Source organism: Flavobacterium sp. Root901 (genome assembly GCF_001429765.1).
Taxonomy (GTDB): domain Bacteria; phylum Bacteroidota; class Bacteroidia; order Flavobacteriales; family Flavobacteriaceae; genus Flavobacterium.
Map to the genome: position 1 here is coordinate 1 of NZ_LMJB01000001.1, position 115343 is coordinate 115343.

Consider the following 115343-nt stretch of genomic DNA (forward strand, 5'->3'; position numbering starts at 1 on the left):
TCTTCGGCTCTCTGCCAGAACTCCCTTGCATCGGTGCCCTGAAAAACAACGCCGTCTTTTTGCGACTGGTGTTTGAAGATTCCGTGGCGTTTGGCCAAAACCTGATCCGGGCTCATTGGTACTGCCATCTCCACTTCGTCAATTCCCCATTCCTGCCATGCGCCTCTGTAAAGCCAAAGCCAGCAGTCATTCATAAATGGCTGTGGTTTTAATGCTTTTACAGCCTCAAAAATAGCGTCCAGACAAACTTTATGCGTTCCGTGAGGGTCTGCAAGGTCTCCTGCAGCGTAGATTTGATGCGGTTTGATTTTCTCGATTAAATCCATGGTCAGCTGAATATCTTCTGGTCCAATTGGTTTCTTTTCAATTGTGCCGGTTTCATAAAAAGGAAGTTCCATAAAATGAATCTGGTCATCGGTCAGTCCAACAAAATGGCTGGTTGCCCTTGCCTCGCCTTTTCTGATCAATCCTTTGATATACCTTACTTCTGGAATATCTATTTCGCTGTTCTTTTTGTTTTTTAAGAAAGAAACGGCTTTTTCATAAATCGCATCTGCCTCAGGACTTTTGATTCCGAATTTCTCGTTATAATCAATTACGAAATTGGCAAAACGCAGCGCTTCATCATCCGCCACAGCGATATTTCCTGATGTCTGGTAGGCAACATGCACTTCATGTCCCTGCTCCTGAAGGCGCATGAAAGTCCCTCCCATACTGATAATATCATCATCGGGATGCGGGCTGAAAATCAATACGCGTTTCTTTGCCGGTTCTGCCCTTTCAGGACGGTTGGAGTCGTCTGCATTTGGTTTCCCGCCAGGCCAGCCTGTAATGGTGTTTTGTAATTTATTGAATATCTTAATGTTAATATCGTAAGCCGGACCCGAATCTGCCAGTAAATCGCTCATTCCGTTCTCGATATAATCGGCATCGGTAAGCATTAAAATTGGTTTTTTCAGTTTAAGGGCCAGTCCTAAAACGGCTTTTCTGGTCAATTTGTCTGTCCACGCCACTTTCTCTACCAGCCACGGACTGTTAATTCGGGTTAGTTTTGAAGAAGCTTCCTTGTCTAAAATAAAAACCGCATTGTCATGTTCCTGCAGGAAAGAAGCGGGAACTCTATTTGTCACCTCATCTTCAACCGATTTTTTAACAATACTGGCTTTTCCTTCTCCCCAGGCCAGTAGAATGACCCTTTTGGCTTCCATGATTTTTTTAACCCCAAGTGTTATGGCCGTTCTTGGTGTATTGTTTAATCCGAAGAAATCTTTACTGGCCGCCACCCTTGTAATATGGTCCAAAGCCACCAGACGGGTTTTTGAGTTTTGAAGCGAACCTGATTCGTTAAAACCAATATGTCCGTTTCCTCCTATCCCAAGAATCTGAAGATCAATGCCGCCCAAAGCTTCAATTTTTGCTTCGTACTCGTGGCAGTAATCCGCAATTTGTTCTTTTGTTAAAAGTCCGTCCGGAACATGCGCGTTTTCAGGCAGAATATCAACATGGTCAAACAAAAGTTCTTTCATAAAACGAACATAACTGTTRATTGAGTTTGGCTGCATCGGATAATATTCGTCAAGGTTAAAACTGATGACGTTTTTAAAACTCAKTCCTTCCTCTTTATGAAGCCTTACTAATTCTGCATAYARTCCYTTTGGGGAAGATCCTGTGGCAAGCCCCAGGATACAAGGTTTGTTTTCTTGTTCTTTCGAACGGATCAAAGCTGCAATTTCCTGTGCAACCGCTTTTGATGCCTCAACTGAATTCTCAAATACTACCGTATTGATCTTCTCGAAGCGTTTCTCAAAACCGGTCGCTTTGTCTATTTTACTTTTTAACATGGTTACTATTTTTAATATTTTTTATTTTAATTTTTTGGATGCTGTTTGGTTTANCGCTTTTGATGCCTCAACTGAATTCTCAAATACTACCGTATTGATCTTCTCGAAGCGTTTCTCAAAACCGGTCGCTTTGTCTATTTTACTTTTTAACATTGTTACTATTTTTAATATTTTTTATTTTAATTTTTTGGATGCTGTTTGGTTTAAAAAAGGCATGAGTTGAGCCAGGGCACTTCAAATTTGGGTGCTTGAGTACCTGAATATATTTTGAATGAAATGTTTGTGCTTTCTAAACTTTGTCAAACTTTTAAACATGACAAGGTTGCTGCGTCATTTATTTACCACTTCCTGTATTTATGCCCTTTAAAAGCAAAAAATACAATCATTAAATAAGCCGGTATTAATATTAAATACGCCAGTTGATTTCCGCTTTTTGCAGTTTCAGCAATTCCTGCAGCTGTATTTGAGGCATTGATTGTATCAGCAAGCAGTCCATAAAATAATGGAAATACTGCTCCTCCAATAATTCCCATAATTAAAATTGCACCTCCAATTTTTGTGTATCCGCCTAAATCCTGAAGTGCCATAGGCCAGATCGCCGGCCAGCAGAGGGCGTTTGCCAATCCTAATAAGGCAACTAAAATAATTATTACAGGTAATTGTGGAATTCCAGGTAACTGAATCATAATTTTAGGAGAAAGTATTACGATTAATGCAATTAAAATAAGTCCTAAAAATCCAGATACTTTTAAGGCAGAAACCTGCGACACGTATTTCGGAATCAATGTAATTCCCAGAACATAGCCAATAACCATAAAAGTCATGGTAAATGAAGTCAGTTTTAAGTAAAAGGAACCGCTTTCGCCATAAACTCCTAATTGTTTTCCGAATCCGCCGATGGAATCTCCGGCCAAAACTTCTGCAGCGATATAAACCATTAAAGTGATTACTCCAAAAACCAATTGCGGATGTTTAAACGCTTCTTTTATTTGTTTAAAAATACTTAAATGTTCAACCTGGCCTTCATCATCTAAATTGATTTCAGGAAGCGGGGAAAATTTCACCAAAACAGCCAAAATGAGCATAATGACTGCCATATAAATGTAGGGCGACTGCAATTGCAAAGCCAGCGCATCTAATGCACTTTCTTTTTGGACTGAAGTCATAACAGCAATTTTATCTGCAGAATAATCTCCAATATTGGATAAAACCAAAGAAGTCAATAATAACGGAGCCAGAAAACCTGCCAGTTTATTGGCAATTCCTAAAACACTGATTCTTGCCGCTGCACTTTCACGCGGACCAATTACAACAACATACGGATTTGCTGCTGTCTGTAAAACCGCTAAACCAGTTCCCATTACAAATAATGCTATCAGGAAAAAAACAAAAGTTCTGGAGGCAGCAGCAGGATAAAATAATAATGCACCGAGCGCTATAATTAACAACCCTAATGAAATTCCGTTTTTATATCCTAATTTTTCGATTAAGTATGAAGACGGAACCGCCATCACAAAATAGGCAATATAAAAAGCAAAAGTCACAAAATACGATTGTGATTCGGTCAGTTCACACGCTAATTTAAAAAATGGAATCAGCGGACCGTTGAGCCAGGTTACGAATCCAAAAATAAAAAACAAAGAGGTTAAAATAACCATGGGAATCAAAGTGCTGTTTTGCTCTTTTTTTAAGGTAAGATCGATTTGTGACATAATTCTGGTTTTGGTTTAGATTACTATTTTTGCCGGTAATGATTTTAACACAGAGAAACATAGGTTTAAATGTGTTCAACTATTCTCATGCATTACAAATTGGTTAATTATATTTTGATCAAAAAATTATTTGCCGACTAATTCCTGATGGTAAAAAAGAATGGTTTCTTCTAATGCCTCATCAATCGTATATTTCGGTTTGAAACCTAACTGATTGAATTTCTCCGGATTTGCTTTTGAATGTTTAATATCGCCCGGCCTTTCGTCTAAAAATTTGATCTGTGATTTAGAATTAGTGATCTTTATAATTTTTTCAGCCAGTTCTAAAACAGATGTGCTGTGTCCTAAAGCAACATTATAGGTTTCATTTCCTTTTTGCGATGCCAGGATATTGGCTTTTACTACATCTTTTACATAAATAAAATCTCTGGTCTGCGATCCGTCGCCGTAAATAGTGATGGGCTCGTTCTGAAGTGCTTTATTAATAAAAATCGGAACTGCGGCCGCATAAGCCGATTCTGGATTTTGTCGCGGTCCAAATACATTGAAATACCTTAAAGATGCTGTTGGAACCTGATATTGGTCTAAATACATTTTTAAATAATATTCGCCGTCTAATTTTGTGATCGCATAAGGCGTCATAGGTTCCGGAAACATGGTTTCTACTTTTGGTAAAACCGGATTATTACCATAATTGGCCGCCGATGTCGAAAGTACAACTTTACAATCTGGATTATTTTTTGCGGCTTCGAGAATATTAATGGTTCCAAGAGTATTAATTTCAATACATTCCTTGATTTTTAATAATGATTCCGGAACACTTACTAATGCAGCTAAATGAAAAACACCGCTTGCACCGCTTATTACTTCATTAACCAAATTTTCGTCGCGGATATCACCTTTTATAAATTCAACATTTAATCCGTTCAGGTTATGTTCGAATCCCGTTCTAAGGCTGTCAAGTACCAAAACCTGATGTCCCTCATTAGATAAATATTCTGCAATGTGGCTTCCTATAAAACCGGCGCCTCCGGTAATGACATATTTTTTCATCTGTTTTATTTTAATGATCCAATGAAATTCAAATTATAATCTTCCATTTCCCTAAATTGTTCTGAAAGGCTTTCAATCAATTTAAACTGGTTTCTTGAACGATCGAGATTATGTTCAGGATATTCTGTTTTATAATAGATATCATCATTTAGGAAATCCGTTAAAAAACGAAGCGCCATTATAAAAGTCATCGTTTTGGCTCCAAGCGGGAGATATTTTATTTCTAAAGTTGAAAGCGACGCATTTGTTTTTTCTAAAAAGCCTTTTATATAAGCTTTATAAAAATCTAAATTGAAGTTTACCAAATCCAGATTTTTTTCGTCTTCGGCCGCTGTGTTGCAAATAGTTCTAATGGCGTCTCCAAAATCATAATGAATAATTCCTGGCATAACCGTATCAGTATCAATTACACAAAGTCCTTTTTTATTTTGATCAAAAAGTGCATTTGAGATTTTTGTGTCGTTGTGGGTTACTCTGAGTTTTATTTTTTTTGCGTCTTTTAGATTCTGAAGAATGTGCATTTCTTCTTTTAAATCCTGAACATTACGGATCAAGGTTTTTGCGCGCTCAATTCTTTGTCCCGAGGCCTCTTTTAAAGCAGTGTCAAACTGGGAATACCGAAACGCCATGTTATGAAAATTCGGAATCACTTCTGTTAGTTTTCTGGCATCAAAGTCGCTGGTCAGATTTAAAAATTCACCAAACAGTTTCCCACCTTCATAAGCAATTTCTTCATTTTTTACGGTTTCAAAAGTCAGGCTTCCTTCAATATAAACCATTACATTCCAGAAATTTCCGTCCTGGTCTTTATAATAAAAAATGCCTTTTTTTGTACCAATAAAAGTCAGAACCCTTCTTTTAAGTTCGGCTTCAGATAAGTGTTTTAGTTTTTTCTGCAAATGTTTGCTCACACTTACTTTATTGGCTATCAACCCCGGAACATCTTTAAAAACGCCTTCGTTGATTCTCTGCAAAATAAACTGTTTACCACTTTCAGTCGTTAGTAAATAAGTGTCATTAATATGACCGGAAGACAGTTCTTCAAAGGTTTTAAAAACCTCGATATGGTCAAACTGCCCAAATATAAATTTTAATTGCTCGGCTGTCATATTACCAAAGATTTGCTGGATAAACTTTTTGCGCTCTTAACTTTTCAATTTCTTTTTTTACTATTTCCTTATCTTCTTTATAAGTTACACCAAACCATTTGGCATTGGACTGAAGTACTTCGACAGAGGCATTATCTGATTTTAAAATCTCGTTTACCACAGATGTAATAAAAAATTCGGCTTTTAAATCGTGTTCGTTGTCTTTAAGAAACTGCTCAAAAAGCGCTCCTCCAAATTCAAAACATTTTGGCGTAAATCCCCAGAAATTCATCGACACAATTGTATTTTCATCAATAGGAATAAATGCTCCGTTATCGTCTTTGCGCATTAATTTTCCGTCTATTTTTTCAATATGCGTACGTTCTGTAACATCAGTAAGATAATTATTTTCATCTACCTGACATTCTCCCCTGGAAACAAAACCATGATCTGAAACCGTATTTTTAAGCAGGTAGGCCATCATATTAAAGTTGTATGATTCCTTATCCATTTCTGTCAAAGCTTTTGCCATGATTTCAAAAGCTTCTTTTCCGTAAAAATCATCGGCATTTATGATCGCAAAATTTTCAGTTACTTCCTCTTTCGCCATTAAAAGTGCATGTCCGGTTCCCCATGGCTTTTTTCTTTCCGGATTTAAATATTGTGCCGGAACGTTTTCAATTTCCTGAAACACATATCCTACTTCTGCTTTTCCTTCTAATTTTTTATTGAATATTTCTTTGCATTCTTCTTCAATATTTTTGCTTATAATAAATACAAATTTTCCAAAACCAGCCTGTAATGCATCATATATCGAAAAATCCATAATGGTATCTCCTTCGGGCGTAAATGTATCTAACTGTTTTAATCCTCCATATCGACTACCAATACCTGCCGCCAGGATCACGAGAGTAGGTTTACTTTTGCTCATTTAAATAGTATTATTAATTGGTTATTATTTTAAAGTTTCTGGTTATTTTTTGCTTTCTGAATCTATTTTTTAAAAGCAGATATTTTACAATTTTTAGTTATTGAAAATTTATCTTATAAATTGAAAAATAAATATTAATCTGACAATTATATCGTTAATATCGTGCACTATATGATTAATATTCGGCTAAAGTATATATTAAAACTTTATAAAAAAAGAAAATTGTGTTAAAATGTGCTCGAACACAATAAAAATGTTTTCGAACACATTAAATTAAATATTTTCTTCTATTTGATTTTTATATATATTTGTTTTTATATGGATAAGATTTATACAATTAAGGATATTGCAGAGCTTGCGGGAGTCTCAAAAGGGACCGTTGACCGCGTTTTGCACAAAAGAGGAAAAGTATCCGAAGATGCTTTGAAAAAGGTAAATGAAGTGCTGGACAGAATTGATTATCAGCCTAATCTAATGGCCCGAAGTTTAAAGAAAACGCAGATTTATTCGATCTGTGTCCTTATTCCTGATTCTGCAAACGATCCGTATTGGCAGCCTTGTATTGATGGTATAAACGAAGCAAGGAAAGAATTTAAATCCTTTAACGTAAAAATTGAAATTTTCCTGTTTGATCCTACAAGTACTTCTTCGTTTGTAGAAACGAATCAAAACGTTTTAAATTCTTCTCCGGATGCCGTTTTGCTTGTTCCGCTATTTCATAAAGAAGCAATTGAAGCAATTGAGAATTATAATTCTAAAGGTATTATTTCGAGTATTTTCAATAATCAGCTTAAATCCAGCTCCATAAAAAGTTTTGTTGGACAGGATTTATTTCAAAGCGGAAGAATTGCAGCAAGATTAATAGATTTACTGGTTAAGAAAGGTACTATTGCAATTGTTCATATTGATGAAGATTACGAAAACGCTGTTCACATGCAGGAAAAAGAAAAAGGTTTCCGTAATTATTTTGACAATCTTGAAAGTGGTAAATTCGAAATTAAAACATTCAAAGTAAAACATCCACAGTTTAAAAGTACGCTGAAAGAGTTTTTAGAAGCCAATCCAAATATTGAAGGGCTTTTTGTAACGACTTCAAAAGCATATCAGGTGGCCAAAATTATAGCTAAGAACCCTGAAAAGAAAATTGCACTTGTTGGTTACGATTTATTAGAAAATAATCTGGAATACCTAAACAATAAAACCATAGACTTTTTGATACATCAAAACCCGAAACGACAGGCTTATTTGGGAACAACAAGTTTGATTGAGCATTTTATTTTTGAGAAAGAAATCAGTCCGGAAAAATTACTTCCAATTGATATTGTAAACACCGAAAATGCCAAGGATTACTTTTTATAGATTTTGTTTTTTTAACCTAAAAATTGGCAAATACAGACCGCAGTTTTAACCATGGGAAGAGTATTATAAAAATTTATTGTGCTCACATTGCGTCACAGTGGTTGAAACCTTTTGCTATGTTTTATGCAGTTAGCCTAAAATTAGTTTTCCAAAAGAACTTGCGATATGAAAATTTGGAGTTTCTGTCTTTGGGTTTACCCACGTAATCCAGGTGGGTTCAAACAATTTGTTTTCCTGTTTGATATATTTGGCCCTGAAAATTCCGGCTTCAATAATGTTATCTTTTATTAAATTGAAGTTTTTGAGTGACTGAATGCTGATGGCTATTTCTACAATATAATAATCGCTTTTTATACTTGACTTTACAGTCAGGGTATTTTCAGGCCAATTCCAGTCAAAATCAAATCTTTTTTTTGGAGAAGCTATGAAATCCATGATTCTTGGCGTTGGGTCAATTTCAAGACAATAATATGGATTTAGATTTTCATCTGTCCTGAAAAAAATCTCTACCCGATCTGATTCTCCAATACTGTCAACAGAATCATCCTGTCTGTCAGTATGGATATTATTGTCAAAAACTTTATAGGAGAAATAAATATTTTCGGTATCCCATAAAGATCTGAACTCCATTTTTCCGGGTTCTAAATCGCTCCAGGGCGAAGTAAAATCGGTTAAAATTTCTGCTTGTTTCCAAAAAGGGTTATCTCCCAAACCATTTATTTTCAAAATGTTTTTTTCGATTCGGTTTACGTTGTAATTTTTCATTCTAAAAAGGTACGAAAATTTGAAAAGAAAAAGGAGCAGAAAAAAGATTCAGCCACAAATTTCAAGAATTAACACAAATTAATATTCGGTTTGATCCGAAAAAAATTAGCGGAAATTAGTGTAATTCGCGGCAGAATCTTCTGCTCCTAAAATAGTATTATTTTAAGTAAATCTTATTGTGTGTGATTTCGTTATCGGCATTAATTTGAAGGATGATCAATTGTGAATTTATTTTCAAATTAGAAATATTAATTTTTACCGAATCAACAGAAGTAAAATCTTGTTTTAAAAGTTCTCTTCCGTTTAAGTCCAATAAAGTAATATTGGCCGCATTTATGCTTTTTCCGAAATTAATATTGATTTCATCCGAAGCCGGATTTGGAAAAACAGAAAAGCTTGTGGAAGTTTGTTCTTCAGCTGCTGCTGTAGCCGCTGCTTTTTTGGACGTAGATCCTGTCTGAAGCTCGGAGCATCCAATATCGATTCTTCCGTTTCTTTTTCGAATATCATCATCAAAATCCAGTGTTCCGGAATAAGTTGAATTGTATGTCGGATCTCCTTTGTCTGCTGCAAAAGCTCCGGAAGCGAGTGTAAAATTAAACGCCGCAGCATTTACAAATCCAGGTAAACCTACAACAGAATTTACATCCTGTCCCGTTGCTGTGGCAAACTGTGCTGCATTATATGATCCGGTTGTTGAGCTTCCGTTAAAACTTGTCCCCGTTAAATCGATGATAAAGTCGGTATTTGTTTCTCTGTAATATAAATTATAATTTGAAACAAAACTTGAAATCGTATATCCGTAAGAAGCTAAAAATGCTTTTTTACCGGTTGTAGCGTACATAATATTGTTCTTGTAGGTAATTCCGGAACTGTTTTGAAAATGCACTTCACCACCATAAATATCGGCTAATGCAGCAACCGAAGTTCCCTGAATAGTAGTAACTCCGTTAATAGTTGCTCCCGTTCTGTTTTTGTAAAAAGTATTATTGAAGATTTTAGTATTTCCTACACTTGTCGTGTAACCAGAACCATTAACGCCTCCAAAAATTGCTCCGGTTATAACATTGTTATAAACCGAATTGTTGTTTACGATATGCCCGGTAGAAGGACCTCCGTTTCCGGTTGAAGTGTTTTGTTCTGCTCCTACAGAAAGGCCTACTCCACATCGGTAAACTTCGTTTCTTTGTACTGTACAATTTAAAGCCCCGTCAACATAAATTCCTGCGCTATTGGCAACAGCACTCATACAATTAAAAACTTCGTTTGAAGCAATAATACCATTTCGCGCCTGATTGTTGCTTGCTGCTCCGGTTGACAAATAGTTTCCTGCAGCCACAATTCCAATATTGGCAATGTCATAAACGGTATTTCCTGAAACCGAAAATCCGTCTACATTTCCTGTCACAGTTACCGCTTCACCCCATCCGGTAGCGCAATTATTAACTTCGTTGTTATCAATTTTTACGTTCGTAATAGCATAAGTTCCGTTTCCTCCATCGACTTTAATGGCGTTGGCAACGATTCCGCTGTTTGCAGGAATTGAAGAAAGATTATTGCTAATCCATCCAATATTTCTAACTATACAGTTTTTAATGGTAATATTATTCAAATTAGCCGTTGCGCCGGAATTTGCTAAAATCCATATCCCTTTGCTTCCATTGCCAATTTTGTTGGAAATAGTTAAACCATCAATCGTAACATTGCTTGTATTTACAATTCCAAGTACATAAGTATCCGTACTTGTCCACCCTGAAGCGTTTACAACTACCGCACCGGATCCGCTTTTTTGAATTGTCAGCGGTTTGCCGACATAAATTGGACCGGTTACTGCATAAGTTCCTGAAAGAACTAAAACTGTTCCTCCAGATGGTGCTGCCTGAACTCCTTTTACAATGGTTTTATAGGGCAGGGCTGCCGTTCCTGTTCCTGTTGTGTCATTTCCGGTTGGAGACACATAAGTCTGCGAAAAACCTTGTACAAAACACATTAAAATAAAAAATGTAATTTTCTTGACTTTCATAATTTTGATATTTTGGGTTAACAATTAAAAAAAATTATTTATAGAATATTGCAATATTTTCTATTTCAAATAAGCCTTTTCCTGATTTCAATTTAGAACTTAAAACATCTGTTAAATGTTCTGTTTTTATTCCTTTTGAATAACAAAAAATGCTTATTTCTGACTAAAGTAAATATTGTATTCTAATTTGCAAGAAAATAATTAGAAAAAGTGTGTTCGAACACAAAATTTTAATATTTTGAAAGTTTTTTATTACATAAAATTGATGAAATTTGAGTAAATTAAAAATGTGCTTGAGCACAAATACATATTGTACTACAAAAAATTAAAATAATTGCATTTAAAATTTAGCAGATTATATTTTTTAAATTTCACAAAATTGTAAACGGTAACAAAAAGCCTTAGATTTTTTTGATGCTAAGGCTTTTTTTGTTAACGCTGTTTTTAAAAGTATTTTTAAATGTTTAAAAGTGAAGAATTTTGATTTAGGTTTTCAGCAAATTAATAACAGCCGATATTCGCCTTTGTTTTCTATAGGTGCCCTATGAATGCAAGGCAATACCTTTTGTTCCGGATGTTCGACTGCCAGACGCCAGAGATGCCCTAACCCTAAATTTACAGGTTCTGAATTCTGATGCGGCTGATAATGCAGATCAAAGTAATTCTCTTTTAAAAAGTTTTCGAATTCTTCCTCCGTACCATTATGGAGTTCTTTTAGTTTTGTCCGGATTTCCGGAATTAAAATTTTCTGCTCTGCCTGCGAATTAGATATAATATCAGTTGATGCTCCGTGGTATGTACATAAAAAAGTATCTGCAGCAATAGGCGAACGATCGACATGAAATGAATATACATCAGTAGATATAAAATCAAACTCATCATCACGCTCATAACACTTCAGTAAATTAAGAGAAGGCGAAGCTCCAAAATCAGTTAGTAACTGCAAATCATTTAAGATTATTTCTCTTGCCTTATTCCCCTTTTCCGACAGCCGGAGTGCCAATAAATCTTCCGAATAAACCTCTGTTATATTTTCTTTTATACAGAGCTGATCTACAATTTCTTTAAAATTGCCATCTAAATCCCTGTGCCAGCACATCGCGTTTATTTCTCCCTTAAAGTCGGTATGTACAAGATCAGAGAAACCAGATACAATGCCTATTTGGCTTATCGCAGAATATGTATTACTCATAGTTTATATTAATTGCTTTTGCGCCTTACAAAATTAGGCAATAGCAGCCAGATGCAGTATTTTTTACAGCTTAAACTTTAGCCTTCTATCTTATTAAAATCTGAAACTTTTGCTACATGCCTTCAGGCAGACGGTCGGTTTCTGTTTTCTTTCGGTTAAAACGATACACTACATTTACATTAATATAACGCCCTTGTGATTTGTATTCGGATTTAAGAAAATATGATTCCGAATTTGTTTCTCTGACTCTGATTTGGGAATCAAAAAGATTATTAACATTAAGTGTGACTGACATTTTTTCTCCAAAAAAATCTTTGCTGATTCCAAGATTTGCCATATACTGTGCTTCAGTAACTGTCTGAACGCCTTGGTTTTTACCTCGGTATTTCAAATTAAAATCTGCTGAAATGATATTTGGAAATTTTAATACAGATCGAAAACCTGAAAACCATGTCTGGTCTTTTACATTATAAGTAACATTCTTGTAACTTCCTTCCTGTTTAAAGGAATAATAATTAAAATCTAAAGATAATCTCAGCCAGCTTACAGGATTATAAGCACTCGAAAATTCGGCACCATAACGATCTTCTGTACCAAGATTTACAGGCGTATTGATAAAATAATCAGAACTTGTACGCTCTACAATATATTCGAAAAAGTTGGTAGTATGCTGATAATACAATGCCGGATTAATACTAAACTTGCCCGGTTTAGCCAAAACTGTAAATTCAAATGAATCGGTAAACATAGGATTTAAATCTGGATTTCCTACTCTCATATTTCGTACATCAGAAAGTCCTGCGAAAGGATTAAGCTGCCAGAATCTTGGTCTGTTAATACGTTTGCTGTAGCTAAGCTGTAAATCTGTTTTTTCCGTAAGATTGTATACCATGTGCAGGGTCGGAAACAAATTAATGTAATTTTTTGAATTATTAAATGTATTATTGATATCTGAAATTTTGATATCTGATAATTCAGACCTTAAACCTGCCATATAATTAAACCTTTTAATCTTGCCCGAATACTGAAAATAAGCACTGTACAAATTCTCATCATAACTCAGTTTATTAGTAAATTTATCCAGTATACTTCCGTCCAGAATAGTATAATAATCACTCCTGATTGCTCTGAGGTCACTCCTGATTCCCATTTCGATTTTAGAATTGGCATTAATCGGGTTTACAAAATCAGATTTTATAAAAATATCTTTACTGCTCTCAATATCATTGGTATATAAATCAGACACAGGAGATGCTTCAGGGTAAGTTTTTTGTTCATTAATGTATTGATTTTCATTATCATTCCAAAAAACATACTGAAGGCTTGATGTCCATTTTTTATCTTTTTTATCAAAAGTTTTTACATAATTTAATTCTAATGCATTATAAATCTGCGGTTCTTTATAATTTTCAGATCTCGAAATAATACTGTCCGTCATATTCATCGAATTTGAATAATTATAATCGTATTTTGTAAATTCCCTGCCAATATTTTTAGAATAATAATAGCTTCCGGTCAATGTGCTTTTATCATTAATATAATAGTCGCCGCCAACATAAACATTGGCTGTATTACTACTTGAATCCGTGTTATTGTATTGGTTCAGAACAGAATTTCCTCCTTCGTTGAAATTTTGTTGAAACTGCTTATTCCAGGAATAAAAATTGATTTCACGATAGCCTAAATTTCCAAACAAATTTATTTTTGATGTTTTGTAACTTAGGTTTGTATTCAAATTGTAGTTTGTCGGATGCCCTATTCCGGCCTGAATCGAGCCATTGAAACCTTTCATACTGTTCTTTTTCAAAATAATATTAATAATACCGGCGCCGCCCTGAGCTTCATAAGCTGCAGATGGATTCGTGATTACTTCTATCTTTTCGATATTTGCAGCCGGAATCTGAGATAATCCATTATTAGCCGTCAGCATCGACGGTTTTCCATCGATTAAAACCGTTACACTGTTGTTTCCTCTCAGGCTGATTACACCGGCCATGTCGACAGCAACAGAAGGTACATTATTTAAAATATCGCTTGCAGATCCTCCGCGGGATAAAATATCTTTTCCAACATTAAACACTTTTTTATCCAGTTTTAACTCAACGGCAGATTTCTCACTAATGATGTTGACTTCTTTTAATTCATTGGTATTTTCCTCCAGAGCAATATTTTTTACCAAATCTTTATTGAGTTCAAAACTTTCTGTGGTAACGGTTTTGTATGACATAAATGCTATTTTTAACTGATAAGTTCCGGGAGAACTTTTTAATATATAATCGCCATTTTCGTCAGCAGAAACCTCTTTTGTTTTTTGTGATGATGACATTAAAGCAATCGTTCCATACGGAAGAGGCTGCTTTGTTGCTGCATCAATAATTTTTCCTTTAATAATAAATTCTTTTGATTGTGAAAACGCTGCAGCGCTTAACATCATAATAATTAGTAATACGAACTGTTTCATTTTTGATTGGTTTTAAATTTCGAACAAATCTCTATTTTAATTCCAGTCAAAATTTGCACACAGGACATAAGCAGCTGTATCGTCGATAAATACTCAAAATAATGGCATTTGTTAGGTTTGTCTCCGTTTTTTATTTGTTTATGCTGTTTTTTTTCCTGTTTGTCGACAAAAGTTTTTCTTTTTTAAATAAATATTAACTTTGGACACATGTCACCATTTGAAAAGCTCATCAACTTCGCCACAGTTAATCGTATCAGTACGCATGTCGTATTCTGGACGGCTATTTTTATTATGTTTTTTAGTGAAAATACTTCTTCAAACCCTGAGGAAGTAAGAATCGATATTATTTATACCCTTTATTATGAAGTGTTTTCGATTATAGGAGCTTATTTTCTGGCGTACAGGATTCTGCCTCGTTTAATGTCTCCCCAAAAACACTCGCGCGTATGGGCAGAACTTATTTTAGGCAGCTATTTAATTTCAATCACTGCCAGAATAGTAATGGTATATGGTGTGGAGCCAATTGTACGCAAACCGCCTTTTGACCAGGAATCAATTTTAGAAATCCTTACCGATATCCCTACTTTGGTAGGGTCTTACATTGCACACATCTTTTCGCTTTCGCTGTTTTTTTTGTTTATAAAACTTATTAAAGATCAGTACATTATTCAAAAAAGATCGTTATTGCTGGAAAAACAAAAAGCCGAAACAGAATTAAAGATTTTAAAAGCGCAGTTAAATCCGCATTTTCTTTTTAATACGCTCAATAATATCTATTCTTTATCTATTATCAATTCACCTGTAACGTCAAAATCAATTGCGGTTCTTTCAGAAATTTTAGATACCATATTATACCGATGCAGCAGTACTTTTGTTCCCATTTCACAAGAAATTAGTCTTCTTAACAATTATATTTCACTTGAAAAACTTCGGTACGATGATCGCCTGAGCGTTAGATTTAACCACGAAATGGATCAAAACGGACAAATTGCACCGCTGATTCTGCTTTCGCTGGTAGAAAATGCTTTTAAGCACGGAGCCGGTGAGGATATAAGTTCGCCTCAAATTGAGATTGATTTAAAACTGCTAAACGATAACTTCGATTTTATTATCAAAAACACAATTAATAAAACAGAGCCGCAAACTGACAGCGGCAGAATAGGCCTGATTAACATTACGCAGCAGCTTGATAAAATTTATTCCGGAAATTATACATTTGATGTTATAAAAACTGAGAAAGATTTTACGGCACATCTTAAAATAAAAATTACTCCGGAATTTAACGCTTCTTAAAATGAAAATAAAATGTTTATTAGTTGATGATGAACCACTTGCAATTAGTTTATTGCAAAACCATATCAGTAAATTAGACTATTTGGAAGTAGTCGGAACATGTTCTAATGCATTAAAAGCTGCCGAAATTTTAAGAACTGTTAATGTAGATTTGATGTTTCTGGATATTAAAATGCCTCAGATTACCGGAATAGATTTTTTAAAAACACTTCGAAATCCTCCTGCTGTTATTTTTACTACCGCTTACCGCGAATATGCCTTAGAAAGCTATGAGCTTGAAATTGTAGATTATCTATTAAAACCTATCACTTTTGATCGCTTTTTTAAAGCCGCAGACCGCTATTTGAGGATGAATGCGCCAGTTAACAGCAAAATTATTTCGCCGGTTCAGGAAGATTTTATTTTTATTAAAAACGGGGCAAAATTCAATAAAGTCAGTGTAGATTCTATTTTATATATCGAAAGTATTAAGGACTATATTGTTGTACATCAGAAAGAAGGAATAAAACTCACCGCAAAATACAAAATCAGCGATATTGAATTAGAATTGCAGGATAAGCATTTCTTACGTATCCATCGTTCTTTTGTAGTCAATTTAAAAAACATAACAGCATTTACTGCTTATGATGTAGAATTTGGATCTATTGAAATTCCTATTGGTGCAAGTTATAAAGAGTATGTTTTTAAAGTCTTAAAAAGCAGTTAACCTCACTTTTAAAATAAGATAAAAACTGGAATTCATTTCAGTTTAACAAATACACAGGTGAGAATTGTGTAACATTTTCCTAAAATTATATAAGTTTCAAATATTCCTATTTCGCAATTTGTAAGAATTATTATAAATACATTCGAACTATTTCTGAAATAAGAATTTATTATGAACCAACGTGTTTTTCAAAACATCTTTTTTATAAGCAAAATCAGAGCAATCATATGTGTATGCTCTTTATTTTCGCTGAATGGTTTCTCTCAAACTAGTGGAAACACACCGAAGATTAATATGGCAGTTGAAACATATTCGTATCTGAAAGGACAGAATGCTGCTTTGCAAAGAATTTCCATGCAGTTTCCGTCGCTTAAAGATAATGTGGAAGCACTGCAAAAAAATTCTGTAATGCTGTTCAGCCGGGCTGAGAAAAATATAGAACACATTTTAGAAAAAGAACTCGAAAAATCAGAATATAACAGATTAAAAAACCAAATACGGTCTTTTCTGAGCAAATTTAAAGATCCCATTCAAAAGAAAAAGCATGCTGAGGATTTTCTGGACAAGGTTAAGGAAAGATCACTTGTTAAAGACGATTCGCAAATATCAAAGGCTTTACTTTCTTTTGCATATCATGATAAACCGCATCAGGAAATCACAGACGGGCATCTAAAAACCTTTACTACAAAAGGACATCCAAAGGCAGTAAAAAGCACTGTAACTATTCCTATTCCAAAAAGCTGGAAGGCAGAAGATGCTGAAATGCCGGAAACTATACAGCAGTTTACCAGTTTTAACGGAAATGGTTCAGAAAAAATACTTATAGTTATATATGAACCTGATCACGGATTTGTTCTCAATGAAAGCGTTGTGCCGCAGATGCTTGATCCCCAGACGGATTTAATACGGACTGAAACAATCACTATTGACGGCAAACAGGGTATCATGGCCGAATGCGAACAAATTCTGGATCCGCCTAAAAATAAAATAAAAATACGAATGCTGCAGTTTATGGTGGCCGCAGAAAAAAAATTATACTGTTTTCAGGGAAGTATTGGTCCGGCAGCTTCTAGTGAAAATCTTGAAATTCAATTAAAAAAGTTTGAACCGCTTTTTCGTCTTATTGTTTCAAAGGCACAAATCGAAAACTAATTTGATATCTGTCCATACACCTTCTTTTTAATAAAAAATAGAAACCGAACCTTTCATAATATAGAAGATTCGGTTTCTGCTTTATAAACATTAATAATTACTTTGTTAACCGGCAGATTTTATGGTTTTACGGTTCCGTTAATAGAATCCCTTGATTTGTCTGTTCCCTTGCTGCCTGATTTCGATTTGTCTGTATGACTTCGGTGCTTTACTGTATCTTTTGTTGTACCAGAGTTTTTTTGTGTACTATGTTTACTCTTTTTACTGTACACGGTATCCGTCTTTGTTTTTGATTGTTTTGTTTTTGACGGAGTATCTTGTGCTGATACAATTCCGAAACATAACAGCATACTTAAAGTTACGATTAAATTTTTCATAATAGTTTTTTTTAGTTAATAATCTGATTTTCAAATAATAATATTTTACTTTATACAAATTTGAATCGTAAAAACAAGTTTTTTTTATACTATAAAACTTATAATTTATAAAATTATAACCAAAAAAAATTAAAATACTAGTCTATAAATTAGTATTAGCGGAGATAAATTGTTCCAATTCCTGATCAACCTCTTCATTGCGATCTGTGGAAGTGAGGATTTTACTGTGAAGGTGAATATTGTTTTGAGTAATAAATTCCTGTATTTTATTCAGACATAATAACAAAGAAGAAGCACTTTCTTCTGCAGATAGTTTTTGGTCTGAAGTAATGTCGTCCAAAATCACAGTAAAAATAAAATCTTTAGGCTGATTGGTATCAGCAGTAGAAATCTGTATGGATAGTTCAAAATCGTTGTCCACATCATTTAAGGAGCCTGTTAGAAAGTAAGTGATTTTCATAATACAAATAATAGTTTTACAGCAAGTTACAAATAATATAAATTAAAAAATATTAAAACTCTTGTATTTACTGTAGTTGTAATACAATTTAGAAATTAGAAGATAGCTGCTGATTCTGATAAAAAATCAGGGGATAATACTGACAGCCTGCAACTGATTTTTTATAAATTGTTTCTAGCATTATCATCCTTTTTTTTAAACACAGAATTCAGCAAACCCAGAAATGGTAAGGGATTGCGAAAATAATCTATAAATAAAAACTTTTTCGCACTACTGCGGATTTCCTAACTGTTCATCAAGGCTTCAAAAATTGTAATTTTATTACAATAAAAAAATTACGGCTCTCTAATGCCTTAAAAGGTAATAAGAGTTTTTTGTTGTTATAAACTTTAATGAAAATGAAATTTAGCAGAGGACAAAATGTATTTTACAACGCAAAAAGCGGAAAGGTTTATCCGGCAGCTGTAGTAGAAATAAAAAGAAGTTTCAGCAGGAGATTTTCTTTTCAATCTGACAGCAGCTTTCATTATCTTATTGAGATTATAAGTTTCGGAATTTCAAAAAAGATTTTGTGTACAGAGAATGAACTTCAATTCAATGAAGAAATAGTTGCTATAAAAACAGCCGCTCCTTTACTAGACTGCCCAGTGCCTGTATCGGTAAAGAAAAACAAAATCAGAAAAATCTAAAGATTATTCCGGGAGTTCATCAATACTTTTAGGCTCAACCCTAGGCTGTGCGTTCATATGGTGTCTGTATTTGCTGGATGTTTCATACGCCAGCCTTCTTACTCTCATAATATTGCCCAGCGGACGATGCTCCGGCAGACAATGAAACGGGTTAAAACTCAGTACATCATCTGCATATACGCGACGTTGTGGACTGAAAGTTTCCTGCGGAAAAAACACCAGTTTTGCTACAGGCTGATAAGGACTTTCTTTTTCGGGCCACTGCACAGATCCGTCTTCCACCGGCATAGTATCCAGATTCGTACAAAGCTGTACTCCCATCTCATATTCTGCGGTTTGATTGTGGAAAAAATCAGAAATAATCCTCGTTAAAAAGGCATTTTCGTCCTCATCGATAATTTTCTCATCAATTTTTTGTCCTGAAAGTTCCTTTACATTTTCCGATAATGGTTTTACGTTTATTTTAGCTACATAATTACCATAACGAAGTGCAGCCATACTGAAATAGGTATCACCTAAAATATGCGGACCGGGCGCGCTCAATTCATTAGTATCATCAGCGAGTCCAACGGCTGCCAGTACATTCTGAACTCCAACTGCGGCTTTCTGAGCAATCTTCTGAAACAGTTCACCACTCTCTGCCTGACTTTCGAGACCTTCCTGCATTTTAAGATATTCTTTTATTGTTCCTGTAGGTATGACCGGATAGTTGACCAAAAGAAAATCCTGAGTAACTGCATCGGATAATTCCGGAAGCAGTTTTTCGCCCTCCACTCCGATTATTTTTACAGCCATCCCTCTGAATGCCGACATTTTATCGGGCACTATAGATCCTTGTGCCGTAGAAAAACGCACGATCACAGGATAGGTTTTTGCTTTTTTAAACATACCCTGCGCAAGATGCTCCGGCAGATTATCATATACTGTAAGTTCTCCCTTTAAAACAGCGTGGCTTTTTGAATGGGCATCACGTATCGCATGACGGTATTTTTCATACATGAGCCTATTGACTCTCGCCATGGAATCTACAATTTTCTGTATAATCTGCTGCTCATCGGTCTGCTGGACTTCTATATTTTCATTATAAGGTACGTAACTGTGGAAGGATGTCATAACTATCTTGTTTATTGAGACCTAAAAATAGAGAGATCTCAACAGAAAATAGTTATATAGTTTACTGCTGATTTTATATAATACAACAATTGGTACTTTATTATACCAAATGAAAATCTTGAATTATACTGGAAGAAAACTTTCCGTCCGAATAATTTTATAATGCTCTGGATGCATTTATATAATCTATAAAATCCTGACTAACAGTAATCCTGTAAGTTTCAGCGTATTTTTTGTAAGAGAACAAATTTCCATAAGCTGTAAATTGCAGGTTCATTTTAAAATTAACTGTAATGGAAGAATTAATAAAACAATTTGAATCTGAACTGGCTGCATATCTTGAATTCCGTTATAATGCTTCGGCGGAACAGGATACCGTGAAAAGATTTAATGAAACGGAAAAAGAAGCATTCGGTTTTATAGACCGCTGGATTCTAAACTCACAAGAGCTTACTGCCGGAGATGTAGAGCTTTCGGCAAAACACGTCATCGATGAATTTCTAAATTCAAAAATGAATACTTAAGCTCATTATAGATAACCTCTTCCATCTGAATCACTGAGCCTGCGAAACGTAATGCTTGAAAAAATAGTAACTGCAGCAAGAACAATAAAAGTATAATGGAAAGACTCTGTAATACTAAATCCTGAAGATCCAAAAAACGAAAGGATTAAACTGGCTGCAGATACACCAAAGCTTATCGATAACTGCTGCATGATAACCAGCATTGTATTACCGCCGCTTTTTGTATTTTCGTCTAAATCAACAAGTGTGATAGTATTCATTGCCGACATCTGGATGGAAGTAAAAAAGCCGTAGAAAATCATCAGTATAATATAATAAATAAGCGGTGTATCTTTTGTAACAAATCCGAGTACAATTAATACAAACCCGAGCAATATGGTATTACTGATAAGAACTGTTCTATATCCCAGAGCCTTGATAATTCGAACCATAAATGGCTTTATTGCAACATTTGCCAGTGCGGAAGGGAGTAAGAGAAGTCCGGAAACAGAAGCTGAATATCCAAATCCTGTCTGCAGCATCAGAGGCAGCAGCAGCGGCAGACCTCCGATACCCAAGCGTGTAATCAAACTTCCTGAAAGCCCAACTCTAAGTGTTTTAATATTAAGCAGTCTAAGATCAATAATAGGTTTATCGGTATGTTTGTAGTGATAATAATACAGGGCTGCAAGTGTATTGAAAAGCAATAATCCTCCTAAAATAATAAACCAGTTAGTCAGACCGCTGCTTATCAACTCCAGCATCATGGTAATGACAATTAATGCAAGACTAAAATAAATAAGTCCACGGAAATCAAATTTTCCGACCGCCTTCTTAAAGTTGGGCATAATTCTTTTTGCCATAGAGATACCGATTATTCCAATAGGAACATTTACCAGAAAAATCCAGTGCCAGGAAAGTTTATCCGATAAAAATCCACCAAGACTCGGGCCAACAACCATACCCAGAAGTCCGAAAATTGTAATAAAGTTCATTGTTTTTAAAAGCTTACTTTTTGGATATTGATACAATATGGCCAGCCTCGCAATGGGCACCATCATAGATGCCCCAATCGCCTGAAGTACACGCGAGAGATTAAAAGTCAGCAGATTTACCGAAAGGGCACAGCATAAAGATCCGGCTACAAACAATCCTACCGCAGTCATAAACATTGTGCGCGTACCAAATTTATCTGCCAGCCATCCCGAGAGTGGAATAAACAAGGCTAACGTAAGAGCATAAATAACTATCACAGAATGCATCTGCGACGGCGAATACTGCATATCTCTCGCAATTGAAGGAAGTGAGGTGTTTAGAATTGTTCCGTCCAGCGACTGGATAAACATCGCAACTGCCGTTACCCACGGAAGTAAGTGTACAGCAGTTCTGTTTTTCTTTTTTTTAATCTGTTTTTTATTTATTTCGGCCGTTTCCATATTACTATTTATCATTAGCCATTTAACTTTTCCTGTAATGATTTGTTATTAAAGCGTACAAAGATCTGAAAATTATAACCAGTCTTTTTACAGCACTTAATTTCAGGTTTATATAATTAAATGAAAAAGAACCATTGATTAAATATTAAACCCGGAAAATTTTTGTGCCTGAATATTCTGCTAATTATATAAGGCTGACTCTTTATTGTATAAAATAAACCAATGTAAACTGAGTAGCTTTAAATTAATTATAAATCACAAAATTACAACCTATGGAAAATCTAATAAACACCGAAAACCTTGAGGAAATCAGAGAAATAATTGAAGATAAAATAGCTGACATTCCGGGCCATTACATATTATGCGGAGCTCTTGGCACCTTGCTTTTATCAACTTATCTTGAAAAAACAGGAAAAAAACAGGCCGCTTCTGTAATCGCAAAACTTTCTATTCCAATTATTGGTATTGGACTGGCAAAATATAAAGACGTTATCAAGTCAAAAATACAAGAACAATTGGATGAGTTCTCAACTAATAATGACAATACGGACAGAGTAAACTTTGGGACATCACAAAGCTAAATCTTCATCAGTAAAGTTAAAATAGTATATTAACTTTTGAAAGGTCAGTGCTTACGACTTACGAAGAACCTGACAGAAAAAGAAAGTTCAAGTACAATCCAACAGCTTTTAATCGTAAAGAAAAAGATCTGTCAGCAGCCCGCCGGCCTGAATTTCAGGCTCATTCTATGCTTGGAATCTGGCCGGAAAAAGGCTGAAATCTTATAGGAGCTAATTGATAATTTACTACATTTACGCAGAAACAGCACAATTTCTAAACAGGCTTCAGGCTGTTATAAAATGATATAATTTGAACAATCCCGATAAGACTTCCGATTACTTTTTTCTTCAGAATGGCGGAGAAGCCGCTGAAATTATTCAAAACATTGACTGGTCATCTAATGTACTCGGAACACCTGAAAAATGGCCTGAAAGTTTAAAAAATACACTTGCTACAATTTTATCATCCAAGTTCCCTATGTTTCTTTGGTGGGGCGATGACTTAATACAATTTTATAATGATTCTTATCGCCCGAGTCTTGGAATTCAGGGAAAGCATCCGAATGCAATGGGAAAGAAAGGAGCAGATTTCTGGCCCGAGATCTGGTATTTTATTTATCCGCTCATTACCAAAGTACTTTCAACAGGTGAAAGTATATGGTATGAAGACCTGCTGCTCCCAATTTATCGTAACGGAGAACTTGAAGATGTTTACTGGACCTTTAGTTACAGTCCGGTACGCGATGACGAACGCAGAATTAAAGGAGTCCTTGTGGTTTGCAATGAGACTACAGAGACGGTAAATTATAACCGTAAACTCAAAGAAAATAAAGATGAACTCGAATTTGCCATAAATGCGGCAGAATTTGGAACCTTCGACCTAAACCCAAAAACCAGCAGATTCTCTGCAAATGCCAGATTAAAAGAATGGTTCGGTTTAAAAGCAGATGACGAAATACTCCTCAGCAGTGCCACAGCCGCTATTGCTGAAGGCGACAGAGAACGGGTTATTGATGCCATTAATACTACACTCCAGTATGAATTCGGAGGCAGATTTGACATTGAATACACCATTATAAATCCAAGGACAAAAAATGAACGCATAGTACACGCACTGGGAAAAGCCTGGTTTGATGATGATAAAACTGCATACCGATTAAATGGTACGCTGCAGGACATAACCTCACATCGTAAAACCGCTGAAGACTTGCTTAAATCAAGACAACTGACCGATCTTACAATTAAAAGTATGGGACTCGGGCTTTTTAATGTTGATTTTGCTGATAATACGATAGATTACTCGCCGGAGTTTGCAAAGATTCTTTCCGGTTCTGATAAGGAAAGCCTGACCCGCAGGGACTTTTTAAAATATGTACATCCAGATGATCTTGCATTGCGTTCACAGGCAATAGAAAGCGGGATTCAAAACGGAACTTTTTATTATACGCCAAGAGTAATCTGGGATGACGGAAGTATTCACCGAATTGCAATCTCTGCTGCCAGAATGATCAATTCAGAAGGCAGGGCGACCACCTTTTCAGGAACCGTTAAAGACATCACTGAACAAGAACAAAACCGGATTGCACTTGAAAAAGCCGACACCGTACTACAGCAGACCAAACGCGATGCCGACAGATTATTTCGAAATGTGACGGACAGCTCACCTACCGGTTTATGGCTCTCCGATAAAGATGGCGCTCTTACCTATTTTAATAAAACACTGATTGATTTTACCGGAATGACCGAAGAAGAGCTTCTTAAAGGACAATGGTCGTCTGTTATCGTTGAGGAAGATCTGAAAGCAGCTGTAAAAGCCTATAAGGAAGCCATTCCCAGAAGAGCACATTTTGATGTTTTGTTTCGGGCACGCAAACCTGCAGGTGAAGTGATCTGGTGCCGCGCAGCAGGAGATCCCTTTTATGATGCAGACGGCAGCTATGCGGGATATGCAGGATTCTGCATGGATATGGACGAAATAATTTCAGGCCGAAAAGCTATGAGCGAAAGCCGCGAGCGAATAAGCCTGATGATCGAACAATCTCCTGTTGCTATTTGTCTTTTCACAGGAAGTGACATGAAAATTGAAATTGCCAATGACATCATGATCAGCTACTGGGGTAAAGATAAATCGGTTATTGGACAGCCAATGGAAAAAGGGATTCCCGAACTTAAAGGTCAGCCCTTTATGGATATTCTTAGAGAAGTATACCGTACAGGTGAAACCTACTATGGCCGTGCCATGCCGGCTGATCTTAAGGTAGATGGAAAAGTAAATACCTACTACTTTGATTTTACATACACCCCGATTCGTGATTCAAAAGGCGAAATCTACGGCATAATGGATATTGCTATCGATATCACTGATCAGGTCATTGCTTCAAAAAAGCTGGACGAAACCCGTATAGCCCTAGCCGGTGCTATTGAGCTAGCAGAATTGGCCACCTGGCGTCTTGAACTGGCAGCAGATAAAATTGTTTGCTCCACCAGATTCAAGCACTGGCTTGGTCTCTCTGAGCACAGTATTCCAAAAGAAGAACTTTTTGAACTAATAAGTGAAACGCACAGAGATAAGGTAATTCATTCTATTGAAGAAGTATTAAAACCGGGGTCTTCGGACTTTTACGATTACGAATTTCCCATCTGTAATAAGCTGACCGGTCAGGTACGCATCATTCATGCCAATGCACAGGTACTTTACAATAAAGACGGCAGTCCGGAATGTCTGAGCGGCACAGCACAGGACGTAACCAAAGAACGTGAGCTTCAGGAAGAACTTAAATTCAAAGTAAAAGAACGAACCGCCGAACTGGATGCTGCTAATATGGAGCTTCAAACCAGTAATCAGGAACTTAAACAGTTTGCCTATATTGCCTCTCATGATCTTCAGGAACCTGTGCGTAAAATAAGTGTTTTTACCGAAATGCTTAAGAACAGCCTGGAAAAAAATCCGTCGAAAGCCGAGGTCTATCTTGAAAAAATTATAAGTTCTACCAAAAGGATGGAAACACTAATTAAAGATGTATTGGGATTTTCGCAGCTGGCCAGTACTGTCAAACAATATGAGCCGGTAGACCTTAACCTCGTGCTGAGCGATATCTTAAATGAGTTTGACCTTACAATTGAACAGAAGAATGCCGTTATTACCACCGAAAATCTGCCGGTTATTGAAGCTATACCACTTCAGATGTCACAGCTTTTTGGCAACCTGATATCCAATGCATTGAAATACAGTAAAACCGATGCTGCACCGAGAATCAGTATCAGTTCTGAAATATTATCGAAAGCAGAAATAAAGGAGATTCCAGCCGATCTGCAAAATGATAAATATGCCCGAATTATTGTCCGTGACAACGGAATCGGATTCAGTCAGGCCTATGCAGAACAGATATTTAATATATTCCAGCGTCTGCACGGAAGAGATGAATTTGCAGGAACCGGAATAGGACTGGCCATGTGCCGACGCATACTCCAGAATCATAATGGCCGAATTACAGCAGAATCCTCAGAAGGAAAAGGAACATCATTTATCATCATTATACCAATCAAACAGCAATAAATATTAAAAAACGGAGGATTTACTTATATAAAATGTATCTTTGTACCTATACGCCTTATATATGAAAACAGTTTTTTTGATCGACGACGACATGGATGACCGTGAAATATTTGAAGAAATCCTTTTATCTTTGAATATGGATGTACGCTATGAAGAAGCACGCAACGGCGCAGATGCAGTTGAAAAATTAAACAGTGGCTTAGTTAAAAAACCGGATCTTATTTTTCTGGATCTTAATATGCCTGTCATGGATGGGAGACAGTTTCTGACTTATATTAAACAGGAAAGCAGTTTTATGGATATACCTGTTATTATTTACTCCACTTCCTCCAATGAAGAAGACAGGGCTTATGCTCTTAAAAATAAGGCTGCACTTTTCATGACAAAACATTATTCTTCTACACAGCTGGAGAAAGACCTGCGCAAAACTATTACTGATTTTCTGAATTTTTAAAGCATTCCTTTAATCCTTCCGTTTCTACTAACTAAATAAAACTTTAATTAGTTTCAATTTCTATTGTGCATTATTTCGCATAAATATCAGCACAACTTTTAATTATATAATCTATGGGCATAATTTTATAAGTCCTAATGCGGCTGCTACATCTATTTTTGGATTACGAAAAAGTTACAATAATCATCCAACAAATAATTATGAAATCGCTGCAATTAAATCCAAATTCCGTTAATAGTTTCAATTCAACATCTACTGCTGCTATTATAAATACAAACTCTGAAATGCAAAATTTAAGTGTTATTGATCTTTACAAAAAACACCATGACGAACCTGATTTTGACTGTGAGTTTTTGTACAGCACAAACCAGTATGATGAGCAAGACGAAACCATACTGGACTTAGAATCAGATGAGGAATTTGATGACCAATACAATGACAAAGATTGGGATGTAAGTATCTACGATCCATACCTGGAGTCGACATATTTTTAGGTCTATATTTTATTCTGTGTGGTATTTGGAATTCATACTTAATTTCAGTAATCTAATCTTTATTAATTTATAAGACTATCAAGGTACTTACACTTTGTCATGAAGTTTAAATACATATTCCACATCAACTCAATTATAAAATACTGTCAAGGGCAATTTTAAGTTCTTCAAAAGAAGTAGGCTTTGCTATGTACTTAACAAATGCATTATTATTGTGAAGCCATGGAATCATGACCTCTTTGGGTGGAGTTGACATTACCACAACATCTATTTCGGCAGACTGTCTGATATTCTTTAGACGTTGCAAAAACTCTAACCCGTTTATCATAGGCATATTATAGTCTATCAGGATTACGTCAGGAAGTTTATCTGAACCGCTTAGTTCCTCTAATGCTTTAGCAGGATTTAGTTCAGTCTGGCACTGAACTTCCTTGTCAAGGGCATGAATTGCTTCAACAAAAATCTCGACATCATCTATATCATCATCAATAAGAAGTATTCTTTTACTAGACATTTTAATTTTTTCTTTTATTCTAATATACGGATTTTGAGAGTCATAGGTTTTCCGTTTATAAAATAAAATATCTGCTAAGATTAATTTTGAGCATTAAAAACAGCCTGACAAAAAACTATCTGCAAATTATAAAGGAAAAAGCCAGAATAATACTCTGGCTTTTATAAGTTTCTGATTTATTTTTTTGCTGTTTGTTTACGAATACGGCTTAAAGTTTCTGGTGTCATGCCGAGATAGGAAGCAATCATAGTCTGTGGAATACGCAAAGCAAATCCCGGATATTTATTGACGAAATTTAAATATTTTTCTTCGGCCGTTAAAGTCAGCGAAGCCTGAATTCTATTTTGAGCTGCAATAAAACTTCTTTGTAAAATAGTATTGACCATAGTATTAAAAGCGGGAATTTCTCTGCATAACAATTCAAAATTTTCATGTGTAAAAAGTACAAGTTCAGTATCTTCGATTGCATCAATATTAAATTGGGATGGCTGCTGCGTCATTAAGCTCTCGCGGTCTCCGGTCCACCAATTTTCGACACTAAAACTGTTTACATGTTCAATTCCTTTTCCATCTACAGTATAAGTTCTTAGGCAGCCTTTTGTGATAAAAGCATCATATTTCCAGACATCTCCTTCCTGAAGCAGGTATTGTCTTTTCCTGAGTTTTTTAATTATAGCAAATGATTGAATACGCTCTGAATCTGCCTGAGTCAGTTTTGCTTTTTCTTCGAGGTACTTTTGGAATATTTCATACATGATTGTAAAATTATACAATTACTGTCTTAAGCCCAAATATTAAATTTAAGGATTAAAAAATATTAATTTTATTTTGATTACAAGATGTATTGATACAGTCTGAAAGTTATTTTTTATATTTTTACAAAAACAAATTATAATGAGATTTTACATCAATCAAGAACATCTCAAAACAGAAATTGAATACCCTGATCGATATCGTTCTCAAAACCTTATCAAAAGTTCAGTTGTTGTATTTCTCATCATCTTAATTTTTCTTTTATTATTTAAGCCATTCGGAGTCTATGATCCGGAACTTAAAATGCATTATTTGTTTATTTGCTTTTTCCATGCCTTTGCTCCTGCCCTGATTTTATTATGCTATTTTGGAGTACTTCACAATTTTAGAAAAACAAAAAAACAGCCCAAATGGAATTTATTTAAGGAATATATTCACATAGGGACTTTGTTATTTTTAATTGGTGCTGCAAGCTTTTTAATGCGTGATCTTCTTTATAATAATCCGGACAACTGGTCCTGGAATTATTTTTATGAAGAAATTAGAAATTGTTTTGTTGCGGGTATTTTTTTTTATTTGTTTTTAAGATTATCCAGTTTTTATCTGGAGACAAAAAAAGGATCTCCGTTTGTTCTTCAGTTTATTCCATTGGCTGCTGAGCCTGTAAAACAAACTTTAGAAAACAATCTCTTTATTACTACACAAGTAAAACAAGATGATTTTAGTCTTGACATTGATGAATTGCTATTTGCAAAAGCAGATGGTAATTATATTGAATTAATTCAATCAAAAAAGAATCAGGTTTTTAAAGAAGTAAAGAGAATTTCTTTAACTCAATTTGAAAGTCAGGTTGCAGATTATCCACACTTTTTCAGATGCCACAGAACTTATCTGGTAAACATGTTTAAGGTAGAAAAAGTCTCAGGCAACTCTCAGGGTTATGCATTATCTTTTAATGAAACCGATCTTAAAATTCCTGTTTCCAGAAAACAAATCGATAATTTCAACAACTATTATCAGGAGCTTAGAAATAAGTATACTGCTTAAGCTAGTTGTTCGTCACAAAAGCTAGCCGCTGGTAACAACGCTTACTGCGGCTGCATTTCTTGTTGTAGGTTTGCCATCAATAACGCAAATCAATTCATCTATGACAACTGCAGCTTTTACCAAAAATCAATACCCGGACTCTTCAAAAAAATTATTGTATATCGACAACATCAAAGTTTTGCTAACCATATTGGTTGTACTGCATCATACTGTTATTGCTTACTCTTCATCTGATGGATGGTATTATACAGAACAAACATCTTATATGGGAGCACGAATTCCTATGACAATGTTTCTGAGCATCAACCAGTCATTTTTTATGGGTTATTTCTTTATGCTGGCAGCTTATTTCACGGCTTCTTCTTACGCAAAAAAAGGAACAGCAACGTTTATGAAAGACCGTCTTGTGAGATTGGGAACTCCTGTATTATTCAATTGCTTTATTCTTTCTCCATTTATGAGTTACCTTGTTTACTTTTTTGCAAAAAAGCATGATATTAATTATTTTGAATATTTGAGCAGATATGACAGCTGGATCGATTTAGGAGTGACCTGGTTTATTGCTGCCCTGCTTATTTTTACTCTGATTTATGCTTTAGCTAAAAAAATATTCAACATTAGTTTCACAAAAACTGTAGCAGTACCGGATACAACTATGATCTTATTTTTTGCTTTTGCATTGGGAGTTTTAAGTTTTCTGGTTAGGATCGTATTTCCTGTAGGCTGGGTTCTCGAACCAATCGGATTTCAATTAGGTCATTTTCCTCAATATATTGCCTTATTTATTATTGGATTACTTGCAGCAAAAAATAACTGGTTTGAGATGCTGACTGAAAAAACGGGACGACAGCTCAAACGATCAGCATGGGCATGTCTATTACTTTTTCCGGTGTTTTTTATCATCAAATTTAAATCAAATATTCCATCTGACTGGTTTTCGGGCGGTCTGCACTGGCAGGCATTATTATACGCAGTATGGGAACAATGGATTGGTATTTCTATATTGACTGCATTATTAATTAAAGGAAAAAGAAGCTGGAACTTTCAGTCAAAATTACTTTTTAAATTATCAAGATGCAGTTTTGCTGTTTATATTTTTCATCCTTTAGTGATCGTTGCTGTTACATTAGCGCTAAGAAACTGGAATGTTGATCCTGCTGTAAAATTTCTTGCTTCGGCACCTCTGATAGTTTCGGGCAGCTTTTTACTTGGATCGCTGATAGTGTCGATTCCAGGCGTTAAAAAAATCATTTAAGGCATCAGAATAAAAAATTTTACTCTGAATATAATTGCAGATAAAAACACATTCTTGCAGCTTTTATAATTAAAGTTTTCGCTCTTCTCTGCTTTTCCCAGCATTAAATGCAACATCTGTATTATATAATGCTTCAAATATGCTGTTGTAATTACAGCTGTAAAATTACATTTACAGCTGTAGATTTACTTTTTTCATGCTTTGATTTTAATTTTTATGATCTGAATTGATTATAGGTAAAATTCTATAAACTTTTATAATCTAACATAACCACATAAATAATTAAAAAACAATGATTAAAAAATACGGAGCTTTATTATTAATCGTTTTTGCAAACGGTTTTTCCCAAACAAAAAAACATCTTGACACCAGTAAACCAATTGAAGACCGAATTTCTATTTTGATGAAAGAAATGACATTAGAAGAAAAAGTAGGCCAAATGAATCAGTATAATGGTTCATGGGACGTTACCGGACCAAAACCAGAATCTGGCTCCAATGAAGAAAAATACAATAATATAAAAAAAGGCTGGGTAGGTTCTATGCTGACTGTGCGCGGCGTTAAGGAAGTTAGGGCCATACAAAAAATTGCTGTCGAAGAAACCCGTCTTGGAATTCCGTTAATTTTTGGTTTTGATGTAATACACGGTTACAAAACTCTCAGTCCAATTCCATTGGCAGAAGCTGCCAGCTGGGATCTGGAAGCTATTAAAAATTCATCACGGGTAGCTGCTCTTGAAGCATCTGCTTCCGGGTTAAACTGGACTTTTGCACCAAATGTTGATATTTCTAATGATGCAAGATGGGGAAGAGTTATGGAAGGAGCTGGCGAAGATCCTTATTTGGGAAGTAAGATTGCTGCGGCCAGAGTGAAAGGTTTTCAGGGTGAGCGTTTCGATAATACCTCAATTATAGCTTGCGCAAAACATTTTGCAGCCTATGGTTTTGTAGAAGCCGGACGAGAATACAATAGTGTCGATATGAGTAATTCAAAACTGTATAATACCGTATTACCGCCTTTTAAAGCAGCTGTTGATTCAGGAATTCGAACTTTTATGAATTCATTTAATACTTTAAACGGAGTTCCCGCAACAGGAAACAGTTTTTTACAAAGGGATATTTTAAAAGGAGCCTGGGGATTTAAAGGCTTTGTTGTTTCTGACTGGGCTTCCATAGGCGAAATGATTACACACGGTTACGCCGCTGATGGTGCCGATGCTGCTAAAAAAGCAGCCAATGCAGGCTCTGATATGGATATGGAATCCAATATTTATGTCACGGAATTGGTTCAGTTAGTAAAAAAAGGACTCGTTAAAGAAAGTGTAGTTGACGATGCTGTTCACAGAATTCTTCGCGTAAAATTTGAATTAGGTTTGTTTGACGATCCTTATAAATATTGCGATGAAGCTCGTGAAAAATCAAATATTGGCAGTAAAGCAAATAATGATGAGGTTCTGGATATGGCCAAAAAATCTATTGTATTACTAAAAAATGATAAAAATCTTCTGCCTTTAAAAAAGACAGGAGCTAAAATTGCTTTAATTGGCGCTTTGGCAAATGACAAAAACAGTCCTTTGGGAAGTTGGAGAATTGCTGCCGACGATAATACCGCGGTATCCGTTCTTGAAGGAATGCAGCAATACAAAAACAATTCATTAGTTTATGAAAAAGGAACAGATGTCGCTGTAAATAAACAAACCTTTTTAGATGAGGTAAAAGTTAACACCACTGATTTCTCTGGATTTGAAGCCGCGAAAAGAGCCGCAAAAGAGGCAGAAGTTGTGGTAATGGTTTTAGGCGAAATTGGTTTTCAAAGCGGCGAAGCACGCAGCAGAACCGAATTAGGTTTACCCGGAAATCAACAGCAGTTACTGGAAGAAGTTTACAAAGTAAATCCGAATATTGTTTTGGTTTTAAATAACGGACGTCCATTATCAATACCATGGGCAGCAGAAAATATTCCCGCTATCGTCGAAGCGTGGCAGTTAGGAACTCAAACCGGAAATGCAGTTGCACAGGTTTTATATGGAGATTATAACCCAAGCGGCAGACTGCCAATGTCTTTCCCAAGAAATGTAGGCCAGTGTCCCATTTATTATAATTTATACAATACCGGAAGACCAACTGATAAGGATCAGAATGTTTTTTGGTCTCATTATTCTGATGTTGAGAAAACACCGTTATATCCTTTTGGTTATGGTTTAAGCTATACTTCTTTCGCCTATAAAAATTTAAAAATAGCAAAACCTTCTTTTCAAAAAGGAGAAAAAATCCAAATTTCTGTTGAGGTTACCAATACAGGAAATTATGATGGAAAAGAAGTGGTTCAATTATACATCAATGATCCTGCAGCCAGTATTGTGAGACCCGTTAAAGAATTAAAAGGTTTTGAACTTATCGAATTAAAAAAAGGAGGAACCAAAACAGTTCAGTTTACATTAACAGATGCAGAACTTGGTTTTTATGACAACGATGGAAAATTTTTAGTAGAACCGGGCTTATTCAATGTTATGGCGGGCTGGAATTCAAATGAAGGACTTACTGATAAGTTTGAACTAAAATAAAATGCCGAAAAATACAGCTTGTATATATTAGCCCGCGGATTACACGGATTTGCTTCGCAAAAACACGGATTGACGCGGATTTTCTTAAGTTTTATGTAAATAAATCCGTTTTTATCAGCGTCTTTGCGAAGCAAATCCTTGTAAAACACTACATCCTGAGCACGATAATTCCTTAACAGGCAGTTAATCGGACTCAGGATTTTGGCAATATGTCAAATTTGAACAAAAAAAATTAAGTGTTCTGTTTAGTTTTATTAATATTGTTTGATATAAGCCTTAAAAAGAATCTTTCCACACATTTTATTTTCAATTATGCTGATAAATAATACAGTTACATTTAAATGAAAAATATCCAATATATTCTTTTTATCTTCTTCAGCTTTATAAACTGCCTGTTTTCACAAGGCAGATTTGACAGCTATCAATTTAGAAGTATACAGGAAACTACTTCAAAAAGAGCTGTTTCATCGATTATTCAGGACAACAATGGTTTTATATGGATAGGCACAAACGGCGCCGGATTATATCGATATGACGGAGTAAATTATTTTGGATATAAATATGATAAAAAACCCGGCTCTGTAAACAGTAACTTTATTTACACCACTTTTATTGATTCTAATAACAACTTATGGATTGGAACTGATGAAGGATTGTGTTTGTACAACAGAGATTTGGATAATTTCACCAAAATCAATATTGAAGATGTAATACGAAAAGGATACAGTGAGCCTATTACAGTAAAAACAATCATTGAAGATAACAACGGTAATTTATTCCTGGGAGCTTACGGTTTTGGGTTATTCAAACTTAATATAAAAACTTTAAAAGTTTCTTTAGTACAGTCAAAAGTACTGAACAAGCCCAATTTTCTAATAAAATCATCCGTAAAAAACAAACAGGGTACTATTTATTTAGGAACAAGTTATGGCCTGTTAGAAATCGATTTAAACGGAAAACTCAAACAAGTTTATAAAGATAAATTTAAGAGAGAACCATTATTAGACGATATAGAAAGCCTTGTTATAGACAAATTTGGTTATTTGTGGATGGGAACAACTGAAAATGGCCTTATAAAAATTAAACCTGAAACAGACAATTATCAATTTGAAAATTACTTTATTACCAAAAATAAAATACTTTCTATAATACAAAGCAGTCTTGATTATATTGTTTGCGGTACCGAAAATGACGGCTTACTTGTGGTAAACTATAAAGGACAAGTGCTCAAAAAATACCTGCACAGCAAGTACGATAATTTCAGCTTAAAATCTAATTCTGTGTGGTCGTTATACGAAGACAAAGAAAACCGGCTCTGGCTGGGTTATTTTAATAAAGGTCTTGGTGTATTTGACAAACCCAACAACAAATTCAATTCGCTTGAATCACTTGTAAACAATGATAATTCTCTACAGACCAGCCATGTAACTTCAGTTATAAAAGATAAAAAAGGAAATTTATTAATAAGCAATGAAGGCGGCGGACTTGATATTTATAATCTCATTGACAAAAGTTATATCCATATTAATAAAAATAGTCAAAGTTATTATTCCGGACTGGATGCGGCTGATATTCAGACCATATTTATAGACAGCAGACAGAATATTTGGATAGGAAGCTGGGATCGCGGCATCTATTTTTTAAAAAATGGCACTACCCGATTCGTAAATTACAATACAGCAAATACGAGTGGATTAAAATCTAACCGTATTTTTAGTTTTTCTGAAGATTCAAAAGGCCGAATCTGGATTGGAACTTTTATAAAAGGTCTCCATTATTTTGACAATAAAACAGGCACATTTGTACATTGTGACTTTAAACCCTTTGTCAAAAATGCTTTGGATAATGCTTTTATCCGTAAAGTTTTTGTAGACTCAGATAATGTGCTTTGGGTTGGAACCATTTTAGGATTATATCAGGTTAGCCCGAAAAACGAATCAAATTTTAAAGTGACCAAAATGCGCGACGCGATGTTCAGCGGCATCAACAAACACAACAGCATTCAGACTATTTTATCTATTTACGAATCTAATGATAAAACGATATGGATAGGAACCGACGGTCAGGGATTATTCAGCTACAATAAAAAAAATAAGAAGTTTTATAACTATGATGACTTTCAGGGTTTAACAGAAAAGTCTGTTCGTGCTATTATTTCTGACAATAACGGCTCTTTATGGATAAGCGGCGGATCCGGATTAACAAAACTTAATTTTAAAAATAAAAAAGCCACCAATTTTAATAAAGATGACGGTCTTATTGATAATGATTTTAATAATAACGCGGTTTTTAAAGATGGAAATGGAGAATTGTATTTTGGCGGTTATGAAGGTGTAAATTATTTTAATCCCAACGAGATAAAAAAAGCAGAAAAAGCACCCCGATTGTATTTCAGTGATTTTAAATTGTTCAATCAATCTGTAAAACCAAATGAAGAGGGTTCGCCGCTGACCAAAGTAATTTCTCAGACTAAAGAAATTACGCTCAACTATACTCAATCTGTTTTTACGATTGAATATGTGGGAATCAATTATAATTATTCTAAAAAAAATCAGTACGCCTATTATCTGGAAGGTTTTGAAAAAGATTGGAATTATGCCGGAAATAACCGGACAGCAACTTACACCAATCTGGCACCGGGCAATTATGTTTTTAAGGTAAAATCAGCCAATGCAGATGGTTCCTGGAGCAATGACAATTTAGAATTAAAAATAAAAATACTGCCGCCATGGTGGAAAACTATCTGGGCTTATTTAATTTACTCTTCTATTTTAATTTTCCTGATCTTATATTTCAATAAAATCTATCAAAATCGCTTTAAAGCTAAGCAGGCTATTATTTTAGAAAAAGAGAAAACAATTCAGTTAGAGAAATTAAACAACAAAAAATTACAGTTTTTTACCAATATCTCGCATGAATTCAGAACACCGTTAACGCTGATTATCAACCCTCTTGAAGATATTTTAAAAAGTAAAAAATTATCTCCTGAAATACATAATAAATTAAAAATCGTACACAAAAGCTCTGACAGACTTTCCAGACTTATTAATGAGCTTATGGATTTTAATAAATTAGAGTTTAACAAAATTTCACTTCAGGCAAAAAAAATTGAGGTCATAGCATTTACAGAAGGAATAATTGGTTATTTTGATGAAGAAGCCGCTGCACGAAACATTAAAGTTAATTTTGAGTCATCACTTGAGGAACTTGAAGACTGGCTTGATCCTAAAATGCTCGAAAAAATACTCTTTAATATTATTTCAAACGCATTTAAATTTACACCGGATAACGGTTCTATAACTATTTCTATAGATACCTTAAATACTGAAAATGAATTGGTAATCGACGGAAAAAAAGTTCCTTCATTCTTCATCACAATTACTGATACCGGTTCCGGAATCCGCAAAAAAGATTTAAACAGAATCTTTGACAGATTTTATCAGGTCGATAATGTAAATAAAGGTTATTACGGCAGCACCGGAATTGGTTTAGAGGTTGTAAAACAATTTATTGAACTTCACAAAGGGAAAATTGAAGTGGAAAGTCAGGTTGGTAAAGGCACTACATTTAAAGTTATATTTCCTTTGGGCAATTCTCTTTATAAAAAAAATGAAATTATAAACGAGAGTTTTAAAATAGAAAAAAACAAAAATCAATTTTTATTTGATGCGGTGAATAATGAAACAAATGAAGATGATTTTACCAAAAAAACTATTGAAAGCTCCGCAAAAGAAACAACAAAATCGTATACTGTTTTGGTTGTCGAAGATAATCCGGAATTACGAAATTATTTAAAAGAAGAACTTAGTAAATCATACAAAGTTATTACAGCTGAAAATGGCAAAAAAGGCTACGAACTTGCAGTGCAGAAACTTCCGGATTTGATAATTACAGATGTTATTATGCCCGTTATGGACGGACTGCAATTGTGCCGAAACATAAAAGGAGATTTAAAAACAAGCCACATTCCTTTGTTAATGCTTTCAGCAAAAGCAATGGTAAAAGATCAATTAGAAGGAATTGATTCCGGAGCAGATATGTATTTGAGCAAACCTTTTGAATTAGACATTTTAAAATCCAGTCTGGCACAGCTTATTACGAGCAGACAGATCTTGTTTAAGAAATTTTACAGCGGTATTACCAAGCAGGGAAAAGAAAAAACAACATCGCTGGATAATGATTTTATTCAAAAAATTCTGCATTACATTAATGAAAATATCAGTGAGCCGGATCTTACTGTTGAACTCCTTTCTTCTAAAATTTATTTAAGCAGAAGCCAGCTGTACCGAAAAATAAAAACATTAACAGGCGTTTCTGTCAACGAATTTATTCGAAATGTACGATTAGAAAAAGCAAAACAACTCATCGAACAAGGCAGTAATAATATTAATGAAATAAGCTATAAAGTTGGATTTACTTCTCCCTCCTATTTTGCTAAATGTTATAAAGTTAAATACGGTCATTTACCAAATCAGGAAAAAAAGACAAAAGAATAAACTATATAAAAACAATTTAAAAAAGACAATAATTAACCCGTTGGGTGAAATTAATTTAAACACATAGAAACATAGATTTGGAATGCTTAAAAAAGGCGTTTCACTTGTTTAAACATAGTTGGCTATGTGTTAGAAACGAGTTTCTTTTTAAGCTCTTTCTTAGTAGAAAAATCTATGTCTCTATGTGTTAAATGAAAAAGTATATGCATTACACCCAACGGGTAATAATTAATTAGTAAAGAGCTTCGGTATAAAACTGAAGCTTTTTTTTGTAAGTCGATTTTTTCAAAAACAAAAACTTTTCACTTCAAATAAAAATCAACATATAGAAAATATTCCTGTAGTTTTTTAAACAAACAATATTTTTTAAGTGAAATTTTTAGTAATACCTCAGCACAAATTTTAATGGCTTAAGATCTATTTTACTGATAAATAGACATTAAGACGCCTTTTTTGCATCATCTGTTGTACAATATGCATCATATGTTCTACAATACAACACCTCTACAATTTACTTTCGTTAAGAAATATTTAAGAAAAAAGTTGTCCTGCCAAAACTCAAAATAAGCAACCGGCAAAAAACCAAAATTTTAAATGTTTTTCTAAAACTTAACGATTAACTAATTATTTCAAGTCAACTAACAACCAAATTTTATGCAGAAAAAAACATTAAAAAAACTATTGTGTTTGATAGTATGTATGTGGGGAAATTTTTTCTTCGCTCAAACTGTTAAAGGTAAAGTAACATCAGGCGGCGCCAGTCTGCCGGGTGTTAGTGTAATAGTACAAGGAACAAAAAACGGAACAGTCACAGATTTTGACGGCAGTTTTGTTTTAAACAATGTAGAACCAAAAGCTTTGCTTCTTTTTAGTTATGTAGGATATAAAAATTTATCATTACCGGCAGATACAAAATCAGTTATGCAGGTGACTATGGTAAATGACCTGGAGAAATTAAATGAGGTAGTCGTTATTGGGTACGGAACTTCAAAAAGAAAAGATATCAATGGTGCTGTCTCTTCTATCAAAGCTTCTGAAATTCAGGACAAGCCGTTTACCTCTATCGATCAGGCTCTTGTTGGTAAAGCGGCTGGTGTAAATGTTACTCAAAATTCAGGAACGCCGGGCGGCGGAATTTCTGTACAGATTAGAGGAATTACTTCTATTAACGGAAATGAACCTTTATATGTTATTGACGGAACGCCGGTTTTTGCAGATAAAAATAACGACTCCTTTTCGTTCAGCGCATTGGGCGGAGGAAACGGACAAACTAAAAACTCCGCTTTGTCTGGTTTAAATATTTCAGATATTGAAACTATTGATATCTTAAAAGATGCATCGGCAACGGCAATATATGGTGCAAACGGCGCAAACGGTGTGGTTTTGATTACAACTAAAAAAGGAAAAAAAGGAAAATCAAAATTTACCTATGAAACCTATTTAGGAACTCAGGAAGTAACCAATACGGTTGATGTTTTAAACTTACCCCAATACGCAAAATATCAGGCCAAAATCTATAAATTAAACGGAGAGCCTGTTCCCTATCAATATCAAAAACCAGATTTATTAGGAAACGGAACAAACTGGCAGGACGAACTTTTTAGAACTGCTACGATGTACAATCATCAATTGTCATTTTCGGGAGAAAAAGAAGGAACACGTTATTATACTTCTCTGAACTATTTTGATCAGGAAGGAATTGTTTTAAATTCAGATTTCAACAGATTATCGATGCGATTAAATGTTGATTCTAATGTAAAATCATGGTTAAAAATTGGCAACAGCTTATCTGTAAGTAAATCATCTCAGCAAGTCGTAAGAAACGATGACAGGGGCGGTTTGGTAATGAATGCATTAAGACAATCTCCGGAATTACCAGTCAGATCTGCGGATGGTTCGTATGCAGGGCCAACAACAGGTTTAGGATCGTCGGCAAATGAAGCAACTAATCCAATCGCTTTGGCGGAATACAATAATTCGACTACTGAAAGATTTAAAATTAATGGTAATTTATTTGCTGATTTTACTCTTATCAAAGGACTGGTTTTTAGAACCGAATTAGGATATGATCTGAACTTTTCAAAAAATAAAGCTTTTGCCCCAAAGTATACTTTAGGCAATGTATCTGAACTTTTAAATAAATCATTTAAACAACAAGACCAAAGTTATTATTGGAACATCAAAAATTATTTAACGTATAATAAAACAATTAACGAAAAACACAATTTTACTTTCTTATTAGGTCAGGAAGCACAGGAAAGTCAGTATGAATATTTAAGCGGCTACAGAACGGGTGAGTTTTTAAATAAAGATTTTACCAACTTAAATATTGGTGATATTGATACTGCATTGAATGGAAATGGTTCCGGAAGATGGTCTATGGCTTCTTATATCTCGAGATTAAATTACAGCTTTTCTGACAGATATTCTTTTTCGGCTTCTCTAAGAGCAGATGCTTCTTCAAATTTTGGTCCAAATAATAAATGGGGTTATTTCCCTTCTTTTTCAGCAGGATGGACAGTAAGTAATGAAAAATTCTTTGAGCCTTTATCTTCAAGCATCAATTACCTGAAATTTAGGGCCGGTTACGGTCTGGTAGGAAATCAAAATATTCCGGCCAACAGATACCAGACTATTTTATCATTGCTTTCTTCTCCCTTTGGAGGTGTTTCTCCAACAATTGACAATTTAGGAAACCCTGATATTAAATGGGAATCTCTTAAATCTTTCAATGCCGGTTTTGAATTGGCAATGCTGAACAACAGAGTAAAATTAGATTTTGATTATTATATTAAAAATTCATCCGATTTCCTTACCAAGCAAATCAATGATGAATCCAATCAAAGTGCACTTAATTATTATCTGAATACTGGTGAAATTGTAACCAAAGGTATTGAGCTAACTTTAAACACAAGAAACATTTCGACCGAAAATTTTACCTGGGACAGTACAATTATCTTTTCAAAATATAATAATGAACTGACACGCTTTCAGGGTCAGGGCAAATCTTTGTTAGGAAAAGTACAATTTGATTTGTATAACGTTACCAGAACTACAGAAGGAGAACCGGTAGGACAATTTTATGGATATGTAACAGACGGATTGTTTAAAAATGCTGCCGAATTAGCGGCAGGACCAATTCAGGAAACAGGAACAGGAATTGGAGATATTCGTTTTAAGGATCTTAACGGTGATGGAAAAATTGACAGTAAAGACCAAACAGCTATTGGCGATGCAATTCCTGATTTTACTTATGCATTCACAAACAACTTTAAGTATAAAAACATTAGTCTATCTGTGGTGTTAACAGGAAGTCAGGGCAGCCAAATTTACAATTTTACCCGTCATTATACTGATGGAATTTATCCGGGATTTGGGGATAGATTTGGAAATGTCACTACTCAGGCAATGCAGGCTTTTGAACCCGGAGTAAACGAAAATACAGATGTACCAAGAATTACACTTAATGACCCAAATGGTAACGGAAGAATTTCCAATCGATTTGTTGAAGACGGTTCTTATTTACGAATTCAAAATGTTTCTTTAAGTTATGATCTTCCAAACAAAATATTCGATAATTCTTTTATTTCTAAAGTAAGATTGTATGTAAATGTTCAAAATTTATACACGTTTACAAAATATACCGGTTTTGATCCTGCCCTTGGAAATTTAGACCAGAATATAACATTAAGCGGTATTGATTTAGGACGTTATCCTGTGCCTAGAACAACTTCTGTTGGAGTGAATTTAGAATTCTAAGATTGATAAAAAACACCTTTAACTTAATGATCTACAATCATTAAAATAAAAAAAATAGTTATGAAAAAACTTTTTAAACTTTTTATGATGGGAATGCTGATACCATTGCTGTCTTTATTTTCCTGTTCAGATGAGTTTTTAGATGCACCATCTGAAAATCAGTTAACTCCTGGCGATTTGCCTGAAGGCGTTACAGCTTTTGACGGAATTGCCGAGAGTTTGTATTTTAAACCGTGGTTTACCTTTAATGATAAATTCCTGATTGCTGTTGGCGACATGTATGCCGGAAATGCTTTTACATTTGATGGAGCGTATGCGCAGTTTAAAGATGCTCAGGTAACGTCACAAAACCCAATCCTGACAGAAGGATACGTTTCGTTGTTTTCGGTTATCGATCAATCGAATAATTTAATGAGTTTAGTCGAAGACAGAAAAAGCGAGCTGCCGGAAGCATCTTATAAAAATGCTATCGCAATATCCCGATTCATGAGAGCTAATGCTTATTTCTATTTGGTAAGAACTTTTGGTGCAGTGCCTATTATCAATAAAGCAGGTTCTGCCGCACAGCCAAAAAGGAACCTTGTTGCTGATGTTTATAAATTCATTAAACAGGATTTAGAATACGCTGTAACAAATTTACCAGAGAGATCATTAAAGAAAGGATATGTTACTAAATATGCCGCTATGGGTATTCTTGCAAAAGTGCATTTAACTTTAAATGAATATGCAGAGTGTGCTGCGCTGACTCAAAACATTATTGGAAAACAATATACTTTAATTCAGGATTACGGAAACTTGTTCAGCAGTCCGGAGAATAATAACAGTGCAGAAAGTATGTTTGCCCTGCAGTGGAAAGCTATTGCTACAGAATGGGGAACACAAAATACAAATCAGGCCTATATAGTTCCCGGAGGTACGGGAATTACAGGCGGAGGTGACGGATGGGGCGTTTATCTTCCTTCAATCTCATTACAAAATGGATTTGAACCAAAAGACACCAGAAAAAAGAGTACAATTATGACAGACGGTGACTTTTATCCTGAATTATTAAAAAATCAGGGCGGTTTTCTGTACAAAAAAATCTACTCTTCTACGGCAGCTAATTTCAGGAAATACATTGTAGGTTCTGCAGCCGAAAGAAACGATGTGTTTTTTATGAGAACTTCACAAAACACAATCATATTACGATATTCTGATATTTTACTAATGAATGCTGAAGCGATTTTGGCCGGAGCCGGTTCAACTACTTCTGCGGCTGCCTTAAGTTCATTCAATGAAGTTAGAGCAAGAGCAGGATTACCAGCCAAAACAGTACTGACAAGAGACGACCTTTTTAATGAAAGAAGAGTTGAATTTGCACTTGAAGGACAGTATTTCTTCGATTTGAAACGCCGCGGTCTGACTGAAGCAGCAGCAATAATTTCGCAGCAGGAAGTTGGATTTTATTCTGATGATGCCAGAACAGAATTAATTTCCAGAAAGATAACTCCCGGAAGCAATTATTTTGAACTGCCATTACCACAGTCTGCTATTGATACTAATCCATCATTATTAGAGCCTCCGGTTCCTTTTAACTTTAACTAACTTATTATGATCAATAAAATAAAATATACAATTCTAATTCTTTTCGCATTGACTGCTTTTACAGCTTGCGATAACGATGATGCTGTTACTGCAAATGTAGATGCAATGGTTGCAGAACCGGGAGATTTACTTAATCAGGCTTTTCCATTAAATAAAGTCAGAGTGGAAGGAAAAGGTTTAGAAGGATTAAAAAAAATTACGCTGGATAACAAAATTGATATCAGTTTTAATCCAAACTACAATTCAGATAAGTCTTTTATTTTCACTATTCCCTTTGATGAAAAACTAGGAAGCAGGTTTGGGGTACAGCCTATTACATTTGTAACTACTTCTGGTTCACTAACTAAAAATATTGAAATTTTACAGCCTGTTCCAACAATTACAAAAACAACTCCGGCAGTAGCTACTCCCGGATTTCCTCTGGAAATTGAAGGTACCTGGTTTTATAATATTTCATCGGTAACCTTAGCAGGAAAAACACTAAGTTATACTGTAAAATCGTCTTCTTCAATTATTGTCGGTTTACCTGCAAATGCAGTTTCAGGATCAGAACTTGTCATTACGACACCAGGAGGTGCGGCAAAAAAAACAATCGATTTTGCTACAATAGTTTTGGTATCTGATTTTGACGGAAATGGTGTTAGAACCGAGTGGACTTCATATGGTGATGTCGAGAGCTTTAATACCAGTACTTCCGGAGGCCCAACAGGTAATTATACTACATTAGTATGGGCTGGTTCAACCGCAAATGGTTATAACGGAAGCAGCGGCGGCGGCGGCGCGAGTTTTCTAAGTGCATCTAATACAGATGCTGCAAAAGCTTATATAGATATTGATGTAAGTGCAAATGTAGTCGGTGCTCAATTTGCCATTCAGTTAAATACTATCGACGGCGTAAATTATGGCTATAATTTTAAAATTACAGATGTAAACTGGACGACAAAAACAATTTCAATTGCTGACTTTAAAGATAATTACGGATTTGGTTCTAACACAGCTGCCACTTTAAATCCATCTAAAATTAATGAAATTAAAGTCGGGATTGCCCAGGGAGACACGCCAAATCCAAGTGCAATTAAATTTGATAATATTAAAATTCGCTACCAATAATTGTTTTCAGCTTTAAAAAGAGGCTGCAGTTGAAACAGCCTCTTTATAAAAAGTAAACCAAATAAATAACTATAAATAAGGACATTCTGTAAAAAGAATATTCTATAATAAAAACACAGTATGAAAATTAAATATTTATTAATGCTGATATGCCTGGTCTTTTTAAATGCCTGCTCAAAAGACGATAATGAAGAGGCTTCTATTTTAGAAACGCCAGTTGCAAACCCGGCAAAGGATATAAATGATAATGGTTTTAAAGCAAAATGGAATTATGTTTCTAATTCAAAAAGCTATCTTCTGGATGTTTCTGCCAGCGAAGATTTTGCCACTTTTATACCTAATTACAATGCAAAAGAAGTTACGGATTTAAATGAAGTTGTTGTAGGTTTAACTGGAGGAACACAGTATTTTTATCGGGTAAGAGCTAAATCAGATACTCAGATCTCTGATTACTCAAATGTAATTAGTATTGTTACTACCGGTTCCAGCGGTATTCCTGAAGATCCTGCTTTTTTAAAAGTAAAGGTAAATCAATTAGCAAATCCATTCTTTGTTGGTATGGCGATAAAAGCCTCGCAGCTTACTAATGGCAGTCCTTATGATGTTATTCTGAAAAATGAATTCAGCAGTATTTCTGCCGAATATGAAATGAAAATGGATCAAATTTCTACGGCAAGCGGTGTTTACAACTGGACTACAGCTGATAAAATTGTAGCATATGGAAATGCCAATAACATCAATGTTCACGGTCATGCATTAGTATGGCATAATGCTGTACCGCAGTGGTTAAAAGATTTCTCTGGTACTGATGCTGAATTTGCTGCAGAAGTAAAAAAATATATTACAGTGGTTGTTACCCATTATGCGGGAAAAGTCAAATCATGGGATGTGGTTAATGAAGCTGTAGATGACAATGGCGGCACGATGAGAAATACCATTTTCCTTCAGCGTATGGGACCTAATTATGTAAAAGATTGTTTTCAATGGGCAAGAAATGCTGCAATTGCCGCTGGTGATACCTCTTTATTACTATTCTACAACGATTATGCTACTTCTACAAATATTGCAAAACAAGATAAGGTTTTTAGTATTGTAGATGATTTAAAAACAAGCAATGTAATTGATGGCCTTGGTTTTCAAATGCACAACACTTATTTAAGCCCAACCAAAGCCCAGATAGAAACTGATCTTAAAAGAGCTGTTGCAAAAGGTTTAAAAATCCATGTTTCTGAATTAGACATACAGGTAAACCAATTTAATGATATTTCTTCTTTTACAAACGAAAGAAGACTTGCACAAAAAGAGAAATACAAAGAAATGGTGAAAATTTATAATTCGCTTCCTGCGGCAAATAAATACGCCTTAACAATTTGGGGAATGAAGGATAACGAATCTTGGATTCCGTACAGTACAGAACTAAATCACCCGGGAAATGACTGGCCTTTACTCTATGATTCAAATTTTGCTGTCAAGAGTTCGCATACCGGATTTCTTGAAGGTTTAAATTAAACTGAAAATACAATCAAAACAAAAAACACCACTTTAAATAAGTGGTGTTTTTTATTTAAGTGCTTTTACTTCTGAAAATACTTAATTTATTATAGAGATCTTTTAGACACTGAAACATCATCTACCCACATCATAACAGCTGTAAACAGATTAATTTTATTGGGATTTATAAAACTAGCATCATTTGATCCCACATTCATATTTAAAATTATATTATGATTTCCGAATTTATTTAGATTAAGTTTGGAAACACTGTTGTTTGTATAAGTAGAGACAATTGTATTATCGACTTTAATTGTTATAGTTACTACATTATCCTTCATCTTCCAGAAACATTCGTATAAATGCCATCCATTATTTCCATTAATATTAAATCCGGAAGGATATTGTCGCTCTGCCTGATTTCCTAATTCATTTTTTCCGATAACTGTGCCATAAAAAAGATTGGATGCAAAACGAGATGCATTTGGAGCAAAGGAATATCCTTCCATAATATCAATTTCTCCATAAACAGGCCATCCGTCTTCCTGAACTGACCAAAAAGCAGGCCACGCTCCGTATGTATCTGTAAATGACTTATAATTGGCACCATCCATTGCTATTAACTTAATATTAGCCGCCAGAAGGTATTCTGTATTATTTTCAGGTTTAAACTGGTAAATTGATTTTACCAATCCGGATTGATATTTACCTGTTCCCAGTTTTTCAGCCTTTATTTCCAAACATCCTTTTCCATCTCTTGACTGTATTGAAGGTACAAAACTTTTATAGTCACAATATTGAGAGTTATAATCTGTACGCTGTACTTTTGTCCACTTGGCAAGTGCCGACCCTGCATCAAAAGTATCTTCAAATTGTTTTATCCAAGGAGATTCCGCTTTTTTATTGTCACTTGTATTTGCTTTTTTTTCCAGCCCCGAATTTTCAAAGCATGACGCAAACACAAGAGCGCATGTCAGTGTTAAGGTAATCCCGCTTAATTTTTTCATCAATTGTTTTTTAGAGGTTAATTTATTAATTGTAGTGAAGCTGATTATATTTCGTTTTCATCCAAGCCATTTAAAATAAGTATTCTGAAATCATTATTTTAAATCACTCACACACCTGAAAATACTAAAATCATTTCTCACAAAAATAACTTTATACTAAAAAACCAGAAAGTAAATTTGATGCACTTAATAGCACAAATGTTGTAATTAAATACCGCAGCTGCAGTAAAATAGTAAGTTTCTTGAGGAAATTACCCTATACAATTTTCATTTTAATCTGTAAATCAGCCCTTGAATAATCATTAGCCATATAGTTGTCAAAAGCATGGTTAAAGTAATCACGGCCAGTGTTAACTGATAAGTAAAATTTTCTACCAGTTTTAAATTAGCAGCCATAGTCATCAGAACAAAACTAAACTCGCCAATTTGAGCCAAAAGAGCACCACCGTATATACTGTCACGCCATGAATTTTTTACGATCCTGAACAGGATGGCATTAAGAAAACTATTAATTACCAGTACGGCAAGAGAAATTATAATGATGGTCATCGCATTTTTTATGAAGAAATGAAGATCTAACTGCAATCCAACTGCCATAAAAAAGAATGCCATAAAAAATACTTTAAACGGAATAAGCGATTTTCCCAGCCAGCGCGTTGCCTTATCATGACCAATCACTATTCCTGAAATAAATGCACCAAAAGCTGTAGAAAGCCCAAACCATCCACTTAACCATGCCATACCAAAACATAGCGAAAAACCAATAAAAACCTGTAATTCATGATCAGCAGCAATCTCTTTTCCCATAGGAATTTTAAAATTCTTTTTTGTAATAACTGCTCTTAAGAAAATAATCATCAATGCTCCTCCTAAAATTACTTTTAGAAATTGTAAAGGAGAAACATTAGTTCCTGACATACAATTAAGTACCAGCATCATAGGAATTACCAAAATATCCTGTATCAGTAAAACCCCGCATGTAATGGTACCAAGCTGACTCTTAATTTCTCCGGTTCTTGCCAGATATTGAAACACTATCGCCGAGCTGCTGATACTTATAACAAAAGCAGTCAATATTATGGTCCTAATGGGCCATCCTGCATAAGTACCTATAAAATACATGCATATAAAACTCAATATTACCTGCACAAATGCAATGAGAAGAGGTTTAGAAAAATTATGTTTCAGATACTGAAGATCAATCTCGTTACCAACTGAAAACAGTAAAAAAACAATCCCGATTTCGCCGAGTTCTAAAATCACATCAACCTCGTGAATAATATTTAAAATATGTGGTCCCAAAAGAACTCCGCATGCGATATAGGCAATAAAATAAGGCTGCTTTAGTCGTCGAAGCAGTAAAATCAATAATAAAATTACAAAGGACATCACCGATATCCCGGAAAATAATTGAGATAACATAATGAAGCGTTTATGAAGAAAGCTGCCTTAATGGGCAGCTTTCAAGGTGTTGCAATTTAATTTAATTAAAGAATATCAATCATTCTTGGAGCTTTTTGTCTGGCCTGCTCCATTTTTGGAATAGACAGCAATAAAAGTCCGTTTTCATAACGGGCGCTTATCTTTTCCTCATCAACTACGTTTTTAGGAAGTACAAAGCTTCTCTGGAAGGACTGATAGCTGAACTCTCTGCGGGTAAAATTTTCTTCCTGACTGTTTACCTCATTTTCTTTTACAGAAGAGATAATCAGCTGTCCGTTGTCCAGGGTAATTTTGAAGTCATCCTTATTCATACCCGGAGCGGCAACTTCAACTTCATAATTGTCAGCAGTTTCTTTTATGTTTACTGACGGCAGCGTTGTGCTTGTTGTTGAAAAATTGTTGTTTTCCCAATTGAAAAGATCGCGGCCAAAAACATCATCAAAAAACAAGCCTGGAAAAGCCGGAATACGGTTTCCATTTCTTTTAATAAGATTCATAACAGTAATTTTTAAATTGTTATACAATAAATTTTTGAACTTGCACGGTGTGCGTTATCAAAAAAACAAAAAATATGCCATTGGAAAATTATGTCATTTTTTCAGAATTTCAAAGTGAAAAAATGTCATTTTTCTGACAATTCAATTAAGTCTTTTTATCATAAGCTGAAAGTGAGTTAATATTATAATCAGGTTAAGGCTCTAAAAATAAAAGCGGAGCTAACTCTTTAAAACTTCGGCGCCAGGTTAAAAATTCATGAGCCGTATTTTCAGAAATATAAGAAACAGCATTGAACCCGGCATCTTTTAAACTTTTTACTGCATTTTGTACAGATTCCGGTTTTTCGCGGCTGCCGCAGCTTATAAAAACCAGCTTTACTTTTGATTTATCTTTTATTTCTTCTGGTTTATAAGTACCACCGCTCAGCAGTGCAAAATGCGAAAAAATATCTGGCTTGTTGATCGTTATGCTATGAGTTTCCATTCCTCCCATTGACAGTCCGGCCATTGCACGATTGGCCTGATTAGAAAGTGTCCGAAAGTTTAAATCTACATACGGTATCAATTCTTCTGTAAGAACGGTTTGAAAAGGTTCTATTTTGAAACTTGCCAGTCCGCCATATTTAATTTCATTTGTCATTCCGTAAGTCATAACAATAACGAATGGTTTTATTTTGTTTGCTGCAATCAAATTATCCATTATTAAATTTACATGCCCCTGATTACTCCAGGCTGTTTCGTCTTCTCCCCAGCCATGCTGTAAATATAAAACCGGATATTTTTTCGTTTTGTCATTGTCATAACCCGGAGGAGTATAAACAAAAGCTCTTCGTGAAGTACTGGTGCTTTTTGAAGGAAAAAGAATTTGCTGCACATTTCCATGAGGTACATTTTTTAATGCATAAAAATCTTTATCGTGCGCTGGTATTTCAATACCGCTTTCCCAACGTGTAGAACCATAAAAATTGAGTGTCCCGGGATCATTAAAAATGCCTCCGTCAATAGTTACATGATAATAATGAAACCCTTCGTCCATTGCGCCGGAGGTTGTTCCTCTCCAATAACCATCTTCTCCCTTTGTTAGAACGGTTCCTCCTTTTGCGCCTCCTAATCCAAGGCTTACTATTACAGACTTAGCTTCGGGAGCCAAAATTTGAAATCGTGCATAACCCTGCGAATTGACCTGAGGATATTCCTGCCCGGGCTGATTAAGTGTCGAAGGCTTAAAATCGTCCATAACAGAAGTCTGGTTTGTTTGTGCAGAACCTGCAAAGCCAGACAAAATAAAAACCAATACGATAGTGATAAAATACTTTTTCATAGTTTTATTAATTAACTTTTCGGTGTTATAATTTGATAATTGCCGCTTAAATGCATTAAGCTGAAAAGATACATTAAACCATCATAATAAGGATCAAAATAGCCATCGCTATAAGGTTCGAGTCTGGCATTCCAAACTGCATGAACAAAATCCATGCTTTTTTGATCTTGATTTACTAATGAGGCCGCAGCTGCTGTCGATACTAATCCGAACGAATGTCTGAGCTTTTTAACAGGTCCGGCCTGAAGGATAAAATCCGGAGTAGAACCATCCACATTGTATTGATCTACATAGGAATCCAATCCTTTAGACCGAAGAAAATCCTGAAATCTTTTAGCGTATTCTTCCTGCCGCTTTTTATCTTTTCCGTACCAGGTATAATCCATCGCTATATTCATCGGAACACGCCAGGAATCATATCGAAACGCTGGCGGCATCCATGGTGCAGGATGCGGTTCTCCGCTAAACTCAGTATAATCTGAGGTTAATCCCGTTACCGGATGACAGGCCTTATGAAGAAAATCACGGGAAACCTCAGCACATTCTTTATAAAACTCTTCATGGCCGTCTTTAGCATATAAAGCCCATATTTCATAAAATGCGGGAACATGGTAAGATGGGTCTGTCCAGTTATAACCGCCTCCTTCGGGCACAAAAGAGATTTGTTTATGCTCAGTATTTATAATATTATACACATTATTGGAACCGTCTTTTTTCCACATCGCATCTAATATCCTTCTTGCTTCCTTATAATAATTTATTCCTGTTTCATTGCCCCATTTATTGGAAGCAAAAAGCAGGCTGGTTAAATAATATAATTCTCCATCTGAAGCTGAACCCGGAGAATTTTGTTTTTTAGTATGCGGATTTACACTCCACGCAAAATAAGCTTCACGCGGACCATCCTGATGCTGCATGTATTTTACAGACCAGCGCCACAGACGGTCAAAAACATCTTTTTTATTGAGTTGTACGGCAACCATCATTCCATACGACATTCCTTCCGTTCGGGCATCATTATTTTTGATATCCGAAACATATCCTGTCGAATCGTTTTCTTCAAAATAGACCTTGTTTGGTCCTTCAAAAATATCATAATAAGCTTTGGATAATTTTTTGTCAATTTCAGCCTGACTGTAACCCGCTTCCTTAAAAAGATTGCGATAATGAGGGTTTTTGAAATTTGTTTTTTCAGCTTTATTTTTATTTTGACCTGTCAACAGAACGGGAATAAGCAGTACATAAATCCAAATCATAATTGGGATTTTATCCCAGAGTTGAGTTTTACAAATGTTATTTTTATCCATGGATTTTGTTTTTAATATTAAGAATGGTAAAAAATAAAAAACAGATGATTTTTACTTAATTTCACTAACACCTTCCGTAGTTTGTATTATTTTTTGAATACTTCCATCTTTATTATAATACATATAATCTACACAAACTGAACGTCTGTAACTTCCGCCTGTGGGCAGACTTCCGTTATGATAAAAAAAGTATGATTTGCCTTTATAATCAATAATACCGGGATGTGTCGTAAAACTATTCTGTACATTTTCCTGAATAATTCCTGTGTAATTCCATGGTCCCGTTGGACTTTTGGCTGTACAATATTCAATCATTTCAGGCTTTGTACCTTCGCTGGCATAAACCAGATAATACAATCCTTTTCTTTTGTATAACCAAGGTCCTTCAATATAATTTTTAGGTTTAAAAGTATGGATGGTTCCATCTATTTCTGTCATGTTATCTTTTAGTTTAACCCATTTACAACTGCCATTTCCCCAGTACATATAGGCTTTTCCGTCATCATCGATAAATACGGTAGGATCTATATCATCCCAGGCATGTTTCATATCTGTTGTCATTTCGTTGGTAATTAATGCCTTACCAATTGCGTCTTTAAAAGGTCCAACCGGACTGTCAGAAACCGCTACGCCAATTGCCGCACCTCCTGCACTTCTATCGTCTTTTTTGTGAAATGTAGAAACAAACCAATAAAACCTGCCGTTTTTCTCCACACACTGAGCCGCATAAGCATCACCTGTTGCCCAGGAAAATGTTTCCGGTGAAAGAGGTGCTCCATAATCTTTCCATGTTTTCATATCTGTAGTCGAAAACACATGCCAGTCTGCCATTTTATAATTAGTGTCTTCCGGAACAGCGACGTCATGTCCGGTATACAAATAGAGAATTCCGTTGTGTACCAGAGGAGCCGGATCTGCAGTAAAAATATCTTTGATTATAGGATTTTGTGATTTTGCCTTAAAAACTACTAAACAGCATATCAGCAATAATGAAATTTGGACTGTATTTTTCATTTTTTATTTTTTGGGTTGAATTAGAATAATGAATCCCTTTAAGTAAAAACAGAAAGATTATATAACAATAAACAGCGCAAAACCAATGCGCTGTTTATCAAAAAAACTAACTTAAACTAACCAATATTTAACTCTTTTAATAACCAGGATTATTATCACTTGGTTTTATATTAGGATTCGAAGAGGTTTCTCTGTTTGGTATAGGCCATAATTCACTTTTACCAGCGGTAAAGCCTGTTCCCTGCAATTCGGTATTTGCAATACCCCATCTTATAATATCGTCAAAACGAACTTGTTCTCCCGCTAATTCAACTTTACGTTCGTGAACAATAGCAGCAAATACGGCTTCTTTTGTAGGAGCAATATTTGTTGGTAAATTGGCTCTGTCCCTAACTTCTTTAATGTATGCAATCGCTGCCGTTTGAGAACCGCCGTCTCTTTGGTTTTCACATTCAGCTTTCATCAGCAGCACATCTGCGTAGCGCATCACTTTAAAATTAATACTTGACCTTGTCGCTTCATCTTCTCTTGTATAATAGTTTTGATATTTTTTCCAGCCCGCTCTTCTAATCCCCGCAGAGGTTGTAAAATTACTTGGCACCATTACCTTCGTTCCTTTCAAATAGGTTGAACCCGGCACATAAAAAGTATCTCCAAAACGATTATCTCCTGCTTCATACGAATCTAACAAATCGTCTGAAGGATAGACATTGTACCAGCTTAGATTACCATATTCCTGTCCTCTTAGTGTTGATTCTTCAAAACCGGTTCCGCCGCTGTCTCCTTGAGAACCCCATTGGTCTCCTGTTCCATTCTTTTCATCAAATTCAATTTCAAAAATTGATTCTTTACCGTGTTCGGTTTCTTCCATAAAGTTGTTGTAAAAATTCCCTTTATCTTCCAGACTGTATCCTGTCACGTTATTAAAAGCAGCAAGGGCTTCATTATATTTCTTTTGGTATAATAATACTTTGCCCAAATAGGCATACGCTGCTCCTTTGTTTGCTCTTCCCGGCGATTCTGTGCCTTTTGATAAAAGGTTTTGAGATGCAAATACCAGATCCTCTTCAATCAGGGCATATACCTCTGACTTAGGGCTTCTCGGGTTTCCTACTATCGTTCCGGTTTTATAAATTGGGATATCTCCAAAACGTTTCACCAGCAGAAAATAATAATAAGCTCTTAAAAAATGGGCTTCTGCTAAAAATTTATTTTTCTGTTCTTGTGGTAAAACTGAATTTGACAAGGCATTGATTTTATCAGCATTATCCAAGACAAAATTAGCTCTGGATATTCCTATATAACAGGATTCCCAATAAAATTGAATAATATCGTTTCCTGCATTAAAAGAAAAATCCTGAAAAGGTTTTTTGTTTCCTTCTAATTGTGGATTTCCTAAAGCTTCCTGACTCATAAGATCCATTGCAAAGGAAAAATTTCTTCCATAAAGTCCTCTGGTCTGTAAATTAGCATAAGATGCATTTACAGCCGACTGTACCTGATCTTTAGTTTTAAAGAAGGTATCAGGGGATAAAGTGTTCGGATTAGTTAATTCTAATTCACCACTGTCACAAGAAGTTATGGCTAAAACTCCTGACAGCATTATAAGTATATATTTTATTTTTCTCATCATCATTATAAATTAAAATGTAACATCAAGTCCAAAAATTACAGATTTTGGCTGTGGATATCTTCCTAAATCAATACCTGCAGAATTTGCATTGGCGTCTGCACGTGCAATTTCAGGATCTAACCCACTGTAATCTGTAATTGTAATAAGATTTTGCCCGCTTAGGTAAAATCGTACTTTTGAAAAATAAGCTTTAAATGCATCTCCGGATAATGTATATCCTAATGCAATGTTTTTTAATCTTGTATAAGAACCGTCTTCTATATAACGCTGGTTTGCTGAAGACCAGTTTATGTCTGCTCCCTGCGCTCTTGGCAATGTTGCAGATGGATTGGTAACAACGCCATTTACCACATTTGCTCTGCCTAAAACATCTGTACTGGCATTAAACAAACGGTTCATCCCTTTTAGGTCAAAAGTGTTGGCATTGTAAATATCGTTTCCGTGAACTCCTGATATAAAACAATTAAAATCGAAATTTTTATAGGCTGCGTTAAGATTAAGACCGTAAGTAAAATCAGGATATGGATTTCCGATATTGGTTTTATCATTTGCATTGATAATTTTATTTCCGTCGCGGTCAACAATTTTAATATCTCCCGGTTTGATTGTGGTCTGTCCCGGCCCGAAAACAGCATCTACTTCTGCCTGATTCTGATAAATTCCGTTAGTTTGATATCCGTAAAAGTAAAATAACGGCTGTCCTACTTCAAGTCTTGAGAAATTTTCCAGACCTGCCCTAGGTGCAGGTCCTCCTAAAACACTGGTTACACCCGGCGCTAAACTTACTACTTCATTTTTACTGGTTCCTAAATTTGCTACTGCAGACCATGTAAAATCTCCTTTTCTATCGTTAAAACCCAGCGTTATTTCATAACCGCTTACTTTTACGTCGGCAATGTTTTGAATCTGAGTTCCTCCACCGGCCGATCCAACAGAGGCAGGAAGCGGCACTGCAAAAAGGATATCACTGCTTTTGTTGTTGAAATACTCAAAAGAACCCGTTAATTTTTCATCAAATAAACCAAAATCCACACCTATGTTTCGATCCAGTTTTGATTCCCATTTCAAATTAGGATTAGAAGCAACTCCCAGAGAAACACCCGGCGCATTTCCTCCCCCGATAGGGTAATTATAATTGGCTATCAAGGTTGCACTGTATTGGTAATTATCAATTCTGTCATTTCCTGTTGTTCCGGTACTGGCTCTTAGTTTTAATGTACTGAAAACCGAATTTTCCATAAAACTTTCTTTGGCTATATTCCATCCTAAAGCAACCGAATAAAAATTGCCCCATCGGTTATTGGCCCCAAAACGAGATGATGCATCTCTTCTTCCTGAAACAGCAAGCAGGTATTTATCATTATAATCGTAATTAATACGGGCGATGTAACCAATATTTTTTTCTTCAAAATTAGCCGAGCTTAAATTCCCTTCATTGTATCTCAGCTGATCGATTTCGTCTGAAATATTATAACGGCTTCCCGCAATTAAGTTTTGTGATTTTCCGTCAATCTTTGTAATTACTCCTAATACTTCAATATTATGTTTTCCGGCAATTGTAGTTTTATAGGTTAAACTGTTATCAAAAACGATGGTCTGTCCTTGAGAATTTGTTTCTGCTGTAGTAGAAAATGCTTGTTTGTGGTAAGAACCATCCTGATAACTAGGAACAAATGTATGGTCTTTACTTGTAAAATAGTCTAACGAAACCTGCGATCTAAATTTTAAACCTTTGTAAATTTCCAATTCAGCAAAGATGTTTCCAATTATAGATAAATTATTGATTTTCTGATATCCTAAATTAGCTACGCGAACAGGATTTTCTGCATCATTTCCGTCTATAGCGCTTGGTCCCTGATAACCTCCTAAATTCTGGTCATTATAGATTGGAAAGTATGGCGCCATTTTGATTGCATGCTCCAATAAGGTTCTGCCTCCTGAACTGCGCTCCGGATTAATGGTACTAAAGGAAACCCCCATATTGCTTCCTACTTTAAGTCTGCCAATATCCTGCGTATTATTTGCCCTAAAGGAATAACGTTCGAAACCGGTATTGATAACTGCCCCAACCTGCTTTAAATATTCAGCAGAATAACGGCCTGTAGAGGTTTCTGTTCCATTAGAAAAGCTGAGGTTATAATCCTGCATTAATCCGGTTTGAAAAATCTGATCCTGCCAATTGGTAGTTATATTCCCAAATTCTGCAGCTCTTGCCGTTAAATCACTTCCAAGATCTTTAGCATATTGAAGATATTGCTGTGTATTTAAAACACTATATCTTTTTGTGATCTCCTGTCCTCCTATGTAAGTACTAAATGTCAGTTGTCCTGGGCCTTTTTTTCCTTTTTTTGTAGTAACAACAATAACGCCATTAAAAGCTTTTGAACCGTACAAAGCCGTTGTAGAAGCATCTTTTAAAACAGAAATACTTTCAATATCATTAGGACTCAGACCCGAAAGATTACCGGTTAAAACGCCGTCAATTACATACAACGGTGCACTGTTGCCCATTGTGGCCAGACCACGAATACTAACTGTAGGATTTGATCCGGGTGCGCCATTAACAACGGTAACCCCTGCTGCACGACCCTGTAAAGCCGACTCGGCATTTGTAATAGGCACAGCGGCAATGTCTTTTGAACTTACCGTAGAAATTGCTCCCGTAACTTTGGTTCTTTTTTGAGTTCCATAAGCCACGACAACTTCATTTAAATTTTGTGTAGAAAGTACTAAAGTAACATTAATTGAACTTCTTTCTCCAGGCGTAATAGTCTGTGAAATTAAGCCTACATATGAAAAAGTAATCTTATCTGAAGAATTCACTCCTTTTAAAGAATATTTACCATCAAAATCTGTGGAGGCGCTATTCTGTGTACCTTCAACAATAATACTCGCACCGGGAAGCGGAAATCCGGAAGGGTCAGTAACAACACCCTGAATCGTTTTTGATTGTGCGATTAAATGCTGGCCGCCGGTTATCAGCAGCCCGATGAGTGCAATTTTAATTTTTAACATCATACTAAGTGGTTTTTTGTTTGGTTTAAATAGTTTGCTTATTAGAACAAATATAGAAAAACAAACATAAAAACAATCGGTTGTTTTATATTTTTTTTAAACTATTAATAAAAATATATAATTATAAAAACATATAATTTAATTAAAATTTAAATAATTTAAAAATATGATAAATTAATAATATCGCAAACTTAAAAAGATAATGAATTAATAGTCATTTTGACCATTTGATAAAAATTACATATTATGTTATATTTATAAAATTTGCGGTAAAATCTTATTTTAAAACCATAATAGTAAGTTTTACTTTACTAAAAAATAAAATTAATCACCAGAAATGAAGTTTTACTTACAAGCAAAAACAGCTTATTTTTACTTTGAAAAGAAAAACAAGCTGTTTGCAATCGGTTGCTATATACTATCTTAAGTACTGAATTATGATATAAAACTAATTCATACTAAAAATTAATTTTTTAAAAGTATGCCGCCATTGTATGGAATTTCGATTTCGACATTTTTGTTTTTATTTACGCTGATTCCGGTTATTTTTCCATTAAGCTGGTCATCATCTGAATAACTTTTTAGCTTTGTACCAGCAGGAAGCATTTCAAGTTTTAGTTTAAGCTTTATTTTTTTATTCTGAGCATTTACGCCGGCTATATACCAGTTATCTCCTTTTCGACGTGCCATTATAATATATTTACCTGGATAACCGTCAATAAAACGAATTTCATCCCATGTTGTTGGAACTTCTTTCATAAAATTTATGGCCCAATCAGGCGCATCATTTAAATTATTTGGAGCAAGGGCAAAATGCTGAACACCGCTTTGAAACAATACTGCTGTGGCTAAAGCAAAAACATCAGAAGTCATTCTTTTTGAGCCTTTATTTGGTATGTTATCACTATTGTAAAATTTATTTAATGCGCTTCCGCCAAAATCCATACTTCCTACTGCATTTCTAATAAAGGGATGTGTTGCAGCATTTATAGATTCATTGTTACAGCTTTCCTGCCCGAAATGTAAATTCTCACTAGCCAAAACAGCTTCTGCCGAAGCAAAATTTGGATACATCCTCTCCCATCCCCTTGGCAATGTACATCCGTGAAAAATAACCATAATTCCAAAATCGTTGGCATCTGTCAATATATCTTCGTACAATTTCATGGTTACTTGTTTATCTCCGCCAAAAAAGTCTACTTTAATTCCTTTAATGCCAATACTTTTCATCCACGCCATTTCTTTACGGCGGACAGCTGCGTTATCCATTAACCCTCTCGGACCTTGTGGTGCATCATTCCAATATCCGTTTGAATTGTACCATAAATACAAACCAATGTTTTTAGATGATCCGTATTTTGCCAATTCTTCAATTTTATCATGACCTATCTGTGTATCCCAAAGAGCATCGACTAAAATAGTCTGGTAGCCCATAGCGGCGCTGAAATCAATGTATTGTTTTTGCACCGGAAAAGTCGTGTTACCATCCATTTTTATAATCCAGCTCCAGGTTCCTTTTGTGTATTGATATTCTTTTGAAGCTTGATATTTAGGCTTTACCAAATCAAACGGAATAGTAGTTTCTGCAATTGGCGCCAGGGTTTCGCCAACAGTAATAGTTCTCCATGGCGTTTGTCCTTCGAGCGGGATTCCGGGTGCTGTTGTGCCATTGCCATTATTTTCACTTTCCATTGGAAAACCAATAGTATATAATCCCTTTGGATGACCAATCAATCTGCCTGCACAATAGCCGCTGTCAACACCTGTTTCAGAAATTAAAACCCATCCGCTGTTGCTTACTTTAAAAAGGCATGGAAAAGTATAACCATTCCCTAAACCGTTTTTACCAATGGCATCATCAAATGTATAGGAAGTTTCATAACTTGGTGTAGTTCTGGCAAAACCTGTCATTGGTTTGCTTTGCGGACAAAGGAATGTTGTAGTTCCCTCTGGCAGCAAAAAGCCTGAAACTTCTTCCTGAACCACACAGGAAAGAGATTCTTTCTGTGGATAGACTTTATATTTAAATGCTAAATTGTTATTACTTACCCTAAATACAATATCGATAGTTTTTCGGCCTTCTTTCGTAAAAGAAAAAACCGTTTCATTGGCAGTGTAATGAACATTACTTTTTTTAATATTTTTTAATTGATATGTTTCATCAATTTTATTTTGCTGTGAATTGTTTTCTAAAACTAATCCGTTGGAAAAATCTCCCACACTGGTCTTTAAACCCAGCGGTGATTTTTCTATAAAGGTTTTTTCATTATAAGTAACATTGTAAACCGGCATTCCATTTTCAACAAATAAGAATACTTTAAGTTTCTCATCCGGACTTTGTACAATTGATTGTGCATTTAGTTTAAAAAAACTCAGCAGACAAAAATATATAACGTATTTAAAATTCATAGCAGACTTAATTAATGGGTTGAATCTTATTATTTTACTGTATTGTAATTTTATCATTAATATGAAAATAGTCAAAATCGGCAAAACCTCCTGTATTTTGGGTCGCATAGTTAAACAAACCAAATCGGTATCCCATAAAATGAGGAATTGTATACGGCATCTTTATAGGTTTTCCAATACTTATCCATTCTTTTCCGTTTAGGCTGTAATAAAATCTGCCTGTATCGGCTTTGTTTTCAAAGCTGCATTCAGCTTTAAAGTATATTTTGTTTTGATTTAAAGGTATGCTTTCGATTTCTCTTTGGATTCCTTTTTCGGCATCAGTCATGACAATTTTTTTTGTGCTGTTTTCAATTTTTACGGCAGCAAAACCAAATTCTTTCTGTAATAATGCCAGTCCGGCCAAATCACCTTCTTTCATATTAGAGATTTCTAACATTGTACTTGCGGAACATTTTGGACCAAAAGTTCTTTGGGTTAAAGTATTTTTTGCCTGAACAAAACTGCTGTCTGTTCTTTTTGTTTTTAACCTTAAATAGCCTTTTCTTTCCCTGACAGACCACAATGAATTATCCGGATTATGATTCCACTGCCAAACCAGCGGAAGATCATTTTCGCCGCTTTTTCGCGTAAAATCATCAGAATTTACAATCCCGGGAATAAGGCTTTTATTGGCAGGCAGATCAAGGGTTTCAGGCACTTTTCCATTCTCTGCTAAGATGGGCCAGTCATTTTCCCATTTTACAGGAACAAGATACGGAATACGACCTACGCCTCCGGCATCTCTAAATAAATAAGAAAACCATTTTCCGTCCGGTGTATCAATAAGCCCGCCTTGTGCTGCACCCAAATCCTGCAGGCCTATTTTTCCTTCCCACGGACCTGAAATAGCATCAGCCTTATGAATAATTACAGTTCGCATACCGTTTTTTGGCCAGCAGATATTAAACAAATAATATTTGCCCTTAATTTTAAAAAGCTGTGATCCTTCTGACGGCAGCATAATTTGATCTCCCCCAGGTGCACTCGCATTTTCGATTAAAACTCTTTTAGTTTCTTCTTTAACTGCTGAAAGATCGTTTTCTAATTCAATTATATACAGTTTTCCGCTGCCCCATACAAGATATACTTTGCCATCATCATCAAATAAAAGCGAATGATCGTGATAAGAATTGTTTAAGACCGTTCTTTTCCATGGTCCGTTTTCAATGTTTTTTGAAGAAAAAATATAAGTTTTACCCGTTGTTCCGGAAAAAGTGCTGACATAATATATGCCTTTATGATAACGCAGGCTGCTGGCCCAGGAACCTCTGCCATAATCATTTTTATTGTTATCTAAATTGAGTTTGTCATTATTATCTTCAATTGCGCTGCAGGCATAATTAACCAGTTTCCAATTTATTAAATCATTAGATTTCATGATAGGAACACCCGGATTCATGTGCATGGTTGTACTGCTCATATAATAAGTATCACCCACTCTAATCATTGATAAATCAGGTACATCTGCATATATCACAGGATTATGTGCTTTGCTTTTTTGAGCTCTGCCGCCAAAAGCCGTTAGCAATATCAATAAGCAATACAAGAGTTTAGTTTTCATTTTAAATTGATATTATTATGAATGAAAAAATATTTTTATTCTGAGATCATCTTACTTTCCGGAGCTCCGAGATAAGAAGGCTTTAATCCTCCGGTATTAATCAGAATCTTTTGCAGTACAATTCCCGGATCTAAAACACGAAAACGGAGTATATGTTTTCCTGCTTTTAAAATCGTATGTTTTGTAGCGGAATGAATCATGTGTTCTGCCTGCCATCTTCCTAATTCGCCTCGATAATGTCCGTTAAAATTTACCTGCTGTGGTTTTTCTTCATCAAAAGAAATTTCATACCGAAGTCCTTTATTGCTGTTAAAATTAAGTGTTGGTGCTAAAAGAAGTTCTACATCACATTCTCCTGTTGAAGTAAAATTAATTTCATATTCAACAGAAATATTTTCGTTAACAGCTGGATAACTATTTTGTGGAAATGTGGTAATCCCGCTGAGTGTTTTTCCGAAATCCGGAATCACTTCCCAATGCGTTTTTTTTGAATCATTTGCTTTTGAAAAATGTGCAGCCATAATAGACACATAACCGTCCTTTTCTTCAAAAACTTTTGGCACAACAATTTCCTTCTCCGAAAGATATTTCACCTCAGGCATGATATTTTTTGGCGTGTCGTGCCATGCTTTGTAGCCTATTCGCATCTGATCCATCATGTGTGTCCATTTGCCGCCCGAAATTTCATTATTGTATTTATTTTGAAGAATCGAATCGCGCTCAAAATTCTTTTTTACTTCAGCTGCATAATAATTCGCGAGGCTGTTTTTTTCTTCTGCCAGTTTTTTATTTTTTGCCTGTGCAAAATACATTTCATAAAGATTACAGCAGGCATCTATTGGATATAAAACCAGCTGAAAATAAGCATCTTTATATTCGGCAGGAAGTTCATTATAAACACGGTATGCATCGAGTGCTAAGTTTTTATAGTCATTAACTACGGTTTCAAATTCGTTATAATTTTCTAAACTGTAGGTTTTGCTGTCGAGCATTTCGGGCGTAACCCGACGATTGAATTTTGGATAAGTATTTAATAACCGGGCGATTTCTTCTGCATGTTTTTCTCCAAACTGTTCGGCTGCCCATTTCTTAGTAAATTCAAAGAGATTTTGTGAATTAAACTGCTTCGGATTCCATGCCATATCCAGGAAAAAACTAATTGGAAATTCCATTGGCTTTAAATCGCCGACATTTACAATCCAGATTTTATCGACTCCGTGTTCGTAACTCAAATTCATCTGTTCCCAAACTCTTTGTATCGGACTTATATTTATCCATTTTGAGTTTCTTGGACCGCCAACATAATCAAAATGATAATACATTCCGTAACCGCCTTTATGCAAAGGTTTGGTAAGGTCCGGCAGTTTACGCACATTTCCCCAGTTGTCATCACAAAACAAGAGCGTTACATCATCGGGAACACGCATTCCCTGATCATAATAATCCTGCACTTCTTTGTATAAAGCCCAAACCTGCGGCGTTTTATCGGCGCTTTTTCCGGTTTCTCTTTCAATAATCTTGCGCTGTTCTTTTACAATATTTTCAAGCAGACTTATATTGGTTCCTTCGCTCATCGCTTCGTCTCCGTCACCCCGCATTCCGATCGTTACGACTTTTTCCCAGTTTTTACTGCGCTGGATTCCTGTTGTCCAGAATTCATCTAAAACTTTTTTGTTTTTCGAATAATCCCAAACGTTCGGAAGGTTATTTTTTTTGATGTACCTGCGCCAGTCAGTTTGTGCCAAAGCCATAGGTTCATGATGCGAAGTTCCCATTACAATTCCCATTTCATTTGCCAAAGGGCCGCTCGCTGCGTCATCATCATAAAAAGCATTTCCCCACATGGCTGGCCAGATGTAATTAGCTTTTAAGCGAAGCATTAATTCAAAAACTTTTTCATAAAACTGGCTGTTAAAACCTCCAAATGTGGCTTTTGCCCAACCGCTTAATGCAGGCGCTTCATCGTTAAGAAAAATTCCCCTGTACTTTACAGCAGGTTCGCCGTCTGTATAAATCCCTTTAATAAAATAAATATTCTCTTTCTGTTTTACGGGAACATCTGCCCAATAATACCAAGGCGAAACACCAATTTGTTTTGATAATTCGTAAATTCCGTAAATGGTGGCGCGTTTATCGCTTCCTGCAATTACAAGCGCTTCTTCAATTCTCTTAAATGGATTTTTAACGTGCTGAATAATGAATTTTTCATTTTTGCCTTTGAGTTCTTTTCCGTCGATTTTTTTTTGTTTTACTAAATCATCAATAATCGAATTAGAGCCAATCATTCCAATGATAATTAAAGGTGAAGCCGTTTTGGGGTTTTCATTAAAAACAACAGGACGATCTCCGGTAACTTTTTCAAAATCAGACTGCAGATTGTGTACGGCACGCAGAATTCCTGCATCTAATCCTGTATTTACAAAAAAGGAAAGAGATTGCGATTTCTCTTTTAAAACCATTACATTTTCTGTTTTTGTATTCGTTATAAAAGGCTGCGACGCTTTTGAAACATTATGCAAAAGGCTGATAATTATAAAGAAAATCAATTTGAAATAGCTTTTCATTGTCTTTATTTTATTCATTAGTTCCTAATTTATATGCTTAAACGAATTCTTGAATTGCCTCCAGCTTTAGCTGGAGGTGAATTAAATTAGTTCACATTGGCTTTAGCCGAATATCCAATTTTGGCTAAAGCCTTACTCTAAAATCTATTTTTGACCTCCAGCTAAAGCAGGAGACAATTGAAACAATTTCTTAATTATTTAAATCTGATGTTTCCAAAACAGTGTATTTTGAAAAACCGGACTGATCTACTGCTTTAAATAAAAACTGAGAAAACATGTATAAACCATTTTTCCAGACTTTAAAATCATGAACTCCGGGCTCTATGTAATAAATATGCGGCACATTATTTTTTACTAAATAATCGTGGGTTCGTTTACTGTTTTCGATAAGCCAGTCTTTATCGCCGCAAGAAATCCAAAGGAGTTTTAATTTCTTTTTTGCTTCTTCTGGATTCGGAAGTAATTCCTGAGGCATTTTAGTATTAGGTGCCGATGAAAATCCTCCAACCCAGGCAAATTGGTCTAAATTTCCTAAACCGAAATTTAAAGACTGTCCGCCTCCCATTGATAAACCGGCAATTGCCCGAGATTCGCGGTCTTTAAGAACCGGATATTTTTTTTCTATAAAGGGAATTAAATCGTTTAACAAATCTTTTTCAAAATAAGCAAATGCCTGAACTTTTTCCGGTGCCATTATATTTCCGGAAGCGCTGTCGTCTTTCATAGCTCTTCCGTTTGGCATTACTACAATCATGGGTTCAATTTTTCCTTCAGAATAAAGATTGTCTAATATAATCTGCGGATTCCCTCCGTTAAGCCATTCTTTTTCATCGCCGCCTATTCCGTGTAAAAGATATAAAACAGGATATTTTTTCTTTTTATTAAATCCGGGTGGTGTATAAACAGTAACTTTTCTGGTGGTTCCGACGGTTTTTGATTCATAAGATATCGTTTCAACTTTTCCTGCCGGCACGTTTGGATTTAAAACATCAAATCCTAAAGGTGCCTGAACGATAAAAGGTTCACTGCCCTTAGTTGCTTTATAACCTAATAAAGCTAACATTTGATCCGCATAACGTTTTCCTAATTCTTTGTAACCTTCAGCATTAAAATGTAAAAAATCGGAAGCGACTGCGCAGCCTTTTGAAGAAATAACATAAGATGTTGGAATTGTTTTGGGCAGCGTGGCTATAATTTTATTCATGCTCGCGCATTTTCCGTTTTGTTCTTCGTGAACGACTTCGCCAGAAAGCAAAGGCACTTTTTTAGGATCTAAATTGAGATCTTTTAGTAAATTATCATATACAATTTTGACTTTTTTCGGCCAGAGCGTATCGCCTGTATTCGATTCTCCCTGATGCAATAAAATTCCTTTTATGACGCCCGTTTTTTGTGCAATTTTTGCCATTTCAACCAGTCTTGCATACGGACTTCCATTATATTCTTTAATCATTCCCTGCATCCATTCTGGTGCTGTGGCGGTGTAACTTTCTACTTTATCTTTATCAAAAAGTTCAATTTTACAGCCTCCAACGGCAACGTTTACAACACCGACTTTTATATTTTTTGGAAGATTAGCCACCATTGTTTTCCCAAAATTATCCGTTAAAGTAAATCCAGTTTTACATCGGCATAAAGGTGGAATCGCCGTGTACCATTTGCCCATTTCACGTTCTAAATCCGGACAGTTTACCGCTTCTAAAACCTGAAATCGGGGATCAACATTGAGTTTATCCTGAGGTTCTATGGGCGCTGCGCCTTCCATATTGGACTGCCCAAAACTGAGATAGACATGAAAATTGGAATCTTGAGAATAAATATTTTGTCCTGTTACAAAAAGAATTGTAAATGCAAAAACTCTAATTATTGATTTCATGATGTGGATTAATTAGTTAAAAGAGCCAAAATGAACTCTTTTAATATTATACTATTATTGAAATAAATTTAAATCTACAGCTTCCCCCATTCGCTTATATCCAAGTTCGTTTGGGTGCAGAAAATCATTATCGTGCATATTGGATAAGATTGTTTTTGAACCTGCTTCAGATTCCATTTCTTTGTCAAAATCAATTACCGCATCAAAGTTTCCGTTTCTAATCCATGCATTCACAATATCTCTGGCGTCTTGTTTAAACGGTGCATCGTAAAATGATTTTTGAAAAGGCAGAATTGTACAGCCGTAAACCCTGATTCCTTTAGCATGCGCTTTATCGATCATAATTTTATAAGCTTCTATAATTTCCTGCGCTTTTGCTGTTGCATCTTCGGCGCGTTTAATGCCTCCAATATCATTTATGCCTTCTAAAATTACGAGCCATTTTGTACCAGACTGCGAAAGTACATCACGGTCAAAACGTTCAAGAGCCGTTGGACCAAGTCCGCCTCTTACTACGCAGTTTCCGCCAATTCCTAAATTGAGCACGCCAATATGTTCTGTATTTTTATTAGCGGCCAATCTTGATGCTAAAATATCAGTCCACCTGTTTTGTTTGTTTGTTCCAGAACCGCGTCCGTCTGTAATGGAGTTTCCTAAGCAGACAATATTGGATTTGTTTGTACTAATAACGTCTAATCTCATAATAGTGTACCAATGATCTGTTTTTACAGCTCCCGAAAACATTTCATCATTTTGATGATCGCCTTGCAGTATATAAGATGTCGTACGCGAGCCCGGATGACCCGAAATTATTTTTGGAGCTTTTTCATAGTGAATTGTGACTGCTAAAAGCTGTCCTTTTTGCAGTGGAAAATTAAAAACATCTGAATAAATTTCTTCTTTTGGATTTATCGTTACCTCAGCATTTGAATTGAAATAAAGCATTTTTTGAGATTTAATATCAATCGCAGGGGCTTCGGCAACATTCGAAACACTAACCGATTTTATAATCATCTGTTCATCGGTAAAAAGATTTGAAAAACGAAATCGCAGTTGGTTTCCTCCTATCGAAACTTTAATAATCTGTCTTAAAGTATTCCCGCTCAATCCCGGTTCCGGCGGCATATTATGAGGTTCAACCTGCATTTGTGCACATGCCCACGTCCCTGTCCAGTTTTGATTTTTAACCTTGACCGTTTGATTTGATTTACAGCCTGCAATAAAAAGCAGAAGGATAAAAAATACGATGTTTTTACAATGCTTTTTCTTCATGTTCATTATTTCAAAAGTTAAATTATCGGAAGATTTTAGTCTATTCTACAATTTCGAATCATTAGCCGAAGTTGCATATAAACCTATCAACGCTCCAGTAAAACCGCCGGCTGTATTTGTAGAAAGAATATCTCCAGAAACAGCTCCGCCAAGATTTTCAAAATCAGAATTATTTAGAGCAAAACTGAATTCGTAACTATCTCCCGCCGCTTTTACCTGCAATTTAATTCCTTTTTTAATCTCTATCTTTTTGCTGGCGATTATTTTCGATTCTCCTTTTTCTGTTCTTTCTAAAAGTACATAAGTGTCTTTTCCTTTTTTGGTAATACCGAAAACATAATTAAAACGTTCGTTTTGCAGACAAACAATTCCGGCAAGATCTTTTTCTGATGCTGGTTTGTAATTCAATGTCGTTTCAAAAGAAAACGTATTATGCTGCTGTCTGTAAAAAAGTGTCGATGTTGGTTTTAGTTCTTTAAGATTGGTTTCAAAAGGATTAATTGCCAGCCCTTTTTTGGTTATCGAAATAAAACTTTCACGCGGTCCTCTTAAACCTATCCATCTGTAATCTAATTTATTGGAAGTAAAATTTTCTGTAAACGTAAAATTACCATTTGGAAAAAAGCCGTCTTTTCCTGTTTTGTTTTCGACTCCGTTTGGCATTTTCAATTTAGGTTCCATAGGCACTAATCCATTTTCAAATACCGGAAAAGTTCCAGACCAGTCAACGGGAAGTATAAAAGTTTCACGGCCAATATTTACGCGGTCTTTATCATTCGGGCGAATGCCTAAAAATACGCCGTAATATTGATTATTTGGTCCTTCGATAATATCAGCATGTCCTGTCCAGTCTACTTTATTGGCTCTGTCTTTTGGAAAATATCTTTGAGTAAGTATCGGATTGTTTGATGAAGGTTTAAAAGGTCCTTTTGGATTATCGGATATAAAAATAACTTCGCTGTGATTGCCGCCTGTTCCCCCTTCGGCACACATTAAATAATACTTTCCGTTCTTTTTATATAAATGTGGTGCTTCAATCCAGATTGGTTTTTTCGAAAGATCGACCCCACCATCTACTATAATTTTATCGGTTCCCGGAATTACCTTATCATTTTCAGTATCGTACTCCCAGACTTTAATGACACGATGGCCGTTATAAAGTTCTTTTCCTTTATCCGGTGCATCGTTGTGCACTACGTAACCTTTGCCGTTATCATCAAAAAAAATACTCGGATCAATTCCGCCGAAATCTAGTTTTATGGGACTTCCCCATCCCTTAACAGGATCTTTTGTTTTTACGATGATATTACCCATTTTACCTGTAAAAGCGGTAACAATCATGTAAAATGTATTGTTATGAGGATTGTAGGTAATTCCAGGAGCATAAACTCCTGCATTGATTCCGGTATCATGCGGATTAAATTCTTTGACATTATTTAAAACTCCTCCCAAATCTGTCCAATTGACTAAGTCTTTAGAATGAAAAACAGGAACGCCGGGAAACATAGCAAATGAAGAACAAACCATATAATAATCGTCTCCTTTTCTGGTAATCGCTGGATCCGGATAACAACCCTGCAGGACAGGAGAGTAAAATTCATCTGATTTTAGCGGATTGTTTGTATAAATCTCATCGTTGCCGGTATAGATAACATTTGAAAAAACCGGAGACTGTCCTTGTTTTTTCTTTGTACTTTTTTCCTGAGCTTTTATTTGAAAAATAGTCAGGAAAGTTATCGTGAATAAAAGAAATAATTTTCTTGGAATCATTTTTTATTATGTATTTAAATCTGATAAAGAATATTAAAAGCCGAGAGCATTACCCGGCTTTCAACTAACAAAACTTCAACTTATGAAATAAACTCAGACTGATTATTTATGTATCTAAAATTACATGTTTTATCAACTCAGGCTTAATAACCCGGGTTTTGGTATGCGGCTTTTTCATCGGCTGACATTTCCATACCATCAAGCTGCCCTTGTGGAATTGGTCTTAGATAATGATGTACATCAATACTTCTGGTTACAACCTCAGGAGTATGCTGTCCGTAATTAGATCCTCCTATTGAATATTGACCGGCAAGTTCATTCCACTTTTGTGTTCTTACCAAGTCATACCAGCGATAGCCTTCTCCAAAAAGTTCGCGCGAACGCTCAGCCAGAATGTAATTAATATCTATAACTGTTGGTGTTGCAGCAATCATGGCAGCGCTGTTATCAGCAGCTTTTGCTGTATTGCCATTATTGTCCCAACGCCATTTTCCAGCTCTTGCTCTTATTACATTAATAAGGCTTCTTGCTGTCAAATTTCCTGTTGCGCCTTTTACTGCAGCTTCTGCGGCAACAAAATACAATTCAGAAAATTTAGCCACCGGAAACGGTCTTGTACTGGCTGCATTTGGCTGTCCTAATCCTCCGGCATTGTCTTTACGGTACGGGCCTAATTTCCAAAATCCCGGATATACGATTCTGCTGATTCCATTTGGAGAAATAACATAATCTGATCTTCCCGGAAGAGTTCCGGCTCCTACACCGCTTTCTCCTTGTCCGGAAGGATAAGTAACCGGTGTTGAAGGTTCTTCATTCAGAAAGGTTAAAACAGCATCTCCGGGTTTAATTGTCAAGCCATTAGCATTTGTCAAAGTGGCAACAGTACTTAAACCGGTTCCTTGTAAATTCCAATTACCGCGAAACGTTGTTGTAAATGTTCCATCATATCTTGAATCATTGGTTTTATCAGCAAATGTTTTTGTAAAAACTTCAATTGGCGGTGCCATTCTTGTCCACGGACGTCCCAAAAACTGATTGGCTTCACGCTGTACAGATGAAACTGCTGCAGTACCATTTTTACTTCTGATAGCCGTATAATTCCACGTTACCATCCAGCCGGCAAAATTATCCGGAGCGCCGCCGCTGCCATACGTTAAACTTGAACCATTATAATATTCACTGTCCTGAGTGTGATCTGCATAAAGCATCACTTCTTTATTTCTGTCATTTGCACCTGCATTTACATCATAAAAAGAATCCAGTAAGCCATAAGGACCGGGATTATTAATTCCGGCAACCGCTGTATTATAAGCTTCCTGAAAATACCATTGTGCATTATGTCCATCGGGATCTGTTCTCGGAGTATCCGGATAGGTTGGTATGTTATTTGGATTTTCCAGCCACCATGCATAGGTTAAATAGGCTTTTGCCAAAAATAAACGCGCCAGTGTTTTTGTAGCGGTACCGGTTAATCGAGGCGCATCCGGCAGTTCGTTTACTGCTGCTTTTAAATCTGGAAAAATTGCTTTTGTGTACACCTCAGAAACTGTATTTCGTTTTGAACTTCTTGACGGTTTACTGTTGAATTTTAATTCTCCCGCACCAAGATCAAGAGGTACGCCTCCAAATGTCTGTACCAGTAAAAAGTAATCAAAACCTCTGAAAAATTTCGATTCAGCAATCAGATTACTTGCAATACCAACTTCGGCACCATTTTCTATAATACCGCTTGCAGTATTAATATCATAATAGGAATTATTCCATAAAACATCTGAACGGCTTGAATTCGGATTAATAATCCCGACACCGGACAAATCGTGATCTTTAAAATTCCCATCGGCACTTTGTGCATAAGTGGCTTCGTCTGTACCGGTCTGAGACGCGTTATAAAAATAAGCCTGCCCGTAAATCCAGCGTAAATGTGCATAATGAGAGGTTAAACCCTGTATAACACCCTGTTCTGTTTTAAAATAATTGGGTTCATAAAAATCGTGCGGCTTTTCTTCTAATATATCAGAGCAGCCAGCTAAAGAAAACAAAACTGCAGATCCTACTATCAAATTTTTTAAAATATATCGTTTCATATGAATGTCTGATTAAAAAGTTAAATTAAGGCCAAATAGATAATTTCTGGTGCTGGGAGTGTTAGTACCAATAACCAAAAACCTTCTTTGGTAAGATGCTACTGCCTGATTTTCATCACCAAATGAATTCGTTTCAGGATCCATTCCAGATTTATCATGATAAGGAGAAAATAGTACAAACGGATTTTGAGCTGTTACATAAAGTCTCAAATTATCGATTCCTATATTTCTTGTAAAATCTTTGTCTAAAGTATAACCTAGGGTCAAGGCTCTGATTTTTACGTAAGATGCATCAAAATATCCCATCGTAGAAATGTATTTTGGATTATCCCCGCTTCTGATACCTCTCGGATTAGGAAATTCTGCATCTCTGTTATCCGGAGTCCAGTAATCCACATCAACGTTGCTTCTTCGTCCGTTCATTAAGTTTAAGTAACTTGCCCCTCCATAAAGTGTACTGATTAAAACACCGCCGCTTTTAAATGCTCCGACAGCAGAAAAATCAAATCCTTTATATGTCAAATTAGTATTGAATCCTCCTTGAAAATCCGGATCGGTTTCAATAATTTGTCTGTCACTTGCATTAATTGCACGTTTTGGCGAACCATCAGCATTGTATTCTCCGGTATATTTTACTTTAATAGATCCTACTACTGTTCCCTGCTGATTAATGCCTGTTGGTCCCGGTTCTAAAATTGACATATAAGGATCTCCTTCCTGCCAGATTCCAACTTTTTGATAATCGTAAATAGAGTTGATATTATACCCTACGAACCAGTTGTTTGCCTCATCACGGCTCGCACCGGAAGCAAGTGCCGTTAACTTATTTTCATTTTTATAAAAGTTAACGCCCACTGTCCAGGTTAAACCTTTCGGATTATCAAAAATAACTCCGTTTAAAGAGATTTCGTAACCTTTGTTTTCTGTTTCCCCAACGTTGGCAACATACCCGCTTACGCCAGAAGTGGCAGGTAATCCCACTCTTTGCAGTAAATCTTTGGTATTTGTTTTATAATATTCGATTGTCCCGGATAAACGGTTATTAAAAAAACCAAAATCCAAACCGTAATTCCATGTTGTAGAGAATTCCCATCCTAAATCCGGATTTGGAAGTTCTGTTACATAGACACCTGTCGAGTTTGTGCTTCCAAAATTATAAGGTCTTGTACTTAATGCTCCTAAAGTGGCATAAGGAGCAACGGCCTGATTGGATGTTTCACCATAACCTGCACGTAATTTTAATAAGTTAATGTATTTAACATCTTTAAGAAATGACTCATTAGAAATGGTCCAGCCTGCAGAAACAGCCGGATAAGTCACCCATCTGTTATTTGGTGAAAGTCTTGAAGAACCGTCAGAACGAACTGTTCCGGAAATAAAATAACGGTTATCATAAGAATACATTAATCTCGCCATATAGGAGGTCAGGCCCCATTGTGTATAATCCTGATCCGCCGGATTTATAACAGCTTCTTCCTCACTTTGTCCTAAATTATAAAACTGAAATGCATCCGAAGTAATTCCGTTTCTGCTGATTCTTGAACTGTTTCCTGTGTATTGTTCATTCGAATATAACCCCACAAAATTTATTGTATGTTTTTGGGCAAAAGTTTTATCATACGTAAGTAAGTTTTCAAGAAGCCATTGTGTTGACCAAAAATTGCTGATAGAAGCATTGGATAAAGTTGCCGGGTTTACATCAAATACGCCCTGCCCTTCATAATAACCGCTGTTCGAAGTACGAAAATTTAGTCCTGTATTCAGCCTGTATTTTAATCCGTCGATTCCGGGAATTTTAACCTCTGCAAAAATATTGTTATAAGAACTAAATCCTCTGGTCTGGTTCACATAAGCATCGCCCAGATTTTCGATTGATTTTCTGGTATACACCCATTGGTCATCTGCCGCCATACTTACTATTCTTCTTAGTGATCCATCAGCATTGTATGGATTGGCAAGAGGTGAAGTCGCTAAAATAGTACCTGTTCCGATATTGTCGCCGTTTGAAACCGTATAATTACTATTGGTATTAAATCCTAAACGAATCGATCTGTTAATCTGCTGATCAAGTCCTGCTCTCAGGCTGAAACGCTCATAACTCTGACCAGGCAAAACTGATTCTTCTTTATAATAACCTAAACCGGCATTGTAAGCGCCCATTTCTGTTCCTCCTGAAACGCTTACATCGTGGCTGATCATTTCGCCTGCACCATATAATGAATCCTGCCAGTCGGTATTGACGTCACGCGATTCGCCTACACCATCTACATACAGACCTGTGTAATCGCGAAGAGCGCCAAATTTAGCTGCATCCATCATAGGATATTTACCAAATACCTGTTTTATACCGCTGAAACCATTATAGCTGAAAGTCGCTTTTTGGTTTTTACGTCCTTTTAATGTTGTAACCAATATAACTCCGTTTGCACCTCGGGAACCATAAATAGCAGTAGCAGAGGCATCTTTTAAAATATCAACAGACTTAATATCGGTTGGGTTTATATCTCCTATAGAACCCGCAAAAGGGACACCGTCTAATACCACCAAAGGATCATTGCTTCCTGTTAAAGACCTTGTTCCTCGTATTCTGATCTGCATGGCCGCTCCGGGTTTAGAAGAGGTCTGAGTTAGTTCTACTCCCGGAAGTCTTCCTTGTAAAGCCTGCGTAATATTAGCAGAGGCAACTTCGTTTAGTTCTTTCCCGCCTAATGAAGCGACAGATCCTGTAACGGCCTCTTTTATCTGCGTACCATATCCAATTACAACAACTTCTTTTAAGGTATTTAAATCCTCTTCAAGCAGTACATTAATTTTTGTTTGTCCATTTACAGGAACTTCTTTGTTTTTGAATCCAATAAAACTAAAGATAAGAACGCTGTTTGAGGGAACATTTATCGAATAATTACCATCAAAGCTGGTACTTACTCCGTTTTTTGTTCCTTTTAAATTAATATTAGCACCCGGAATAGGACCATTAGCATCTGAAACGGTTCCGGTAACTGTTATCTGCGCACTTAAATGAGAAGAAAGCAGGAACATTAAGATCAAAAAGCCAAAGCATTTTAAATACTTTGATCGACTCGCAACAAAATAGTTAGTCATAAAAATTGATTTAAATTAAAACTGGTTTTGGTTAGTTAGTAATCTATACAGTATTTATAAAAATAAGTAAGCATTTTCATAAGTGTATCTTGTACAAATATAAAAAACAAACTTATATACACAATCGGTTGTGTTATTTTTTTTTATTAATATTGAAAAAAAAGTAAGTTTTAAAAACATTTAAAACATAAAACAATGCAATTAAATAAAAATATAATAAAAAAATATATTGCCAACGAAATACATTTATGAATTATATTGTGTTTGAAGACTATTCTTAAAAAAAAGACAAAAAGAAAAACAAAGGTTGCACTTATTAAATAATAAAGATAAATACTTACAAAATAAAGCATATAGAAGGTGCTTTTCGTCTTTATGGAATTTAATTTATATAGTGAGAAGGAATAAAATTAAGACAGATTAATTCAAAAACAATCGATTGCTTAATAAAAAATATTTTGTTTTAAATTCTAAGAAAGATAATTTTAATCTAGTCATCAGAAGATTATTTCATAAATTTAAAACTTATGAAAGTTCAAACCTTCCATGACTATCATATAATATTTAAACTTACCTTATTTTAAACGGTCATTTAAAACCTCCGCTTTTTCTTTAAAGCCAATGTTTAGAAATTCATAATAAGGGTATCTTTCGTAGTCCTGGTTCAGACTGTAATATTTTGCAGCGCGATGGGAAACATTTTCTTCTTTCTCTTCAGATTCTTTAAGTAATCCTCTTTGAAAAATTTTTCTTCTGAAATTAGATTTATCGATACTGACTTTAAAAATCTCTTCATATAAATTAACAGCCTGAAGTACTGTAAATTTTTCAGGCAGAAGATTAAAAGCCTCGGTTGTCTGGCAGCTGGTTTTACGGAGCTCTTGTAAACTAAAATTAACTATAGACCGGTCTTTATTATTTAAAAATTCCAATTCACTGCATGACGCCCATTTTAGATGTTCGTCCTGAAAAATATTGTCAGAGGTATTCAGCTTTTTTTTAATCAATGCATAATAACCAATTATAATTTTTTCCTGCATATTACTATCACCCATATCGCTAAAAGCTTTTAACTGGACTGCAAAATAATTTTCAGCATTTGTATATCTCTTTATAATATTGTTTACAGTGTGTTCAATAGTTTCGCTTTTTTTTGCACCATCATTAGGCAGTCTCCATTTGATTCCAGTCTCATCTTTCTCTTTTACAACGAGAATTTTAAGACTACTGCCATCAAGATAAAAAATCACACAGTCAATTTCTATTTTTACTTTCCCCATCTCTCTTAATGAAAATTAACTTTTTAAATATCTCTAAGTACTTAATTGTAATTTCAAAATTTTTAATTTTAATCAACAATTTAAAATTTGCTGAAATAAAAACGCATCAAATAAACTACAATCGGTTGTTCAAATTTGCCAGAATATTGATTGTTATGTCTAAAACTCATAATATTTCAACTGTAAAGTATCAGAAATAAAAACATTCTTAGACACATCGTAATGATTAAATAGTTTCAAAGTTTAGATGTCAGATGCTCTAAAATTTAGATTGTTTTCAATTCATAACCGTTCACTTTGATTGGAAAACTCATTTATTTCAAATAAAATTTAAAATTAAAAATATTTTTCATTAATTTACACAATCGGTTGCATTATTTTATTATAAATATCTCATAACGGCTTTATAAATCTAATATGGAAACAAAAAAAATAGTTTTTCAAATTACACTATTGTTATCACTTTGGTGTTCTGCTCAAAATAAAACAGAAGAATTTCCTTTTCTAAATCCCGCTATAAGCTTTGAAGAACGGGCAGATGATCTGGTCAGCCGGTTGACACTCGAAGAAAAAGTATCGCAGATGCTAAATGCTGCGCCCGCTATACCCAGACTCCAAATTCCTGCTTACGATTGGTGGAATGAAACTTTACACGGTGTGGCAAGAACTCCATTTAAAACCACGGTTTATCCTCAGGCAATAGCCATGGCAGCCACTTTTGATAAAAATTCTCTTTTTAAAATGGCCGATTATGCTGCACTTGAAGGCAGGGCTATTTATAATAAAGCAGTAAAATTAAACCGTACAAACGAACGTTATCTGGGTCTGACTTACTGGACACCAAACATCAACATTTTTCGTGACCCGCGCTGGGGACGCGGACAGGAAACGTATGGTGAAGATCCATATCTTACGGCTGTTTTAGGTGATTATTTTGTAAGAGGCCTGCAGGGAGACGACCCTAAATACCTAAAAGCAGCGGCTTGCGCGAAACATTATGCCGTGCACAGCGGACCAGAATCGCTGCGACATACATTTGATGTTGATGTCACGCCTTATGAACTCTGGGATACTTATCTCCCTGCTTTTAAAAAACTTGTAATGCATTCTAAAGTTGCAGGTGTTATGTGTGCTTATAATGCTTTTCGAACGCAGCCGTGCTGTGCCAGCGATATTTTAATGACTGATATTTTAAGAAATCAATGGCAGTTTACCGGATATGTAACATCTGACTGCTGGGCGATTGATGATTTTTTCAAGAATCATAAAACACATCCAGATGCTGAAAGTGCTTCTGCAGATGCTGTTTTACATGGCACTGATATAGATTGCGGTACTGATGCTTACAAAGCTTTGGTACAAGCGGTAAAAAATGGAAAAATCAGCGAAAAACAAATTGATATTTCTGTAAAACGCCTTTTTATGATTCGTTTTAGACTGGGAATGTTTGATCCTGTTTCTATGGTAAAATATGCTCAGACACCCGACTCGGTTTTAGAAAGCAGGGAACATCAGGAACATGCTTTAAAAATGGCAAGACAATCGATCGTGTTACTTCGTAATGAAAAAAATATCCTCCCTTTAAACAAAAACCTCAAAAAAATTGTTGTCCTTGGTCCGAATGCTGATAATGCGATTTCTATTTTAGGAAATTACAATGGAACTCCAAATAAACTTACTACTGTTTTACAAGGTATTAAAGATAAAATGGGACCGAATACTGCAGTTGTATATGAAAAAGCCGTAAACTTTACCAGCGATACCCTATTAGTATATCAGAACAATATTAACCAATATTCTTTTGAAGGAAAACAAGGTTTTAAAGCCGAATATTTTAATAATGAAGATTTAAAAGGTACGCCGGAAGCAGTAAGAACAGAATCTGAAATTAATTATTTTTGGCAGGAAGGAGAAACTCTGATTAAAAATATTAAAGCCAATCATTTTTCTGCACGATATACCACCAATTATACTGCGGATAAAGATGGTTCGATTACTTTTGAAATTAATGCCGATGACGGCTACCGCTTTTTAATTGACGGAAAAGAAGTTATCAATGCATGGAAAAAGAACAGATGGGGAGAAAAGACTTTTGAATTAATCACGAAAAAAAATACGGTTTATAATGTAGTTCTGGAATACTGGCAGGGCGAAGGAAAAGCAAACGTGGCACTGCAAACAGGAAATTTTGAAAAAACCGATTTTAAAAAACTTATTGAGCGCCATAAAGATGCGGATGCTTATATTTTTGCAGGCGGAATTTCTCCACAGCTGGAAGGAGAAGAAATGCCTGTAAACTATCCCGGATTTAGCGGCGGTGATCGAACTTCTATACTTTTGCCGCAAGTTCAGACTGAACTTTTAAAATCACTTCAATCCTCAGGAAAACCTGTCGTTTTCGTTATGCTTACCGGAAGCGCTATTGCGATTCCGTGGGAAGCAGAAAATATTCCGGCCATTGTAAATGCATGGTATGGCGGGCAGGCGGCTGGAAAAGCCGTTGCAGATGTGCTTTTTGGAGATTATAATCCCGCAGGCCGTTTACCCGTAACATTCTATAAAAATGATACCGACCTGCCCTCTTTTCAAGACTACAGTATGGATAACAAAACCTATCGTTATTTTAAAGGGACACCTTTATACGGTTTTGGTTACGGCTTAAGTTACACTACTTTTAAATATGATCAGCTAAAAGTTTTGCCAGCCATACAAAAAGGCAAAGAAGTTTCTGTCTCTGTCAGAATAACCAATACAGGAAAAATAGAAGGCGAAGAAGTACCTCAGCTTTATATTATCAATCAGGATTTAGGGATAAAAACACCTTTAAAAAGTTTAAAAGGATTTGAACGCATTCCTTTAAAATCAAAAGAAAGCAAAACTATAACTTTTAAACTTCTACCTGAAGACCTCTCCTATGTTACCGCAGAAGGAATCTTAATGCCATACAACGGTAAAATTAAAATAGCAGTTGGCGGTTGCCAGCCCGACGAAAAAAATAAAATGAACAGCAACATCGTCGCTCAAATTATTCAAATAGAAAAATAACAGAAAAACTAAAGACAGCAGAGAGTTCTTAAAACAAGAAGTACTTCTGCTGTTTTCTTTAAATTTAAAATCGTAATTATCCTAACGCCTTCTTTAATCTCTGCAAACCTTCAAAAAGAAGTTTTTGTGGAGTGGCAATATTAATTCTCAGGGAACCCTCTCCAGCTTTTCCATACATAGTACCAGAATTGATCCAGAGCTTTTGTTCCTCCTGCAGCATTTTAGCAATTTCATCAGAATTTAATTGTAAGGCACTGCAGTCCAGCCAGACTAAATAAGTGGCCTGAAGCGGTACAACTTTAATCTGAGGTAATTCTGATGCAATAAAATCCTGCAAAAAACTATAATTATGGTACAGATATTTTTTTAATTCGACGAGCCAGTTTTCTCCTTTATTATAAGCCGCAATAAGCGCTTCTATCGCAAACGGACTTAATAATTCCATTTCCTGTATTGCAAATACAGATTTGACTTTATGATAAAGTTCCGCATTTTTAGTAAAAACATAACCGACCTGTAAACCAGCCAGATTAAAACTTTTACTAATAGATGCCAAAGTGATTGAATTTGAAATATATTGGTCATCTAAAGAGGCAAAAGGAATATGTTTTTGCCCGCTGAAAACCAGATCACAATGAATCTCATCTGAAATCACAATTACATTATGTTTATGACATATTTTTGCAATTTGCAGCAATTCTTCTTTTGTCCATACTCTGCCCACAGGATTATGCGGATTGCTTATCAAAAGTAATTTAGCTTTTGGATGGGATGCTTTTATTTCTAAATCTTCAAAATCAATAGTGTAAATTCCGTTATTGTAACTTAAATTATTTTCTATAATCTCGCAGCCGCAATTTTCTATAGGTGTGTAGAAATGATTGTACACCGGAGGCTGAATTATAATTTGATCTCCTTTTTCTGAAAGGCTTCTTATGGCTGCCGATAATGCCGGAATAACCCCAATTACAGGAAGTATCCATTCTTTTTCCAGAGAAAGTCCGTGTTGTTTTTTCCACCAGTTTTGTATCGAAATATAGCATTGTTCCGGCGTCTGTGTGTAACCAAATATTCCGTGCGAAACTCTATTTTGCAAAGCTTCAATTATTTCCGGAGCTGTTTTAAAATCCATGTCAGCAATCCACATGGGTAAAATATCCAATGATGGCGACACATCCCATTTAATGGCATTTGTATTTTTTCTATCGATGATTTCATCAAAATTGTAATCCATAAAATGCTTTTATATTTTATTATTTTTTACTGTCGAGATAATTTTTAAGATCCGATATAGTTTTGATGTTTAGTTGATCTGCCTGTTCTTTACGCATCATCAAGGCATAAGCATTATTAAATCCGATGGGCTGCAGCCATTTAATACCGTATTTTTTACTGAATTCAGCTTTTACGTAATCATAAGTTTTTTGACTGTCTGTACTTACTGTCGCAATTGTTTGGACAGAAGGCTGTAGCAATACCAAAAGTCCTGTTCCGGTATATTCGGGATATAAGTCAATCGCGTCATTTGTCAATGCATCAAAACATATTTTGGTTCCGCCAAGTCCTGTTTTGGTTTCGACTTTGTATTCCGTATTGCCTTCAATCAGCATTTTATACATTTCGGCTAAAACGTACTGCTCGCCAAAAATCTTTGATCCAATCCGCAGTACACCACCGTTTTGTGAACGTGGTTTTTTATAAAGTCCCGTTTTAATTAAAAAATCTTTAGCCACTTTTTCTGGTGCCTGATGCTGTAATTCTGTTTTATAATTAAGATCAGTCATTACCGCATCATTGATTTTTCCGGCTAAAAGATTCAGTACATTTTCAAGATTGGGAAATTTTTCTAGTGTCTTTGTTTTAATAATCGGCGCAGCATAATACGGCGGAAAAATTTTTCTGTCATCTTCCAAAACCTTGAGATTAAAAGCCTTTATACGTCCATCGGTAGAATAACCGCTTATTAAATCCAGTTTCCCTTCGTAAGTTGCTTTGTATATAATCGCATCGCTTACAACAGTAGGATTTGCGTATAATCCGTAAACAGAGCGAAGTCCGAGGTCACCGTCCTGTCTTCCCATAAACTCGGGTGTAAATCCTGCTTTAAGCATATTGGTTTGTTTTTTAGTAAGTACCAAATATGAAATTCCAATAAGCAGAATGATTACAGAAACTGCGATTAGAATTTTTCTGAGAATCCTAAAACTTAAATGCTGCAATACTGCAATTAACTGGTCTAAAATAATCGCCAGAAAAGCAGCTGGAATCGCTCCCGCAAGAATCATATTGGTATTATTGAGCGATATTCCGCCAAAAATAAATTCGCCTAAACCTCCGGCAGCTACAAAAGAAGCCAGAGTCGCTACTCCAACATTGATTACCGCAGCTGTTCGTATTCCGGCAATTATTACAGGCATTGCAAGCGGAAGCTCAACTTTAAAAAGACGCTGCGATTTGTTCATTCCCAAAGCTGTTGCTGCTTCGATAACAGATTGGTTAACTCCTAAAATCCCGGTGTGAGTATTACGGATAACGGGCAGTAAAGCATAAATTAAAAGCGCGATTACGGCAGGCATAACGCCAATTCCAAAAAGCGGAATCATAAATCCTAAAAGTGCTATACTTGGAATAGTTTGTAAAATCCCTGCTGTTCCTAAAATTATGCTCGCTAACTTTTTTCTTCTCGAAATTAATATTCCAACAGGAACTCCAATTACTATTGCCAGTACAATCGATAAAAATGTCAGACCAAGATGCTGCAAAACCTGATCCAGAAGTTTTTCATGCTGATCACCTACAAACTCCCATAAACTTTGTTCCTGATTCATACGGTTTGTAATTTTCTATAAGCTATAAAAGCATTTAATACTTCCTGATACTGATCTGAAAAACGGTTTTCTACACTATATTTTTGAAGTACATCCCAAACTGTTATTTCAGAATTTAAATTGGTTTGTTCCTTCAAAAGAATTGTATTTGAAAGAAACGGGATTAGCTCTTCAAACTTTGTTATTTTATATTCTAAAACAACGCGTTGTGCAGCAAAAAAATTTTTTACAAAATCATTTGCAGGCTGGTATAAAATTTCTTTTGGTGTTCCTTGCTGAATAATTCTGCCATTATCCATCAAACAGATTCTATGTCCAAGATCAAAAGCTTCCTGAACATCATGAGTGACCAGAACCGTTGTTTTTGTTTTGAGTTCTTCTAAAGATTTAAACTCTTTATGAATTGCTGTTTTTGTAATAGTGTCTAAAGAGCCAAAAGGTTCATCCATTAAAAGTATGGAAGTATTGACTATTAATGCTCTCGCGATACCAACGCGCTGCTGCTGGCCTCCACTGAGTTCGTGAGGCATTTTTTTGAGCATTTCTTCAGAAAGGTTTAATTTTTCCAAAAGCTCTTTTGTCCTTTGCGTAATTCTGGTTTTATCCCATTTCAAAAGATTAGGAAGTATTGCAATATTTTCTGCAACCGTATAATGCGGAAAAAGTCCGGAATGCTGCATAACATACCCAATACTTTTACGCAACTCTTCTTTTGGCAGGCTTTGAATATTTTCCCCCTTAATAAAAATTGAGCCCGAATCCGGTTCTATCAATCGGTTGATCATTTTAAGCGTAGTTGTTTTACCACTGCCGCTTGTACCTAGGATTACCAGAATTTCATTATCTTTTGCTTCAAAAGAAACAGCATCTACGGCGATTTTATCTGCAAAGCTTTTAGAGATCTTATCAATTTTAATCATAGGCCGTTTGCTGTTATTTTACAAGACGAATTCCGCCGAACTGCCACTGCAGTCTGGGATGGAAAAAATTACGATATGTTTTTCGGCTGTGATTTTCAGGCGTTGCATCAGAAGCGCCTCTTAATACCATTAGGTTAATCATAAATTTACCGTTGTATTCTCCAATTGCTCCGGGTTCTTTTTTATAGCCCGGATAAGGCAGATAAGCACTTCCTGTCCATTCCCAGCGTTCACCCCAGTCAAAAAAATCAGAGGCTGCTTCCCATTCAGCTTCAGTAGGCAGACGCATTCCTTTCCAGGCCGCATACGCCGAAGCTTCATAAAAATTAATGTGGCAGACTGCTGCTGAAGGATCTATTTCCTGTAATCCGTTCAGGGTATAATTCATCCATTTTTCATCTATAAAATGCCAGTAAAGCGGTGCTCTTGCATTTTCCTGCTTCACCCATTCCCAACCGTCAGAATGCCAGTATCTAAAATCAGAATAACCGCCATCTTCAATAAAACATAAATAATCTGAATTGTTTACCAGTGTGCTGGAGATTTCATAAGCTTCTAAATACGTTTTATGCCTTGCTGATTCATTATCAAAACTAAAACCTTCGCCTTCAAAACCTATTTCATAAACGCCTTCTTTCATGGAGATAAAACCAGAGTTTTGGATTTCTTTTTTTTCGAATACTGCTTTAGTACTGTAAGCCGGAAAAAGCGGGTTATGCCCCAGAATATATTTTATGTCATAATATAAAAGTTCCTGATGCTGCTGTTCATGGTTTAACCCGAGTTCTAATAAAGAAAGAAGTTTTTCATCTAAATTGCCTTCTTGCAGAAAAACTTCCATCTGCTGATCTACATACGCGCGATAGCTATAAACATTGGCAACAGAGGGACGGCTTAAATTTCCTCTGTCGGTACGCACTACCCTTGCTCCTACAGTTTCATAATAACTGTTGAAAACAAAATTATATTGGGAATTGTATTCTTTATAACCGTCAAAATTGGGCATTAAAATAAAGGTTTCAAAAAACCATGTCGTATGTCCTAAATGCCATTTGGGCGGACTCACATCTACAATGGGCTGTACCACGTAATCTTCAATTTCAAGAGGACGGCAGATTTCTTCAGAATGTGCGCGTATATTTTTATACTGTTCTAAAAGAGACTCCGTATTTATTTTTAGTAGTTCAAGTTCCTTCATAATATCAATATTAATCAGCAATCCAAAAAGTATCAGCAAACCATTCTTTACTGTCGGTTATCGTATTTATTGTTTTAAAACCAGAAGAAACGGCTAGTTTTTCCATATCTTCTATTGAAAATTTCTGAGAGACTTCCATGTAAATGACTTCATTTTTTTTAAAGTAAAAAGATTCATTTTCAATAGTTACTTTTTGCTCTTCAAGACTCACCAGATAACTTCTGCAGGCGCCGCTTAAAGGATCATAATTTTGATAATGTTCAAATTGTTTCACATCAAAATCAGCTTTGAGCTCCTTATTCATTCTTTCCAGTAAATTCAGATTGAATGATGCTGTAATGCCTTTTGGATCATTATAAGCATTTAGAATAATTTTGGGGTCTTTCTTTAAATCAAAACCAACCAAAACGATGTCGCCTTTATTGAGGTTTTTTCGAAGTTGGGTACAGAAGTTTTCCGCTTCATCGAGTTCCATGTTTCCAATATTACTTCCCAAAAACAAAACAGCTTTCCTGCGGGCAGAAAGTTTAGAACTTCTTTTCAGCATATCAAAATAATCGCCTTCTAAAAGTGTAATATCAAGATCAGGAATATTGTCGTGAATTCTTTTATCCAAAACAGACAAAATATTACCCGAAATATCTATTGGCATATAGGTGAACTGAGCGTTTGCGCTTTTTAAATATTGCAGCAAATGCAGTGATTTTGAAGCATCACCGGCGCCAAGTTCCACTAGTTCAAACGGACTTTCATCGTCCATTATTACGCTGGCCAGTTGTTTTGTTTTATTCTGAAAAATGTCCATCTCACAACGGGTAAGATAGTACTCCGGCATCGCCATAATATCCTGAAAAAGTTTATCTCCTTTTTTGTCATAAAAATATTTGGATTGCAGGTGTTTTGGATTTTGATGAAGGCCGTCGAGAACGTCTTTTAAAAACTGATTATTATTTTCAACTTCATCTATGTAGAAGGTATTAGAATTTAATTGTGCTTTCATTTTATAGTATTTTAGGTCTTTTAAATCAAGATGGCAATTTTCTGTCATCTGGTTATTTCCATTTAATCAATGAGCTTCAGCGATTTCTTCTAATTTAAAGATACGTTTTATTCGTGGAGATAGTTGCTTTTTTTTCTATTCGGGTAGTAAATTATTGAAAAAAATCTTTCCTGCACGTATTTATCAGCTGTTATAATGATTTGGATTTTATCAATCTAAAATAAAAATATCCCCAAAGAAATAGTTATATAGTTTCGCTGCGATTTTATATAATAACTGAATACTAAAATTAAGCTTTTATGATCTAATTTTAAGCTGTGCCGTGGAAAATTATATTTATCTTTAATACTCAATCAAAAAAAAAATTACTATGTCAGAGCAGCATAAACAAATACTTTTAAAAGCGAACCAGGCAGTTACGGAAGGAAACCACGAAGGATTTCTTGCCTATTGCACAGATGATGTTACCTGGACATTTGTTGGGGACCAGGTCTTAAAAGGGAAAGAAGCAATCCGAAAATATATGGCAGAAACCTATCTCGAGCCGCCTGTTTTCAATATCGAAACCATTACAGCAGAAGGTGATTTTCTTGCTGCGGTCGGGAAAATCAGCCTAAAAGATAAAGACGGACAAGCAGTTCATTATGAATACTGTGATGTATGGAAATTTCGCGACGGTCTTATGGCAGAGCTGAAAGCCTTTGTAATAGAAACCGGTAAATGATTTTATTTGAGGCGTGAAGAAGTCTGAAAAACCGAACTTCGACACTTCACTAAATCTAATTTTTTTTAAATTAAAAAAGAAAACCGCCTTCAAAATAATTGGAGGCGGTTTTTAAAAAATTAACTAACTAAAATCAAGGTTTAAGATCCGTAAACTTTGAATCTAATTCAAAAGTTTTCTTTACTTTTTCAACAATAATTTCTTTTGAAACTGAAAAGGATGCAGTCTGTTTAATGTCCAGCGAAGATGCTCCAATTAATACTTTGTATTCTCCTTCTTCGGCAATCCAGGCACTTTTACTTTCTAAAAACGAAGCCAGGTCTTTTGGAGATAAGGTCAGTGTTAAGGTTTGGCTTTCACCGGGTTTTAATTCTTTTGTTTTACTAAAAGCTTTTAATTCTTCTTTCGGTTTGTCTATCGATTTTGAAGGCGCTGCAAGATATAATTGTACAACTTCTTTTCCAGAGGTTTTTCCAGTATTTTTAACCGTTACAGAAACTGTCAATTTATCTTTGAAAACAGGAGAACTCAATTTAATTCTCGAATATTCAAAAGTTGTATACGAACTTCCAAAACCAAATTCGTAAGACGGTTTAATATTGAATGTATTGAAATAGCGATATCCTACATAAACGCCTTCTTCATAAGTTACTTCTTTAGGGTTATCAATAGGAAATCCCGGGAAGTTTTTAGCCGAAGGAGTATCGGTATATTTTACCGGAAAAGTCATCGTCAATTTTCCGGACGGATTTATTTTTCCAGACACAACATCGGCCACAGAATGTCCTCCTTCCTGACCTGGCTGCCATGCCAATAATATGGCATCTGCTTTGTCTTTCCATGAAGCTGTTTCGATTACACCGCCAATATTTAAAATAACTACCACTTTTTTTCCTTTGGCATGGAAAGCTTTTGAGATTTTATCCAGCATTTCGATTTCTTCATCTGCCAGATTAAAATCATTATTGACATTCCTGTCGCCGCCTTCGCCTGAATTTCTTCCTAATGTTACAAAAGCAATTTCTGAACTTTCGGCTTTTTTAGCAATAAAATTATCATCCATTTTTAATTCCGGCAGCCTTTCCGGTAAGGCCAAAATACCTCTTGCTTTTCTTCTTTCTTTCTCTGCAGTAACTTCTTTTTCAGCATGAGGAGTGTATAAATCGACCAATTCTTTATCTAACTTATAACCGGCAGCATTTAATCCTTCTAAAAGAGAAACGGTATGTTTGTTATTTACGCTTCCGGATCCTGTTCCGCCTGTAATCCAGGCATATGAAGTAACTCCAAACAAAGAAACTTCTTTTTGCTTGTCAGCAAAAGGCAGTGCATTTTTCTCATTTTTAAGCAAAACCATTCCTTCCGCAGCCGCTTTTCTGGTTACGGCAGCATTTTGAGCTAAGCCGGGTTTGTTGCTGTATTTGTATTTAGCAAAAGCCGGTGTACGAAAAACATATTCTAAAATTCTTCTAACGTTGGTATTGGCTGCTTCCTGAGATAATTTCCCTGAATTTAAAGCTTCTAAAATTGCTTTTTTCTGAACAGGAATTCCCGGCATCAAAAGATCATTTCCGGCAGTCATTTGCTGGACAACATCTGAAGACTGTCCTTTTTGTATTGATTCAAAACCCGGAAAACCACCAAACCAGTCTGTCATTACAATTCCTTTGTAACCCCATTCGTTTCTTAAAACTTCGGTCAATAAATCTTTATTTGCAGAAGTATAAATTCCGTTTAATTTATTGTAGGAAGACATAATAGTCCATGGATTTGATTCCTTAACCGTAATTTCAAAACCTTTTAAATATAACTCTCGAATGGCTCTTTCAGAAACGTGTGCATTGATCGTCAGACGATTCGTTTCTTCATTGTTGACCGCAAAATGTTTGATTGAAGTTCCAACACCCTGAGACTGAATTCCGTTTACGATTGCTGCAGCCGTTTTTCCGGCAATCAACGGATCTTCAGAATAATATTCGAAGTTTCTGCCGTTCAAAGGATTTCTGTGAATGTTCAAAGCCGGAGCCAATAAAACATCTACCCCGTATTCTTTAACTTCATTTCCCATTGCTTTTCCAACTTCTTCTAAAAGGGCTTTGTTCCATGTTGAAGCCAATGCCGTTCCTACCGGAAATGCAGTTGCATAATAGGTTTTTGAATCGTTTTTTCTCGTTGGCTCAATTCTTAAACCCGCAGGCCCGTCGGCTACAACAGTTGCCGGAATCCCAAATCGTTCAAAAGCAGCCGTACCACCAGCAGCTCCCGGAACCAAACCTTGTTTAGAATCTCCTACAGGACCTGTCAGCATTTCGATTCCCGGCATTCCGGTTCCAATTAATAATTCTGCTTTTTCTGCATTGGTCATTTCTTTGATAATTGCATCAATTCTCTGATTTACAGAAAGGCGTGTATCTTCCCACGGATCCAGTTTTCCGTTTTTATTAGAATCAACAAAAGTAAAACCGTTGATGGTAATCACTGGATCATTTTCGTTTATTAATCTGTTAAAGGACAAGTTGGAAAAAACCAGCGCTGTTAAAAGCGTTATCCTTCCTGTTTTTGCTAGTTTGTGGTTCATAGTATAAATAGTTTTAAAGTTCTTCTTTTTTCTAAAAATTAATTTAGAATCCGGTACCGGATAAATTCTGGTGATTTATTCATGAAGTAAATTTCTAATATAAAATTTCATTGCTTCATAATGAAGCAATATTAAATACATTTTTTTATATTGCCAAATAATTGATGTTATAATTTCAATATCACATTGAAATTCAGATGTTAATTTCATAGAAACCATAAATTATAAATCGACGAATAGTTTAAAATCTGAGAAATTCAATATCGATTCTAAGTTTTTATATTTAGAGGAGTAAGAAAAATATCTGAAAAAGTTTAAATTTGAAGCTCATACAATATCCTCATGGAATTTAAAAAGTTATTAGAAAACAGTTCTAAAGAGTCCTGGAAAAAGTATATTCCAACGCTTTCTATTGACTGCGTTGTTTTCAGTTTTCACGAAAACGAACTTCAGGTTCTGATCTTAAAAATGAAGGATCGGGAAGAATGGGGACTGCCCGGAGGTTATGTTGAAAAGTTTGAAAATGTTGATGATGCGGCAGTCCGGATATTAAAAGACAGAACCGGAACAGAAAATATATATCTGCAGCAGTTTTATACTTTTGGAAATTTAAACCGTTCAGAATCTGCTTTTGAGGATTATGATGACAGTATATGGTATAAACAGCGTTTTGTTTCCATTGGCTATTATGCGCTGGCTGAGTATTCGCAGGTAAAATTAAATATTGATGAATTTTCCAGCGCAGTACAATGGCATTCCATAGCAAATCTTCCGGAATTTATGATGGATCACCGTACTATTTTTGACAAAGCCCTGATAACATTACGGGAGCAATTAAACCATCATCCTATTGGTTATAATCTTCTTCCTGAGAAATTTACAATGCCGGAACTTCAAAAGTTATATGAAGGAATTTTAGGAAAAAAATTGAACAGGGGAAATTTTTACAGAAAGATTCTGCGTTACGATATTCTCACCAAATTAGACGAATCCCGAAAAGGCGGTGCACACAAATCACCTGATTTATACAGCTTTGATTTAGAAAAATACAATGCTGCCTTAAAAGAAGGATTAAAAGGCGGATGGTAATTGACTGAACAAATTTAGTGGAAACAAAAAGGCCGTCAATTGACAGCCTTTTATTTTAAAAACAAATAATTTAAATTTTACTTTCATCATCAACGGCGTCCTGCCATTTGTCCCACACCTTCACACTTGCATTATAACCGTCATAACCAAAGTTCTGACTTAACTGCCCTTTTATATTTGCTGTTATAGCGTAGTTTGGAACGGGCCAGTAATTGTTACGTTTGTCCATGCTGTAAAACTTTACGCCCGGCGCAATAGAAATACCTCCCGGATATTTGTTGTAAAGTGTATAATGTACAATGCGCTGCCACCAGTAGCTGCCTCCGGATGCATCTTTTCCTGCTTGCTTATCCCAATTGTCTTTACTGTATGTATGACCCCATTCATCCGGTTTTCCGCTAAGTGCCAGACAGTGCGAAATACGTTTTAACTCTACATTTCTCCATTCTTCTGTGTAAAGTTCCCTTCCTCTTTCTGCGCAGATATCACCAATAGTTACCGTGCTGTACATTTGTGATGCTTTTGCTCTTGCCCTTACCACATTTACATCCTGAGCGGCTCCGCTGACATTTCCCTGATAAAAACGAGCTTCTGCACGCAATAAATAAGTTTCTGCTAAACGGTATATGTACATATGTGCACTGGCTCCGGCAGTAGCGCCCTGAAAATCATTTGCGCTTGGATTTCCTTCGGCTACAACATCATGATAAAAGATTTTATAATGCGGAAAGTCAAACCAATCCCGAATAGAATCTTTTGCTAACAGCGTACCGCTTGCAGATCTCATTCTAAAATTTGTATTGTAAAATGCAGAAGACTTATCATTGTATTTAAGATCTTCCATATTTACCCAGTTACCTACACTACTGTTGTGTCTCAAATCTATTTTATCCTCAATATTGTTTACAACCCACATAGGAGTCTGCGAATAGTAAGAACCGCTGATTGTAGCAATTCCGCGTCCAAGAGCTCTTTGATAATCAAATCTGGCTTCATATTTAGCATTGGTCAAAGGATAACGCTCTGCTGCTTTCTTACCGTCAGGCGTAACTAAATTCGCGTCATTCCAGTTTGGTCCGTAAATTCGCATTGAAGCAAATGCTAAAAATGATTGTGCTCCTCCATTTGGTGCTACTAATATTGCTTCAGTATTATTGGCGATCACTTTGTTTTCTGGTCTGTGTAAATCCCAGATTACATTTCTGGTAATAGGCCATGCCGCAGGATTTCCTCCCGGATCGAAAATACCAAAATTGTTCTGCATCAAAGCATAACCCGATTGATTAATCAAAATATTTGCCTGTGCCTCAGCTTCTGCAAACCTGCCTGATGCCAAATAACACTTTATCAGCAGCTGGCGGCAGGCTCCTTTGCTGATCATTCCTACATATCCAATTTTTGACTGCTCCGGAACCCACTCTACTGCTTTTTCCATATCTGCAGTAATCATTTCAATTATAGCTTCTTTTTTTGTGGAATAGTAACTTTGCTTTGGAACAGACAGAACTTTAGTAATCAACGGAATGTCTCCAAATTGATAAATCAGATGAAGGTAACGGTATGCTCTGTGAAAATAAGCCTGCCCGATATATTTATTTTTGATCTCTTCTGATAAGCCTTTTACATTACCAATGTAGGTCAATACGGTATTAGCAGACTTAATTCCGGAATAACCTTCATCCCAGAAAAAACCAAGATAAAGTGATTCTCCACTTGCATCTCTTCGAAAATCTCCGGTAGGAACGATCGTATTGGCATAATCAGCAATTGTGGGATTGGCATCTGTTTTTCCATATTGTGCCATGTCAGAAAAAACATATTCTGTACCCATAGGCACACTAACACCCGAAAATCCAAAATGAATATAATAATTACGCAGCTGTTTATCACACTGTGCTAATGTTGCCTGCAGTCCGGATTCAGTAGAAAATGTAGTCTCCGGCTCATAAAATGAAAGCGGATCTTGTTCCAGAAAATCTTTTGAACAAGAACTAAACAAAGCTGCCAATACGATGAGCGGCAGGAGTTTTTTATACTTATTTTTTATATTTATTTTCATAATTGATTAATTTTTAAAGTGATACATTTAGGCCCAGATTATATGTTCTTGTAGCCAAACCTCCTGTTTCAGGATCTCCAAAATACTTCCATTCTTTAGAAGCTGCCCATGTTCCCACATTTTGAACCGAAGCATAAATTTTTAGATTTTTAATGTGCAGGCGCTCAATAAGATCTTTTGGTAAAGAATAAGCCAGCGAAACATTCGACACACGAATAAAACTGCGGTCATACAATTTTGATGTTCCGGCTCCAGCTGGTCCCTTAGCATCGAGACGTGCCCAGTCATTCGTTGGGTTATCAACTGTCCAATACGGGTTTTCAAATGAATTAAAGTTGAATTTATACAAACTGCTGGCGTTGAAATTATTCATATAAACATTGCTCAATGATTTATGCCCCACATTGGCGTACATATCAATCGCCAGATCCCAATTTTTATAAATTTTAAATTCATTACGAAGCGATACATTTATTGGCGGAGCTGAAACTCCTAAAAACTGCTTATCTTTTTCGTTATAAACTGGTGTCCCATCTGCTTTATCATCTGCTGTATAGCTGTTTTCGACTTTTGGATCACCCGGACGCTGGCCATATTTCAGGGCTTCCTGCCACTCCTCCTTCTGCCAGATTCCAATTACTTTATAATCCCATATTTGAGAAATCGGTCTGCCAATAAACCATCCGTTGGTTTTGTCATCAGCCTCTTTTGTTCCAATAACATTTCCATTTGCATCTTTCACTTCTTCCATATTGCCATACAATGACTTAATGGTATTTTTATTGTAGGCAAAACCGAAGCCTGTACGCCATTCAAAGTTTGGACGTTTCATATTAACAGTATTGATACTGATCTCAATACCTTCATTCCAAACTTCTCCAAGGTTAGTTGCAATTGATGAAAACCCCGAGAAACCCGGCAGACGCTGGCTCATGATCATATCTTTGGTAACCATTTTATAAACATCTATCGTTCCGGTAATATTATCATTTAAAAAACCTAAATCAAGACCAATATTGGTTGATGCTGTTTTCTCCCATTCCAGATTTGGGTTTGCCATACGGTCTAGTGCTAAATACTTAACTTCTAATGCTTTTCCTGTAGCATCCAGATATCCCATTGTTGCACCGCTGCCTGATGATAAATTTGCCAGAGACACGTATGGGTCTTCAAGAGTCCTGTTTCCGTTTGTTCCCCAGGATACACGCAGTTTTCCTGTAGTCATAGGCTCCCATTTGAACCAATTTTCATTTTTAAAATTCCACGCAACTGCAATAGAAGGGAAAACCGCGTATGGATTTGAAGCTCCAAATGCCGAATATCCATCACGACGAATATTAGCCGTTAGCATATATCGATTATCAAACGAATAGAAAAGTCTCGCCATCAGCGCATCTGCCGTTTGATGTGTATCATTTGCTCTGAGTGAACTATTTGCCAAAGTTGCATTGGCAACATTATGAAAACCTAGAGCATCAGAAGGCTGAATATTATTTGCTGTCATTCCATCTGACCAATAGCGGCGTTCTTCTGCTTCCTGAACAAAAGTTGCAATGATATGATGTTTTGCTGCAAATGTGTAATCCCATGCTAATGTATTATTTAAGTTATAATCAAATCTTGTGGCGTTATTTCTGTTTACACCATGAGTGGCAGCGGCCCAGTTTGGGTTGGCTGTTGACTCAAAATAACGATCGTGAAAAAACTGATAACGAGGAGATACATTAAATGAATAGGTAATTCCTAAAGGCAAGGTTACTTTTGTGGTAAAAATGGTATTTAACGTGGTATATCCTGTTTCCTTATCGATAAATTGGCGGTCATAATAATAGTTGTAGTTCTGCCCTGAAATATTCTTTCCCATTGGCTGTCTTTCATAGTTGCCGTTTTCATCTTTAAAATTTCCAAAAGGGCTGGTTCTCATCATGTTTGAATCTCCGGGAGCAGTACCTAAAGAAGGAGTTACATCTCCATCTGTACGGTCCTGAAAGTTAACATTTGCACCAAAGTCAAGCCAGTCTGTAATTTTAGCGTCTACTTTCATATTGGCACGAACTTGTGAAAAATCATTGCCAACAATTACACCTTGTGCATCTAAATACCCAACAGACATATAGTAATTTACATTTTCACCTGATCCGGAAACACTCATATTACTGTCACGATTTATTCCTGTCCTAAAAGTACTGTTGCTCCAATCGTGTGTTTTGCCGTCCAGAAAGTTCTGCATAAGTGCGGTATCAATGCCCAGACGAAGTCCCCAAACCTCTTTGAGGCTTTTTCCCTGGGTTTGACCAGCTGGCTGATATGCCAGCCATTGATCTTGGGTTATACCATATTTTCCTAAATCTTCGGGATTTGAAAAATAACCAATTTTACCAGCCTGACCTACCATATAAGTTCCATATTCTCCGGTTGTGGCATTTCCTCCGTACGTTGCGGCAGTCTCCCAATCTTCACGGAATTTTAAGTATCCTTCCGGCGAATACACCGTGCGGTAAGCACTTTTAGTGTTTACCGTCGTATTAATACTAAGATTAATAACCGGCTTACCTTTTTTACCTTTTTTTGTGGAAATTACAATAACTCCTGCAGCCGCTTTGGAACCATAAACGGATGTTGCTGAGGCATCTTTTAGAATGTCAATCTGGCCAATATCATCAGGATTGATTTCTGAAAGCTCTCCATAAAACTGCATTCCGTCTAAAATAATAAGTGGTGAATTATGGCCTCCGCCAGTGTAAACAGAAGTCTGTCCCCGAATCTGTAAACTTCCTCCTCCTTTTGCACTCGGGTCATACCCCACTCTAACTCCGGGAACTCCTCTTAAAATATCTTGAACCGTTTGTGGATTTTGATTCGCTAACTTATCAGGTGTTACCTGAACAATTGCTCCCGTCAAATCCTTTTTCTTCATTTTACCATATCCTACAACAACAACCTCATCTAAAGAAGTTGTGGCTTTTTGCAGTTTTACATTGATGGAAGTTTCGCCTTTTAATGTAATCTCTTTGGTTATATAGCCTAAAAAAGAGATCACTAGTACCGCATTATCGTTATCTGTTTTTATGGTAAATTTTCCATCAAAATCTGTTAAGGCAGCATTTTTGCTTCCTTTTTCTAAAATAGTCACACCCGGGAGCGGCATACCGTTTTCATCATTTACCTGCCCGTGGATGTTTTTTTGTTCCAGTACATTTTTTGAGTTTTTTGTACTCTTTGAACTAATTGCGTAGCCATGGATTTGAGATAAAGAAAACAGCATGCAGAACACGATTATTTTCTTTTTTACACTAAACCCAGATTTGCAATTAGGATCATTTTTAATCCTAATAAAATTTCTCATTTTTGGTTTACATTTTTGGTTATTGATAGTTAGCTTCGAAAATCACTGCATTTTTGGTTGAAATACTTTTAGTGATTAACGGTACAAAAATGATTAATAATGAGTCTTTTAAGGAGTAATATAATCCGATTTATGGGTATTAAAAGTCTTGTTTAAAAAATATTATCGTTCTCTTAACTACAAAAAACAACTTTTTTAAGCATACATAGAACACAAAGTCTTTCTTATTATTTATAAAATTTCCGATTACCTGAGCGGACCAATTAAAATAAAAGAAAAAGATTTACAAAATTCTTTTTTTGAATAAAGAAAATTAGCAGAAACGAAAAAGCCCTTCGTTTCTCAACAAAGGGCTCTATAAACCTGATAAAGTGGTTAACTATTTTATTCTCAATTTAATGGTTTTATTACTATGTTTCTAAACCAAACATTATTGCCATGATCCTGTAAAGCAATTTTTCCTTTTTTGAATGTACCGAATTCAGGCCAGCCGGCAAATTTACTTCCGTCAATCAATCTTTGAAAATTAGTGTCCCAAAGCACTGTTTCTACCACAATAACGCCATTTAGGATAAAGGTTAATTTTCCTTTATTACTTATAATCTCCGCTTTATTCCATTCTCCTACAGGTTTTACCGGTTCTGATTTGCTTTGAATTAAATCGTATAAATCTCCTGCACGGTGTTTTGTAATTTTCCCATCGGGATGGCCATCGTTGTCTAAAACCTGCATTTCTAAACCTGTACTAAACGTATTTGGATATTTTTCAGGATTTTCATTGATGTAAAAAATAATACCGCTATTGCCATTTGGAGAAATTTTCCACTCTAATTTTAAATGAAAATTTTCAAACTCAGCGTTGGTTACTAAATCACCTCCTTGTCCGTTCTCAGCTGCTTTTGGATCAAAATGCAATAATCCATCTTCAACAATCCATCCCGCTGCAGCAGAACTTTTTCCATAAGTATGCCAGCCTGCTGTCGTTTTTCCGTCAAAAAGAGGCTTAAAACCTTTTTGCGCCTGAATGATTTGAGAAAACAAAAAAAGCAATACTGCTGCTATAACATTTTTCATTTGCATAATTTTTATTTTTATAATTGAATTAATCTTCAATGTGTCTGTTCAGTACTATATAGTTTAAAGTAAAGTTAATAAAAACTGCTCTAACTATTTATTTAAAAAAGGATGAGCAAAAACGTTCATCCTTTTAATATTAATCGGTTCTTCAATCAGATAAAAAATTATTATCATTTATATAGAAGGAAAAAGGCTTGTTCTGGATATTTTATCAGAAGAAAAATCAACTGAAAGTCCATCACCATAGCTTTCCTGAAAATATTCTAAACGAATTGGGATAAGTCCTTTTTTTAATTTTATTTCAGATTTCTTTTCGTCAAAACCATGCAGTCCATCATTATCAATCAGCAGTTCATTGTTGATGTAGAACTTACTTCCATCATCAGAAGCTAAATAGAAAGTATATGTTCCATCTTCAGGAACGTTTATAAAACCGTTATAAACTAATCCGTAATTATTAGAATCGTGTTTGATTTTTCTTAAATCAAAATCAGGTGCATATCCTTTGTCAACAGGAGAAAGTTTACTGAAATCCGGAATCCTGTTCCATTTTCCTTTGTATAAATTATAGCTTAATCCTGTTTTTTTATTGTAAAATATTTTTGAAATCACAGAACTGCAGGAACCATTGCCTTCCGGACATGCGATAGCGTTTACACGAGCCGGAACCAAAACTTCGAATGCTTTTGTATAAAGCTGCGATTTTTGTGTCGGAACTGAACCATCTGTAGTGTAATAGATTTTATCTTTTCCCTGAACAAATTCTACTTTAGCTTTTGTATCCGATTCTACTTCCGTTTCTGTTTTAAATTCCGGTCTTTCGGCAATATTTCCGTATGTTTTAAGCAATTCATAATAAGGTTTGTACACTTTGTTTGTTTCACTGATCGATTGAATGGTCAGAAGTGCACTATTCCAGCGATCTCGAAATCCGTCAATTTCTTTTTTAATGTCTGAAAGATTGTATTCCAGATTTTGACCAAACTGAGACAGCGACATGATTTCAAAAGGGCTGTATAAACCATCATTCCAATCGTTTAACAAACGGAAAGCTTCAAAATTCTTCATGTATTTAATCTGTCCTTTTTTACCTGAAAGAAGCTGCTGATCGTATTCAGGAAATTGTACCCCGATGAAAATTTTTGTATTTGTTGAAAATTCAGGTACATAAATACGAGTTTCAAAATCATTTCCTGAATAAGACCATGTCCCGGCTTTTGGGTTTGCACTGTACGGAATATTTTGTCCATTAATGGTTACATTCACCGGAGGAAAAGAACATGGAAAACGCAGTTCGTAACCTCTCGAAGTTAACATTCCCGGAAATGAACCTTCAACAGGCGAAATCACAACATTTATTTTATTGCCCGTTTGCTCTGATGTTACAGGAGTAAAAGTAAAGGCATTTTTTTTGAAATTGTTATTGTTTCCTTCATCTTCATAAAGTCTCAATGTCCCTTTTTTACCAGGATAAAAAGAAAGAATTAAAGGATTTAAAGGTTTTTCATCTGTTCTTTCTACTTTTGGCTGCATCGGAATAATAGCACCTTCTTTTACAAAAACCGGAATATCACCTATTGTAAAAGGCATTGTAATTTTTTTTCCGCCTTTAATGATACTTCCTGTACTGCATTCGTACCACTTACCTTCCGGGAGCCATGTTTCGTGCTGCAAAGCAACATTTCCTTTTTCAATAGGCTTTGTAATTGGATTCACAATCATATCACGTCCAAACATATATTGATTGGGCATCGAATACGCATTTTCATCTTTTGGATAATCGTAATACATTGGGTGAACCGTAGAAACTCCGGTTTCATAAGTATTGCGTGCTTCATTGTACAAATACGGAACTAAAGAATATCTCGTTAAATAAGCTTCTCTCATAATAAGAAAATTATCAAGCGGATAAGCCCAAATACGTCTTTCATGCTGCGGCGCGGCGGTAGCGTGTGTTCTAAATATCGGACTAAAAACGCCCCACTGAATCCATCTTGTGTACAGTTCTGCAGTACCGGCACTGCCTTGATGGCCGCCAATATCGTGACTCCAATAACCAAATCCAACATTTGCAGCTGTAGAAGTAAAATAAGGCTGATAATTTAGAGATTCCCAAGAAACATGGGTATCGCCTGAGAATCCGATTTGATACCTGTGATTCCCAAGTCCGCCCCAGCGGTGAAAAATTAACGGACGCACCTTATTCTGACGTTCCATATCGCTGTAATGCACATAATTTAGATAAATAGTTGGATTAACTCCGGGAATATTGGTACTTCCCCATTGCTGCCAGTCTAGCCACCAGAAATCTACACCCGCTTTTTCAATTGGATGCAAAACCAAATTCATATAATTGGCTGCAAATTTTTTATCTGTAATATCAAACGGAACATATTTTTTTGATGCCGGATCTATTCCCATTGCTTTTGCCATTTCCGGATATACATCTTCATAAGGCTGAATTCCGGAAGCAGGATGCAGGTTCAGACAAGTTTTAAGATGCTGCTCATTTGTCCATTGCAGAAACTTTTCAGGAGAAGGAAACAAATTTTTATTCCATGTAAAACCAGTCCAACCTGAATCTTCTCCAGCCTGATCCCTTTGTCTCTGTCCGTTTTTGAAAAATTCCGGAAGTGATTTTACGTGCCAGTCCATATCAATTACAAATACATCAAGCGGAACATCGTGCATTTTAAATTCGCCGACAAGATCACGAAATTCAGTATCTGAATATTCCCTGTATCTTGACCACCAGGCACCAAAGGCAAATCTTGGAGGCATTGCTATTTTTCCCGCAATGTCTGTAAAATCTTTTAAAGCCGCTTTATAATCAGAGTCATATGCAAACAAATACAAATCCTGCGGTTTATCTCCCGGACGTGCCATTACCCAAGGCCATTCTGAATTATCAAATAAGGGGCGTTCGCTGTCGTCTGCCAAATACCATCCGTCACGCGAAATAATACCTTGTTCCAATTCTTTGGCTGGTCCGTCAACTCCATCCAGAGTACGGGTTGTACCCAGAAGATTTCTGGTATTAGCCAGTCCAGGTTTCCAAGTTGTGGTTTTACCATTTACGATAAAATCAACACTTAGATTTTTGTCGTTAAACCTACCGGAATCTTTTTTGTACCTGAGTTTTATAACATCAGTTGCAATTTGCAGTTCTCCTTTGCTTTCTTTTTTGTTAAACGATGGTACCGGAAGATTTCTATTTACAAAAGTTAATGAAGCATTGTCTGTAAATTTTCCGTCAGAACTCCATTCCATACGTATGACACGAGGCGAAAGCACCGTAAACCTTGCATTGCCAGAAACTACGACAGCTTTAGGATCTGCTTCAGGCTTGTATTCCTGAGCAGCCACAGATGCCGAAACTAGACAAAAAAGTGCAACTAAAAATTGTTTTGTTTTCATATTTTATTTTAAAAATTAATCTGAAATAAATACTTCAAATAATTCATTAAACTATTATTAAATAAATTTAAACGATTTTATCTGAAGTATTTACGCTTTGTTTTACGTTTATTTTTTAATAAATCGTTTTATAATTTTTGTTCCGTCTTTCTCAAAAACAGCAAAATAAATTCCTGTTGTTAAACCAGAAACATCCAGACTATTCTCTTTTACTGTTTGTTCTTTAACCAAACTTCCTGTTTCAGAAAAAACACGAACCTTGGTATCTTGTAAATCAGCAGTAAAGAATAAAGTGTTTTTTACCGGATTCGGATATACGTTTATAATTTTATTTTTATCTTCCTTTTCTATAGATAATGATTTTGCAGCTAAGGATCCCGATACAGGTTTTACTAAATCCAGTTTCCAGCGCTGCGCGTCGTTGTTGTTATCTGTCCATTGCTGTACGTTTGTTCCCGGTTCTGCCAGATTATTGGCTACGTCCAGACACATATTAGTGTTTTTGTGAGTAAGTTTAAAATAGCCGTCACTCATCAGTTCAATTTTCCAGCGCTGCGCATCTGTACCCAAATCTGACCATTGCTGTACATTAGCTCCGGGCTGACTGCTGTTATTATCTACATCTAACACCTGAGTAGTTCCTTTATGTGTCAATTTATAAAAACCGTCCAATTCTTTTGTAATAACCCAGCGTTGTGCATCACTGTCATTGCTTGTATATTGCTGCACATTTGCACCTTGCTGCGTGCTGGCTCCACTAACATCCAGACACTGGTTTGTTCCTTTATGAGTTAGTTTATAAGTACTTCCTGAAATAATAGGAACTTCTATTAAATCCATTTTCCAGCGTTGGGCATCAGTGCCGAGATCTGACCATTGCTGCACATTTGCACCAGACTGGCTGCTGTTGTTATCTACATCTAATACCTGAGTGGTTCCTTTGTGAGTAAGTTTACAATATCCATCAGACATTAATTCGATTTTCCATCGTTGCGCACTCGTATTGCTATCAAGCCACTGCTGTACATTTGCTCCCTGAGTGCTGCTGTTTTGCGAAACATCCAGACACTGATTGGTTCCTTTATGGGTTAGTTTATAAAAACCATCTGCCTCGAGTGTAACAATCCAGCGTTGTGCATCGCTTCCATTGTCTGTACTCTGCTGAACATTTGTACCTGATTGGTTTCCGTTATTAAAAACATCCAGACATTGATTTGTTCCTTTGTGCGTTAATTTATAAATACCACCTGAAACGATACTTTGAGTAGGACAAGACTGATCCGGTACTCTGGGCGCAACACCATAATTGGTCATATTTACAGGTTCAATTAAATCGGCAGAATTGAAATACATTCTGTCGATTGCAATTTTTCTGTCACCGGATGTTCCGTTTTCATAACGATGATAAATGATGTAATATTCATCGCAATTTCCCATTTTTAAAACGCCATGATGTCCAGGACCTTTATCTTCAGAATTAGAACTTAATATTTTGCCTCTGTAAGTCCATGGTCCCATAGGCGAATTTGAAGTTGAATACTGCACATTATAAGTATCATTATACCAGGCACCGTTAGAATACATCATATAATAAATTCCTTTTCGCTTTACCATATAAGGACCTTCTGTATAATTTTGAGGGGTAATATCAGTTGGACCTGTAGCCAATGAAATCATATCTGCGTTTAGTTTACGAACCACCATTCGGCTTTTGCCGGATCCTCCGTAATAAATATAAGCCTGACCGTCATCATCAATAAAAACATTGGCATCAATAATATCATCGGTATACGGATCTGTTCCGATAAGCGGTGCACCGATATCCGTAAATGGTCCGATAGGTGTATTTCCGACAGCTACGCCAATTTTGGTCTCGGCAGTATAATAGAAGTAATATTTATTATTCCGAAAAACAACTGCGGGAGCCCAGCCATTATATTGTGACCATGGGCTGTCCGGAAAAAGATCGAATATCAAACCTTCATCCTGCCAGTTGGTCAAATCATTGGAGGAATACGCATGAAACTGGGTTCCGTAAATCGCGGTGGTATAGATATAATATTTATTGTTGAAATAATGAATTTCGGGATCAGCACCAGTAAACAAAGGGTTACCACTTGTTTGTGCACGAAGAGGGCTGGTAAAAGCTGCCAATGTTAAAAGCAGCATAAAACACAATCTTAATCTATCAATAAGACAATTACTATTTATTTTAAATTTTATCATAACTTTTCATTTTATAAAACATTCTAATACCTTATTCTCTTTTATAAAAAAATCATTTAAATCCTGCTTTACAGAAAGCTGATTTATATTAAGAATTCAAAACTTTTCCCTGCTTAAAAAGCCGGAAAAGCTTTGAATTCATCATTTTAAAATATTATAGTTTTTTTAGTACTATAGTCATTTTTGCCGGATTAACTGTCAGTTCATATTGACCAGCAGTTTCAATGATCCATTTATTGTCAGGATTTCCGTTTGGCATTAAAAGCATTGTAGGATTATCAGAAGCATTTCCTTTTAATACTGTACCATTTGTTGGAGGCATTAGATTTTTACCGTTCCAATTGCCTAATTCTAAAGGAAGTTTAAACTCTCCGGCATCAAACTGTCCTTTATAAACGAATACTTCCGGATTTTTAGGATCCCATGTCATTGGTTTTGCCCTGCCTATATCCCAGCCTATGCCGGTTATGGCATTTCCAACCATGTATACATTTTCATAAGGCACATATCCAAAGGCATAAATTCCCTGATCAATATCCAGATAGAAGGAATGACGGCCTGCTTCTGTTACTTTAAAGACATTATCATTGTTTCTCGGCTCAGTTTCATTGTACACAATTTTATTTTCGGCAGCCGGATCGTAAGAAGGAAGTTCACTGCCTGGTTTTTCAATAACTTTGAATGAACCAATTGAAAAATCTCCTGTAAAATTGTAAATTGTCCTTTCTGTTTTTTCCGGTAAGCTTTTACCGGTGCTGTAATCCCAGCCTCCGCTGACAGCATCTCCAACCATAAACAACGGTAATGGTCCCGGACTGTAACTCGTTACGGCAAAACTAGAAGTTGATACTTCCGGAAGCTGATACTGTGCCGAATTATCTACTCTTGCTATTATCTGCACTTCAAGATTGGTAACAACACCGCCCGGGCGTTTAAAATTTTTCAAAAGCAAAGAGTTTAACTGCCCTACAGTATAAGATTTAGTAAAAATACCGGCAGGAATTTCTTCTGTAATTGTTGTACTTGTTCCCGGCGCTGCACCTTCTCCAAAATTATTCCCTACGATATCCATACGGAAAAAATAGGTCAAAGACGTTCCCGCTCCTCTTTCGTTTCCCTGTGTCCATGTAAAAGTTATTGCATTTTCCGCTTCATTATCTTTTGCCAATACAACTTCTTTATTAGAAAGTGTTATCGTTAAGGGATTTGCAAAATCAGGCTGTTTAAGCCAGTCGGCGTTCTCTAGTCCGCCGTCTGTACAGGAAACCAGAACCAAACTCATTATTATAAATGAGATAATATTTTTTATATTTTTCATTTTGTTGTGATTTAGTTATTTGTCCCAGTAAGGTGCCTGAATTAGATTAGGATTCTTTTCAATTTCTGCCAGATAAATTGGAAACCAGTAAAAAGATTTTCTATAAACCCTTGTCTGATACGCGGTTCTTTGATAAAATTCAGCCGCATTTTTACCGTTAAAGTTCATCCCGTAAAAAGGACCATTCAATAGGGTTTCAGCTAGTTTCCATCTTCTTAAATCATCATAGCGTATTCCTTCTGTACAAAGTTCTACCCTGCGCTCCATTCTGATAATCTTTCTGATACTTTCCTGATCATCATTTACATGTATATTTTCAGTATCAGAGCTGCCGGTAGTATAAGTTCTTACTCCTGCTCTAACTCTGATTTTATTAAGGTAAAGCAGAATTTCAGGATTTCCCGGATCTGATTCATTAAGTGCTTCGGCATAATTTAAATAAGCCTCTCCTAATCGGTATAAAATGCCGTGACGCGGTGCAAAATAATTTATAATCGGATTTCTTGTCGGATCTGTTCTTTTTTTGGCCAGATACCCGTTTTGCGGAGCATCATGCGTATTGTTGTTATCTTTTGCACCATTAAAAAACTCCAATTTTCTGCCTTTGTCTTTTCCTGCATTGTCACCATCAGTATACCAGGCACCGTTAAAATTAACCGCCAGATAAAATCTAGGTTCACGATTGCAGTACATATTATAAGTACCGGCAAGAGTTACTAATCCCGGACTTTTTACTTCATTCCATTTTGTTACTCCATTTGTCCAGTATCCATCCTGAGATGAAAAACCTGTTTCAACGTAGCCTGAATTTGGGTCATTTATAGGAAGACCATTTGCAGTAAAAAAGGCATCAACTAATGATTGTGTCACACCGTATCCTCCGGCTCCTCCGCTTCCGGTAGGGGCTGTATGTCTGTCATATTCTCTGGAATCTACATTTGGACGAGCAAACAATACTTCTGTATTTCCTCTGCTGGCCTCTAAAAGGTGCAGGTTCTGGCAGGATAAAAACGGATCAATTTTTCCAGCCGTATTCATTTCTGTATACAATTTATGTCCTGCTGCTTCTGCACTTAAAATTAAATCTTTACTGGCATCAGCGGCAATTTTCCATTTGTTCGCATCATAAGAAGTGCTAAACAATGATTTTCCATCTTTTGTAATATGATTGGCATAATCGGGATTTCCATTTACAAGCGGACTCGCTGCAAACAACAACATTCTGGCTCTGACAGCTTTACACATTATAGAAGTCGCACGTCCAAATTTTCTTCCATCTGAATAAGAGGCCGGTAAAATCTGCTCTACTTCTTTTAATTCATTATTAATCCAGTTTACGATTTCATCATACGGAGTCTGACCTACCTGTAAATCTGAAAGATTATAATTAACCGGAGTAATTTGATCCGGGCTGAAAGGAATCGGCCCGTATGTATTTATAAGTAATGAATAATAATAGGCTTTTAAAAAACGGCATTCCGCAATCATAAGGCGAACTTCATCTTCATTTAAATTTTGTTCCGGCAGCGGCTTGATGTTTTGGATAAGCAGATTGCACTCTCTTATTCTTTGCGGAAGATTATTCCAATAACCCGGAGTCCATTGTGAACCAACGGACCAGTCGCCCAAAATAAAAGGTATTACCTGCCAGTCGTACTGACGCCATCTTTCTGAAGGGGTCATGTCATCTCCTAAAATTTCCCATCCCAGACTGCGCGCGTATCCCCACGTAGGGTCCGGAATTCTGGAATAGCATGCAGCCAGCCAGTTCTCTGTTTTGGTTTTACTCTCAAAAACGCCATCCAAAGTAAGTTCAGTATCGCTCTCTTTATCTAAATAATCAGAACAAGATGAAGACAATAATAATCCTAAAAAAAGGAATATTGCTCTAATGTATATATTTTTCATTTTAATAGTTTTTAAAATTATAATGCTACTGATAATCCAAAAAGAACCGATTTAGTGGATGGATATTTTAATCCATTTCCTGTATCAAGTTCCGGATCCCAAAGTTTAAAGTTGGAGATATACCATAAATTATTACCGCTGATATAAATTCGTAAACCTTGTAAATACATCCTTTCTGCCAGTTTTTTATCTAAAGTATAACCTACTTCCATAGTTTTTAAACGGCCAAAACTCATATCTTTTTTCCACCATGTAGAGGCAACTGCATTATTAGCATTAGGACCATAACTTAATCTTGGCCAAAACACATCCTGACTTGGATTTTCTTCTGTCCATCGGTCATTATAATTAGAATAAATATTGCCTAATGTTCCTGTACCGCTTCCCGGTATGAAATTAGCGCCGCCGATAATTCTTTCTGATTTTGCTATTCCCTGAAAGAAAAAGCTAAAATCGAATTGTTTGTATTTTAAATTGTTTCCAAAACCGTAAACGATCTGCGGATCGGTTGTGCCGCCAATAAATCCTTCGTCTAAACCGCTTATTATTCCGTCACCATTTCTGTCTTCGTATTTAATGTCCCCAGGTCTTAATGCTGTTCCAAATGTTGGTATTGGAAGTCCCGGAGCCAGTACACCCGGAGATGTAAAATCTTCTTCTGTATACAGCCCTTTAGCAACATATCCCCATAATGTATTGTTTTGAATACCGGTTCCTGAACGATAAGTTCCTTTTACAGCTTCTGCTTCATCTCTTTCTGTTACTTTATTTTCAACAAAAGTAAAATTGGCACGCCAGCTCATAAAAAAATCGGGAGTAATCTGTTTATTGAAGTTGAATCCTACCTCGATACCTTTGTTTTCCATTTTTCCAAAATTGGCCCAAGGTGCATTTATAAATCCGGCTTGTGTAGGAACCGTATTTCTTTCAACAAAAATGTCTTTTCTTTTTTCCTGAAATACATCTATCGTCAAATCCATTATATTAAGTATACCTAGCTCGATACCAATATCCGCTTTTGCTACTTTTTCCCATGTCAGATCGGTAACCCCAATCTGTCCTTCTTCAATTCCTTCAAACTTTACTCCCTGTCCGGTACCAAACCAGTAATCGGAATTATTATTATCACTAATTGTAGTCAGGTAAGCAAACCTTCTATTGGCGCCAATATTATCATTTCCTACCAAACCGTACGATCCACGGAGTTTAATTTTATTAAAAATATCTTTAACCGGCTCCATAAATTTTTCTTCAGATGCTATCCATCCTGCGGCTACAGAGGGAAAAAATCCATATCGTTTTCCTTTTGCAAAATTTTCTGATCCGTTATATCCGAAATTGAATTCCCCAATATATTTTCGGTCAAAAGTATAAGAAGTTCTTCCGGCTAATCCCTGATGTTTAAAAGCCTGAGGTGCAGTTCCGTCATTATAACTATCCTGATTGTACAGTAAGAGACCGCTTAAATCGTGTTTACCAAAAGAACGGTTATAGGTAGTATTGGCCTCAAGATAAACACGTCTGTTACCAAACTCGGCAGATCTGTCATATCCTAAATATTCCTGTCCATAAGCCTGAACTGTTCCGTGTATCAAACTTCCATCAAGGTCTCTCTGAGTCGCTACATTATAATAATCCGGTGATTTACCACGTGTAATTCTGTTTTCAGAATAGGAGTCAAACGAATACGTAAATTTTGCTTTTAAGCCTTGTACAATATCTTTAAAATCCTGTTCTAATGATACCAGACTTTCAATCTTGCTTCCGCCCTGACGATAATATCCCTGCTGTGTACTCATTGCCCATGGATTTTCACGCGCAAAAATTCTGGGAATAGTACCATCAGAATAAATGGCAGGATGCACAAACGGAGTGGTTTCAAAAGCGGTATTAAACAAGACATCGGTGCTGCTGTTTCCTTTTTGAAGATTTTGAAGAAAACCCCCAATGTTTACCCTTAATAAGGTTGTTTTGGATAAATTCACATCGACATTGGTGCGGACATTGGCTCTGTTTAGTCTGGTTTCCGAATCATAGGTTTGTTTAGGATCTGCTGCCAGTATTCCTTTTTCACTATAATAGGAAGCCGTTAATGCATATCTCAAAATTTCAGATCCCCCCGCAACATTCAGATTAGATCTGGATGTAAAAGCATAATCTTTGGTAATGGCATCGATCCAGTTTACATCAGGATATAAATCAGGATCATACTGGCTCGCAGTTTTAGCAATACGGTCATTTGAAAACAATTGAGGCTTTCCCTGCTCTGTCGCCAATTCATTTAAGAGTGTCATGTAAGGAGCTGCTTTAATAAATTCAGGAAGTTTGGTAGGCTCCTGAATTGAATACTCCGTTCTTACCTGTATGGTAGGCGTACCCACAAAACCTCTTTTTGTATTAATCAAAATAACTCCGTTTGCTCCTCTTACACCATACACGGCACTCGCAGCTGCATCTTTTAAAACAGAAAAAGATTCGATTTCTGAAGGATCAAGGTCGTTTAAGTTTCTTTCGATTCCATCTACCAATACCAGTGGATTTGTTCCTCCTTTAAAAGTAGAGATTCCACGAATTTTAATATCCGACTGGTCATATCCCGGCTCACCGGATCGCTGAACCGCCATAATACCTGTAATTTGACCTGCCAGGTTATTACCCAGAGTACGGGCAGTTCCTACCTGCAATAATGAAGGCTTAATTGTACTGATCGCTCCAACAACCGAAGCTTTTTTCTGCGTACCAAAACCTACAACTACGACAGCCTGAAGATCATTGCTTTCTTCTACCATCGTCACGTTTATTTTCTTTTCATTATTTAAAGGTCTTTCAACCTCTTTCATTCCAATAAATTTAAATACAAGTACTGCCTGAGGAGACGAGACCGTAATAGTAAATGTACCATCAAAGTCTGCTGTTACAGCATTTTTTGTTCCTTTTTCAAGTATGGTAGCGCTAGGGAGCGACAAACCTTTTGAATCTGTTACCGTTCCTGTTATTTTTACGGGATTCTGCAAATTCCCGTTTTGCGCATAACTGGTCCCTGCAAAGAGTGACAGGAACAATAAAAAAGTCAATCCGGCCCTGCTAAACATTATTTTACTCCAGGTAAAAAAGTTTAGTTGAGTGGATGACATTTTCAAAGTCGTTTTAATTTCCATTTCAGTAATTTTTTTGGTTGGTTATTAGTTAGTTTTCAAATTAAAAATGGATTTTCTAAAATTTCATATACTGGTTTCGGGAAAAGTTTCATAAATAGCATTAAAACAATAATTGAAACAATTTTTAAAGCATCCTAAATTATTACATGCTTTTTTTATTGATACCATAATTTAAATCATAAAAAATCTCATTTAATTTTTGACCAAATTAGAGTAATAGCATCATTATTATAATCCCATTTTGTTTCAAAATTGTGTTCAAATGATTCATTCAGACATTGAAAAGGCCTGTAAATAAGCATAATCAGACAAAATTGATTTTTGTAAAGCAGCGACGGCAGAATTATTTTGAGCAAATGATTAGATCCACAAAAAATTTAAAACAAGTATCTGTTTTTAAGTCTGATTTAGCGGCACTGTTTATTCAGACATTAAGACAAAAATTAAAATTTACAGCACTTCAGTATATGGAAAGAACTGCATCATTTAGATGCAGGTCTTTCCAAACAATTATGGATTTAATTAAATAACAGGAAATATAATAGTTCTTCTCCGTAGTAAAATATCAGCGAACAGAAAGGTCTAAAGAAGTTTTAAACCATAGTAACGTTCCGTGACTATACTATCAAAACTATTTTAACAAATGTGCTTTTACTCCTTCATTGGTTATGATAACAGGTTTTATGAAACCGTTTTCATCAAAATGCATTTCTTCAATACAGGTTTCTCTGGAGTTTCCGTGAGTTTCTGTGAGTGGTCTTCGGTGATAAACAATGTAATATGAATCAGAATCTGGTGCTTTTATAACAGAATTATGCCCTGCGCCAACCGCAATCTTTGGATCTTGTTCTAATATTTTTCCAATTCTTTTAAAAGGTCCCATTGGGGAATCTGCAATTGCATACGCCACACAATAATCCGGGCCAGTCCAGCCTCCTTCTGACCACATAAAGTAAAATTTATTATTTCTAATAAACATAAAAGGCCCTTCGACATAGTTTTCCGGCGTAATTTCTTTAAAAACAGTTTTATCTTCAAAAGGCACAAAACCGGTAAAATCTGCTTTTAGTTTTGCTATATTACAATGCCTCCATCCTCCGTAAATTAAATAACACTGTCCGTCTTTGTCCCTGAAAACAAACTGATCAATTGGCTGTGCGCCGTTATGAAATTTGTCGACCAGCGGTTTTCCTAAATAATCTTTATAAGGTCCTTCCGGTTTTGAAGCAACAGCGACACCAATTCCGCCAATTTCGTTGTCACTCTGAATATCATTTGCTCCGAAAAATAAAAAATATTTATTTTTATTTTTAATAATAGATGGCGCCCAGATTGCCTTTTTTGCCCATTTTACAGCGGTTGTATCTAATATCCTGGAATGTTTTGTCCAGTTAATTAAATCTTTTGAAGAAAAAGCATCTAAAAAAACCTGATCTTCATAACGGGCAGAAAAAGTGGGATAGACCCAGTAAGTTTTATCAAAAATAATTCCTTCCGGATCTGCATACCAGCCTTTCAATATTGGATTATTGTTCTTTGCTGATGATGAATTTTGCGCAATTGTTTTTGAACAAAAAATAATTAAAAGAAAAAATAAAACTTGTTTCATAACTGCTGATTTTAATTTGACCATGTATTAACTGGCTTTGCATCTACTTTTATTTTAAGAGAACCTCCTTTTTTAATGGCTTCTAAATCAACTGAAAGTTTGTCTAAATTAGTATCATTCAATTTTACTTCCTGTAAATAAATATTCGTTTTCGAATTATTTTTCACCTCAATTACAAAGGTTTTATCTCTCTTCTTTCCTAACTGCTTAATGGTGATTTTGTCAAATAACGGACTTCCGATCTGAAAAGACGGATTAATATCTGTAAGCCCTTTAACATCAAATAATCCTATTGAAGACATAACATACCAGGCACCTAATTGTCCCTGATCTTCATCCTGGCCGTAGCCGTAACCATGAATTCCTTCTGTTCCATAAAATTCATCGCAAATAGCATGAACCCATTTTTGGGTCAGATAAGGTTTTCCTGAGAAATTGAAAAGCCACGAAATATGCAAATTGGGCTGATTTCCATGATTATAAAAACCTGAAAGTCCTGCAAAAGCATCAATTTTCGTTCCTCCGCCAAATACATTTTTTTGAGACTTGGTAAAGATGTCATCCAGACGGTTGTTGAAAGTATCTTTACCTAAAGCCGCTACCAAATCAGGAACATTATGAGGAACATAAAAGGTATACTGCCACGCATTTCCTTCCTGATATCCTCTCCAGGGCTGCGATGGATCAAAATCTTTTATAAATTCTCCGTTAGCATATTTAGGTCTTATAAACGTAGTTTCTTTATCATAAAGTAATTTCCATCCGTCTGCTAATTTTATAAGTTTCTCATAATCATTTGTTTTACCTAATGCTTTAGCAAATTGGGCAACTGCATAAGCACTATACGAATATTCGAGTGTATGAGAGGCAGAAAATCCGGAACCTTCTGTATTGGTTTTAAAGTCCATATTGTCTAAAAATGGCGAGTAACCCAGGTCTACAAATTGCTTAAGATCCATTTTACCGGCACCTTCTATCCTGTCGCGCCACTCCAGCTCATTTTTTAATGCGGCTTCATATCCTTTTTGCACATCAAAATTTCGAATGCCGGAATTATAAGCAGAAGCTATCGCAAGTCCGGTAAAATTAGTTCCCACACCAGAAACATATTTGCTGTTTGCAATTCCGTCACCCAGCCATCCTGCATCTTTATATACCAGAATTTGACCTTGAACCCAGTCTGCATAATATTCAGGATAAGCGAGCGCCCATAACTGAGTCAGGTTCCAAAATCCGCCCCAAATGGCATCTGTATTATAATAATTATACTGAGGTTTTCCTTTAGCGTCAAGCGGAATCTGACCTGCTTTTCCGTTATTCATCGGATAAGCTCCGTTTACATCACCACCCAATCCGCGTCCTAATAAGGCATGATATAATCCTGTATAAAATTTAATTTTATCCGTTTCGTTTTTGCCTTCTACTGTAATTCTGCCCAGATAGTCGTTCCACACTGCAAGACTTTGTTTTTTAGCTTCTGCAAAATTTAGGTTTTGGGCTTCGGTTTCAAGATTAAGTCTGGCATTGGCCACAGAAGTATAGGACAAACCTATCTTTACCGTAATCATTTCATTTTCTTTTGTGTCAAAAGTTAAATAAACTCCCGCACCTTCTCCTTCAATTTCCTTACTTCCCGGTGTATTTTCTTTTTTATTGAAAGTTCCAAAACCAATTGGTTTTTTATCTAAAACAGCGGAGAAATACATTGCTACATTTGCTCCGGCCTGATATTTTTTTACATATTCTGGTATTGTTATAACATAACCTTCAATTCTGCCATCTTCAGAAATAGTAACTTTTGATTCTTTGACAGCACCGCTTTCGCCTTGTCTGTTCCCAATATCAAAAATGATATTCGACTGAGAAGATTTCGGAAAAGTATACCTCTGAAAACCTACTCTTTTTGTCGAGGTAAGTTCTGCTTTGATATTATAATCTTTAAGTAAAACCGAATAATATCCGGCTGCAGCATGTTCATCTTTTCGGTCAAATCTCGATCTGTAACCTTCTTCAGGTTTATCGAGGCTACCCGGTATGGTCTGCAGTTGCCCAACCGAAGGTGCAAGTACTATGCCTCCAACCTGAAACTCATGCAGACAGGCAAAACCTTCTATAGAAGTATCCCTGTCATCATAACCAGTGGCTTCCCAGCCATCTTTGTTTCCCAAATGTGCATTGGTTGAAGGGCCTAATTTTGCCAATCCAAACGGAACGGCACCCGGAGTATAAAAAAACCAGCGGCTATGTGCTGTTCCAATATTCGGATTTACATAATCTGCTATTTTTTTAGCAGATTGCTGGCTCATTGCTGAATTACTTATTAAACAGGTCACTGTTATAATACAAAATCTTATTAAGATGTTTTTCATATCTAAATTATTATTATTCAGGTGCTGGTTTAGTACTTCAAAATTATTTTAAAGTAATTGTAATTCCGTCTTTAAGTGTTCCGGCTGCTGTATAGATTTTACCATCTAGAAATAACTGCACATTTATTGCTTTTATTTCCTGGCTGACATTTCTTTTTCCCTGATTAACAGCAGTTTTGATTACTACGGTATCCTTCTTTTTTTCAGCAGAAAAAGTCAATAAAGCAAAATCTCCTTTTTGAAAACCAAATCCATCTCCCGAGTCTACATATAATTCTCCTTTTGCGTTACCGCTTTTATCCAGACAAACTAAAAGACTTAAAGGATCAAATGAATTTTCGCCTGCATTCTGAATAATCTTTCCAGCAGGAATAATACTTCCGCCTTTTATACTTAATTTCGCCTGATACTTATCCTGTTTATCACCTTCAACCAAACTTAATTCTTCCCAAATTCCCGAAGGAAGGATTGGATCTTTCGCGAAAGCGGGAACTACTAAAAGATTTTCTCCCAATAAAAAAGCCTGTTCTTCACTTCTTAAGCGGGCATCCTGAACATCTGCAAAAAATACCGGAGCCATAACAGGCAGTCCTGTTTGAGAAGATTCATAAAAAAGCGTATATAAATAAGGCAGTAAACGATAGCGTCTTTCTAAAGCAATTCGCGATGATTTTTCGATTTCAGTTCCATAAGCCCATGGCTCTTTATCGTTCGTTCCGGCGCAGGCGTGCCCGCGAGCAAAGGGCATAAATGCTCCAAAACCAAGCCAGTTAGCCCACAAATCACCATCTGTATTTCCCAGAAAACCTCCTATATCCGGACCGTTAAAGGGCTGGCCGGATAATCCCAATGTAAGGGACATCGGAACGGATAATTTTAAATGATCCCAGCCTGCGTAGTTGTCTCCTGTCCATGTTGCAGCATAGCGCTGACCTCCCAGTAAATTCGAGCGCGTAAGAAGAAAAGGGCGTTTGTCCGGATTTGTTTTTAAAATTCCGTTATAAGATGCTTCTACCATTAATCGGCCGTAGGCATTATGATAAAGCAAATGCGAGCCCTGCGGCAGATTATCTCCGCCTTTATGAGGTGTATCGTACGGCATTGTACCCAAACGTTTATCTTCAGGAAAATCATTATCGTTTACAGCCGGTTCGTTCATATCGTTCCAGACACCGTCAATTCCGGTGTTTAAGAAATCTTTGTAAAGTCCGCCCCACCAATTTCTTGTTTTAGGACTTGTAAAATCCGGAAATGCACAATCTCCGGGCCATACTTTACCGTGATATTCTTCTCCATTATTTTTCTTTACCCATACATCATTTTGGGTACCCGAATTGTAAACCGAATACTCTCTGTCGACTTTAACTCCGGGATCTATCATATAAACTGCGCGAAAACCTTTTTTGTGCAAATTGTCATTTAAAGTTTTAGGATTTCGGAATCGTATGCTGTCAAAAGTAAATACGCGGTATCCCTGCATGTAATCAATATCCATCCAGATTACATCGCAAGGAATTTTTCTTTCCCTGAAATTATCTGCTATTTCCATAACCCGCTTTTCGCTGTCATATGAAAACCTGCATTGATGATAACCTAATGCCCAGCGCGGCGGTAACTTTATCGTTCCTGTTAATTCTGAAAGTCCTTTTATCACTTCCTGCGGTGATTTTCTGTCGATGATATAAACTCTGAACAAAGCGCCTTCAGAATTATAAATAATCTGATTGGAATTTGTAATTAATTCTGCTTTCCAGGTGCTGTCGAAAATAATTCCAAAAGCAGAGCCGTCTTTGCGTACACCCATGACCCACGGATGAGTTTGATAAAGTCTTTTACCTCCTTCAACGCTGTAGGCACCTGTATCGGTATTCCATAATTTTATAGATTGTCCGTTACGTAATAAGGGTCCGGTAACTTCTCCTCCTCCGTAAAGGCTTATATCTCCATTAAGATGCAGAACAGCGCTTGCTTTTTCATTTTTCAGCGCAAATTCAGGAATCAGAGACCAGTCAGACGGCAGTTTTCCTTTTGATTTAGGTTCACTAACCAATATTAACGATGGCGTTTTATTCTTATCAAAACCTTTGGGAATAAACTCTGCAATATTGTTTCCTACTAATGAAGTTTTTAATATTGGAACTTCCTGAGCCGTAGAAATAGTAATGGGAACTGATATAAAAAGAACTGAAAATAAAATGGTTTTAAAATTCATGTGGTTTAGTTAGTTAGTTGAAAATTAGTAAACTGTTAAAAATCAATATGCACAAATTTACTAAAACGTTTTAGTAAATGTATAAAAAAATCCATAATTTTTTTATACCTAAATAAGCTGTTTTTGTTTCATTTATAAAAACAAAAACAGCTTGAAATATAATTTTACATGGCCGGAACAGCTAATGATGCTGCTTCAGAGATTGGATCACCAATTACCGGATTTCCATTTTCATCCCAAACAATTGGCTGCATTCTGGGAGATCTTTTGTATCCGCATCCTTCTCCGGGATTTGAATTGGCATGATACAAAATCCAGTCTTCTTTACCATTTGGTGATTTAAAAAAAGAGTTATGGCCCGGTGCATATACTTTATTTTTATCTGATTGCAGTAAAATGGGCTGATCTGATTTTACCCAGCCTGACGCATCCAGTAAATTATCTTTTCCGGTAAAAGATAACAAACCTAAACTATAATTATCTGTCCAGCAGCCGCTTGCCGAAAAAACAATAAATACTTTATCCTGATGAGACAAAAACTGCGGCCCTTCATTTACATTTACCTGCGGCGGATTAACATCATCATGCAGCGCGCCATGTAGTTCCCATGCGTGAGTGGGACTGGAAATTAAAACTCTGTCTCCATCAATTTCAGTTGGGGATTTCATTTTAGCAATAAAAATATTCTGCTGTCCGTTAGTATCACCTTCCCAGCCAGACCAAATCATGTACAATTGTTTTTTATGAGTAAATACATTCCCGTCAATTGCCCACTTATCTGTTTTTGCTGCAATTTTTCCTTTAAAAATCCACTTCCCTTTCATAGGATCTTTTGAATTATTTTCTAAAACATATATTCTGTGCGTATCATTAGAACCATTATCTGCAGCAAAATATACATACCATTTACCATTAATAAAATGAAATTCAGGAGCCCAGATTTCTGCAGAATAATCGGTGTTTTTGGGTGCGGTCCATATTGTTTTCTTTTCAGCATTTTTCAGGTCGGCCAGATTTTTGGTTTTAAACAGCACCAGACAATCCTGCATGGTATGAGTGTAGTAATAATAGCCATCATGATAAGTACTGTATGGATCCGGCCCATAATCGAGAATAGGATTGCTGAATGTCTTTTGTGCCGATACAAAATTGCATGCTGCCCCAAAAAGTACAAGTAAGAGAGTTTGTTTTACTATTGATTTTTTTCTTTTCATTATAACTAAAGGTTGTTTTTGACCTTTTTGCCGGTCATTTTAATTTTTGTTTTTTGGTTAGATTATTTTTTAATTAAAGAAATAACTTTTAACAATTTCATTTTGTATTACTAAAAATATAAGTAATATTGCAAACACTCTAATGCTGTCAATTTTGAGTCCTTCCAAAATATTTTACCAATTTTCTAACAATACCATAATTTATATATTAAAAAAATATCAATTTAATTTTTGACCAAAATAGCGTATTGCTATTGTTATCTTAATCTCATTTTGTCTCACAATTATGTTCAAATGATTCAAAAGTCTCTTTAAACTGAGCTGCTGCGGCATAAAAATCAAAATGAATGCTTATGACACAAATGGAGAAATTATTTTTATAAAAATTAAAAACATATACATGCAGCGTTTTTTTAAAGCCGGGACATTCATTTATCTTTTATTTTTGTCTACTACAATTTTTAGCCAGGAATATTATTTTAAACACTATAAAGTTGAAAACGGTATGTCGAACAACACCGTTTTGGCTTCTATTCAGGACAAAGACGGATTTTTATGGTTTGGCACCAAAGATGGTCTGAATCGTTTTGACGGGTATCATTTTAAAACATTCCGAAGCGGAACAGATCCTAAAACTTCATTGGGAATAAACTATATTCAGTCACTTCATGAATTTAAAAACTATATCTGGGTTGGAACTGATAAAGGTTTGTATTCCTATGACAAAAAGCTTGAAAAATTTGCTTTTATAAATGAAGCCATTAACAATCGCATCAATGATATTGATAATGATTTAAAAAACAATTTGTGGTTTATTTCTATCGGAACATTAATTAAGTACAATGTTGACACCAAAGAAACCCGAATGTTTGATGGCAGAAATTCATTTTATGCCACTTCTATAACCTGCGATCAAAATGGCGTAATATGGGTTTCGTCTTATGATGATTTATATCGTTATTCTGAGGCGACCCAGAGTTTTGATAAAATCAAAGTACAGATGCCCAATAGTACTTTTTCAATTTCTGCTATTTATGCATTAGATGCCAATTCTGTTTTAA

Annotated in this window: 72 protein-coding genes (1 of these 72 running past the window's edge); 22 read left to right on the forward strand and 50 right to left on the reverse strand. The window is 35.7% G+C overall.

What is annotated here, in order from left to right:
- The 5 genes from nagB to ASE21_RS00030 form a co-directional block, all read right to left on the reverse strand.
- Positions 1-1841: glucosamine-6-phosphate deaminase (gene nagB, locus ASE21_RS00005; protein WP_057120522.1), on the reverse strand; the 1841-nt coding region annotated here is incomplete at its 3' end.
- Positions 1842-2179: 338 nt separating this feature from the next.
- Positions 2180-3553, reverse strand: a complete 1374-nt coding sequence (locus tag ASE21_RS00015; RefSeq protein WP_057120524.1) for a sugar MFS transporter — start codon at positions 3551-3553, stop codon at positions 2180-2182.
- 126 nt (positions 3554-3679) lie between these two features.
- Complete coding sequence (locus ASE21_RS00020) at positions 3680-4606, reverse strand: NAD-dependent epimerase/dehydratase family protein (RefSeq protein WP_057120525.1); 927 nt, start codon at positions 4604-4606, stop codon at positions 3680-3682.
- Positions 4607-4611: 5 nt separating this feature from the next.
- Entirely contained in the window at positions 4612-5715 is a 1104-nt protein-coding gene (locus ASE21_RS00025) for a phosphotransferase enzyme family protein (protein ID WP_057120526.1), read from the reverse strand.
- A 1-nt stretch (position 5716) separates the two neighbouring features.
- Positions 5717-6625: a sugar phosphate nucleotidyltransferase gene (locus tag ASE21_RS00030; protein ID WP_057120527.1), complete on the reverse strand. Its 909-nt coding sequence runs from the start codon at positions 6623-6625 to the stop codon at positions 5717-5719.
- A gap of 318 nt (positions 6626-6943) precedes the next feature.
- Between ASE21_RS00030 and ASE21_RS00035 the strand changes: the two genes are divergently transcribed.
- Positions 6944-7984 carry a substrate-binding domain-containing protein gene (locus ASE21_RS00035; RefSeq protein ID WP_057120528.1) on the forward strand — a complete coding sequence of 347 codons (1041 nt, stop codon included), beginning with the start codon at positions 6944-6946 and terminating at the stop codon, positions 7982-7984.
- 129 nt (positions 7985-8113) lie between these two features.
- Here the strand turns inward: ASE21_RS00035 and ASE21_RS00040 are convergent, their stop codons facing one another.
- The 4 genes from ASE21_RS00040 to ASE21_RS00055 all read right to left on the reverse strand — a co-directional run bounded on the left by ASE21_RS00040 (position 8114) and on the right by ASE21_RS00055 (position 14425).
- Complete coding sequence (locus tag ASE21_RS00040) at positions 8114-8749, reverse strand: carbohydrate-binding family 9-like protein (RefSeq protein WP_057120529.1); 636 nt, start codon at positions 8747-8749, stop codon at positions 8114-8116.
- 157 nt (positions 8750-8906) lie between these two features.
- A complete protein-coding gene (locus ASE21_RS00045; protein WP_057120530.1) occupies positions 8907-10772 on the reverse strand; it encodes a T9SS type A sorting domain-containing protein in 1866 nt (621 codons plus the stop codon).
- Between the two features lie 493 nt (positions 10773-11265).
- On the reverse strand, positions 11266-11964 hold the full coding sequence (locus ASE21_RS00050; protein ID WP_057120531.1) for a DUF1826 domain-containing protein: 699 nt from the start codon (positions 11962-11964) through the stop codon (positions 11266-11268).
- Positions 11965-12076: 112 nt separating this feature from the next.
- The gene (locus tag ASE21_RS00055) at positions 12077-14425 is read right to left on the reverse strand and encodes a TonB-dependent receptor domain-containing protein (protein ID WP_057120532.1); all 2349 of its coding nucleotides are present in this window, start codon (positions 14423-14425) and stop codon (positions 12077-12079) included.
- Positions 14426-14632: 207 nt separating this feature from the next.
- Here ASE21_RS00055 and ASE21_RS00060 point away from each other — a divergent pair, with 207 nt between their 5' ends.
- From ASE21_RS00060 to ASE21_RS00070, 3 genes are all read left to right on the forward strand, one after another.
- On the forward strand, positions 14633-15718 hold the full coding sequence (locus ASE21_RS00060) for a sensor histidine kinase (RefSeq protein WP_242410194.1): 1086 nt from the start codon (positions 14633-14635) through the stop codon (positions 15716-15718).
- Position 15719: 1 nt separating this feature from the next.
- Entirely contained in the window at positions 15720-16424 is a 705-nt protein-coding gene (locus tag ASE21_RS00065) for a LytR/AlgR family response regulator transcription factor (RefSeq protein ID WP_057120533.1), read from the forward strand.
- Between the two features lie 294 nt (positions 16425-16718).
- Positions 16719-17576, forward strand: a complete 858-nt coding sequence (locus ASE21_RS00070) for a hypothetical protein (protein WP_128414633.1) — start codon at positions 16719-16721, stop codon at positions 17574-17576.
- Between the two features lie 119 nt (positions 17577-17695).
- Here the strand turns inward: ASE21_RS00070 and ASE21_RS00075 are convergent, their stop codons facing one another.
- On the reverse strand, positions 17696-17953 hold the full coding sequence (locus tag ASE21_RS00075) for a hypothetical protein (protein WP_057120535.1): 258 nt from the start codon (positions 17951-17953) through the stop codon (positions 17696-17698).
- Positions 17954-18095: 142 nt separating this feature from the next.
- Complete coding sequence (locus ASE21_RS00080) at positions 18096-18413, reverse strand: hypothetical protein (protein WP_057120536.1); 318 nt, start codon at positions 18411-18413, stop codon at positions 18096-18098.
- A 398-nt stretch (positions 18414-18811) separates the two neighbouring features.
- Between ASE21_RS00080 and ASE21_RS00085 the strand changes: the two genes are divergently transcribed.
- Positions 18812-19102 carry a hypothetical protein gene (locus tag ASE21_RS00085; RefSeq protein ID WP_128414634.1) on the forward strand — a complete coding sequence of 97 codons (291 nt, stop codon included), beginning with the start codon at positions 18812-18814 and terminating at the stop codon, positions 19100-19102.
- Positions 19103-19105: 3 nt separating this feature from the next.
- On the opposite strand, the gene ASE21_RS00090 is transcribed toward ASE21_RS00085, so the two are convergent.
- Positions 19106-20215, reverse strand: coding sequence for a catalase family protein (locus tag ASE21_RS00090; RefSeq protein ID WP_057120538.1), 1110 nt, complete (start codon positions 20213-20215; stop codon positions 19106-19108).
- A gap of 293 nt (positions 20216-20508) precedes the next feature.
- Here ASE21_RS00090 and ASE21_RS00095 point away from each other — a divergent pair, with 293 nt between their 5' ends.
- Complete coding sequence (locus ASE21_RS00095; protein ID WP_057120539.1) at positions 20509-20739, forward strand: hypothetical protein; 231 nt, start codon at positions 20509-20511, stop codon at positions 20737-20739.
- 5 nt (positions 20740-20744) lie between these two features.
- Here ASE21_RS00095 and ASE21_RS00100 read toward each other — a convergent pair whose 3' ends face one another.
- Positions 20745-22169: an MFS transporter gene (locus ASE21_RS00100; RefSeq protein ID WP_242410195.1), complete on the reverse strand. Its 1425-nt coding sequence runs from the start codon at positions 22167-22169 to the stop codon at positions 20745-20747.
- A 257-nt stretch (positions 22170-22426) separates the two neighbouring features.
- Here ASE21_RS00100 and ASE21_RS00105 point away from each other — a divergent pair, with 257 nt between their 5' ends.
- The 4 genes from ASE21_RS00105 to ASE21_RS00120 all read left to right on the forward strand — a co-directional run bounded on the left by ASE21_RS00105 (position 22427) and on the right by ASE21_RS00120 (position 27218).
- On the forward strand, positions 22427-22735 hold the full coding sequence (locus ASE21_RS00105; RefSeq protein ID WP_057120540.1) for a hypothetical protein: 309 nt from the start codon (positions 22427-22429) through the stop codon (positions 22733-22735).
- Positions 22736-23024: 289 nt separating this feature from the next.
- Entirely contained in the window at positions 23025-26270 is a 3246-nt protein-coding gene (locus ASE21_RS00110) for a PAS domain S-box protein (protein WP_057120541.1), read from the forward strand.
- A gap of 61 nt (positions 26271-26331) precedes the next feature.
- A complete protein-coding gene (locus ASE21_RS00115) occupies positions 26332-26724 on the forward strand; it encodes a response regulator (protein ID WP_057120542.1) in 393 nt (130 codons plus the stop codon).
- A gap of 200 nt (positions 26725-26924) precedes the next feature.
- A complete protein-coding gene (locus ASE21_RS00120) occupies positions 26925-27218 on the forward strand; it encodes a hypothetical protein (protein ID WP_128414635.1) in 294 nt (97 codons plus the stop codon).
- Positions 27219-27351: 133 nt separating this feature from the next.
- Here the strand turns inward: ASE21_RS00120 and ASE21_RS00125 are convergent, their stop codons facing one another.
- Both ASE21_RS00125 and ASE21_RS00130 read right to left on the reverse strand, forming a co-directional pair.
- Complete coding sequence (locus tag ASE21_RS00125) at positions 27352-27732, reverse strand: PleD family two-component system response regulator (RefSeq protein WP_057120544.1); 381 nt, start codon at positions 27730-27732, stop codon at positions 27352-27354.
- Positions 27733-27908: 176 nt separating this feature from the next.
- Positions 27909-28487: a Crp/Fnr family transcriptional regulator gene (locus tag ASE21_RS00130; RefSeq protein ID WP_057120545.1), complete on the reverse strand. Its 579-nt coding sequence runs from the start codon at positions 28485-28487 to the stop codon at positions 27909-27911.
- Positions 28488-28626: 139 nt separating this feature from the next.
- Between ASE21_RS00130 and ASE21_RS00135 the strand changes: the two genes are divergently transcribed.
- From ASE21_RS00135 to ASE21_RS00170, 8 genes are all read left to right on the forward strand, one after another.
- Entirely contained in the window at positions 28627-29532 is a 906-nt protein-coding gene (locus ASE21_RS00135) for a LytR/AlgR family response regulator transcription factor (protein ID WP_057120546.1), read from the forward strand.
- 100 nt (positions 29533-29632) lie between these two features.
- Positions 29633-30787 (forward strand): acyltransferase family protein, encoded by a 1155-nt coding sequence (locus ASE21_RS00140; RefSeq protein ID WP_057120547.1) that lies wholly within the window; start codon positions 29633-29635, stop codon positions 30785-30787.
- Between the two features lie 292 nt (positions 30788-31079).
- Positions 31080-33350 carry a beta-glucosidase BglX gene (gene bglX, locus ASE21_RS00145; protein WP_057120548.1) on the forward strand — a complete coding sequence of 757 codons (2271 nt, stop codon included), beginning with the start codon at positions 31080-31082 and terminating at the stop codon, positions 33348-33350.
- A gap of 341 nt (positions 33351-33691) precedes the next feature.
- Entirely contained in the window at positions 33692-37846 is a 4155-nt protein-coding gene (locus ASE21_RS00150) for a two-component regulator propeller domain-containing protein (RefSeq protein ID WP_057120549.1), read from the forward strand.
- A gap of 654 nt (positions 37847-38500) precedes the next feature.
- On the forward strand, positions 38501-41605 hold the full coding sequence (locus ASE21_RS00155) for a SusC/RagA family TonB-linked outer membrane protein (RefSeq protein WP_057120550.1): 3105 nt from the start codon (positions 38501-38503) through the stop codon (positions 41603-41605).
- Positions 41606-41665: 60 nt separating this feature from the next.
- The gene (locus ASE21_RS00160) at positions 41666-43189 is read left to right on the forward strand and encodes a RagB/SusD family nutrient uptake outer membrane protein (RefSeq protein ID WP_057120551.1); all 1524 of its coding nucleotides are present in this window, start codon (positions 41666-41668) and stop codon (positions 43187-43189) included.
- 6 nt (positions 43190-43195) lie between these two features.
- Complete coding sequence (locus ASE21_RS00165; protein ID WP_057120552.1) at positions 43196-44299, forward strand: CIA30 family protein; 1104 nt, start codon at positions 43196-43198, stop codon at positions 44297-44299.
- A gap of 120 nt (positions 44300-44419) precedes the next feature.
- Positions 44420-45808, forward strand: a complete 1389-nt coding sequence (locus ASE21_RS00170) for an endo-1,4-beta-xylanase (protein WP_057120553.1) — start codon at positions 44420-44422, stop codon at positions 45806-45808.
- Between the two features lie 89 nt (positions 45809-45897).
- Here the strand turns inward: ASE21_RS00170 and ASE21_RS00175 are convergent, their stop codons facing one another.
- From ASE21_RS00175 to ASE21_RS00255, 17 genes are all read right to left on the reverse strand, one after another.
- A complete protein-coding gene (locus ASE21_RS00175; RefSeq protein ID WP_057120554.1) occupies positions 45898-46797 on the reverse strand; it encodes a family 16 glycosylhydrolase in 900 nt (299 codons plus the stop codon).
- A gap of 267 nt (positions 46798-47064) precedes the next feature.
- On the reverse strand, positions 47065-48219 hold the full coding sequence (locus ASE21_RS00180) for a cation:proton antiporter (RefSeq protein ID WP_057120555.1): 1155 nt from the start codon (positions 48217-48219) through the stop codon (positions 47065-47067).
- 65 nt (positions 48220-48284) lie between these two features.
- Positions 48285-48737, reverse strand: a complete 453-nt coding sequence (locus ASE21_RS00185; protein WP_057121136.1) for an Hsp20/alpha crystallin family protein — start codon at positions 48735-48737, stop codon at positions 48285-48287.
- Positions 48738-48930: 193 nt separating this feature from the next.
- Complete coding sequence (locus ASE21_RS00190) at positions 48931-50058, reverse strand: alpha/beta hydrolase-fold protein (protein WP_057120556.1); 1128 nt, start codon at positions 50056-50058, stop codon at positions 48931-48933.
- A gap of 11 nt (positions 50059-50069) precedes the next feature.
- Complete coding sequence (locus tag ASE21_RS00195; RefSeq protein WP_082603410.1) at positions 50070-51365, reverse strand: glycosyl hydrolase family 8; 1296 nt, start codon at positions 51363-51365, stop codon at positions 50070-50072.
- A gap of 51 nt (positions 51366-51416) precedes the next feature.
- Positions 51417-52379 carry a glycoside hydrolase family 43 protein gene (locus tag ASE21_RS00200; protein ID WP_057120557.1) on the reverse strand — a complete coding sequence of 321 codons (963 nt, stop codon included), beginning with the start codon at positions 52377-52379 and terminating at the stop codon, positions 51417-51419.
- A 136-nt stretch (positions 52380-52515) separates the two neighbouring features.
- Positions 52516-53982 carry a RagB/SusD family nutrient uptake outer membrane protein gene (locus ASE21_RS00205; RefSeq protein ID WP_242410196.1) on the reverse strand — a complete coding sequence of 489 codons (1467 nt, stop codon included), beginning with the start codon at positions 53980-53982 and terminating at the stop codon, positions 52516-52518.
- Positions 53983-54021: 39 nt separating this feature from the next.
- Positions 54022-57030: a SusC/RagA family TonB-linked outer membrane protein gene (locus ASE21_RS00210; protein ID WP_057120558.1), complete on the reverse strand. Its 3009-nt coding sequence runs from the start codon at positions 57028-57030 to the stop codon at positions 54022-54024.
- A 462-nt stretch (positions 57031-57492) separates the two neighbouring features.
- Complete coding sequence (locus tag ASE21_RS00215; RefSeq protein WP_057121139.1) at positions 57493-59436, reverse strand: glycoside hydrolase family 97 protein; 1944 nt, start codon at positions 59434-59436, stop codon at positions 57493-57495.
- A 34-nt stretch (positions 59437-59470) separates the two neighbouring features.
- A complete protein-coding gene (locus ASE21_RS00220) occupies positions 59471-61039 on the reverse strand; it encodes a glycoside hydrolase 43 family protein (RefSeq protein ID WP_057120559.1) in 1569 nt (522 codons plus the stop codon).
- A 35-nt stretch (positions 61040-61074) separates the two neighbouring features.
- Positions 61075-63603 (reverse strand): glycosyl hydrolase 115 family protein, encoded by a 2529-nt coding sequence (locus tag ASE21_RS00225; RefSeq protein ID WP_057121140.1) that lies wholly within the window; start codon positions 63601-63603, stop codon positions 61075-61077.
- 190 nt (positions 63604-63793) lie between these two features.
- Entirely contained in the window at positions 63794-65479 is a 1686-nt protein-coding gene (locus ASE21_RS21515) for a sialate O-acetylesterase (protein WP_199858490.1), read from the reverse strand.
- A 54-nt stretch (positions 65480-65533) separates the two neighbouring features.
- Positions 65534-66751, reverse strand: a complete 1218-nt coding sequence (locus ASE21_RS00235; protein ID WP_132078201.1) for an SGNH/GDSL hydrolase family protein — start codon at positions 66749-66751, stop codon at positions 65534-65536.
- 45 nt (positions 66752-66796) lie between these two features.
- On the reverse strand, positions 66797-68521 hold the full coding sequence (locus ASE21_RS00240) for a glycoside hydrolase family 43 protein (RefSeq protein WP_057120561.1): 1725 nt from the start codon (positions 68519-68521) through the stop codon (positions 66797-66799).
- Between the two features lie 143 nt (positions 68522-68664).
- On the reverse strand, positions 68665-70605 hold the full coding sequence (locus tag ASE21_RS00245; protein WP_057120562.1) for a RagB/SusD family nutrient uptake outer membrane protein: 1941 nt from the start codon (positions 70603-70605) through the stop codon (positions 68665-68667).
- A gap of 12 nt (positions 70606-70617) precedes the next feature.
- Positions 70618-73707: a SusC/RagA family TonB-linked outer membrane protein gene (locus tag ASE21_RS00250; protein ID WP_057120563.1), complete on the reverse strand. Its 3090-nt coding sequence runs from the start codon at positions 73705-73707 to the stop codon at positions 70618-70620.
- 575 nt (positions 73708-74282) lie between these two features.
- The gene (locus ASE21_RS00255) at positions 74283-74987 is read right to left on the reverse strand and encodes an NrtR DNA-binding winged helix domain-containing protein (RefSeq protein WP_057120564.1); all 705 of its coding nucleotides are present in this window, start codon (positions 74985-74987) and stop codon (positions 74283-74285) included.
- A gap of 417 nt (positions 74988-75404) precedes the next feature.
- Between ASE21_RS00255 and ASE21_RS00265 the strand changes: the two genes are divergently transcribed.
- Positions 75405-78032 (forward strand): glycoside hydrolase family 3 protein, encoded by a 2628-nt coding sequence (locus ASE21_RS00265; protein WP_057120566.1) that lies wholly within the window; start codon positions 75405-75407, stop codon positions 78030-78032.
- Positions 78033-78108: 76 nt separating this feature from the next.
- On the opposite strand, the gene ASE21_RS00270 is transcribed toward ASE21_RS00265, so the two are convergent.
- Genes ASE21_RS00270 through egtD form a run of 5 tightly spaced genes read right to left on the reverse strand, consistent with a single transcriptional unit; the run spans position 78109 to position 83978 of the window.
- On the reverse strand, positions 78109-79266 hold the full coding sequence (locus ASE21_RS00270) for a MalY/PatB family protein (RefSeq protein WP_057120567.1): 1158 nt from the start codon (positions 79264-79266) through the stop codon (positions 78109-78111).
- A 19-nt stretch (positions 79267-79285) separates the two neighbouring features.
- The gene (locus ASE21_RS00275; RefSeq protein WP_057120568.1) at positions 79286-80860 is read right to left on the reverse strand and encodes an ABC transporter permease/substrate-binding protein; all 1575 of its coding nucleotides are present in this window, start codon (positions 80858-80860) and stop codon (positions 79286-79288) included.
- Entirely contained in the window at positions 80857-81780 is a 924-nt protein-coding gene (locus ASE21_RS00280; protein WP_057120569.1) for an ABC transporter ATP-binding protein, read from the reverse strand. Before ASE21_RS00280 ends, ASE21_RS00275 begins: the two co-directional genes overlap by 4 nt.
- A 13-nt stretch (positions 81781-81793) precedes the next feature.
- Positions 81794-82978 carry an ergothioneine biosynthesis protein EgtB gene (egtB, locus tag ASE21_RS00285; protein WP_057121142.1) on the reverse strand — a complete coding sequence of 395 codons (1185 nt, stop codon included), beginning with the start codon at positions 82976-82978 and terminating at the stop codon, positions 81794-81796.
- Between the two features lie 10 nt (positions 82979-82988).
- The gene (gene egtD, locus ASE21_RS00290; protein WP_057120570.1) at positions 82989-83978 is read right to left on the reverse strand and encodes an L-histidine N(alpha)-methyltransferase; all 990 of its coding nucleotides are present in this window, start codon (positions 83976-83978) and stop codon (positions 82989-82991) included.
- Between the two features lie 370 nt (positions 83979-84348).
- Here egtD and ASE21_RS00295 point away from each other — a divergent pair, with 370 nt between their 5' ends.
- Complete coding sequence (locus ASE21_RS00295; protein ID WP_057120571.1) at positions 84349-84702, forward strand: nuclear transport factor 2 family protein; 354 nt, start codon at positions 84349-84351, stop codon at positions 84700-84702.
- Positions 84703-84835: 133 nt separating this feature from the next.
- Here the strand turns inward: ASE21_RS00295 and ASE21_RS00300 are convergent, their stop codons facing one another.
- Positions 84836-87280 (reverse strand): beta-glucosidase, encoded by a 2445-nt coding sequence (locus ASE21_RS00300; protein ID WP_082603412.1) that lies wholly within the window; start codon positions 87278-87280, stop codon positions 84836-84838.
- Positions 87281-87622: 342 nt separating this feature from the next.
- On the opposite strand from ASE21_RS00300, the gene ASE21_RS00305 reads away from it, so the two are divergent.
- Positions 87623-88369: an NUDIX hydrolase gene (locus ASE21_RS00305; protein ID WP_057120572.1), complete on the forward strand. Its 747-nt coding sequence runs from the start codon at positions 87623-87625 to the stop codon at positions 88367-88369.
- A gap of 70 nt (positions 88370-88439) precedes the next feature.
- On the opposite strand, the gene ASE21_RS00310 is transcribed toward ASE21_RS00305, so the two are convergent.
- The 12 genes from ASE21_RS00310 to ASE21_RS00365 form a co-directional block, all read right to left on the reverse strand.
- On the reverse strand, positions 88440-90428 hold the full coding sequence (locus ASE21_RS00310; protein ID WP_057120573.1) for a RagB/SusD family nutrient uptake outer membrane protein: 1989 nt from the start codon (positions 90426-90428) through the stop codon (positions 88440-88442).
- 13 nt (positions 90429-90441) lie between these two features.
- Positions 90442-93774, reverse strand: a complete 3333-nt coding sequence (locus ASE21_RS00315; protein WP_057120574.1) for a SusC/RagA family TonB-linked outer membrane protein — start codon at positions 93772-93774, stop codon at positions 90442-90444.
- A gap of 390 nt (positions 93775-94164) precedes the next feature.
- The gene (locus tag ASE21_RS00320) at positions 94165-94848 is read right to left on the reverse strand and encodes a DUF1080 domain-containing protein (protein WP_057120575.1); all 684 of its coding nucleotides are present in this window, start codon (positions 94846-94848) and stop codon (positions 94165-94167) included.
- Positions 94849-95025: 177 nt separating this feature from the next.
- Positions 95026-98268: a TIM-barrel domain-containing protein gene (locus ASE21_RS00325; RefSeq protein ID WP_057120576.1), complete on the reverse strand. Its 3243-nt coding sequence runs from the start codon at positions 98266-98268 to the stop codon at positions 95026-95028.
- 108 nt (positions 98269-98376) lie between these two features.
- Positions 98377-100437, reverse strand: coding sequence for an RICIN domain-containing protein (locus ASE21_RS00330; RefSeq protein WP_057120577.1), 2061 nt, complete (start codon positions 100435-100437; stop codon positions 98377-98379).
- A 211-nt stretch (positions 100438-100648) separates the two neighbouring features.
- Positions 100649-101812 (reverse strand): SusF/SusE family outer membrane protein, encoded by a 1164-nt coding sequence (locus ASE21_RS00335; protein ID WP_082603414.1) that lies wholly within the window; start codon positions 101810-101812, stop codon positions 100649-100651.
- 15 nt (positions 101813-101827) lie between these two features.
- Positions 101828-103720 carry a RagB/SusD family nutrient uptake outer membrane protein gene (locus ASE21_RS00340; protein WP_057120579.1) on the reverse strand — a complete coding sequence of 631 codons (1893 nt, stop codon included), beginning with the start codon at positions 103718-103720 and terminating at the stop codon, positions 101828-101830.
- 17 nt (positions 103721-103737) lie between these two features.
- Complete coding sequence (locus ASE21_RS00345) at positions 103738-106878, reverse strand: SusC/RagA family TonB-linked outer membrane protein (RefSeq protein ID WP_242410197.1); 3141 nt, start codon at positions 106876-106878, stop codon at positions 103738-103740.
- 631 nt (positions 106879-107509) lie between these two features.
- The gene (locus ASE21_RS00350) at positions 107510-108487 is read right to left on the reverse strand and encodes a glycoside hydrolase family 43 protein (RefSeq protein WP_057121145.1); all 978 of its coding nucleotides are present in this window, start codon (positions 108485-108487) and stop codon (positions 107510-107512) included.
- An 11-nt stretch (positions 108488-108498) separates the two neighbouring features.
- Positions 108499-110856, reverse strand: coding sequence for a GH92 family glycosyl hydrolase (locus ASE21_RS00355; RefSeq protein WP_057120580.1), 2358 nt, complete (start codon positions 110854-110856; stop codon positions 108499-108501).
- 43 nt (positions 110857-110899) lie between these two features.
- Positions 110900-113068 (reverse strand): TIM-barrel domain-containing protein, encoded by a 2169-nt coding sequence (locus tag ASE21_RS00360; protein WP_057120581.1) that lies wholly within the window; start codon positions 113066-113068, stop codon positions 110900-110902.
- A gap of 164 nt (positions 113069-113232) precedes the next feature.
- Positions 113233-114282 carry a family 43 glycosylhydrolase gene (locus ASE21_RS00365; RefSeq protein ID WP_057120582.1) on the reverse strand — a complete coding sequence of 350 codons (1050 nt, stop codon included), beginning with the start codon at positions 114280-114282 and terminating at the stop codon, positions 113233-113235.
- A gap of 343 nt (positions 114283-114625) precedes the next feature.
- Between ASE21_RS00365 and ASE21_RS00370 the strand changes: the two genes are divergently transcribed.
- Positions 114626-115343: the 5' end (the start) of a hybrid sensor histidine kinase/response regulator transcription factor gene (locus tag ASE21_RS00370; RefSeq protein ID WP_242410199.1), read on the forward strand. 3299 nt of this gene lie beyond the right edge of the window; only the first 718 of its 4017 coding nucleotides appear in the window; its start codon is at positions 114626-114628; the stop codon falls past the right edge of the window.

Coding starts and splice junctions, on each gene's coding strand:
- ASE21_RS00125 (WP_057120544.1), bottom strand. CDS start 27,732: ATGTCTAGTAAAAGAATACTTCTTATTGATGATGATATAGATGATGTC.
- ASE21_RS00130 (WP_057120545.1), bottom strand. CDS start 28,487: ATGTATGAAATATTCCAAAAGTACCTCGAAGAAAAAGCAAAACTGACT.
- ASE21_RS00215 (WP_057121139.1), bottom strand. CDS start 59,436: ATGAATTTTAAATACGTTATATATTTTTGTCTGCTGAGTTTTTTTAAA.
- egtB (WP_057121142.1), bottom strand. CDS start 82,978: ATGAAGGAACTTGAACTACTAAAAATAAATACGGAGTCTCTTTTAGAA.
- ASE21_RS00025 (WP_057120526.1), bottom strand. CDS start 5,715: ATGACAGCCGAGCAATTAAAATTTATATTTGGGCAGTTTGACCATATC.
- ASE21_RS00305 (WP_057120572.1), top strand. CDS start 87,623: ATGGAATTTAAAAAGTTATTAGAAAACAGTTCTAAAGAGTCCTGGAAA.
- ASE21_RS00245 (WP_057120562.1), bottom strand. CDS start 70,605: ATGAAACGATATATTTTAAAAAATTTGATAGTAGGATCTGCAGTTTTG.
- egtD (WP_057120570.1), bottom strand. CDS start 83,978: ATGAAAGCACAATTAAATTCTAATACCTTCTACATAGATGAAGTTGAA.
- ASE21_RS00345 (WP_242410197.1), bottom strand. CDS start 106,878: ATGGAAATTAAAACGACTTTGAAAATGTCATCCACTCAACTAAACTTT.
- ASE21_RS00160 (WP_057120551.1), top strand. CDS start 41,666: ATGAAAAAACTTTTTAAACTTTTTATGATGGGAATGCTGATACCATTG.
- ASE21_RS00050 (WP_057120531.1), bottom strand. CDS start 11,964: ATGAGTAATACATATTCTGCGATAAGCCAAATAGGCATTGTATCTGGT.
- ASE21_RS00065 (WP_057120533.1), top strand. CDS start 15,720: ATGAAAATAAAATGTTTATTAGTTGATGATGAACCACTTGCAATTAGT.
- ASE21_RS00015 (WP_057120524.1), bottom strand. CDS start 3,553: ATGTCACAAATCGATCTTACCTTAAAAAAAGAGCAAAACAGCACTTTG.
- ASE21_RS00120 (WP_128414635.1), top strand. CDS start 26,925: ATGAAATCGCTGCAATTAAATCCAAATTCCGTTAATAGTTTCAATTCA.
- ASE21_RS00200 (WP_057120557.1), bottom strand. CDS start 52,379: ATGAAAAATACAGTCCAAATTTCATTATTGCTGATATGCTGTTTAGTA.
- ASE21_RS00300 (WP_082603412.1), bottom strand. CDS start 87,280: ATGAACCACAAACTAGCAAAAACAGGAAGGATAACGCTTTTAACAGCG.
- ASE21_RS00330 (WP_057120577.1), bottom strand. CDS start 100,437: ATGCTGCTTTTAACATTGGCAGCTTTTACCAGCCCTCTTCGTGCACAA.
- ASE21_RS00205 (WP_242410196.1), bottom strand. CDS start 53,982: ATGCTGTCAGGAGTTTTAGCCATAACTTCTTGTGACAGTGGTGAATTA.
- ASE21_RS00165 (WP_057120552.1), top strand. CDS start 43,196: ATGATCAATAAAATAAAATATACAATTCTAATTCTTTTCGCATTGACT.
- ASE21_RS00150 (WP_057120549.1), top strand. CDS start 33,692: ATGAAAAATATCCAATATATTCTTTTTATCTTCTTCAGCTTTATAAAC.
- ASE21_RS00080 (WP_057120536.1), bottom strand. CDS start 18,413: ATGAAAATCACTTACTTTCTAACAGGCTCCTTAAATGATGTGGACAAC.
- ASE21_RS00155 (WP_057120550.1), top strand. CDS start 38,501: ATGCAGAAAAAAACATTAAAAAAACTATTGTGTTTGATAGTATGTATG.
- ASE21_RS00210 (WP_057120558.1), bottom strand. CDS start 57,030: ATGATGTTAAAAATTAAAATTGCACTCATCGGGCTGCTGATAACCGGC.
- ASE21_RS00030 (WP_057120527.1), bottom strand. CDS start 6,625: ATGAGCAAAAGTAAACCTACTCTCGTGATCCTGGCGGCAGGTATTGGT.
- ASE21_RS00185 (WP_057121136.1), bottom strand. CDS start 48,737: ATGAATCTTATTAAAAGAAATGGAAACCGTATTCCGGCTTTTCCAGGC.
- ASE21_RS00275 (WP_057120568.1), bottom strand. CDS start 80,860: ATGAATCAGGAACAAAGTTTATGGGAGTTTGTAGGTGATCAGCATGAA.
- ASE21_RS00240 (WP_057120561.1), bottom strand. CDS start 68,521: ATGATTCCAAGAAAATTATTTCTTTTATTCACGATAACTTTCCTGACT.
- ASE21_RS00225 (WP_057121140.1), bottom strand. CDS start 63,603: ATGAAAAGCTATTTCAAATTGATTTTCTTTATAATTATCAGCCTTTTG.
- ASE21_RS21515 (WP_199858490.1), bottom strand. CDS start 65,479: ATGAAATCAATAATTAGAGTTTTTGCATTTACAATTCTTTTTGTAACA.
- ASE21_RS00270 (WP_057120567.1), bottom strand. CDS start 79,266: ATGGATTACAATTTTGATGAAATCATCGATAGAAAAAATACAAATGCC.
- ASE21_RS00170 (WP_057120553.1), top strand. CDS start 44,420: ATGAAAATTAAATATTTATTAATGCTGATATGCCTGGTCTTTTTAAAT.
- ASE21_RS00190 (WP_057120556.1), bottom strand. CDS start 50,058: ATGAAAAAGTATTTTATCACTATCGTATTGGTTTTTATTTTGTCTGGC.
- ASE21_RS00335 (WP_082603414.1), bottom strand. CDS start 101,812: ATGAAAAATATAAAAAATATTATCTCATTTATAATAATGAGTTTGGTT.
- ASE21_RS00105 (WP_057120540.1), top strand. CDS start 22,427: ATGGAAAATCTAATAAACACCGAAAACCTTGAGGAAATCAGAGAAATA.
- ASE21_RS00090 (WP_057120538.1), bottom strand. CDS start 20,215: ATGACATCCTTCCACAGTTACGTACCTTATAATGAAAATATAGAAGTC.
- ASE21_RS00070 (WP_128414633.1), top strand. CDS start 16,719: ATGGCAGTTGAAACATATTCGTATCTGAAAGGACAGAATGCTGCTTTG.
- ASE21_RS00350 (WP_057121145.1), bottom strand. CDS start 108,487: ATGAAACAAGTTTTATTTTTTCTTTTAATTATTTTTTGTTCAAAAACA.
- ASE21_RS00085 (WP_128414634.1), top strand. CDS start 18,812: ATGAAATTTAGCAGAGGACAAAATGTATTTTACAACGCAAAAAGCGGA.
- ASE21_RS00060 (WP_242410194.1), top strand. CDS start 14,633: ATGTCACCATTTGAAAAGCTCATCAACTTCGCCACAGTTAATCGTATC.
- ASE21_RS00325 (WP_057120576.1), bottom strand. CDS start 98,268: ATGAAAACAAAACAATTTTTAGTTGCACTTTTTTGTCTAGTTTCGGCA.
- ASE21_RS00295 (WP_057120571.1), top strand. CDS start 84,349: ATGTCAGAGCAGCATAAACAAATACTTTTAAAAGCGAACCAGGCAGTT.
- ASE21_RS00095 (WP_057120539.1), top strand. CDS start 20,509: ATGGAAGAATTAATAAAACAATTTGAATCTGAACTGGCTGCATATCTT.
- ASE21_RS00250 (WP_057120563.1), bottom strand. CDS start 73,707: ATGACTAACTATTTTGTTGCGAGTCGATCAAAGTATTTAAAATGCTTT.
- ASE21_RS00135 (WP_057120546.1), top strand. CDS start 28,627: ATGAGATTTTACATCAATCAAGAACATCTCAAAACAGAAATTGAATAC.
- ASE21_RS00055 (WP_057120532.1), bottom strand. CDS start 14,425: ATGAAACAGTTCGTATTACTAATTATTATGATGTTAAGCGCTGCAGCG.
- ASE21_RS00195 (WP_082603410.1), bottom strand. CDS start 51,365: ATGGATAAAAATAACATTTGTAAAACTCAACTCTGGGATAAAATCCCA.
- ASE21_RS00075 (WP_057120535.1), bottom strand. CDS start 17,953: ATGAAAAATTTAATCGTAACTTTAAGTATGCTGTTATGTTTCGGAATT.
- ASE21_RS00320 (WP_057120575.1), bottom strand. CDS start 94,848: ATGAAAAATGTTATAGCAGCAGTATTGCTTTTTTTGTTTTCTCAAATC.
- ASE21_RS00220 (WP_057120559.1), bottom strand. CDS start 61,039: ATGAAAACTAAACTCTTGTATTGCTTATTGATATTGCTAACGGCTTTT.
- ASE21_RS00140 (WP_057120547.1), top strand. CDS start 29,633: ATGACAACTGCAGCTTTTACCAAAAATCAATACCCGGACTCTTCAAAA.
- ASE21_RS00020 (WP_057120525.1), bottom strand. CDS start 4,606: ATGAAAAAATATGTCATTACCGGAGGCGCCGGTTTTATAGGAAGCCAC.
- ASE21_RS00310 (WP_057120573.1), bottom strand. CDS start 90,428: ATGAAAATAAATATAAAAAATAAGTATAAAAAACTCCTGCCGCTCATC.
- ASE21_RS00315 (WP_057120574.1), bottom strand. CDS start 93,774: ATGAGAAATTTTATTAGGATTAAAAATGATCCTAATTGCAAATCTGGG.
- bglX (WP_057120548.1), top strand. CDS start 31,080: ATGATTAAAAAATACGGAGCTTTATTATTAATCGTTTTTGCAAACGGT.
- ASE21_RS00035 (WP_057120528.1), top strand. CDS start 6,944: ATGGATAAGATTTATACAATTAAGGATATTGCAGAGCTTGCGGGAGTC.
- ASE21_RS00280 (WP_057120569.1), bottom strand. CDS start 81,780: ATGATTAAAATTGATAAGATCTCTAAAAGCTTTGCAGATAAAATCGCC.
- ASE21_RS00255 (WP_057120564.1), bottom strand. CDS start 74,987: ATGGGGAAAGTAAAAATAGAAATTGACTGTGTGATTTTTTATCTTGAT.
- ASE21_RS00265 (WP_057120566.1), top strand. CDS start 75,405: ATGGAAACAAAAAAAATAGTTTTTCAAATTACACTATTGTTATCACTT.
- ASE21_RS00235 (WP_132078201.1), bottom strand. CDS start 66,751: ATGAAGAAAAAGCATTGTAAAAACATCGTATTTTTTATCCTTCTGCTT.
- ASE21_RS00100 (WP_242410195.1), bottom strand. CDS start 22,169: ATGATAAATAGTAATATGGAAACGGCCGAAATAAATAAAAAACAGATT.
- ASE21_RS00175 (WP_057120554.1), bottom strand. CDS start 46,797: ATGAAAAAATTAAGCGGGATTACCTTAACACTGACATGCGCTCTTGTG.
- ASE21_RS00045 (WP_057120530.1), bottom strand. CDS start 10,772: ATGAAAGTCAAGAAAATTACATTTTTTATTTTAATGTGTTTTGTACAA.
- ASE21_RS00365 (WP_057120582.1), bottom strand. CDS start 114,282: ATGAAAAGAAAAAAATCAATAGTAAAACAAACTCTCTTACTTGTACTT.
- ASE21_RS00180 (WP_057120555.1), bottom strand. CDS start 48,219: ATGTTATCTCAATTATTTTCCGGGATATCGGTGATGTCCTTTGTAATT.
- ASE21_RS00340 (WP_057120579.1), bottom strand. CDS start 103,720: ATGAAAAATATATACATTAGAGCAATATTCCTTTTTTTAGGATTATTA.
- ASE21_RS00040 (WP_057120529.1), bottom strand. CDS start 8,749: ATGAAAAATTACAACGTAAACCGAATCGAAAAAAACATTTTGAAAATA.
- ASE21_RS00355 (WP_057120580.1), bottom strand. CDS start 110,856: ATGAAAAACATCTTAATAAGATTTTGTATTATAACAGTGACCTGTTTA.
- ASE21_RS00115 (WP_057120542.1), top strand. CDS start 26,332: ATGAAAACAGTTTTTTTGATCGACGACGACATGGATGACCGTGAAATA.
- ASE21_RS00360 (WP_057120581.1), bottom strand. CDS start 113,068: ATGAATTTTAAAACCATTTTATTTTCAGTTCTTTTTATATCAGTTCCC.